This window comes from Lactobacillus sp. ESL0237, from assembly GCF_003692985.1.
GTDB classification, from domain to species: Bacteria; Bacillota; Bacilli; order Lactobacillales; family Lactobacillaceae; genus Lactobacillus; species Lactobacillus bombicola.
In genome coordinates this window covers 1-115,343 of the sequence record NZ_REHE01000010.1, presented here as the reverse complement: position 1 = coordinate 115,343, position 115,343 = coordinate 1, and the positions used below count along the sequence as shown (strand labels likewise).

Here is a 115,343-nt window from a genome sequence, read left to right as displayed (position 1 = left end):
AAAGAAACTAAAAAGTAGAAGGGAGGACACAAATGGCAAATTATTTAGCTAAAGAATATAAAGAAAAGATTGTTCCTGCATTGCAAGAAAAGTTTGATTACAGTTCAGTTATGCAAGTACCTAAGATTGAAAAAATCGTTTTAAACATGGGTGTTGGTGATGCTGTTTCCAATGCTAAAACTTTGGATGAGGCTGTTGATGAGTTAACTTTGATTTCTGGTCAAAAACCATTAGTTACCAAAGCTAAGAAATCAATTGCGAACTTCCGCTTGCGTGAAGGTATGTCTATTGGTGCTAAGGTAACACTTAGAGGAGATAGAATGTATGACTTCTTATACAAGTTGATTAGTGTTTCACTTCCTCGTGTTCGTGACTTCCGTGGTGTTTCAAGTCGTTCATTTGATGGTCGAGGCAACTATACTTTAGGTATTAAGGAACAATTGATTTTCCCAGAAATTGACTTTGATAAGGTTAATCGGACTAGGGGTTTGGATGTTGTTATCGTAACTACTGCCAACACTGATGAAGAAGCGCGTGAGCTTTTAAGTCAATTTGGTATGCCGTTTGCAAAATAATGGAGGACACTAATGGCTAAAACGTCACAAAAAATTAGAAATCATCGTCCTGCTAAGTTTTCTTCACGTGAATATACTCGTTGCGAGAGATGTGGTCGCCCACACTCTGTGTATCGTAAATTTGGCTTATGCCGTATTTGCTTGAAGGATTTAGCTCACAAGGGTCAGATCCCAGGTCTTAAAAAGGCTAGTTGGTAATACGGTTAGGAGGATAGCATAAATGGTCATGACAGATCCGATCGCAGATTACTTGACAAGAATTAGGAATGCTAATATGGCAAAGCATAGTTCTGTTGAAATTCCTGCATCAAACATAAAAAAATCTATTTCAGAAATTTTGAAACGCGAAGGCTTCATCCGTGATTACGAAGTTACTGATGACAATAAGCAAGGTATTATCAAGATTTTCTTGAAATATGGTCCAGACGGAGAACGTGTCATTTCAGGCTTAAAGCGTATTTCTAAGCCAGGTCTTAGAAACTATGTTAGTGCTGAAAATTTACCTAAGGTTCTTAACGGATTAGGTATCGCCATCGTTTCAACTTCTGCTGGTGTAATTACCGATAAAGAAGCAAGACAAAAAGATGTTGGTGGCGAAGTTATCGCTTACGTTTGGTAATTCTGACAGAAAGGAGAACAATCAATGAGCCGGATAGGTTTAAAAATAATTGAAGTCCCAGATAGTGTCACTGTTACCAAAGAAGGTGACAATATCACTGTCAAAGGTCCTAAGGGTGAATTAACTAGATATTTTGATCCAAAAATTACCTTTAACCAAGAAGATGGCAAAATCACTTTTTCACGTTCAAGTGAAAGCGATAAGGCACTTCATGGTACTGAAAGAGCTAACTTAGCTTCAATGGTTGAAGGTGTAGTTAATGGTTACAAGAAGACTTTGAAGTTAATCGGTGTTGGTTATCGAGCAACTACTCAAGGTGATAAATTAACTTTAAACGTTGGTTATTCACACCCAGTTGAAATGACTGCGCCAGAAGGTGTTTCTGTAAAAGCTACTTCAGCAACTGAAATTGAAGTAGAAGGAATTTCAAAGCAAAATGTTGGACAATTTGCGGCTGAAATTCGTGATGTACGTCCACCAGAGCCTTATAAGGGTAAAGGTATTCGTTATGTTGATGAATATGTACGTCGCAAAGAAGGTAAAACAGGTAAATAATAGATAAATTTTGAGGTGAAATTGTGATTTCTAAACCAGATAAGAATAAATTGCGCTTAAAGCGTCATAAACGTATTCGTAGCAAGATTTCTGGTACTGCTGAGCGCCCACGCTTAAGTGTTTTCCGTTCAAACAAAAACATCTACGCTCAATTAATTGATGACGTAGCGGGTGTCACGCTAGCAAGTGCCTCAACTTTAGATGCTTCCATTGCTAAGGATTCAACTAAAGTAGAACAGGCTCAAGCTGTTGGTAAAGCAATTGCTGAAGCAGCTAAAAGTAAGAATATTTCAAATATTGTATTTGATAGAAGTGGTTACTTATACCACGGCCGTATTTCTGCTTTGGCAGATGCCGCTCGTGAAAATGGATTAGATTTCTAAGGAAGGAGAATAATACATGGCAAACCGCAACGATTCTCGTAATAATCGCAGAAATAAAGACGACATCGAAGATCAGTTAGTAGCAATTAATCGTGTTACCAAGGTTGTCAAAGGTGGACAACGAATGAGATTTGCCGCCTTGGTAATCGTTGGCGACAAAAAAGGTCGTGTCGGCTTTGGTACTGGTAAGGCTCAAGAAGTCCCAGAAGCAATCCGTAAGGCCGTTGAAGCTGGTAAGAAGAATATGATTACTGTTCCAACAGTTGGAACAACTATTCCCCATGAAGTAATTGGTCACTATGGCTCAGGAAGCATTTTATTTAAGCCTGCTCCAGCCGGATCTGGAGTTGCTGCTGGTGGTGCTGTTCGTATCGTTATGGATATGGCTGGTATTGCAGACGTTACTTCTAAGTCATTAGGTTCAAATACTCCAATTAATGTTGTGCGTGCAGCAATTGATGGATTAAAGAAACTTAGAACTAGTGAAGATGTTGAAAAGCTTCGTCACGCAGATTTAGATTAGGGAGACTTATAAATGACTGAATTAAAAGTTACTTTAATTAGAAGTGCTGCGCACCGTCTACCTGACCAAAGAAAAATCGTTAAAGCTCTTGGCTTGGGTAGAATCAATAGTACAGTAACTTTACCAGATAACGCTACTACACGTGGTGCGTTAATGAAAATTGCTCATTTGATCTCTGTTAAAGAGACAACTAAATAATTAAATAAGGAGGTGCCGAATTAATGAAGCTTCATGAATTACATGCTGCTGAAGGTTCACGCAATACTAGAAAACGTGTTGGACGTGGTACTTCAAGTGGTTACGGAAAAACTTCTGGCCGTGGACAAAAGGGACAATTATCCCGTCAAGGTGGTCATACACGTTTAGGTTTTGAAGGTGGGCAAATGCCACTATTCAGAACCATGCCTAAACGTGGTTTTAAGAATGTTAACCGTAAAGAATACGCAATTATTAATTTAGACGACTTAAACAAATTTAAAGATAATAGTGAAGTAACTGTTGCTAGTCTTAAAGAAGTTGGCTTGGTAAAGAAAGAATTATCAGGTGTCAAGTTACTTGCTAAAGGTGAGTTAAAAGTCAAGTTAAATGTAAAGGTTAATAAAGTTTCCGCAGCTGCGAAAAAGGCAGTTGAAGCTGCCGGCGGATCTGTTGAGGTGATCTAATGTTTTCGACTTTGAAGAACGCCTTTAAGGATAAAGAAATAAGAAATAAAATTTATTTTACACTCTTTATTCTTTTGCTATATCGCATTGGAGCTAACATTACTGTTCCAGGTGTTAATGCAAAAGCGATCACTCAGGTTGCACAAACTGGCCTAGTTCCAATGCTAGATACTGTTTCTGGTGGTGGATTAGATACTTACTCTATTTTTTCTCTAGGAGTTTCCCCGTATATTACAGCACAAATTGTTATTCAATTATTACAAATGGATATTATTCCAACTTTAGTTGAATGGGGAAAGCAAGGTGAAGTTGGACGGCGTAAGACTAATCAAGTCACTAGATGGCTTTCATTATTTGTGGCATTCGTTCAAAGTGTTGGAATTACTCTTGGCTTTAACGCTTTGACACAAATGGGGCTTGTTAAGTCACAAACGCCACAAACCTATGCTGAAATTGCAATAATCATGACAGCAGGAACAATGCTGTTAACTTGGCTTGGTGATGAAATTACTGATAAAGGTCTGGGAAATGGTGTTTCAGTTATAATTTTTGCTGGTATTATAGCTCGACTTCCACGTGGTCTTTGGCAGTTATATAAAGATGAAATTATCAATAATAGTGCAACTGATCGTTGGCAAGGTGTTGTGTTCTTCATTGCGATTATCATTGCAGTACTTGTCGTAACACAAATAGTTACGTGGGTTGAACAAGCAGATCGTCGTATTCCAATACAATACACTAAACGTGCGACTGTAAGTGGCTCTGAAAGTTTCTTGCCATTAAAAGTTAATGTTTCAGGTGTTATCCCTGTAATTTTTGCTAGTTCATTCATCATCACTCCAGCAACAATTTTAATGGCCTTTCAAAGATCTCAAGGTGACCAGCAATGGTACAAAATAATGACTAATATTTTTAGTATGCAAACTACGACTGGCGTAATAATTTATACACTCTTAATAGTATTGTTTACATTCTTTTATGCTTTTGTTCAGGTTAATCCTGAAAAGCTATCAAAGAATTTACAAAAACAAGGAGCTTATATTCCAAGCGTTTGGCCAGGTAAAGATACACAGGATTATGTTTCTAAGCTTTTAATAAAGTTGTCAACAGTTGGTTCTGTTTTCTTAGGCTTAGTTGCCTTACTACCACAGCTTGCTACTAACTTTTGGGACTTACCAAGTTCAATAGGTCTAGGAGGTACTAGTCTTTTAATTGTAATTGGGGTTGTTTTGGAATTATCTCGCCAAATTAACGGATTGTTAATGAAGAGAGAGTACGTTGGATTCATTAGATAGGAACAAATAAATGATTAACTTATTTCTTTTAGGATTACCGGGTGCTGGCAAGGGTACAGTATCAGAACAAATTGTCGATAAATATCATCTAACTCATATTTCAACTGGGGATATGTTTAGAGAAGCAATGGCTAATGAGACCAAAGTTGGTCTTGAAGCTAAAAGTTATATTGATAAAGGTGATCTAGTACCCGATGAAGTTACTGCTAGGCTAGTAGAGGAACGTTTAAATCAGCCTGACATCAAAGAAGGGTATATTTTAGATGGTTTTCCAAGAACAATTGTTCAGGCAGAAGCTTTAGAAGGCATAACTAAGCGACTTAACAAGCCTTTGACTAAAGTTATTTCATTAGAAGTTAAAGAAGAAACCTTGGTTAGTCGGCTATCAGCACGCTTTATGTGCAAAAAGTGTGGCGCAACTTATAATAAGATTACTAAGATGCCTAAAGTTGAAGGTATTTGTGATCGTTGTGGTAGCCATGAATTTTATCAACGTGAAGATGATAAGCCTGAAGTAGTAAAGAATCGTTTACAAGTTAATGAAAAAATGAATACACCTTTGAAAGACTATTATCAAAAGAATGGTTTGCTGACTATTGTTAATGGTGAACAAACTCCAGAAAAAGTCTTTGAACAAGTTGATGCGGTATTAAGTAAAAAGGAATAATTTGTATATTTATTTATCCGTGTTATAATTTCAAAGAATGACTGTTTAAATGCGGAGGAACAGCTTTGGCAAAAGATGATGTCATTGAAGTAAAGGGTAAAGTAGTTGATACTTTACCTAATGCTATGTTTAAAGTTGAATTGGAAAATGGGGCTGAAATTTTAGCACACGTTTCCGGTAAGATTAGAATGCATTATATTCGTATCTTACCAGGAGATCGCGTGACTGTAGAACTTTCTCCTTACGATTTAACAAAAGGTAGAATTACTTATCGGTTTATAAAATAATAACGGAGGGAAACATGAAGGTTAGACCATCTGTTAAACCAATGTGTGAACATTGTAAGATTATTAAAAGACATGGTCGTGTAATGGTTATTTGCCCTGCAAATCCAAAACACAAGCAGCGTCAAGGTTAAAAATAAAATAGGAGGTGCAATTTATGGCACGTATTGCTGGTGTTGACTTACCAAGAGATAAAAGAATAGTTGTTGCATTAACATATATTTATGGTATTGGTGAACCAACAGCTCAGAAAATTTGTGCGGATGCTGGTGTTTCTGAAGACATACGTTCAAAAGATTTGACTCCAGATGATCAAGAAAAGCTTCGCGCAGAAGTTGATAAATACCGTGTTGAAGGTGACTTACGTAGAGAAGTCAGCATGAATATCAAACGGTTAATTGATATCGGTTCTTACCGTGGTATGCGTCACCGCCGTGGACTCCCAGTTCGTGGTCAAAATACCAAGAATAACGCACGTACTCGTAAGGGTAGTAAGAAGAATAAATAAAATAAGGAGGTTTATTGATGCCTAAAACAGCACGTAAGCGTCGTGTGAAGAAGCACGTTGAAAAAGGCGTTGCTCACATTCATTCTACGTTTAATAATACTTTAGTCATGATTACCGACGTTCAAGGTAATGCAATTGCTTGGTCATCAGCCGGAGCTTTGGGCTTTAAAGGTAGTCGTAAGTCTACACCATTTGCAGCACAAATGGCTGGCGAGGCAGCTGCTAAGAGTGCCATGGATCAAGGTATGAAGCATGTAGAAGTTTCAGTTAAGGGTCCTGGTGCTGGTCGTGAATCTGCTATTAGATCACTGCAAGCTGCTGGGTTGGAAATTACTGCAATTCGTGATGTCACCCCAGTTCCTCACAATGGTTCTAGACCACCAAAACGTCGTCGTGTCTAATTTTTTTCTTAATAAAAGACGTTGCGTTTTGAAAGGGGTCTAGTAATGATTGAATTTGAAAAGCCAAATATTACCGTCGTGGACCAAGAGAAGTCTTATGGTAAATTTGTTATTGAACCACTTGAACGAGGCTTTGGTACTACTTTAGGTAACTCATTACGTAGAGTTTTACTAACATCTATTCCAGGTACAGGATTAGTATATGTTCAAATTGATGATGTCTTGCACGAATTTTCAACCGTTCCTGGTGTAAAAGAAGACGTTGCCAAAATAATTCTGAACCTGAAGAAGCTTGAATTAAAGTCTTTTTCAGATGAACAAAAAATTATTGAAATTGACGTTGAAGGTCCAGCAGTTGTAACTGCTGATGACTTTAAGGTTGACGCTGATATTCAAATATTAAATCCTGACCAATATATTTGTACCATTGCAGACGGTGGACATTTGCATATGCAAGTTGCCGTTAAGAATGGTCGTGGTTATGTTGCAGCAAGCGACAATAAGAGTGAAGACATGCCAATTGGTGTTATTCCGGTTGATTCTCTTTTTTCACCAATCGAAAAAGTTAATTACCAAGTTGAATCAACTCGTGTTGGTAAGAGAGACGATTTTGACAAGCTCACTTTAGAGATTTGGACTGATGGTTCAATCAAGCCTAATGACGCCCTAAGTTTTGCTGCCAAAATTTTGGCAGAGCACTTTAAAGTGTTTGAAAATGCTGATACAAGTACAAAATTTAACGATGTAATGGTTGAAAAAGAAGACGATACAGCAGAGAAAAAGCTTGAAATGACGATTGAAGAGCTTGACCTTTCTGTTCGTTCTTATAACTGTCTTAAGCGAGCAGGCATTAATACTCTGCAAGAATTAACCGACAAAACAGAAGCAGACATGATGCGTGTACGTAACTTAGGCCGAAAATCATTAGAAGAAGTTAAAAATAAATTAGCTGACCTAGGACTTTCACTTCGTCAAGAAGATTAACTGAAAAATAAAAGGAGGTAAACTGAATGGCATACCGTAAATTAGGTTGGGATAGTGCACATAGAAAAGCAATGCTTAGAGAGATGACTACCCAATTAATTATGAATGAACGCATTGTTACTACTGAAACTCGTGCTAAAGAAGTACGCAGAACTGCCGAAAAGATGATTACTTTAGGTAAACGTGGTGACTTAGCAGCTAGAAGAAAAGCTGCTGCCTTTGTTCGTAATGAAGTTGCTGACATCCATGAAGAAAAAGATGCAGTTGTTGTTAAATCAGCTTTGCAAAAACTTTTCAGTGATATCGCACCTCGTTACAAAGATCGTAATGGTGGTTATACCAGAATTATGAAGTTAGCCACTGCTCGTAAGGGTGATGGTGCTCCAATGGTTATTTTGGAATTAGTTTAATTTGAGAGTAACCAAAACTTAATAGCTATTAAGAATTATCCATGAGAGTGAGAATAAGCGTTAGGATGATGACGAAAGTTTAGTCTAGCTTAGATAATGCATATTATCCCTCCTCATGGGTGATTTTTTTTGCCTTTTTTTGGTACAATTAACTCATACCTTAGGAGGCCAAAAGCATGACGATAGATAATATTATTAAAATTAGAAATGTGAGTTTTACTTATCCTGATGCTAAAGAGCCCGCAATTAATAATGTGACTTTTGACATTGAAAGAGGTTCATGGACTTCTATAATTGGACATAATGGAAGTGGTAAGTCGACTATTATTCGTTTAATAAATGGGTTACTTGATGCGGACGAAAATGCTAATTCTAAAATTGAAGTTGATGGAATTCGGCTCACCCAAAAAACTGTTTGGGATATACGGGACCGTGTGGGGGTTGTTTTTCAAAATCCTGATAATCAATTCGTCGGTGCGACAGTTGCAGATGATGTGGCTTTTGGATTAGAAAATCGAGGGGTTTCTCGCTTAGAAATGACGAAAATTGTTCCTAAAGCAATTGCAGCTGTTGGAATGAGTGAATATGCAGATGCAGAACCAGGTTCTCTTTCTGGCGGGCAAAAGCAAAGAGTGGCGATTGCAGGTATTATTGCCATTAAGCCTAAAATTATTATTTTAGATGAGGCCACATCTATGTTAGATCCCGATGGAAGAAGTCAGGTGTTGCAAGTTGTACAGCAAATGAAAGACAAATATGGACTAACTGTGATTGCAATTACACATGATATTGATGAAACAGCTTTAGCCGATCAAGTACTGGTAATGAATGATGGTCAGATAGTAACTCAGGGAAAACCTGAGTATGTTTTTAAAAAAACTAAGTTATTAAATGAACTAGGACTGACTGTACCATTTTTTCAACAAGTAAAGAAAGATTTGCAGAGCAATGCGATAAATATACCGGATACTATAAATTCAGAAAAAGAGTTGATTAATTACTTATGTCAATTAAATTCCAAAAAGTGAGTTATGTTTATTCACAAGGTTCTCCCCTTGAAAAAAAAGGACTAGATAATGTTAGTTTTGAGTTAAAAGATAATTCTTTTACAGCAATTATTGGTCATACTGGCAGTGGTAAGTCGACTTTAATGCAACATTTTAATGCACTATTAAAGCCCACTAGTGGGCAAATCGAAATTGCGGGTAGTCTTATAACACCAGAAACTACTGATAAGCATTTAAAAAAATTACGGCGGCATGTCAGTTTAGTTTTTCAATTTCCAGAAACACAGTTATTTGAAAATACAGTTCTTGATGATATTGCTTTTGGACCTAAAAACTTTGGCTATGATTCAGAAAAAGCAAAAGCTAGTGCGCAAATGTGGTTAGACCGAGTTGGATTACCAAAAGATATTGCTAATAGGTCACCCTTTGAATTATCAGGTGGGCAAATGAGACGGGTAGCAATTGCAGGAGTATTGGCCTATGAACCTGAAATTCTTTGCTTGGATGAACCAGGAGTTGGTCTTGATCCACGTGCCAGAGCAAAAATGATGCAACTTTTCTTTGAATATCAAAAAGCTGGCCATACTATTATTTTAGTTACGCACAATATGGATGATGTTGTAGAGTATGCCGATGATGTCCTAGTGATGGAAAAGGGACGCTTAATTAAGCATGATATACCGCAAAAAATATTTAATGATCGTAGCTGGTTAAAAAAGCATTACTTGGATGAACCAAGGGCATCATTGTTTGCTTCGCAACTAACGAATTACACATTTACTGATTTACCGCTAACAAAAAAAGAATTGATAGCCGGAATCAAGTATAATTTAAGGAAGTGAGCTTGTGAATAAAATTTTGATTGGCCGCTACATTGCTGGTGACTCGATAGTTTACAAAATGGATCCGCGCGGAAAGTTAGTTGCGACTATTCTTTTTATTTTTGTGATTTTTTTAGCTAATAATCCAGCTACTTATGCAATCCTGACAATTTTTAGTTTAGTAGCAGTTGCTGCTACAAAATTAAAAGGTAAAGTATTTTGGGATGGGGTAAAACCAATCATTTGGCTAATCCTCTTCACGTCATTGTTACAATTATTCTTTACCGTAGGTGGCAAAGTATATTGGCAATGGATGATGTTGGCGATTTCAAGTTATGGTATTATCAATGCAATTTATATTTTTATTCGTTTTACGCTTATTGTCTTAATTTCAACAGTTATGACAGTGACAACTATGCCCTTAGAAATTGCTGATGCGATTGAATGGTTATTAACACCGCTGAAATTGTTTAAGGTTCCAGTTGATAAAATTGCTTTGGTAATGTCAATTGCCTTAAGATTCGTGCCGACTTTATTTGACCAAACTTTTAAAATTATGAATGCCCAACGTGCACGGGGTGCAGATTTTAATAATGGCGGTTTGATAACTCGGGCTAGGGCAATTACGCCTCTTTTGGTTCCTCTTTTTATTAGTTCTCTTGAAACGGCAATTGATTTAGCAACTGCAATGGAATCGCGCGGCTATCGCGGTGATCAAGGGCGCACTAGATATCGAATATTGCAGTGGTCATTATATGATTTAATTAATTTGGTTTATTTTATAATTTTAGTTATTTTATTATTAATATTTAGGACAAATTAATGAAAACAAGATATAAGATGACTTTAGCCTATGATGGGCATTTATTTCATGGTTTTCAATCCCAGCCACACCAGCGCACTATTCAAAAGACAATTGAAGCAGCGCTTATTAAAATGACTAAGGGAGAAATGGTTCCAATTGAAGGATCTGGTAGAACTGATGCTGGCGTCCATGCTTATGACCAAGTTATTCATTTTGATTATCCTGGCAATAAAATTGCAGCCGAGCGAATGATTTATGCCCTCAATTCAATGATGCCATTAGACATTATTTTTAAAAAATGTGAAATTGTTGATCCAAGTTTTCACGTTCGCTATAGCGCTAAAGGCAAGTGGTATCGCTATCGAATGAGTTTAGATCGCTTTGTTGATCCATTTAAGCGCTTTTATACGGGTCACTATCCTTACCCCATTGACGTAGAAAAAATAAAAATTGCTGCTCAAGATTTAGTTGGGACACATGATTTTACGAGTTTTACTGCTAGTGGTGGTCAAATTAAGAATAAAGTTCGTACAATGTATTATACTGATGTTAATTTTGACCAGGAGGCCAATGAGTTAATATTTGATTTTATTTGTTCTGGATTTTTATATAATATGGTTCGGATTTTAGTAGCAACGTTATTAGAAATAGGTAATGGCAAACGACCAGTTAATGATATACCGCGGATAATAAAAGCTAAAGATCGTAATCAGGTTCGAGAAACGGCACAAGCAAATGGTCTCTATCTATACCACGTTTTCTATGAGGATGTTCCAATAAAATATCGGCAAGACAGTAAATAATATTGACTTTTTTTATAAAAGGACGTATTCTAATATGGTATGTTTGTCCACGATAGGCCCCGGAATCTTATTGTTTTCAAACAACGTATAAACGGAGGAAATTAAATTGCGTACTACACAATTAGCAAAACCTAATGAAATTGAACGTAAGTGGTATGTTATTGACGCAACAGATGTCTCTCTAGGACGTCTGTCTACAGCAGTAGCAACTATTTTGAGAGGCAAAAATAAGCCTCAATATACACCTAATGTTGACACTGGTGATAACGTTATTATTATTAACGCTGCCAAGATTAAGTTGACAGGTAAGAAAGCTACTGACAAAATTTACTACCACCACTCTGGTTATCTTGGTGGCATTAAGGCCACTCCAGCTGGTGAATTACTTGCTAATAACCCAGTTAGATTAGTTGAATTGTCAGTTAAGGGGATGCTTCCAAAGAATACTCTTGGTCATCAAGAATTTATGAAGATGCATGTTTATGCTGATGCTGAACACAAGCATGAAGCACAAAAACCTGAAGCATTAGACATTAACAAGTTAATCTAGGAGGTTACATAAATGGCACAACAAGTTGCATATGCAGGTACTGGTCGCCGTAAAAATTCAGTTGCGCGTGTACGCTTAGTACCAGGCACTGGTAAGATCACTGTTAATAATAAAGATATTGATCAATATATTCCATTCCCTAACTTAGTTAAGGATTTGAAGCAACCATTGACTTTGACTGAAACTGAAAATCAATACGATGTTAAAGTTAACGTTAATGGTGGGGGTTTTTCAGGTCAAGCTGGTGCAATTCGTTTGGGAATTGCACGTGCTTTACTTGAAGTTGATCCAGATTTCCGTAGCCCATTAAAGAAGGCTGGCTTCTTAACTCGTGATCCGAGAATGGTTGAAAGAAAGAAACCAGGTTTGAAGAAAGCCCGTAAAGCTTCACAATTTAGTAAGCGTTAATTCTTTATTGAATTTATACTGGTTAATTACTAGTAATTTTAAAAGCATCAATCTCTGGTTGATGTTTTTTTATACGAGGAAATATAAATTGATCAATGTTCAGATAGAGCTCACAAGATTTAGAATAAAAAAAGGTAAAGAAAAAAAAGCACAAGAGTGGATGGATTTTCTTAATCAGCATCATAAAGATACCGTTGCAACTATGGCTGGGGAAAAAATGTACATTGAAACTGTATTTAAAGAAGATAATCAAGATGGCTATACATATTTCTACTGGTATTCAATCCAAGGTATTGGGGGAAATGCAGTGGAAGAGTCTGGGAGCTATATTGATAAAAAACATTTAGAATACTGGGATGAATGTATTGATGAAAAATATCATCCAGTTGACATGATATTAGAACAAAGCCTATTAGCTCCTAGACTTGAGCAAATAATAAAAAAAGCAGAAAACTAAAAAGTAAAAAAAAGACGAAAGTTTACTTTCGTCTTTTTTTTTATTCATATCTTAAAGCGGTAATCGGATCGAGCTTAGCTGCTCGTCTAGCTGGCAGTGTTCCCGCTAAAAATGTAATTAAGCAAATAATTCCAATAATTAGTAAACTATTAGGCCAATTAAATTGAATTAGGGTAAAGCCATCGATTCCCTTTAAGAAAGTCTTCCTGGCAACTGAATTTAAGGCCTGACCTATCCCCATAGCTCCAAGTAACCCTAGAAGTGATCCAAATAAACCAATTAAAATTGCTTCACAACTAAAAATAGAAAAAACTTTGCCTTGGCTTAATCCTAAAGCTTTCATTAGACCAATTTCCCGTGTTCGATCACGAACTGACATGTAAAGGGTATTGATAACGCCAAAACTGGCAGCGATTAGAGCAATTGCTCCAAAAATAATCAATACACCTGTTGCAATATTAAAGGTTTGAAAGAGTTGCTTAACCGCATCCTTTAAAGTTTGGGCAGTGTAACCTTTTTTAGCTAATTTCTTTTCGATTGTTGCGATTTTATCAGGATTCTTACTAGTTGGTGTTGCGACAATTTCAACATAGCGATCTTTAAGTGCCTTAGGCATGCCATCTTGATTGGCTTTGATTATTTTTTGACTTAAGCCATGACTATAAACATTTTGACCGCTACTAATCATACTATCATTACGAATACCAACAATTTTAGCTGAAATTTTTTGTTTCTTTTTGGTAACGGGTGAATTAGTCACAAGTGTGATTGATTTTCCTAAAGCTTGCTGAGCATTGTGATAACCAAAGGCTTTCATCATTTGTTTAGTTAAAAGAATTTCTGATGAATTACCTGAAATTGCAACTTGTCGCCCGGCTTTTAAGTCATAAGCAATTCCCAGGGTTGGCTGAGCATCGATAACATATTTGACTTTATTAAGTCCTTGGACATAAGTAACGTTGCTATCCTTTAATGCTTTAATATCTTTTATACCTTTAACTGTTTTGATTTTCTTGAGGTCATTTTTAGTCAACATTCCGTCAGCATTATTGCTACTTTTGTTGGTATTGTATCTTTCTGGTGCACCATTACTATTGCCACTAGAAAAACTAGGAGCGATAATCATTTGCTCAGTATTACCAACGTTTCCAATTTGTTTGGTTAAGTAATTATTGACACCAGAATTAATCCCCATTGTAATGCTCAGGGTTAAAGCCCCGATTAGCACAGCGATAATTGTTAAAAATGTTCGCCCTTTGTTGTGCCATAAATTACTGGCAGCCGAGTTTAAAATATCGCGATACTTCATTATGCTCCCCCTTCAACTACTAGACCATCTTTAATTTGAATTTGTCTTTGACATTTTTGAGCCAGATCAGGATCGTGAGTAACGATGATTAAGGTAATTCCTTTTTCACGATGTAACTTAAACAAAATATTTTCTACCATTTCTCCGGTAGTTGAGTCTAAGTTACCAGTTGGCTCATCAGCAAAAATAATTTGTGGCTCATTAACTAGTGCGCGAGCAATACAAACACGTTGTTTTTGACCACCAGAAAGGTTACTAGCTTTATTTTGAGCTTTACTTTCAAGGTCAACCGCCCTGATTGCCGCTAAAGCCAATTCCTTGCGCCTTTTTCCCGTTACACCAGCAATTTTTAATGGCAACATTACATTTTCAAGAACGGTATCTTGAGCATTTAAGAAAAATTGTTGAAAGACAAAGCCAAAAGTTTGATTACGTAATTTATTTAAAGCTCGCCCTTTAATTTTGTTTGTTAGTTGGTTATCTAATAAAATACTCCCGGAAGTTGGTTGATCAAGAAGAGCCATAATATGCATTAAAGTTGATTTTCCAGATCCACTTTTACCAATAATGGCAACTGATTCACCTTTATCTATTGCTAAACTAACTCCGCGTAATGCATCAAACTTGGTTGTGCCTTTACCATAAGTTCTGACCACATTCTGAGTTTCTAATAAGCTCATTGTTCTCTCTCCTTTAGTGTTATATATAAATAATACACTATATTTAATAAAATTCAAGCTTTTATTAAATAAATATAAAATAATTTATGCTAAATGATAGAATGTTTTGCTTTATTCATATTATTTGCTAGTTTGCAAAGAGAAAAATACTTGCTAACATGAGATGAACCATTTCAGGGACGGAAGCAATGCTATTATAAAATAACAAAGGTAGGTAAAATGGAATTACAAGTTATTAAAAATGAATGGAATCAGTTTAAAATTAAGGTGGCTCAGATATATAGAAAAAAAGGTTAATTATTAAAAAGGTAGTAATTTTAAAAAGCGTTATTCAATGTTTTGGATAACGCTTTTAAGTTAAGAAAAATATGGTTCTAAAATTTTTAAAGAAGACTGATCAAGGTTAATTTGCGCAAGAGCGCCGTAAGGAAGCGCGGTGTGGGGATAGGCATGACCAATATTAACGTTTGCCAAAATGGGTGTTTGATACTTTGCAGTGGCTGCTAAAAGCTTGGTCTGATATTCGTTAACATAGTAATTGTTCTGTGGCTTTCCCATTAAGATTCCTCGAACAGATTTTAAAAGACCTGCTTGATCTAGTTGATCAAGCATTTGGGCATATAAATCTGGAGAGGGACATTCTTCACTAGTTTCAATGAATAAAATGATGTTTTGAGCTTCTTGGGGAGATAAAATTAATCGGTAATGCCGAATAATTTCGGCTTGATCAGGATAACGATATTGGGTCAAGTCATCATAGAGACTGTCTAAGCAGCCACCCCAAAGTCGCCCTTGAATAATTCCATTTCCTCGAAGCACTTGATAACCAGTATCGCGATGGCTAATTCGAGGATGATTGATTGCTTTAGGCGAAAAATCGGTTCGTTCTTCATACCAAGTTTGACTTGCAGGAATATTAGTTGTAGGTGGGTTAATAAAGAAATGATTCCAAGTATTTAGGGTGTATTCTAGCATACTAACATCTAATTCTGCGAGATCATTTAAAAAATTAGGTCCATAAAAGCTCTGCATCCCTAATCGATAAAACATTAGGTGATTATTTGTCGTGTCCGAAAATCCTGTAAATAGTTTGGGGCTTGTTTGTACTGCTTTAATAAAATCTGAATCTTCCATTAAATATGGTAACAAGCGATAAGTATCATCACCGCCAATGGCCGCAATAATTGCTTTAATTTCAGGATTCATAAAAGCTTCTTTTAAATCATTAGCCCGTTCATTGGGATGCTTTTTTAGGTAAGTAGTTCCTTTTAAGGAATTAGGCATATAAATAAATTTAAGACCTAGTTCTTTTAAGCGCTTTTCCCCTAATTTTCGTTCATGAAGAACCTGCTTTTCGCCTAAGACACCACTAGACAAACTAATTAGTGCTACTTGATCACCTTTTTGTAATTGATGTGGTTTTACTAACAAAATTTAGCCTCCTTTTTATTATAAAATAATTAAACATCAGTATATCATAGGTTAAGTAAATACAATAGATGGTGAAAAATCAAAAACAATTTAATAATTTCTGTTTTCTTGACCTAAAATAGTAATAATAATAAAGTAAATATAAAAGAATTAGGTATCCATGAATGGAATAAGATAAGGAGGAAACTAATAATGAGTCATAGATCTTTTTCTGACTTAGCCCAAGATGACTATTTTACTTCAGGAAATTGGCATTTAAAGATAAGGCAAACAATAATTGCCATAATTGGCTGGCTGGGTGTTATTTCACCGTTTATTGGCGTTTATATAATTTTACATTTTCCGCAAATTGCTCAAAAAGCGCATATTAAATATTATTCGGATATTATTTTACCTATGAAATTTTTAATTGAATTTTTTATAATTATCTTCATTATCATTATAATAACCTATTTATTTTTGACCGTTCATAATAACCGTCATTTTGCTTTTGTTTGGACCAAGCAGAGAGTAGTTGATCAAAAGCGCCGTATGAGACATGAAAAATTAATTGAGCAAGGTTGGACCGAAAAATTTGGTGATTTAAAACAGCGCCAGCAATATAATTTCTATAGTGTTAAACCAGAACAAAATCTTGAAAATGATTTTGCGCAACGTTTGTTTAAGAAATGAGGTTAATTGATGGATATAACTTGGTCAACAATTAAACCGTTACTAAATGGATTATTCTTAATCTTAATTTCTTATCCTATTCTAGGTGGATTGGGTTGGTTTGTCGGAGGATTATGTTATAGATATGTATTTCGCAATAAGAAGAAGGCTTTTACTACTATTGCTGAAAATAAGGCGCCCTTTATTACGATTATGATTCCAGCCCATAATGAACAAGCAAGTTTAAAAGAAACTGTTACTTATTTACTTAATGAATTAAATTATAATAATTATGAAGTTTTAGTAATTGATGATTGTTCCACAGATCGAACACCGCAAATTTTACAATCCCTTCAAAAACATTATTCCAATTTGCGTGTTATTCGAGTTGAAAAAAATAAGGGTAAAGCCCATGCTTTTAACGTCGGGGTAGCTTTTGCTAAGGGAGAACTTGTACTTAGCAACGATGCTGACACCATCCCAGAACCGGATGCGTTAAACCGATATGTTAATTACTTTAATAGTCCAGAAGGACAAAATATTGCAGCCGTAACTTCTAATGTTGAGGTTAGGAATCGGACTAAACTGATTACTAAATCAATCACTGTTGAATTTTCTAGTATTGTTGGAATCATTAAGCGGGCTGAAATGGGTGTTTTTGGTAGTATCTTTGCGTACAGTGGCGCAAATACGATGTATCGTAAAAGCGCCTTAATGGATGTAGGCTTATTTCGTCAAGATCGTGCTACTGAAGATATTAGTATTGCGTGGGACCATCAATTAAATAATTGGCTGTCAGTTTTTGCCCCTAATATTATTTCTTATACATTAGTGCCGGAAACACTAAAAGATTTATACCATCAGCGTAAACGTTGGGCTAAGGGTGGTACGGAAGTTTGGTTGACTAACTTATTAAAAGTTTTACGCCATCCCATTAAAAATTTAGGCGAATCGTTATTATTATTTGACCAAACATTTAGTATTCTGTGGTCGTTCTTTTTTGCTATCTCGTCAATAATTTTTATTTTTTTAGTAATCAATTATTGTGCTACGCAAAATTGGCCACAGCTGTTATATTTAATATTTTCAACTTTATTACTTATTTGCTTTGAAATGATTGCCGGAACTTTACAGCTGACTACGGCTTTATTGATTGATACTCGTGGGAATAAATTAAGTTATATTTTATTCGCCCCTATTTATTTATTATGCTTATGGGTAATTAATACTATTACAATAATTACTACTTTTATTCCCGCAGTAAAAACGATCTTGGGCTATGGATCCGGTACTTGGGTCAGTCCGACAAGATAGTCTTTAGGTAATTTTGTTTTAATTAATTTAAAAGCGTTTTTCTAATTAGAAGAACGCTTTTTATGTTTCTTAAAAAAGCAAAATAAAGTAAAAATATTTAAATTATATTTTTTCCAACTTAAATGGAAATTGTTACTAATTACAAAATAATCAATTTAAGTTAGGCTTAATTTCAGTAAAGCCTTTTAGGAATTGGAAGTGATAATAAAAATGAATTTTTCACAGGAAAACGTTTTTCTAAATGTAAGTGAATCAAGCATTAATTCTTTGTTAAAGTACATTTCAGAAGTCGCTGTTATAACAGGTTACACCACGGATGCTAAAGCTTTAAATAAGAGCTTTATTGATAGGGAAAAGGAATTTTCTACTGGTTTAGAAGATGGTTTTGCTATTCCACATGCTAAAACTGCTGCTGTTAAAAAGGCTGGCTTTTTATACTTTAGATTGGCAAATCCTTTAAAGTGGCAAACATATGATGATCAACCAGTAACGGATGTTTTTGCTTTGATGGTTCCACCTCAAAATGTAGGCAATGAGCATTTAAAAATGTTGGCTAATTTATCGACAGCCTTATTGGAACACGATTTTAAAAAAGAATTACGGCGAATGACTAATAGAAATGAAATAGCAAATTTTATTAATGAAAGAATAGGAGAGTAACAATTATGAATGTAGTCGGAGTATCAGCTTGTCCAGCAGGTTTAGCACATACACCAATGGCAGCTAAAGCCTTAGAGAAGGCAGGTAAAGAATTAGGTTGGAATGTTAAGATTGAACAACAGGGGATGATGGGGCCAGTTAATGCAATTACTCAAGAAGAAGCAAAAATAGCAGATTTTGTACTCATTGCTTCTGACCAAAAAATTACCAGTATGGAAAGATTTGAAGGCAAGCCTGTAATTAGGGTAGATATTAATACTTGTATTAAAGCACCAAAAGCTGTTTTGAAGAAGTGTGCTGCCGCGATTAAAAAGGAGGACTAAAAAATGAAACGGTTGCTAAAAGAATGGGAAGGAGCCGTGATGAGTGGGATTTCGTATATGATTCCTACTGTAATTGGTGGTGCCTTAGTAGTCGGAGTGCCACAGTTGATTGGCATGTGCTTTGGCTATGGTGACTTATCAAAATTCGCAAAATCTAGTGGATTTTTTCATATGTTGTATCAAATCAATCAGGTTGGTTGGATTGGAATTGGGTTAGTTAATTTAGTTATTGGCGGTTACATTGCTTATGCACTAGGAGATAAACCTGCATTAGGTGCAGGATTTATTGGTGGTCAGCTTGCTACTAACAATCAATTAGGATTTATCGGTGCAATTGTTGCGGGACTGATTGCTGGGTATGTTGCACGGTGGTGCCGAAAGATTAAAGTTCCAGATAAATGGAATTCGGCAATTGAGCTAATTATTATGCCACTTTTAACCGTGGGGTCAGTTGCCTTATTTGTAGGTGTGGTGCTTACACCACCATTAGCTTGGATTAATAATGGTTTAACTTCATGGGTAAAATTCATGGTTGAACAAAAGACGAATGCAATTTTACTCGCAGCTATTATGGGAGGCATGATTGGTGTTGATCTTGGTGGCCCCGTTAATAAAGCAGCCTGGGGAGTTGGAAATTTCTTCTTTATCGAGGGAATTTATCAACCATGTCTATATACTAATATTGCTATTTGTGCAATTCCCATGGGTTACGCCATTATGAGTTTTATTTGGCCTAGAAATCGTTTTTCTTCTGAACTTTTAGAAATGGGTCATAATAATTTGATTATGGGTACATTTGGAATTACAGAAGGTGCAATTCCGTTTATGATGAAGGCTCCACAACTGATTATTGTGAATATCATTGGTGGTGCTTTAGGCTCAGCTACTGGAGCTTTTTTAGGAGTAAAATCACATATTCCCCCTTTAGGAGGACTGCCTGGTATTTTAACGGCTGATAATATTATTGCATATCTGGCTGGAATTTTAGTTTGTGCTATATTTATTGCAATTGTAGCCCCATTAATTGCAGACTTTACTGATCAAAACTCAACTGGTGAAGAATCGATGAGCGATGATGATATAGAATTAAACATTCAATAATAATTACGGTAAAAACTATAGTTGAAAATTAAATCATCGTTATTTTCAAACTATAGTTTTTAACTTTAGGAGAAATAATGGTTAAAAAGGTTTTTATTGTTCCGCATACGCATTGGGATAGAGAATGGTTTTTTACTTCTTCTACTGCAAAAATTTATCTTTTAAAAGATTTAAAAGATGTAATCGATTGTTTAGAAAATGATATAAAATATCACTCTTTTTTATTAGATGGACAAGCTTCACTTATAGAAGATTATTTAAAATGGCGACCACAGGATATGGATCGGGTAAAAAAGTTAGTAAAGAATAAAAGGTTGATTTTAGGTCCATGGTACACGCAAACCGACCAATTCATGGTTTCAGCAGAAAGTATTGTTAATAATTTACGCATTGGAATGCAAGAATGCGATAAATTGGGTGGCTACATGAATATTGCTTATGTTCCTGATTCCTTTGGTCAGGAATCAAGTATGCCACAAATATACCGAGAATTTGATATTCATGATGCTGTTTTATATCGAGGATTCTCATTAAGTAGCGCTCCTAAATCTGAATTTATTTGGCAGGGCGAAGATGGCTCAGAAGTTACAGTTTACCGGATGGCTTGTGGCTATTTTATTGGTGGTGTAATTAATGAAACTAAATTAGCAGAATTAATGACAGAAGAACCATTTAAAACGGTTACTCTGACAGCAACCACTAATAATTTACTTTTTCCTAACGGCTCTGATATGGCTCCAATTAGATTTGATTTGCCAAAGTTTACTAGTAAATTAAATCATGCTAATGCTGGCAAATTTACTTTTAAAGTTGCTTCGCTTGAAGAATATATCAAGGCAGTTCGTCAACAAAATCCACTATTGAAACGGATAAGTGGTGAGCAAGATTGTGGAAAAGACATGCGTGTGCATAAATCAATTTATTCCTCTAGGGCGGATATTAAACAGCTCAATACAAAGTTACAATTTTATTTGAGTAATATTATGGAACCTATACTTACATTAGGTAATTACTTTGGTTTTGAATATCCAGAGCAAGCAGTTAATGATATTTGGAAAAAAATGTTTAAAAATGCTGCTCATGATTCAATGGGAAATTGTGTTTCTGATCGTGTAAACGAAGATATTGAAATGCGGTATAAAGAAGTTCAAGATCTTGCAACCGGTCTAGTTGAACTTACCATGCGAGAAATTTCTACTAGGATAGAAAATGCTAATCATCCAATAACTCTTACAGTATTTAATTCAATGCCAGTTATTCGTAATGAGGTCTTACATTATACCCTATATTCACCAAGTCGAGCCTTTTCAATTCGAGATATACAGGGTAGCAATATTCAATTTGAAATTACAAATATTAAAGATGTAACAAAAAAAATAACTGATGCAACTATTCAATTAGATCCAGGTAAGCAAATTTATCATCCACAAAAAGTTTATCAAATTGATTTAGATATCGAATGTACACAAATTCCATCATTTGGATATAAGCAACTATACTTATCTGTTTTACCTGATCAAGAGCGTCACCTTAAGAGAATTGTTGAAGGTAAGATGATTGAAAATGAATTTTACCGTATTGAAGTTAACGACGATGGTAGTTTAAATATTTTGGATAAAAGTAATCAATATCTTTATCAAAATCAAGCTATTCTAGAAGAAAATGGAGACGATGGGGACTCCTATAATTATTCACCACCACGAAAAGATATGCATATCTTTTCCACTCAGCAATCTTATAAAGTTTATCAATATTTAGGAAAGTTAAAAAATCAGTTAATCATTAATTTTAATTTTAAAATACCAAGTAACTTAACTAAACGTGCGCAAAAAGTTGTTGATACTACCATGCCAGTTAGTTTGGAGGTTACTTTAACTAAAAATAGCAAAATTATTGCTTTTAAAATTAATGTTGATAATAGAAAGTCTAAAAGTCATCGATTGTGTATTAATTTTGATAGTGAAATAGTGACTAAGACAAGTATTGCAGATATGCAATTTGGAACGGTTAAAAGACAAGTAGTTAAAGAAAAAGAACTGACTTTATGGCGGCAAGAAACTGATAAATGGCAGGAAATGCCTATTTCAATCAATACGATGCAAAGTTTTGTTGCCATATCTAATAATACAAGATGTATGGCTGTAATACCTCAAGGTGTAAGAGAGTATGAATGTATTGGAAAAAACCATTCTATTATGAGGTTAACAATTTTTCGTACTTATGGGATGTTGGGCAAAAAAAATTTGTTATATCGACCTGGTAGAGCTTCTGGTGATGAGACCGTGGTTACACCACAGGCTCAATTGCAAAAAAAGTTATCTTTTGAATTTGCTTTAAAAACATTGGCTACAACTTATGATCAAAGTAGCTTGGCAAATGAAGTAAAGCAGTGGGATACTCCTTTACAAATTTATGAGTACGCAGAGTTCTTAAATGGCCGATTAACTTTTCCATTTAACCCAGTGAAAAGAAAATACCAAGAGGAATTGAGCTTATTTAAACTTGAAAGTAATTTGGCAACAAGCACAATTAAAACAGTTCCTGGTACTAAGTCCTATGAAATCCGATTATATAATCCACTATTCCATGAAGTAGGCGGGAAAATTGTATTCACCCAGACTCCTAAGCTTGTTAAATTGGTTAATTTAAAAGGAGTCGGTCAATCAGAATTATTAATTGAAAATAATCAAGTAGTTTTACCCAAATTAAAACATGCAAAATTTATAACAGTTTATTGTCAATTTTAGGAGGGATTATGGTTAAAGCATATTTTGTCAATCATACTCATTGGGATCGAGAATGGTATTTTACATCACAAGATGCACAAGTACTGAGTGATCAATTATTTACAGAAGTTTTAGATGAATTAGAGAATCATCCGGAAGCAAATTTTACTTTAGATGGTCAGATGTCTATCATTGATGAATACGTTGAAATTCATCCTGAGGGTAAGAAAAGAATTCATCGTTTAGTAGAGCGTAAACAGCTTTTTATTGGCCCGTGGTACACACAAACGGATGCGATGGTTCCAAGCGCTGAATCGCTACTTAGAAATTTAATTATTGGCATTATTGATGCTAAAGAAAACTATGGTAATCCAATGATGCTAGGCTATTTGCCTGATACATTTGGTTTTAATGCCAATTTGCCAATGATCCTACATCAAGTTGATATTCATGATTTTTTATCTTGGCGTGGTACAAACTTTCAAAGGCAAACTAATTCAGTTTATTTCAAGTGGAAAGCACTGGGCGGGAAGGCAGTTTTTGCAGCAAATTTTCCTTTGGGTTACTATACCGGTCAAATTGATTTAGTCTCAAAACAAAATTTGCAAAAATTTGTTAAAGAGCGTTTAGATAAAGGAATAGAATTTGAAGCCGCAAATGGTCACCATGATGAAGTTTTAATACCATCTGGTATCGATCAAATGAATATTATTCATAATATTTCAGCAACATTGAAGGAGGTGAACAAATATTCTCGTTATGAGGTTATCAACAGTACTTATCCCAAGTTTATGGCTAAATTACATAGTAAAAAATTACCTACATATCAGGGAGAATTGCGCTACCCTACCTACTCGCGCGTTCACCGTACAATTACTTCAGTTAGGTCAAGAAATAAAAGACAAAATTTTAACTTAGAGCAAGTAATTACTCGAAGACTGGAACCATTAATGATTATTGCACGTTACGCGAATATTCCAATTTCTAACGGAATCGTTATTAAACTCTGGAAATTATTATTTGAATTACAGCCTCACGATACTCTTGGTGGTAGTGTGACTGATAATGTAGCCATTGATATAGACCACCGTTTTAAGCAGGCTTTTGAAATCGCGGCAGGAGTTGAAAATTATATCAAAAAAAGATTGGCTCAACGGTTATCTTTAACTGATCATGATGTTATTGTATTTAATACCGATCCTTATAATTTTGATGGACGTAAGACAATTGAAATTATTAGTTCAAGTAAAAAAATTAAATTTCCTAATCAAAATCAGGCGGTTATTTTAGCCAGTGAGAAGATACTATCGCGTCCTAATATTATGCAATTAACTCCTAATGGTTATGAATTTAAAGATGAACCTGGATATTACAAAATAAAGGTAAGCTTAAAAATTAAGATGCAAGGATTAGGCTATCAAGTAGTTCATTTTGAAGATTGCGAAACACCGTGTGAAGAATTAAGGCAAGATGTGGGGACGAAAATCACTAATCAAAATATTGACCTATCTTTTTCAGATGGCAAATTCACAATGAAAACGGCTAATAAAATTTTTCCTGATGTGATTCGTATTTATGATCAAGGAAATGATGGTGATACTTATGACTTTTCACCACTAAAAGGTGATCAAGAAATGCAGCTTCCATGGAATGGCAATGTTAAAAAATATAGTGCTTCAGGCATTGAACGTATGACTTTAACAGGAACTTGGGAGCTGCCAAGAACTTTAAAAGATCGTTTAAAGCAAAAACAAACTGCTGAAATAAAATATAAATTAATCCTAGAATTAAGAAAAGATTCACCTGTGTTAGGTGCCAAATTGGAGATTGATAATCAAGCTCTATCTCATCGTTTGCGGCTAAAGATAAAAACAGGAATTACCACTAATTTTGCACATGCTCAAATTCAAGGTGGCTTTAGAAAAACTATTAATGAAAAGATTGCAGATGATTGGAATGATGAATTTGTTGAAAAGCCGGTAAATATTTATGTATTCGATCGCTGTGTTGGCCTGTGCGATGAAATTAACGGATTATACTTCTTTGGTACGGGTCAAAAAGAGTATGAGAAAGTTGCAGATTCCCTTTTAATTACGTTAATGGCAACTACAGGGCAATTGGGTAAATCTGATTTACTATGGCGTCCTGGCCGAGCTTCTGGTGATACTACTTCAGTGGGGCATGTAATGATGCCAACCCCATTAGCGCAAGAATTAGGACAAAATGAATTCGTTTTTGGGTTATGTGCTTATAATGGTTCAAAATTAAATGAAAAACAGATAGCTCAGGACTTAACTAAGTGGTATACCCCATCTGTTGGTTATCAAATGCAAACACATAATCTAATTGTGAATCGTTTAGATAATAAATTATGGGATATAGAATATCCTACTGGGCTTCATGAACTTAAAAAAGAGCAATCTTGGCTGACAATTGAACCAGGGGTTGAGGTTTCAGCACTGTATCTTGCCTATACGGTAGAAAATAGTTTTATTTTGCGATTATCTAATCTTACTAGTGAGACACAGGATGTGTTATATCTTGAAAAATTGGGTTATAAAGTTATTAATGGCCTTGAAGAAATTGGAAAACAAAGTTTTCAAATTGCTCCCTATGACATGATTACTTTAATCAAACAGATATAGTAATGTGTAAGTAAAAGTGGATTACAAAAAGGGGAACGGTATGAAACTATCCTATAAACGATTGGGCAATATTTTGGAAGATTTATTAAATAATTCTGCCAATTGTTATGTTTCCTCCGCTTTTCTAGCTAAAAAATATAATGTTAGTACGAGAACGATTAGGTCCGATATTCAGGAATTAAATAAGGAATTGGATTATTACAAAGTAAAAATAAAAAATAAAAGAGGAAGTGGCTTTTATCTTGCTTATTTAGATCAAAATTTACGTAAACAATTAATGAAGATTGCGCAAAGTAATTTACCAGCTTCAAGTTCTAGTGAACGAATTATTGAAATTGAGCAATACTTGTTAGTTAATAATCAAATTAAACTGTCTGAACTAACTGATCGCTTTTTTATTAGTGACAATACTTTTTTTACTTATTTAGTAACAATAAAAAAAGATTTTAATGAAGTTGGACTAAAAATTATTAAATCAAAAGATTATTATTACTTAAAAGGAACAGAAACTGTTAAAAGAAAATTCATTATTACCAAATTAATTAATAAAAGTTCAAATGCTTATATTGTGGGGTTTACTGAACAGGAAAAAATTATTTTTGCTAATATTAGACTTGATAGATTAAAACAGATAGTCCATAGTTTTTTACAGCAATATAATTATTCTTTATCAGATATTAATACAAAAAATATAATCTTGCATATTGCCCTAGCAATCTCACGAGTAAAGCTAGGTTATTCACTAGAGAAATCTCATCAGCTAAAAATCAAAGGTAATGTTTCAGCTGCTATTAGCAAATTATTCATTAATTTGGAAAAAGAATTTTGCATTAAGCTAAATGAATGTGAACGTAATGATTTAATTTATCATTTTGCCATGAATTATCCTGAATGTGTTACTGATAAAATTAGGGCTAAAACTAATAAAGATATTAATAAGGCGGTCAGGATTTTTTTAAAAAATATAAAAAAAGAGTTTGCATTAGACTTAGTAAATGATCCAGAATTATGTATTAACTTAACTCAACATTTAAATAATTTAGTCAAAATAAAAAAAGTTAATGGCAATAGAAAAAATCCACTATTGAGTGTGATTTTATCTACATTTCCTTATGCTTATGAAATTACAGCTTATTCGGCACCATATTTGGAACATATGCTTAATTTAAAACTTGATGATGATGAATTGTCCTTCATCACATTACATGTGGGTGCTGCAATTGAACGGCAAGGGATGAAATCAACCAAAAAAAATACAGCTTTAATTTGTGGCAATGGTATATCAACTGCTGCTTTAGTTAGAGCAAAATTGCAGTCACAGTTCACAGCTTTTTTAAATATTACGGGAACTTATACCTATGAGGAATATTTAGCAGGAAAAGCTACTGATAATGATTTTTTAATTACAATGGTTCCGATTACTGATGCACCTATTCCAGTCATTCAAATTGATTTGGTGAATTTAAATAATGATATTATTCAACTTTCTGAATATTTGAAGTCACTTAATAATCCATACCAAAAAATTGATAAATTGTTTGATACGGAAAATATTTACTTAGTCAAGCAAAATATGACTAAAAAGCAATTGTTAAATATGTTAATAAAAAATTTGGAGAGCAAAGCAATTGTAAATAAGGACTTTATGCAAAAAGTGTATGAAAGAGAACAAATGTATTCAACGGCTATTGGTGGGAAAATTGCTATTCCTCATTCTTTAGGCTATGCAACTAAAAAATCTAAAGTTTCATTTGCACGTTTAAGTAAAGCAATTAAGTGGGATGAAAAGAACGAAGTAAAGTATATCTTTCTCCTGGCGATTTCTCGTGATGATTATTTAAGTATCCAAAAATTATTTGATTTTATTGTGGACTTGCAAACCAACCCCACCTTTAGGAAAATAATAGATAAGAGTTCTAATGCACAGGAAGTGAAGAACGCTATTAGTATGTTAATTAAAAAAAGTTATTAGGGAGATAGAAATGCTAGGTTCAATTGAAGCAGGTGGAACAAAGTTTGTTTGTGCAATAGGTAATGAAAATTATCAAATTCAAGATCAAATTACTATACCAACAACTACACCACAAGAAACAATAAAAAAAGTTATAGACTATTTTAGGGGGTATCCAGTTGATGCAATCAGTATTGCATCTTTTGGACCAATTGAAATTCGAAAAACGGCTCATAATTATGGTTATATCACGACGACGCCCAAAAAAGGCTGGCAAGATACTAACATTGTGGGTATGCTAAAACAGGAAATCAATGTACCCATTTTTTTTACTACTGATGTGAATGGTTCAGCCTATGGTGAATATGTAATGACTTTACTTGCTAACGAAGACATTAATTCTCTTCTATATTACACAATTGGAACTGGAGTTGGTGGCGGTGCAATTATTGCGGGTAAGCTGGTGGGCAGTTTAGGGCATCCAGAAATGGGCCATGTTAAGGTTAAACGCCACCCAAATGACTTGAAATTTAAAGGTATTTGTCCTTTTCATGCTGATTGTTTAGAAGGACTTGTTGCAGGGCCAACGTTTGAAGCACGTCTTGGTAAAAAAGGAGCCGAAGTTCCAATTTCACATCCAGTTTGGGATATAATGAGCTATTATGTTGCTCAGGCTGCATTGCAGGCAACTTTATTATTTCGTCCTGATAAAATTGTTTTCGGTGGCGGTGTAACTAGTGAAGCGTTTTTACAAAAAGTGCGCCGTGATTTTGCGCAAATGTTAAACGGCTATCTTCAAGTACCAGATCTAAACAGATATATCACAATGCCAGAAATTCATGATAATGGTTCAGCGACAGTAGGAAATTTTGCTTTGGCCAAAAGAATCCTCAGAGCCATTGATTAGTTAAAAATCAAAAAGACAAAATGAGTTTATTATCATTTTGTCTTTTTTTATACATGATTTAAGGTCACTTCGCCTTGATCATAGCGATTTCTAGTTTGGGAATATTCAAAAGGTAGCCCATTGGTTAAAAAACAGACTTGTTCAATTTCAAAAATTGGATCATTTTTTTGACAGTTTAGGTATAACTGATCATAAGCATCGGCTTTATCTGCCCGAAAAGTGCGATTCGCTTTGCCAATTTTTAAATTAAGATCGTGTTCAATATAATGATAAATAGATTTTTTTAATATTTTAGGCGTAACTTGGGGGATCAGTTTGACGGGCATAATTGTATATTCTAGTCTAACTGGACTATTGTGTAAAAGACGTGAACGGATAATATCATAAACTAATTCCTGTTTATTCAGTTTTAATAAAGTAATTTCTTGATGAGTAGGTTTGCGCACATCAAAAGAAATTATATGACTTGTTAAAAATTGGCTATTTTTTATTCGTTCAGTAAAACCTACGTGTTCAACGGCATTATCCTTTTTGGAAATTTCTTGTTCTTCTGCTGTCAGAATCATAGTTCCATGACCACGGATTGGCGCTACAATACTTTTATATTGTAAAAAATGTAGGGCATTAATAATTGTTACCTTACTAGTATGATAAGTTTTTGCCAATTGATCAATATGGGGTAGTTGACATTGGTATTTGTGCAAAAGAATATCTTGTTCAATTTGATTGGCAATTAAAACATATTTGGGTTGCTTATGCATAATAGTTATTCCTTTCATCTTTCATAAGTAGACAATTTACTTTACTTACATTTTGGCAAATATTTACTTGGAAAGTAAAGTGCAATAATATTATTTTGAAAGCGCTTTTAAAATTTAAGAAAGAAGAAATATGATGGCTAAATTTTTTTGGGGAAATTCAACTTCAAGTATGCAAACAGAAGGTGGCTGGAATGAAGGGGGAAAAACTTTATCTGTTTATGACATTAGAAAGGCCGGGGATCACATAAGTGATTGGCATTTTGCTAACGATAACTACCACCATTTAACTGAAGATTTAGATTATATGCAAGATTTAGGAATGAATATGTATCGTTTTCAAGTATCCTGGTCGCGCATAATTAAGAATGGTGATGGTACTATCAATAAGGAGGGCTTTGACTACTACGACAAGTTGGTTGATGAACTAAGCAAACGTAATATTCAACCGATGATATGTCTTTATCATTTTGATATGCCATTACATTTAGCTCAGGACTACAATGGCTTTATTAGTAAAAAAGTTTGTCGTGCTTTTATTCGCTATAGCAAAATCGTGATTGATCATTTTGCAGGTAAAGTTAAATATTGGATTACTTTTAACGAGCAAAATTTGTATCATACGATGGAAGTTTTTAAAATTTCAGGTTATTTAAGAGGCAAGAAAACAATTTCAGAACTATATCAAATTGCGCATAATGTAATGTTTTGTCATGCGACAATTGCAAATTATTTACACAATAAAACTAAGGCAAAAATTGGTGGCATGTTAGCTTATAGTCAAGTCTATCCAGCAACAGCTAATCCGCAAGATGTATTTATGGCTAATCAAGTCGATGAGTTTTTGAATTTTAATTTACTCGATGCTTTTACTTTGGGGAAATATTCGACTGCTGTTACCCAATATATTAAAAAGCAGAGTATTAATATTCAGGTCAATCAAGCTGAATTGGTAGAAATTGCCAAATTGAAAAGTGATTTTTTAAGTTTTAGTTATTATGCGTCTAGTACAATTGATGCTAGTAAAATTCCTGAAAATACGCCCCCTAACCAGTATTTGAATTTTGGTAAAAAGGATAATCCTTATTTAAAGTCAACTGAATGGGGTTGGCAAATAGATCCTCTAGGATTTAGAGACGTTTTAAATAAAATATATCAACGTTATCATTTGCCTGTCTTCCCTATTGAAAATGGAATTGGGGTACGAGAAAGGTGGGATGGTAAGCATCAAATTGCTGATGATTATCGTATTAATTACCATCGCGATCATATTAAAGCAATGCAACAAGCAATAAATGAAGATGGAGTAAATGTAATGGGATACCTCGGTTGGGGCCTAATTGATATTATGAGTTCACAAGGTGATATGGAAAAAAGATATGGTGTCGTCTATGTTAATCGTACAAATCATGATTTGCGTGATATGAAACGCGTTCCTAAAAAAAGTTATGCATGGTTGAAAAAAGTTATTCATTCAAATGGTCAAGATTTAACTTGAGTTTAGAGGTGATTAAAGTGAATAATTCAGCTAGGAATCAGGCTCATCCACAATTACAAAAATTTTTAGATAAATTTACAGAAGTTTCAGTCCAAATTGGTAACCAGGTTCATTTAAGATCATTACGAGATGCTTTTGCCACATTAATGCCAATGTTTATTTTAGCTGGTGTTGCTGTTTTGTTTAATAATGTCATTTTTACTTGGTTAATGAAGGGAGCAATTTTAGCAAGATTTCAAGTTTTTGGCACAGCCTTAACAAACGGCACATTAAATGTAGCTAGTATCTTAATTGCCCCCCTGATTGGGTATTATTTAGCTAAAAATAAGGTTTACGAAAATCCAATTTCTGCCGCTGCAGTGTCTTTGTCAGCAGTTTTTATTATGTTAGCGATTAAAGTCAATGTTCAGCCGCTTTCAGGGAAAAAACCAGTTGAAATAACTGGTGCAGCTTTATATTCACAAATTGGTACAACGGGCATGTTTGCTGGTATCATTATTGGTTTACTGGCGACCGAAATTTATATTAGATTGACTAAAGTTAAAGCACTGAAAATCAATTTAGGAGATCAGGTGCCGCCTGCCGTAGGACAAAGCTTTAGCTCTTTAATCCCATCACTTTTAACTTTAAGTGTATTTGGTATTTTAGCAGCTATTTTAGCTTATTTTAAGACCGATTTGGTAACTTTAATTTCGCGCTTAATTCAAAATCCCTTACGGTCAGTTAATACTTCTCTTCCAGGCTTTTTATTAATATACTCTACAGGTAATTTTCTTTATACTCTTGGGATTCATCAAACTGTTATTAACGGCTCACTTCTTGACCCATTGAATCTGGTTAACATGAACGAAAATATGGCAGCTGTTGCAGCTGGTAAACAGCCAATTCATATTATCAACACAGACTTTGTAACAGTATATTCACAAATGGGCGGAACCGGGCTGACTTTATCCTTGATTATTGCTGTTTTATTGGTTTCGCGCTATAAGCCGTATAAAGATGTAGTTAGATTGGCAACTGTTCCGGGAATATTTGAAATTAATGAACCAATCATTTTTGGTTTTCCCATAGTTTTTAATATTCCAATGATTATTCCTTTTGTATTAAGTCCAGTAATTGGGTCATTAATTGGATATTTTGCAACGGCAATTGGTTTTGTTAAGCCACTTAGTGTACTAATTCCTTGGACAACTCCTCCACTTTTAAGTGGACTTTTGGCCAGTGCGGGAGATTGGAAGGTTGTATTAGTTCAAATTATCATTTTAATAGTTTGTACGTTATTCTATATTCCGTTCATTAAAATTTCTGAGCGAGTAGCTTTAAAGCAAGCAGAACTGCAATAACTTGAATCGTTATCTCAATAAACCTAGTTACGAAATTCATATTCATAATAATTTGGGACATGAACATAAGGTCGAATAGATTGTTTAATTTAGGGTTAATTTCCGATAGTAAGTCGGAGTTAACCCTTTTTGCTTTGATTGTTATTGAGAATAGTACGGGGTTTCTAATTAAGTTATGATTTCTTATTTTTATCAATAATACTGAATTTATTATAGTACGTTAGTTGCAATTAAACACTTTATTAGAAAAGAAATAGTTGGGCTAATGTAATATCATAAAATTTAACCATTTAATTATAATAGTAAATTTATAAAAAGTGTAACATATGATTAAAAATATAGCATAAACAATTTCTAAAGTATATATAATTAAAAAGACTTTTCCAAGATGATTTTTTGATAAAAAAAGCAATTATATATCTCTGATTTTAGTTATTTAAAAATTAATATTTATATTTTGTGATTAGTCACATATAAAAAAATAATGTTAGTAATTATTTTTTTATTTTTAGTATAACTAATAATTGTTTTTGCTAATAATTATTAAAACAATAAATATTGCTTTATCTTAGAAGCTAATTTGGATTTAAAAATAATATTAATACTATATATTATTTAAAATATATTATCTTTAATTAAGAACATTTTCAAATTTTATTGCTTTAAGAAAACAAAAGTACTTTAAAAATTGTTATTTAAATAAATATGTAAACAAAATAATTTTATATAATTTTTAGAATTTTATATGTAAAAAACTACATAAATGTGGAAACACTATAATAACTATGATAAAATGACACCTATATTGAATTGCAAGCTGTATATATTCGTGCATAAAAAGGAGAGTATATTTTGAACAGATTTGAATTAATCGAAGAAATAAAGAATACGAACTATAAAATGCATAAAAGCAAAAAAGGATGGCTAGTTAGCTATTCCTTATTAACTTTTATGCTAGGAGGAGGGCTAGTTTATAGCAATAAACTAGGTATACAAGATGTACAAGCAGCTGATATTAACAGCCAAACTAATCAAGAGGATTCTATTGATAAGCTTGCTCAACGAGCGACACTAAATCAATCAGTTACTGAAAGTAAGCCTATTGATTCAAATATGCTTGAAGAAGCAAAGAAAACGGCTTTGAGTACTTTAGAAAACAAAGCAGTTGATACTAAAGCAAAAATTAATGTTGATCAAACTTTGAGTAGTGGAGAGAAAGCAAATCAAATTAAGAATGTTGATGCTTTATTTAGTGACGCTAATAATAAGATTGAGTCAGCAATTAATTTAGCTAGTGTCAAGGCAATCGTGAATAATGTAATAACTAAAATTGATGCTAGTTATAATGTTACAGCTGCTAACAATGGTATCGAGACTAAAATAGCTTCTACCAAAGCACAGAATAAAAAAGGGGCAACGAAAAAACCATCTGTTACAAAAAGCTTATCGACATATTCAGGCCTTAATTCTTTTTTAGAAGAAAGACCGAATACTGATAATGCAAAACAGATAGTTGATGATCCCAAGTCACCTAATAAAAAATCAAAAACAAATGGTGAAAGTTTAAACGTAAACGATAATGGCCTAAAGCAGCCAGTAACTAATTCAAATCAAGTTCCCACTGCTAACACAGAAAACAGTAGGCCATTAACTATTGTTCCTAAACAATCTAATACATCTGTTAACATTCCAGCAGGTGATTTTGCTCCATCTTCTTCTATTATTAATGATATGGCTGATACCAAGTCATTAGATAAGAGAGGGTTGAGTGAGTCTACTCTAGTTAGTGAGACCACTCCTAGAGTTGAAACAGCAGCCGATGTTGGAACATCAAGGGATATAACAGTTTCTCCAGATTCTGATAGTAGTCGTCAAAAATTTAATGATGAGATTGGTAAAACTACTGGCAAAACCCCAACCTCATTGAATGTTCCTACACCTGATCAAATTCGGAATCCTAATATGTATAAGCAAAAATTAGTAAATGTAAGTGATTTTTCAAGTTTAGCAGCTGCATGGTCAGATGCAACTGTAACATATATTAATATTACAAATGATATAGCTTATGCGCCAGGAGCAGCTAATAATATTGGAAATCGTGCTGCAGGCGCAAATGTTGTAGTCAATGGTAACGGCCATACAATTGATTTAGGAACACAAACTTTTAGTTATGTTGCTGTGCCATATAATAATCTAACAACTGTAACTCTAACTAATGGAGTCTTTAAGCAAGGGTTTAATACAAATGATAATAATGCATATTCTCTTGTTTATTCAGGTAATGGTGCAGGACTTTCTGTAAACTTGGATAATGTAACCTTATCTCCAAGTACAGTAAATGGTAATAATCCGATTCATGCAGTAATGGCTAATGACTCAAAAGTAACTTTTTCAGGTGAGAATGTCTTTAATATTTCTAATGAGGTTACCCGTGGCGTCGGGAATATTATTTTTGCGAACAATAGCAGTGTAACCATGAAGAGAACTAGTAATGATATTCGCTTTTCGGAATTTTGGATGTCGAGTATATCACCACAAGCAAGTGTAGGCTACGGTAATATGATTACTATGGGTGACGGTTCTTCCAACACAGCACTTACTTACAATGATATCTCAGCCAATTATCCAGCTATGTATAATAACATTGGTGGTGTAAATGTTGGTGATAATGTTAGTTGGACTCAATCTGGCTTCCAATACTTTTTGAATGGGACCCAATCTAATGCATTTAACAATAATGCCATATTTAAATTTGGTCAAAATTTTAATTTGAAAGCGCCAATTACCACCATGCCAGGCGCAATTAGACTTCAAGGGAATCAATCTGTTGAATTTAATGCTGGGACCACTTTTGATATTAATCAACGAGCTAATGGGGCTGTAATTCAAGTTGCTAATACTTCTAGAGTAACTTTTATTTCACCAAAACAATTGCATTTGGCTATTCAAGGTCCTAATGGGGAACCAATAGCTACTAATGCTGGTATTATTTCAGGCACGGGCTCTGTAACTCTTAATAATTCAAATATTAAGACTTGGATAAGCAATAACTCCGCAAGTAATAATGCCAATGGAGATAATACTTTAAAGTTTGCCAAAATGGTTGTTACAAATGGTCAAGCAGTAATTACTGATATTAATGGTGTTACTTCTAATTCCAACATTGTTACACCAGCAACTCGTGAACTACAAACAATTGCTATTCCAGTAGGGAAAATTAAGATTCAATATGTTGATCAAAACGGTAAAAATCTTGGTTCACCAGTGGAGATGACTTTGCCACCTGATCCTTATATTGGTCAATATATACCACTTATTAATAACGAAAATGTTATTAATAATATGCCTAAAGGATATATGTGGGCCTTAGGTAAGCAAATTTATGCTGGTGCCGTAAAAGATGCTCAAAGTGGTGGTGATTTAACTACAAATGCTGATAATGGCGATGAATTTGGTCAAGCATCTATTGGTATTGCACCAATGGAAGGTGATAATTATACATATAAGGTTTATGTATACGGGGTAAAGAAGAACGTAACATATAGATATGTTGATGTTAATCACCCTGAACGCGTTTTGATCTCACCAATGTCAGGTAAATCAGGTACAGAGTCTGTTGAAAACTTAGTTCCAGCCAACTATGGTAATACCATTGACTGGACTAATAAATACTATACCCAAGATAATGTTCCAGCAGGTTATCATTATGCTGCAAAGGCGCAAAATCAGGCTACAAAGACTTTAGTATCTGACGATAACCCAGTAGTCAATATCTATGTTGAAGGTAATAAGCAGACTGTAAATCCAACATATGTAGATACCAACGGCAACAAGATTACTCCAAATAACAAAGTAGTAATTGAAGGTATTACAGGTGAAACTGTAAAATTACCACCAGCACCTGATGCAAACAATTGGGCTCCAGATCATGTGATTGTAAATGGGCAAAAAGTTGCATTTGATGCATCATTTGAATTAGCTGATGGAACAGATTCAGTAACCTATGTATATCATTCACTAGATATTGAAAAGCAAGCTGCTAATAAATCTATCGATGATGAGGCGACTAAAGTTAAGGGTGAGATTGACAATGACCCTACTCTTGATGATCTTGCTAAGAAAACGCAAAAAGATGCGGTTGACAAGGCTGCTAGTGCTGCTAAAAGCAAGATAGATCAAGCTATCGTTCCTAGTGAAGTAAGTGAGGCAGAGAAAAATGGTAAAGCTGCAATCGATGCAGCACATCAACCTGGTACGGCATTAAGTGATCAAAAGAAAGCCTCTACTGATGCAATTGATGCGGAAGCAACTAAAATTAAGGCTGAAATTGATGCGGATGTAACTTTAGATAATGCAGAAAAAGATACCCAAAAAGCTAATGTTGATGCTGATGCTACAGCAGCTAAAACCAAAATCAATGCTGCGCCTAACGCACAGGCAATTAAAAATGCACAAGCTGAAGGTATAGCTAAGATTGATGCAGATCATATTCCTAACAAAACATCATTACCTGATCAAAAAAGAGCTGCTCAAAATGTTATTGACCAAGAAGCAACTAAGATTAAGGCTGAAATTGATGCTGATGTTACTTTAGACGATACAGAAAAAGCCAAGCAAAAGGCCAATGTCGATGCAGATGCCACAGCAGCTAAAACTAAAATCAATGCAGCTACTAACTCACAAGCAGTTAAAGATGAACAAGCAGCAGGAATTGCGAAGATTGATGCAGATCATATTCCTAATAAAATGTCATTAATTGACCAAAAACAAGCTTCTAAAGCTGCTATCGACCAAGAAGCAGTAAAAATTAAAGCTGAAATTGATGCTGATGTAACTTTAGATGACGTAACTAAAGCCAAGCAAAAGTCTAATGTGGATACTGATGCGGCGGCAGCTAAAGATAAGATTGATCGAGCACTTAATGCCCAAGGCGTTAAAGATGCTCAAGCTGAAGGTATAGTTAAAATTGATGCAGATCATATACCAGGAACTACTTCATTAGCTGATCAAAAACAAGCTGCTAAAGGGATAATTGATCAAGAAGCAGTAAAAATTAAAGCTGAAATTGATGCTGATGACACTTTAGATGATGCAACTAAAGCTAAGCAAAAGTCTAATGTGGATATTGATGCTGCTGCTGCTAAGGTGAAGATAGACCAAGCGACTAATGCTCAAGGTGTTAAGGATGCAAAAGATGCAGGTATTATCAAAATTGACAGCGATCATGTTAGAAACAACATTTCTTTAGATGAAATCAAGCAAAATGATAAGAGTGCCATTGATCAAGAAGCAACTAAGATTAAAGCTGAAATTGATGCTGATGAGACTTTAGATAGTGCAGAAAAAGCTAGTCAAAAAGCTAATGTAGATACTGATGCCGCTGCTGCTAAGAGAAAGATAGACCAAGCAACTAATGCTCAAGGTGTGAAAGAAGCAACTGAAGCTGGAATTGCCAAGATTGATGCCGATCACATACCAAATAAGGTTTCTTTAGCTGATCAAAAGAAAGCAGCTCAGGATGCAATTGACCAAGAAGCTAAGAAAGTCAAGGCTGAAATTGATGCCGATTCTAGTTTGGACAGTGCAGAAAAAGCAGCACAAAAAGGTAATGTTGATGCTGATGCGGTAAATGCTAAGAAAAAGATTGATCAAGCAACAGGTGCACAGGGTGTTAAGGATGCTAAAGCAGAAGGAATTGCCAAGATTGATGCTGATTATATCCCTAATTCAACCTCACTAGCTGGTCAAAAGAAGATTGCTAAAGATGCCATTGATGCGGAAGCAACTAAGATCAAGGCTGAAATTGATGCCGATGTAACTTTAGATAATGCAGCTAAGGCCAAGCAAAAAGCAAATGTGGATACTGATGCCGATGCTGCTAAGAGTAAAATTGATCAAGCAACAGGTGCACAAGATGTTAAGGATGCTAAAACAGAAGGAATTGCCAAGATTGACAGTGATCATATTCCAGGTTCTACTTCATTAGCTGATCAAAAGACAGCAGCTAAGGCTGCCATTGATCAAGAAGCAACTAAGGTTAAGGGCGAAATTGATGCCGATGTAACTTTAGACGATGCGACTAAGGCTAAGCAAAAAGCAAATGTAGACAATGATGCGGCCGCAGCTAAGACTCAAATAGATCAAGCGGCTAATGCTCAAGGGGTTAAAGATGCTAAGAACCAAGGAATAATTAACATTGATAGTGATCATATTCCAGGTTCTACTTCATTGGCTGATCAAAAGCAAAACGCTAAGGCAATAATTGATCAAGAAGCAACTAAGATCAAGGCTGAAATTGATGCCGATAATAGTTTAGCTAATAATGAGAAAGCAGCGCAGAAAAATAATGTTGATATTGATGCCGCTGCTGCTAAGGTAAAGATAGACCAAGCAACTAATGCTCAAGGCGTCAAAGACGCGCAAAATGCTGGAATAATTAAAATCGATAGTGATCATGTTCCAAATAACATCTCATTAGCTGATCAAAAGAAGACCGCCAAAGATGCGATTGATCAAGAAGCCGCTAAGGTTAAAGGCGAAATTGATGCCGATATCACCTTAGATGATGCTGAAAAGGCCAAACAAAAGTCCAATGTTGACAAGGATTCTTTAGTTGCCAAAGCTAATATTGACCAGGCAACGACTGCTCAGGCCGTTAAGGATGCGCAAGCCGCTGGAATTATTAAGATTGATGCCGATTATATACCAAACAATGTCTCATTAGCTGATCAAAAGAAGAACGCTCAAGATGCCATTGATCAAGAAGCCGCTAAAGTTAAGGCCGAGATTGATGCCGATTCAACTTTAGATAGTGCTGAAAAAGCTGCGCAAAAGAGTAATGTTAATAAAGACGCTCAAGCCGCAAAGAATAAGATTGATCAAGCCACAAGTGCTCAAGGCGTGAAAGATGCTAAAAATGAAGGTATTAGAAAGATCGATAGCGATCATATTCCAAATAATATTTCATTAGCTGATCAAAAGAAAGCAGCTCAAGATGCCATTGATCAAGAAGCAACTAAGGTTAAGGGAGAAATTGATGCCGATGTAACTTTAGATGATGCGGCTAAGACCAAGCAAAAAGCTAATGTGGATACTGATGCAACCGCAGCTAAGAGCAAGATTAATCAAGCTACAGATGCGCAAGGAATTAAAGATGCTAAAAATGATGGAATTGTAAAAATTGATTCAGATCACATCCCTAATGCAACGCCATTAGATGACCAAAAACGGGCCGCTAAATTGTCAATTGATGCCGAAGCTAGACGAGTTAAGAGTATGATTGATAATGACGCTACTTTAGACGATGCGACTAAGGCCAAGCAAAAGGCTAACGTTGATACTGAAGCAATTAAAGCTAAATCAGCTATCGATAACTCAAAGAATGCTCAAGAGATTAAAACTTCTTTACACGATGGAATAGTAGCTATCGATGCGCAATATGTACCAGGTGAAAATGGAAGTTTAGATAGTCAAAAAGCGAAGGCAAAATCAGCAATTGATGCCGAAGCAACTAAGATTAAGACCGAAATTGATGCCGATGTAACTTTAGATGATGCGGCTAAGGCCAAGCAAAAGGCTAATGTTGATACTGATGCAACTAATGCTAAAACTAAGATAGATCAAGCAACTAATGCTCAAATAGTTAAAGATGAGCAAATAGCTGGAATCAATAAAATAGATGCTGATCATATTCCAGGTTCTACTTCATTAGGTGATCAAAAGAAAGCGGCTCAAGATGCGATTGACCAAGAAGCCGCTAAAATCAAGGCTGAAATTGATGCCGATGTCACTTTGGACGATGCTACTAAGACAAAACAAAAGGCCAATGTCGATACTGATGCAACTAATGCTAAAACTAAAATAGATCAAGCAACTGGAGCTCAAGCTGTGAAAGATGCTCGTGATAATGGGATTTCGAAGATTGATAGTGACCATGTACCAAATAGTACGTCACTAGCTGATCAAAAGAAAAATGCTCAGAATATAATTGATCAAGAAGCGGCTAAAGTAAAAGCCGAAATTGAAGCTGATGTAACTTTAGATGCAGCGGCTAAAGCAGCTCAAAAAGGTAATGTCGATATTGATGCTGCTGCAGCTAAGGTGAAAATAGATCAGGCAGTTAATGCTCAAGGTGTTAAGGATGCAACTAATGCGGGAATTGCGAAAATTGATAGTGATCATATTCCAAATGAAGCTTCATTAGCTGATCAAAAGAAAGCAGCTCAAGCTGCAATAGATGCTGAAGCTGCTAAAATCAAGGCCGAAATAGATGCAGACAATAGTTTAGATAGAGTTGAAAAAGCAACGCAAAAAGCTAATGTCGATAAAGATGCTGCTGACGCCAAGAATAAAATAGATCAAGCAATTAATGCCCAAGGTGTAAAAGATGCGCAAGCAGTTGGTATTACTAAGATTGATGCTGATCATATTTCTAACAGCACTTCACTTGAAGATCAAAAGAAAAATGCTACTCTATTAATCGATCAAGAAGCAGCTAAAATTAAGGCTGAAATTGAAGCTGATTCAACTTTGGATAGTGCTACTAAGGCCACACAAAAGGGTAACGTTGATAAAGATGCGGCTGATGCCAAAAACAAGATAAATCAAGCAACTAACTCTCAAGCTGTCAAAGATGCGCAAGCCGCTGGTATTATCAAGATTGATGGTGACCATATTACTAATAGCGTTTCTTTAGCAGAACAAAAGCGAAGTGCTCAAAGTGCAATTGATCAAGAAGCAGCTAAAGTAAAAGCTGAAATTGATAACGATCCAACGCTAGATAATACTACTAAAGCAGCGCAAAAGGGTAATGTTGATATTGATGCGGCGGCTGCTAAGAGCAAAATAGATCAAGCAGCTAATGCGCAGGAAGTCAAAGATGCACAAGCGGCAGGAATTACTAAGATTGACAGTGATCACGTACCAAATAGTACCTCACTTGCCGATCAAAAGAAGAGTGCTCAAGATGCAATTGATCAAGAAGCAGCTAAGATTAAGGCTGAAATCGATGCTGATTCAACTTTGGATAGTGTACAAAAAACAGCACAAAAGAATAATGTTGATGCTGATGCTGCAACTGCCAAAATTCAAATAGATCAAGCAACCAATTCTCAAGGTGTGAAAGATGCTAAAGCCGCAGGAATTAACAAAATTGATGGCGACCATATTCCAAATAATATTTCATTATCCGATCAAAAGAAAGCTGCTCAAAATGCAATAGATCAAGAAGCAGTTAAGATTAAATCTGAGATAGATAAAGATGTGACATTAGATGATGCTGCCAAAGCTAAACAAAAAGCCGAGGTTGATACTGATGCAGCCAATGCTAAAAAGAATATTGATGCTGCAACTAATGCTCAAGGTGTCAAGGATGCCCAAGCTGCTGGAATTGCTAAAATTGACAGCGATCATATACCAAATAATGTATCTTTAGACAATCAAAAGAAGAATGCCCAAAGTGCGATTGATCAAGAAGCAGCTAAGATTAAGGCTGAAATTGACAATGATCCAACTTTAGACAATGCTACTAAACTTAAGCAAAAAGCAAATGTCGATAATGATGCTACAGCTGCTAAAAATAAGATTGATCAAGCAGCGAATGCACAGGAAGTAAAAGATGCGCAAGCCGCTGGAATTACTAAGATTGATAGCGATCATGTGCCAAACAGTACATCACTTGCCGATCAAAAGAAGAGTGCTCAAGATGCAATTGATCAAGAAGCCGCTAAAATTAAATTTGACATTGATAATGATGCAACTTTAGACAATGCGGCCAAGATTAAGCAAAAAGCAAATGTCGATAATGATGCAACTGTTGCTAAGAATAAGATTAATCAAGCTCCTGATGCTCAGGGTGTCAAAGATGCGCAAGCAGCCGGAATTATTAAGATTGATGGTGATCATATTCCAAGTGTTACAACATTAGCCGATCAAAAGAAGAATGCTCAAAGCATGATTGATCAAGAAGCTGCTAAGATTAAAGCTGAAATTGATAATGATGCAACTTTAGATAACGCAGCTAAGGCTAAACAAAAAGCAAATGTCGATAATGATGCAGCTGTTGCTAAAAATAATATTGATCAAGCAGCTAATGCGCAGGAAGTAAAGGATGCACAGGCCGCTGGAATTATTAAGATTGATAGCGATCATATTCCAAGTAGTACATCACTTGCCGATCAAAAGAAGAATGCCCAAGATGCAATTGATCAAGAAGCAACTAAGATTAAAGCAAATATCGATGCTGATACCAGTTTAGATAATGCAGAAAAGGCAGCGCAAAAGAGTAATGTTGATAAAGATGCGCAAGTCGCTAAGGCTAAGATTAATCAAGCTCCTGATGTTCAAGGTGTCAAAGATGCGCAAGCTGCTGGAATTATTAAGATTGATAATGACCATGTACCAAACAACTCATCATTAGCCGATCAAAAGAAGAATGCGCAATCAGAGATTGATCAAGAAGCTGCTAAGATTAAAGCAAATATCGATGCTGATACTAGTTTAGATAATGCGGAGAAGGCAGCGCAAAAGAGTAATGTTGATAAAGATGCGCAAGCCGCTAAGAATAAAATTGATCAAGCTCCTGACGCTCAGAGTGTTAAGGATGCTAAGATAGCTGGAATTAACAAGATTGACAGTGATCATGTACCAAACAATTTATCATTAGCAGATCAGAAGAAGAATGCCCAGGATGCTATTGATCAAGAAGCCGCTAAGATTAAAGCGGAAATTGATAATGATTCAACTTTAGATAATGCAGAAAAGACAGCCCAAAAGAGCAATGTTGACAAGGATGCGCAAGCCGCTAAGAATAATATTGACCAGGCTACTAGTGCCCAAGGTGTCAAAGATGCTAAAGCGGCTGGAATTAGTAAGATTGATAGTGATCATGTACCAAACAACTTATCATTAGCAGATCAGAAGAAGAATGCGCAATCTGCAATTGATCAAGAAGCCGCCAAAATCAAGGCTGAAATTGATGCTGATGTAACTCTAGACGATGCTACTAAGATTAGTCAAAAGGGTAACGTAGATGCTGATGCGCAAGCCGCTAAGAATAAGATTGATGCTGCAACTAATGCCCAAGAGGTCAAGGATGCGCAAAATGCTGGAATTACTAAGATTGACTCTGACCATCAAAGTAATAAGACCTCATTGTCAGATCAAAAATTGGCAGCAAAAGCTGAGATTGATGCAGAAGCTAAAAAGGTTAAGGCTGAAATTGATGCTGATATAACATTAGATGATGCAACAAAAGATGTGCAAAAGAATAATGTTAATAATGAAGCAGCAAAAGCTAAGAAGGCAATTGATGGTGCAAATAATGCTCAAGAAATCAAATCTTCTCTGCATGATGGAATTTCAGCAATTGATGCCCAACATGTATCAGGTCAAAATGGAAGTTTAGAGGCGCAAAAAGCTAAGGCACAAGCAACAATTGATCAGGAAGCTGCTAAGATTAAGGCCGAAATTGAATCTGATCCAACCTTAGATAGTGCTACAAAGGCTAAGCAAAAAGCTAATGTAGATGCCGATGCGCAAGCTGCTAAGAGCAAGATTGATCAAGCAACAAACGCTCAAGGTGTCAAAGATGCGCAAAATGCTGGAATTAGTAAGATTGATGCCGATCATGTACCAAATAGTACTTCTCTTGCCGACCAAAAGAAGAATGCGCAAGATGCTATTGATCAAGAAGCCGCTAAGATTAAGACCGAAATTGATAATGATCCAACCTTAGATAGTGCTACAAAGGCTAAGCAAAAAGCTAATGTAGATGCCGATGCGCAAGCCGCTAAGAATAAGATTGATACCGCAACTAATGCACAAGATGTTAAGGATGCGCAAAATGCTGGAATCATTAAGATTGATAGCGATCATGTATCAAATAGCACTTCTCTTGCTGACCAAAAGAAGAATGCACAAGGTTTAGTTGATCAAGAAGCAATAAAGATTAAAGCTGAGATTGATAATGATCCAACCTTAGATGATGCAACTAAGGCAAAACAAAAAGCTAATGTAGATGCTGATGCGCAAGCCGCTAAGAATAAGATTGATGCTGCAACTAATGCCCAAGAGGTTAAGGATGCGCAAAATGCTGGAATTAGTAAGATTGATGCCGATCATGTACCAAATAGTACTTCTCTTGCCGACCAAAAGAAGAATGCGCAAGATGCCATTGATCAAGAAGCCGCTAAAATCAAGGCCGAAATTGATGCTGACGTAACTCTAGACGATGCAACTAAGGCTAAGCAAAAAACTAATGTGGACAATGATGCAGCAGTAGCTAAAAATAAAGTTGCTCAAGCACCTAATGCCCAAGGCGTCAAAGATGCCCAAGCTGCTGGAATTAGTAAGATTGATTCAGATCATGTACCAAATAGTGCATCACTTACTGATCAGAAGAAGGCTGCTCAAGGTTTAATTGATCAAGAAGCAGCTAAAATCAAGGCCGAAATTGATAATGATCCAACTTTAGACGATGCAACTAAGACCAAGCAAAAAGCTAATGTTGATGCCGATGCTAACGCAGCTAAGAACAATATTGATCAAGCTACAGATGCCCAAGGCGTCAAAGATGCTCAAGCTGCTGGAATTAACAAGATTGACAAAGATCATGTACCAAATAGTGTATCTTTAGAAAATCAAAAGAAGAATGCCCAAAATATAATTGACCAAGAAGCCGCTAAAATTAAGGCTGAAATTGATGCAGATTCTACTTTAGATAGTGCAACTAAAGCTGCTCAAAAAGGCAATGTTGATAAAGATGCACAAACTGCAAAAGATAACATTGATGCTGCAACTAATGCCCAAGGCGTCAAAGATGCTCAAGCTGCAGGAATTAGTAAAATTGATTCAGATCATCAAAGTAGCAAGATGTCATTAGCTGATCAAAAGGCTGCTGCTCAAGCAATAATTGATCAAGAAGCTGCTAAGATTAAAGCAGAAATTGATGCCGATGTAACTTTGGATTGTGATGCTAAAGATGCGCAAAAAGCAAATGTAGATAAGGATGCAACAGATGCGAAGGCCAAAATTAGTCAAGCTCCTGATGCTCAAGGTGTCAAAGATGCACAAGCTGCGGGAGTTACTAAGATTGATGCTGATCATGTACCAAGTGGCATTTCATTAAATGATCAAAAGCGGAATGCGCAAAGTACAATTGATCAAGAAGCCGCTAAGATTAAAGCGGAAATTGATGCCGACGTAACTTTAGATGATGCAACTAAGGCTGTGCAAAAGGCTAATGTAAATAAAGATGCACAAGCCGCTAAGGCAAAGATTGATCAGGCTGCAGATGCGCAAGCAGTTAAAGATGCTGTTAAAGCCGGTATTAACAAGATTGATAGCGATTATGTACCAAATAGTGCTTCATTAGCCGATCAAAAGTCATCAGCACAAGCTGCTATTGATCAAGAAGCCGCTAAGATTAAGGCTGAGATTGATGCTGACCCATCTCTAGATACCAACGAAAAGACAAAACAAAAGACTAACGTTGATAAAGATGCGCAAGCCGCTAAGAATAGCATTGATCAAGCACCTAATGCCCAAGGTGTCAAAGATGCTAAAGCAGCTGGAATTAGTAAGATTGATAGTGACCATGTGCCAAGTGGTATCTCATTAGAAGATCAAAAGAAAGCTGCTCAAGGTATAATTGACCAAGAAGCCGCTAAGATTAAAGCCGAAATTGATACTGATCCAACTTTGGATGATGCAACTAAGGCTAAACAAAAAGCTAATGTTGATACTCATGCCAATGCGGCTAAGAGCAATATTGATCAAGCTACAGATGCGCAAGGCGTCAAAGATGCCAAGGCAGCTGGAATTAGTAAGATTGATGGTGATTACGTACCAAATAGTATGTCACTAGAAGATCAAAAGAAGGCTGCTCAAGGTATAATTGATCAAGAAGCTGCCAAGATTAAGGCTGAGATTGATGCAGATGAAACCTTAGACGATGTAACTAAAGCTGCCCAAAAAGCTAATGTTAATAAGGATGCGCAAGCAGCTAAAAATAGTATTGATCAAGCAACGAATGCTCAAGGCGTGAAGGATGCTAAAGCAACTGGAATTGCCAAAATTGATGGTGATCATATTCCAAACAGTACTTCACTAGCGGATCAAAAAGTTGCTGCTCAAGCGACAATTGATCAAGAAGCTGCCAAGATTAAGGCTGATATTGATGCTGATCCAGCCTTAGACGATGCTACAAAGAATAAGCAAAAAGCTAATGTAGATAAGGATGCAGCAGCAGCTAAAGCTAAAATTGGTCAGGCAACTAATGCTCAAGGTGTGAAAGATGCCCAAGGTGCAGGAATTGCCAAAATTGATAGTGATTACGTACCAAGTAATACATCATTAGCTGAGCAAAAGACTAATGCTAAAGCTGCCATTGATCAAGAAGCTGCTAAAATTAAAGCTGATATTGATGCCGATCCCGCACTAGACGATGCACTCAAGGCAGCCCAAAAGTTGACTGTAGATAGAGATGCGCAAGCAGCTAAGGCGAAGATTGACCAAGCACTTAATGCTCAGGGCGTGAAAGATGCGCAAGCAGCTGGAACTGCTAAGATTGACAGTGATTATGTGCCAAGTAATACATCATTAGCTGAACAAAAGACTAATGCTAAGGCTGCCATTGATCAAGAAGCCGCTAAAATTAAGGCTGAGATTGATGCGGATGAAACTTTAGATGATGCAGCTAAGAAATCACAAAAAGCTAATGTTGATAAGGATGCGCAAGCTGCCAAGGCGAAGATTGATCAAGCACTAAATGCTCAAGGCGTAAAGGATGCACAAAGTGCAGGAATTGCTAAAATTGATAGCGATCACTTAGAAAACGGTGCTTCATTAGCTGATCAAAAGAGAAACGCGCAAGCGGAAATCACAAAAGAAGCTACTAAGATTAAAGCCGAAATTGATGCTGATCCTAGCTTAGATGATGCAACAAAATTGGCACAAAAGAATAGTGTTGATAAAGATGCACAAGCGGCTAAGGCGAAGATTGCTGAATCGACTAATGCCCAAGCAGTCAAAGATGCTAAAGCTGATGGAATTAGTAAGATTGATGATGATCATGTAACAAACAATATTCCATTAGCTGATCAAAAGCGGAGTGCCCAAAATGCGATTGATCAAGAAGCTGCTAAGATTAAAGCTGAAATTGATGCTGATTCTACTTTAGATAATGCAGTTAAAGCAGCCCAAAAGGCTAATGTTGATAGAGACGCACAAGCGGCTAAGAATAACATCGATCAAGCAATTAATGCTCAAGGTGTAAAGGATGCAAAATCTGCTGGTATCAGTAAGATTGATAGCGATCATGTGCCAAATAGTGCCTCATTAGCTGATCAAAAATCAGCAGCTCAAGCAGCCATTGATCAAGAAGCTGCTAAGATTAAGGCTGAAATTGATGCCGATGAAACTTTAGATGATACTGCAAAGGCAAAACAAAAAGCTAATGTAGATAACGATGCAACCAGCGCTAAAGGTAAGATTGATCAAGCAACTAATGCTCAAGAAGTAAAAGATGCAAAATCTGCTGGAATTAGTAAGATTGATGGTGATCATTTAGTAAATGGTATGTCATTAGCCGATCAAAAGCGGAATGCCCAAAATGCAATTGATCAAGAAGCTGCTAAGATTAAAGCCGAAATTGATGCTGATCCTGCTATAGATGATGCAACTAAGCTTGCACAAAAAGATAATGTGGATAAGGATGCACAAGCAGCTAAGAATAACATTGATCAAGCTCCAGATGCTCAAGGTGTTAAAGATGCCAAAGCGGCAGGAATTAGTAAGATTGATGCTGATCACTTAAGTAGTAAAGTTTCATTAGCTGATCAAAAGATTGCTGCTAAAGATGCGATTGACCAAGAAGCTAAGAAAGTCAAAACTGAAATTGATGCTGATCCTTCTTTAGATGACGCAACTAAGGCTAAGCAAAAAGTCAATGTTGATGCTGAGGCAACTAAGGCTAAAGGTGCAATTGATAATGCAACCAACGCTCAAGGTATAAAAGGTGCAGTTCGTGATGGAATTGTAGCAGTAGATGGGCAACATATAACTAATGAAAATGGAAGTTTGGAAAGTCAAAAATCTCAAGCTAAGGCAACAATTGATCAAGAAGCCGCTAAGATTAAGGCCGAAATTGATGCCGATCCTACCTTAGATAATGCTGCTAAAGCAGCACAAAAGGCTAATGTAGATAAAGATGCACAAGCGGCTAAGATTAATGTTGATCAAGCTCCAAATGTTCAAGGTGTCAAAGACGCTAAAATAGCTGGAATTAGTAAGATTGATAGTGATCATATTCCAAGTAGCATGTCATTAGCCGATCAAAAGAGAAATGCCCAAATAGCAATTGATCAAGAGGCTACTAAAGTGAAAGCAGCAATTGATGCTGATCCTACCTTAGACAATGCTGCTAAAGCAGCACAAAAGGCTAATGTAGATAAAGATGCTGCTGATGCAAAAGATAAAATTGATCAAGCAACGAATGCTCAAAGTGTTAAGGATGCTCAATCTACTGGAATTAGTAAGATTGATAGTGACTATGTAACTAATAGCACATCATTAACTGATCAAAAACTAGCTGCTAAAGCAACAATTGATCAAGAAGCTAAGAAGATTAAAGCAGAAATTGAAGCTGATGTAACTTTAGATAATGCTACAAAGGCTAAAGAAAAAGCTAATGTAGATGCAGAAGTAGTTAAAGCTAAAGAAGCAATTGATAATGCACCTAATGCTCAAGAACTTAAGAACACCATCAATAAGGGAATTGCAGCAATTGACGCACAATACATTCCTCAAGGAAGCTTAGATAGCCAAAAGGCTAAGGCAAAAGCAGCAATTGATCAAGAAGCTTCTGTAATCAAGAATAAGATTGCAAATGATTTATCATTAGACGACAAAGCGAAGGCAGATCAGATAGCGGCAGTTGACCAAGAAGCAACTAGGGCTAAGGAGAATATTCAAAAGGCTGAAAATGCCCAAGAAATTAATGATGCTCTTAATCTTGGAATTACTAATATAGATGCTAAATATGTACCTTCAATTTCAATAGCTGATCAAAAATCTTATGCTAAGAAACTTATTATGGATGAGGCTGAAATTGTTAAGAATGAAATTAACAGTGATAAGACTTTATCTCAAAAACTTAAGGCACAACAAATTGAAGCTGTAGAAGCTCAAAAGCAAAAGGCTTTGGATAAAATTGACGAAGCTACGAATTCGCAAGCTATTAAAGATGAATATAAAAATGGTGTCCTTGCACTTCATGCTCAGCATCTAGCAGCTGATCAGTTAGATGCTCAAAAGCAAGTAGCTAAAAATGCACTTGTTAAAGAAGCAGATACAATTAAGAGTGCAATTAATGCTGATTCAACTTTGGACAGTATTGCTAAGAAAACACAGATTGATAATGTTGAATTAGAGCTTCAAAAAGCACAAAATTCAATTGATCGTGCAAGAACTTCACAAGAAGTTGAAGATCAACAAGATAAAGGAATTGCAGCAATTGATGCACAATACATTCCTGGGAAACCACTTAATGATCAAAAAGATATAGCAAATAAGGCCATTGAAGATGCTGCTGCTAAAGCTAAGGAAAAGATAAGTCAAGATTTAACCTTAACTAGCGCGGAAAAGGCAAAACAAAATCAAGCAGTTGATGATGCTCAAGCCAAGGCCAAGAGCGCAATCAGGCTAAGAATGCAGATGAAATTGCTCAAGCCCAAGAAGATGGAGTGGCTGAAATAAATGCTATTCCAAAATCAAATGGTACAGTAGCAGGTCAGAAGAAGGCCGCAACTGATGCCATTGACAAGGCCGCTGCCGCAGCTAAAGACAAGATTAGCCAAGATCCAACTATCACTAGTGCTGAAAAGGCAAAACAAAGTCAAGCAGTTGATGATGCTCAAGCCAAGGCCAAGGATGCAGTAGATCAGGCTAAGAATGCAGATGAAATTAATCAAGCCCAAGCAGACGGAATTACAGGAATCAACAGTATTCCAAAATCAAATGGTACAGTAGACGGGCAGAAGAAGGCCGCAACTGATGCCATTGACAAGGCCGCTGCCGCAGCTAAAGACAAGATTAGCCAAGATCCAACTATCACTAGTGCTGAAAAGGCAAAACAAAGTCAAGCAGTTGATGATGCTCAAGCCAAGGCCAAGGATGCAGTAGATCAGGCTAAGAATGCAGATGAAATTAATCAAGCCCAAGCAGACGGAATTACAGGAATCAACAGTATTCCAAAATCAAATGGTACAGTAGACGAGCAGAAGAAGGCCGCAACTGACGCCATTGACAAGGCCGCTGGAGCTGCTAAGGATGCCATTAATAAAGACAGTAGTTTAACAGATGCTGAAAAAGCAGCTGGCAATAAAGCAGTCGATGCTGCCGCAGCTAAAGCTAAGGAAGAAATCAACAAGGCTGTTAACTCTGATGATATTAATAAGGCTAAAGAAAATGGTTTAGCTGAAATTGGTAAGGCTGTTCCAAACAGCACTTTAGATAAGCAAAAAGAAGATGCTAAGAAGTCAATTGATGACGCTGCAGCGAAGGCTAAGGATGCCATTAATAAGGATCCTAAGTTAACAGATGAGCAGAAGAAGGCGGCAACTGACGCTATTGACAAGGCCGCTTCTGCTGCTAAGGATGCAGTAGATAAGGCTAAGACGCCAGATGAAGTTAACCAAGCTAAAGAAAATGGTTTAGCTGAAATTGGTAAAGTAGTTCCAGATAGCAGCTTGAATAAACAAAAAGAAGATGCTAAGAAGGAAGTTGATGACGCCGCAGCCAAGGCTAAGGATAAGATCGATAAAGATTCAAACTTAACTGACAAGCAAAAAGAAGATGCTAAGAAACAAGTTGATGATGCCGCAGCCAAAGCTAAGGATGAAATCGACAAGGCCAAGACCCCAGACGAAGTTAACAAGGCTAAGGACAAGGGAACTTCAGATATTGACAAGCAAGTACCAGGCAACAACACACCAGGTAACAGCTTAGAAGATCAGAAGAAGGCCGCTAAGGATGCCATTGATAAGGCTGCTTCCGCTGCTAAGGATGCCATTAATAAGGATCCTAAGTTAACAGATGAGCAGAAGAAGGCGGCAACTGACGCTATTGACAAGGCCGCTTCTGCTGCTAAGGATGCAGTAGATAAGGCTAAGACGCCAGATGAAGTTAACCAAGCTAAAGAAAATGGTTTAGCTGAAATTGGTAAGGTAGTTCCAGATAGCAGCTTGAATAAACAAAAAGAAGATGCTAAGAAGGAAGTTGATGACGCCGCAGCCAAGGCTAAGGATAAGATCGATAAAGATCCAAACTTAACTGACAAGCAAAAAGAAGATGCTAAGAAACAAGTTGATGATGCCGCAGCCAAAGCTAAGGTTGAAATCGACAAGGCCAAGACCCCAGACGAAGTTAACAAGGCTAAGGACAAGGGAACTTCAGATATTGACAAGCAAGTACCAGGCAACAACAATTCTGGTGGTAATGGCAATGGTGGTAACACTAACCCAGGTAACACTAATTTAACTTTTGATAAAATTTTAGAAGACCAAAAGAAAGCTGCAGACAAAGCAATCGATGATGCAGTATCTGCAGCTAAAGATAAAATTAATAAGGATCCAAACTTAACTGATGAGCAAAAAGCAGCCGCTAATAAGGCAGTTGATAATGCGGCAGCCAAAGCTAAGGATGCAATCAGTAAAGCTAAAACTCCTGAAGAGCTAAAGCAAATTCTCGATAATGCTATAGCTGAAATTAATAAGAATATTCCTAGTCAAGGGAATAATAAGCCAGATGCTATTGAAAAGCGGCTTAACCACAATGCTTACTTCTATAACAAACAAGGTAAGCGAGCTAACTTATTGGTAGCTAAGAGCGGTTCGATAATTTCAACGTATGGAATAGAAAAGATTAACGGTCGTGAATTCTACATAACAGATAATGGCTTATACGTAGCTGTTAATAATGTTATTAGTAACAAGCGTCGCCTGAAACGGAATGCATTTGTATATAACCGTTATGGCAAGCGTGTAGGTATAACATTACTTAAGAAGAATTCAGAAGTTGGCACATATGGTGATCCAGTGAAGATCAAGGGTATTGCATACTACATCATTGGTCAAAACCGCTATGTCAAGGCAGCCAATTTTGCATTTGTAACTGTAGAGGCAAATAATACCCTTGCTGATGGAGTAACTGCGAATGCAGAAGTTCATCATAATGCATACATTTATGATGAAAATGGTAACCGTTTGAATAAGCTTGTTCTAAAGGCAGGATCCAGAATTACTACTGGTGAAAGTAGAACGATTAGTGGACAGAAGTACGTAGCAATAGCTGGAGGTCAATATCTAGCAAGTGATAATGTTACAGGAACTGGCCGTAAGTTAAAGCACAAGTCATACGTATATAACCAATATGGCCAAAGAATAAGTCGGAAAGCATTAAAAAAGAATAGTGCAATTCAAACTTATGGCAATGCAGTAAATATTCAAGGTAGCGAATATTATGCAGTTGGTCAAAATAAATTCGTTAAACGTTCTAACTTCAAGTAAAATCAAGAAATTCTTGAACAAACTTAAGTAGTAAAAGAAGCTCCTATCTCAAAAGAGGTAGGGCTTCTTTTTTTATTATTAATAAATTCAATTTTATGTCAAACTAAGCTATTTTAAATTACTATTTAGATTTAGAACTATCGTTATATAATTTTGTATACTTTATATTTAAAACGTATTTATTACTGTCAATTTTTAAAATATATTATTAATTACAAGGAAAATTAAGAATATTAAAATTTATAAAACGTGTTTTTATTAATTGAGATTAAAATATAAATATTAGTATTAAATAGCAACATAATTTACTTTTATTTATAAATTTAAAATTGCAAAAACCTACTCTATCAAAGCATTTCAGATGGAAATTTAAGAAAAAATAAAAATAAAAAAATTTAACAAACGGCAATTGACTATTATTAAATTTCAGTTTATATTAAAAATAAATTAACAAGTTTAATGTTATGGAGGAAAGACACAATGAAAAAAAGTTCTAAATTAATGGTGATTTCAACTGCTGTATCATTATTTACACTAGCAACTGGAACAATTGCAACTGCACTCGTCAATGCCTCTACTAAAAATAATCAAGAAAATATAACGCAAATTGATCAAATTGCAACTAAACAGTTAAATCGAGCTGGTTATGTATTTCGGTTATCTTCAAATTCGCTAATGAACCCAATGTATAAACAAGCCGAGCAAGTAGAAAAATATAGTGAAGCTTATGTTGAGCAACTGGTAGTCAATAAAGTATTATTCAAAGTAATTGAAGTTAATTCTTTAAATAAGCATATAATGGTGCATATTATTGACCAGAGTGGGAAATATCAAGGTTGGGTTAGCTTGCTGACTGGTATTTATAATGTTAAGGCACTTAAGCGCAATTTAAAGCCTCTGGTTAAAGCTGAATTTGAGGTAATGAGGATTAAAGATAGTCAAGGGAAGAAAGCAGCTTTAAAAGAATTAATAAAGGTTGAACAAGAAATCAAGCGGTTACCTAAACGTAATAAGGAAATAGGAGAGAATTCTTTACTTGAACTACAACGTTGGCTTAATCATGGAAATTATCAATTTATACCAAGTTTAATGATTGGTCAATATTAATATAGTAGTCTCTCAGCTTGGGGGACTATTTTTAGTTATTAAGAATAAGGTGTATTGGTAGAGTCAACTTCTAATATGATAAGCAATTTAACGGTTAAAGAATATCAGTCTGCCAATAAAAGTCAATTATTTTTTTCTAAAATAAAAATGTTATTAAAAGTAAAAATAATCAGTTAGTTATCTACTATGTGGAAAAAAACAATAAGTATAAATTTTGTTGAATATATGAACCTTAAAATATGTTATTTTATAAATAATAACTAAATCATTAATATTAAGTGATAAGCTTGTTTAATCACATCATTTCTATTAATACCACATTTTATCAAGGAGACTGTTATGCTCGAAGTTAATCATCTCACAATTAAAACCCGTCAACCAATCTTGCATGATTTTAGTTATCAGTTTATGCCTGGTCAGTTTTATCAGATTGCTGCCGAAAATGGTTTAGGCAAAACTAGTTTTTTGCGAGCAATTACTAATTTGATCCCGATTGCCGCTGGAAGAATTCGCTTAGAAGGTAAACCGTATACCCAAAATAAGGACAAAGTTTTTTTCTTCGAAAGTAATGACTGGCTCAATCCCAATCTTAATAGCTTAGACTATTTAAAATTTATCAAAAACATGTGGCACTCACAGGTGAATTTAGCAGACGAGTTAGCCTTCTTAGGGGTGCAAGATTACGCCAAAGTACCCATTAAAAAGTATTCACTAGGAATGAAACAGAAATTGCTGGTAGCCATGTATTTTGTAAGTGATGCCGAATATTATTTAATGGATGAAATAACCAATGGTTTGGATGAGGTAAGTCGCAAGCAACTTTATGACCGCTTAGCGCAAGAAGTTTCGCATAAAAACAAATGTATTATCATGACCTCACATTATAGCAGTGAACTAAGGATGATCAACGCTCATCGCTTAGTTTTAGAACAACAAATGATGCGTGAGGTGTAGGAATGATGTCTTACTTTGGTTTTCAATTTAAAAAAATTACCAAGCATAACTTAACCATAATTGCTTCGTGCATTTTGATAATTATTTCTTTTGGTGTTTTATTTCTTAATGCTAATCAAATTGACAGCGGAGAATCAATCAAGGGTCAGATACAAGGCAATATTGTAATCCAAAAAAATAATATTGCCCAAGATAAGCAAGCATTAAAAAAGTATTCGCCGACTGGTGAAGGTTACCGTCAAACTAAAATCGCACTGAAGCAAACAAAAAAACAATTACAAGTAAATCAAGCGTTGATTAAACATATTAATAAGGGGCAATGGGGACTAGTTTATAAGGAAAAAATCAAAGAGAGTAATAAAATGAAAACTACTGGATTAAGTGAGCGAAACCTTGACTTCGTTAGTGGCATTAAAAAGCGCTATCAATATTTAGTTAAGCATCCGCTGCCTTATGAAAGTGATGCAGCCGTTACTGGTATTCAGTTTTGGTCAGACTTAAACGGAACCTACTGGCCAATTTTATTTACTTTAGTGATAATTTTTATTTTAACGTATCTATATACTGACGCTTATAAAAATGGCTTAGATATCACCACTGTTTTACCAATAAATGTAATGCGTAAGCAACTATCTAATAGTTTGGTAGGATTAGCCATTAGTTGTTTATTATATTTATTGTTAAGTTTATTAGTTTTTACCGGAGCATCTTTAATCTTTGGCACGGGTAATTTACAATACCCAGCTATTATTCATCATCTAGTCAATGGACGGCAAAGAGTTGCTGTAGCTCCGTTAGCTACTTTAATCCCCCAAATTTTAATCTTACAATTTTTGGAATTTATATTTTTAGTACTGTTTATTCAGTTACTGGCAAAACTATTGCATAATCAGTTGCCGACCCTGTTATTAGCGGTACTTTTAGTAGTAGGCATTGGATTAGCAACCACGGTAATTGAACCATTGGCTCAGATTGCCCAGTGGCTACCTAACACTTATCTTAGTGCAATCAATGTAGTTTCGGGGGTAGCCGCTGATAACTTAGATAATTACCACATTAATTTTACTAGTGGGGTAGGTACCCTACTAATTGGTTCACTTGTTTTGTTTAGTTTGATTTGCTTATTAGAACGGACTAGAACTCATCATTTCAAAGAAGTGGAGGTACTGTAATGGCTTATCTCCTATTTCAATTAAAAAAAGTAGTTAAAAATAAGTTGACGCCAATTTGTCTTTCTATCCTGATTCTAATTTTGGGCTTTATTTTATTTTTGAATCTACGTACCGCGCCCCAATTTACCTTGCAGGCAGGAGCCCAAAAAGAAGGTACTTACTATCAAACAGAGATTGCTAAGTTAAAACAAAATCTGAAGCAGCAAAAGAAAAATAGTGACCTTTATCAAGAAACTGAACAAGATATTAACAGTAACCAAAAAATTGCCAACCAAGATTATCAAATACAAAAAGCTGCTCAAGCTGCTAAGTGGCAGTTAGCTTATACGCTTATGTGGCAAAAAAAGCAGCATGAAAAAAAACACTTAGAAAACATTGCTGACCATGTTGATCCCGCTCAAGTGACAGAGACTAATAACAAACTAAAATTTTTTGCCTATCTTAAAGACAAACCACTCGCTTATGAAAATCAAGATATGCCAGTAACGGGAATCCAATTTTGGTTGCACCTTAACCAGCAGTATTTACCGTATCTATTTACTTTGGTGGCTTTGTTTATCTTAACTTTATTATTAACAGAACCTTATCATCAAAAACTTGATCTAACTCGGCTCAATCCCATTAGTAAATGGCGTCAAGCTTTAACGGAAATTAGTGCGGGTTTAATATTACTAGGGGGAAGTTTTTTGGTAATAAATTTGTTAATGATAATTGCCGCCACGATTTTTGCTGGTGCTGGTAATTTAGCTTTTCCGTATTTGACCTATAAATTTGTTAACGGTCGAATGATGACTAACTTTGTGGCTAGTGACAATTTAATTTTACCAATTATTGCTTTACAACTTTTAGGCTTGTTATTCTTAATAGTTTTGGTAAGATTTTTGGCCAAAATTTTTCGTGCGCAACTGCCCACATTGCTGCTTGCACTCTTGTTAGTATTAGGAGTGAATGTGGCGGTAATAGCTGTCCCAATGTTAAGAAAAGTTAGTGCTTGGTTACCGGTGACGTATCTAAATGCGGTTGATATTGTTTCGGGGAAACTGGAAATGTCATACCAAAATCCGCAATTAAATTTTAGTGCGGGAATCATTGTTTTGCTTGGTAGTATAGTGATTATCTTAGTTTTAACTGTTATTGTTGAGTATACATATCAAAATAGCAAAGCTTAGTAATAAAAAATTTACCAGTCTTATTATTAAGTATCAAGTAAAAACCGTTCCAACTCTTTTGAATTGGAACGGTTTTTTTATTACAAGCTGGTCTGGATATTATCAGCTAGATAATTGTAAAGCATGCCTTGCTGTAGCTGTTTAGTTTCAACCCCTAAAGCCTCGGCAATTGCATAAGCATATGCCCACGCAGTAGCCGGACCGCGACTAGTAATAAGCTTATTTTTGTGGTCAGTTACTGTAATTGTTTCTTTAAATTTGCCAGTTGGTGCATCTTGCTTAGTCTGTTTGTCAAAACCTGGATAACAAGTATAATCAGCGTTGTCTAATATGCCATAACGGGCTAAGGCAATTGGAGCAGCACACATCGCTGCATTCCATTTGCCTTCTTCGTGACGCTTAACCATTAAGTCACGAAGGTTTTTATGATCGCGTAAATTTTCGGCACCGCTTTTTCCGCCTGGGAAAGCAACTAAGTCATAATCTAATAAACTATCATCTAATACTTTGTCACATGTAAGTAGAATTTGGTGATCTCCAGTGATTTTTGGGCTAGTTAGACCAACCATGTCAGTTGGAATGCTTAAGCGTCGCAAAACATCAACTACGCTTAATCCTTCTACTTCTTCACAACCATCGGCAAATACAACGGCAACTTTTTTCATGGTAATACCTCTTCTTTCTATATAATATTATAAACTAGCTGAGATCAAGATAAAATAATAAGTCACTTAACTTATTTAAATGTAAGGTGGGGCGCGGACTAATTGGTAATTTGCTTTTTTTGGGTGCAAGCCATAGTGATTGCAAGTTTGTATTTACGGCTCCTTGAATTTCATCAGCTAAATCTGTTCCAATGACTAAACATGTATCAGGGTCTAATTGCTCTTGGCGGACAACTTGCGCTAAAACTGATTTAGCAGGCAATTCTTGGGTAAAATCATCAGCAAAATAGGTAGCAGCAAAATAAGTTAGCAGTGCACTTTGCTCTAAGCGAGGAGTGATAATCTGTTTTGACTCTTTAGCCAACATGATTAAATTAACCTGGTCAACGACTGCATCTAAAAACGAAATAGTTCCTTTGACTAATTGATGCTGTTTTTGTAAATTTATAGTAAAAATTTCTGGCTGAAGATTGAACGCATTTAGGATTAATGAAATTCGCTTGTTTAATCCTAGTAGTTTGGTTTTTTCTTGTAATTTGGTATATTTTAAACGCTCACTTGGACCAAATGGCTGCTTTGATTTTAGTGTTTGACTTAGAGCCTTTCTTTCAGCGACTTGTTCATTAAGTAAACTACCTTCTGGAATAAATATTAACGTTTCAAATTTTGTCACTTAAATTTACCTTCTTAAATTGGTTTATTAAGTATATTATAATCGATATGATGATCAAGAAGGGCCAATACCTATAATTCTATAATGTGTTTTGATTTTTTGGGAGGAATTATGACAAAAATTTTATTAGCGGTAGTGTTGATAATCGTTCAATTTGATATCTAAGTTTGATCACTATATATTTACCGATAAAAATTTACTGTAGTCCATGCAATTAAGAATATTATTTATAACACTAATCTTACTGCAGGTAGGCTATTTATTTTATAAGGCATATATGTTATAGTTTAATCCACGTTATGCTATAGCTGAAAGGAGAATATAAGTTGGCAACGGAAATTTATTTAGTGCGTCATGGCGAGACCATGTTTAACCAGTTGAATAAAGTTCAGGGCTGGAGTGATTCGCCCTTAACAATAAAGGGAATCGACGACTTGAAAAAAACGGCTAATGCATTAAGTCAAGTTCATTTTGACAATATGTATTCTTCTGATCTTAAGCGAGCAATTGACACAGTTCATTTAATAAAAGATGCTAATCAAGTTTCTGAAATAGGTAAAATAAAGAAATTACCAGAATTTCGTGAGGTTTTCTTTGGCTCATTTGAAGGCGACGATATCGACAATACTTGGCAACAAGTTGCATTAGCTGCTGGTTTGAAAGCAGAAAAAGATATTACGAGTATTATTAATCAAGTTGGAATTGCTAGATTCCGGCAAGCAACGGAAAAAGCTGATCCACGGCATTTAGCAGAAAATAGCCAGGAATTAGATAAGCGAATGGAACGGGCAATTTCTGTTTTACAGGAATTGACTAAAAATGAGCAACGGGTATTAATTGTTTCCCATGGTGATTTTATTAAAACTTTAGCAATTAAGTATTGGCAGCAAAGTGATGGTCAGCATGATATTATTTTTCCTAACAACGGCAGTATAAGTCGGGCACTTTTAGCTGATAATGGCAAGTTTGAAATTATTGATTACAATATTGATGCTGAAAATATTTAGAGTCCTACTAAAAGTAGGGCTTTTTGCTATTGAGAGGTGAAGTTAATGAATGATCATCGGACTAAGAGATATATTTATGTAACTGTTTTGAATGTAATTATAACGGTTAGTGAATTTTTAGGCGGTATAATATCTGGCTCGCTATCGTTATTGTCGGATGCAGTTCACAACTTAAGTGATGTTGGTGCAATTATTATTTCATTTATAGCTCATTTAATTAGTAAACGCCGTAGTAATCAGTATAAGACATTTGGTTATGAGCGTGCAGAAACTTTAGCTGCATTCACTAACGGAATTATTTTAATTATTATTAGTATTGTCTTATTTATTGAAGCAATTGAGCGTTTTTGGCAGCCTAATGAAATTAGTGGGCCAATTATGTTAGTAATAGCGATAATTGGGCTAGTGGCGAATGTGATTTCAATGTTAGTCATGCATCAAGCTGAACAAAATAATTTAAATGCTCGTTCAACTTTTATTCATATGCTAAGCGATGCGCTCTCAAGCGTAGCAGTAGTGATTGGTGCAATATGTATTTATTTTTGGCATGTCAGTTGGCTTGATCCAGTAATGACTATCTTAGTGTCACTCTTTGTTTTACACGAGGCTTATGGCTTAACCAAGCAGGCAGCTAATATTTTGATGGAATCTAACCCAGATATTGACTTAGCTGAAATAAATAAAATTGTATTGTCTTTTCCTGAAATTAAAAATATGCATCATGTTCATGTTTGGCGTTATAGTGAGCGCTATATTATGTTAGATGCTCATGTTAATGTAGCTCCCGAATTGACAGCGGAAGAATTTGAACAATTGACACAGGTAATTAGTCAAAAGCTGATAACTTTGGGTATCAACCATATTAACTTTCAAGTTGAATGTGAACGGGGGAAGAATCATCGGCTGATTGAGACTAATCATGATTATTAAGAATAGGAGAAAAAATGAATTTTCAAGTTAATCTTTTTACAGCAATTATTGTTTTAATCGTTGGCTTATATGATATGGCCTATGCTTTTAATAGAAAACGCTACAAGCAAAGTAAAGGTTATAATGCCTTTATGATTTTAGGGCTTATTTTTACAATTAGTGGCATTATTTTGTTAATTATGCATTGGGTGAAGTAAAATGGTGAAATTGGTACTATTGCGTCACGGAGAAAGCATTGCTAATTTTACCAATACTTATACTGGATGGAATGATGTCGCCTTAACTACGAAAGGAAGAGAGCAGGCCAAAGCAGCAGGTCAATTACTTAAGGAAATTGCAGATTTCAATCCTACTCATATTCATACTTCTATTTTAGTTCGAGCTATTGAAACAGCCAATATTGTCGCAGAAGCGGCCAATATTTTATATTTACCGCTAACTAAGACATGGCGCCTAAATGAACGACATTATGGCATTTTACGTGGAGTCAATAAAGACCTGTCACGACAAATTTATGGTGATAAGCAGGTTTTGAAGTGGCGTCGAGGTTTTTATTCAATTCCACCTGCTGGAAAAACACTTTATGATCGGCGCTATATTAATTGTGATATAAGACGTTTACCGCAAGCTGAAAGCCTCTACCAAACGCAACAACGTCTATTGCCGTACTATCAAACAGCAATTATAAGTAAAATGCTTAAAGGTGAAGATCAACTAGTAGTAGCTCATGGCTCTAGTTTACGAGCATTAATTAAAAAAATCGAACAAATAGATGATAATGAGATCGTAAAACTTGAAGTAGCTAATGCAGAACCCATTATTTATACTTTTGATGATTACTTACATATTTGTGATAAAAAAATTTTAAACTAAATTTTTAATTGCTTTTTACTTATAATTAAGAATTAGCCAAATTTATGTTAAAATTTACTACGATACTAAATAAATTTACATTCTTAGTTTGGAGTATAAGGTATGCGTAAAATATTTTTATTACGAGGCGCACCTGGCTCCGGTAAATCTTCTTTCATTTCACGCCATCATTTACAGCCATATGCGATCAGCCGCGACCAAATTCGCTTGTTGTTGGCTAATTTAACCTATTATTATGAAGAAGATACCGATTGCCTGCGTCAAGTTATTCCGCGCTCAGCAAATGAACAAACGGAAAAAGTGGTAGATTACCTCGTAGAAGAAAAAATGAAGCGTGGCGAAACCGTTATTGTTGATAGTACTCATATTTCTGTTGAAACTATTGAGCATTATCAGCCGTTGCTTGAACGCTATCGCTATGAATTATTTGTGGTTGATTTAATGTATCACAAGAATTTGCAAAATTTACTTAATCGTAATGAAATTCGCCGGCAATATGATTGGGTTAAGCCTGAGGTTGTGCGGGAAATGTATTTATCTTATCAAGATAATTTTGACTTGCCAGAATGGGCGCATGTAATCAATCCTAATCAAATGGCTAAAGTTTTGTCACAAAGAGAAAGTAATTTGGATCATTTTGCTCATGTAGTTGCCATTCCTGATCAGATGGCTGAAGCAGACTTTCCCCATGTACATATTTCTAATTTTTATTTTTCATTTAATGATAAATTTACTGCAAAGTATGGTACATATCGTAACGTAGTAACAATTGGTAAAACAAAAGATGAAATTATTAATCAATTTCGTTTACCCTATTTTGTATTTAAGTTTCATCATAAGCACTTTTTAATTTCTGCTTATCCAATTAGAAATGAACTGCTAGATCCAATTAAAAAGGTCAAAGGTGTTTGGACTTATTCAACTGGTTTAGTAAATTTAGCTGACTTCGTTGCACCTTTCCCGTCAAGTAAGCCACAGCATGTTCATCAATTCAACTTAAGTAAATTGCAACCAGACCGACTATTGCATATTTGGTAAAATTACGACGCAAGTAGGTCATTGTTGATAAAGAATTAGGATCTGATTCGATATTTAATCGGCATCAGGTCTTTTTAGTTTCAATTAAGTTGATTTTGGCCACAAAAAAACTGTTAATAGAATTTTCCATTATTAGATGCATAAAAGCGGCAATGTTTTATGGACAAGGCGACTGCTACCACAAGCCAACAGAGCTAAGCTAAGCAATTCTTGATTACATTGTGTATTATAATCAAGAAAACATAAAGTGCAGACTAAAAGGCTTAATGGCGATATTCAATCTCCATTAAGCCTCAGCCCAGTAATTATTAAAATTTATTAATCCAACTGCTGGAACTAACTTCAAATATTTGCAGAAGTTAGTCTTTTTATATTTTAAATTACTTTAAATTTTTTATTTAAAAGCTAAAGCACCCATTGGATCCCATGGTAGGAGTTGAATAGGGTCTTTAGCACCATCGGCAAATTCAGCTTTCAAGTCATCTGACAAGAATTTCTTATTAATAACAGCTTGGTAAACAAAAGCATCAAACCAAGCATCGCTCATCACAAAGTAACCTTTAAAGCCGGGTTTTTCACCCCAAGAGTTTTCAATCTTCCATTTAGTTGGCTTACCTTCAACAAGATCAACGCCCGTAATAACCATTGCGTGATCCATCATGCTTTCACCAGAATCAAGTTTATCAGCTTTTGACATGGATAAATCAATGTCAAATAACTCATCGCGCTTGTAAATATTAGTATCGAGTAAGCCAAGTTGTCTTTCCGAATCCTTACCAACATTGGAACCAAACCAAACAACTTCGCCAGCCTGCAATTGCTTAATGATTAAATCTTTCATTTCAGCAATTTCTAAGTTTAAGTGACGTACTTGACGACCACCAACCACGTTACCTAAGTACTCAACTGAGAAGACTTTATGATAAGGTTTGTCAGCAGTTGGCGAATTGATAATTGAGACATGATCCTCAAGATTCATACCAACATACTTAGCGAAGAACTCTTTTGGAGTAATTCCAGCTTCGCGGTGGTAATTACCTTCATCATCTTTGTATTCAAAGTCAAATTTCTTTGGTGGCATTCCTAATGAAACTACCAGAACACGGAAGAGATCGTTTAAGAATTCATTCTTACGTGCCTCAACTTCATCTTCTGACTTACCTTCATTAATCATAGTGCGCAAAACTAGTCCATCTTTGCGTAAGAGCGTATTCAAGGTGTCATTTAAAGCACTTGAATTGGTAGCATTGGCTGTTTCTGGATAAACTGATTTTGGTACGATACCATATTTTTCAATTAAACCGCATAGCATATCCCATTGACCACCATCTTGTTGTGGGGTAGCAAATAAAAAGCTAACTTTGCGATCACCCAATGGTTGCTTAGCACTGGCAATCACATTTTCAAAGAACCAGTTTGATTTTTCAAATTTGTCCCAAAAGTTAGTATAGTTTTGGGATAATTCGAAGTCTTTAACTTTGTATTCCTTTTGTAGGGGATGACGCATCGTATTTAAAGCTGAGAACATCCAACAGCGACCTGATTGCTTTTGATCAGATGGTTTTCCCGTGTCAATTTCAATTGAAAAAGTTGGGTCTAAGTCGATTTTAGATTGTAAATTTTGACTAGCCTTATAGATACCATTTTGTTGGGCAGCGCGGCTAGCAATGTTGATACCGGCATGCTTAGCTAAATCAGCTGTATAGTTGGCAATATTATCATTGGTAATTTCTTTTGTCATAAATATTATTCCTCCTTAAAATATTACTTCTATTTTAGCTTAATCAGCTTAAGTAGTCTATTATAGAAAGCTAGCTTGATTATATACTATCAGGCTTATGGTACCAAATTTTGGCAAATTTAGGGTGCTGCTTAAAATAAGCAATTACTTGTGGGTCAAGTGGCCAAACAGGTGTGGCAGTTGTGGTAGAAATTTCAAAAATATTATGCATTTCATTAATAAAAAAAGCTTGTTCTGCTGCTGGGTTAAAAAAGAAGTGCTCTATAATCCAAACGTCTCTATCTGACCGAGATACTTTATCCATGACCCAGTGACAGACAAGAATATCGTCATCATCATAAACTTTACAAAATTGGTGGGAATTATTTAAATTGAACATCGTATTCCTTTCAGTATTAATAATTTGACCATTCTCTGTTTTACAAAAGTCGCTAATACCTGCAAAGTTTATAAATAACTTAATTGAACAAGCATTTTTAAGAGCTTTTACATATATAATAGTAGAATATTTTAAGTAAAATAGCTAATCTATTGTAAAATAGAGCTTATTAATTTAGAGGAGACAAAATGACGAAACTACGGGGCTTTGAAATTGTATCTAAATATCAAGATAAAAATATTACTTTACCTAGACGCCAGACCATTGCCAGCGCGGGTTATGATTTAGAAGCAGCTGTTGATATCGAGATTCCTAGTATCTGGCGACTTAATTTTGTGCGAATTTTTCGTTTGCTGCGTAATGGTCATCAATTATATGAACCGGATTATGCTTTAGCTGATAGTATTTTGAAGCCATTGCTTATCCCTACTGGCATTAAGGCATATATGCCTGAAGACGAAGTACTAATTTTGGCCAACCGCTCATCGAATACTTTTAAGCGCAGCTTAAGTCTACCTAATGGTATTGGAGTGATTGATGCAGATTATTATAATAATAAAACAAATGAAGGTGAAATTTTTATTCAGGTACTCAATTATGGTGTTAGACCAATTAAAATTAAAAAAGGACAACGAATTGGTCAGGGCATTTTTATTAAATATTATAAAACTGATGATGATTTACCAGTTGAACGCCAGAGACAATCAGGCTTTGGATCGACCAATTTAAAGGAGGATTAATGGCTAGAGTAAAAACCAAATACAAATGTCATTCTTGTGGCTATATTTCAGCGAGTTATTTGGGACGCTGCCCTAATTGTGGTGCTTGGAATCAGTTCGAAAAAGAAACTGAAACAAGTCCAACTCGTTCTAGTAAAGGCAGTCCCAGTCGGTTAATTAAACAAACTGGTGGCAGTGAACCTGTTAAGATGGCACAGGTTAAGGCAGAAAAAGAAGAACGAATTCAGACTAGTATGGCTGAATTAAACCGTGTTTTAGGTGGTGGTATTGTTCCGGGCTCGCTAGTTTTAATTGGGGGAGATCCAGGTATTGGTAAGTCAACCTTAATGTTACAGATTATGAGTGAATTAGCGCAACAGCATAAAGTGCTTTATGTTTCAGGAGAAGAATCTGCTAACCAAATCAAGTTGCGGGCAGAACGTTTGGGACTAGAGGCTGATAATATGCTACTTTATCCTGAAACAGATATGGAAGAGATTCGCCAGCAAATTGATACTATTCAGCCTGACTTTGTTGTTATTGATTCAATTCAAACAATGAATGAACCTAGTCTTGATTCAATGACTGGTTCGGCTTCACAGGTACGAGAAGTCACTAGTGAACTGATGAAAATCGCAAAAATAGATGCAATTACAGTTTTTGTGATTGGGCATGTAACTAAAGAAGGAGCAATTGCCGGTCCCAAAATCCTGGAGCATATGGTAGATACCGTGTTATATTTTGAAGGCGATGAGCATCACGCTTATCGAATCCTGCATTCAGTTAAAAATCGCTTTGGAGCTGCTAATGAAATTGGCATGTTTGAAATGGCTCACAAAGGTCTTAAAGAAGTAACCAATCCATCAGCAATCTTTTTAGATGAGCGGTTGCCGCAATCGACCGGTTCGGCAATTGTAGTTTCTTTAGAAGGGACGCGGCCGCTACTAGCTGAAATTCAAGCTTTAGTTACTCCGACCGCTTTTGGCTATGCAAAAAGGACAACTTCAGGATTAGATTTTAATCGGGCAGCATTATTGTTAGCAGTTTTAGAAAAAAGGGGTAATTTAATGCTCCAAAATCAAGATGTTTACTTAACTGCAACAGGTGGGATTCGTTTAAATGAACCAGCTGTCGATTTAGCAATTATTATGGCGATTGCTTCTAGTTATAAAAATCAAGAAATTTCTCCAACTGATTGTTTCGTAGGTGAAGTAGGTCTAACGGGTGAAGTGCGGCGCGTTAATCAAATTGATGCGCGAATTAAAGAAGCAGCTAAGACTGGTTTTAAACGAATTTTTATTCCTAAGCACAATATGCGTAGTAGTTTGCAAGAATTAGGAATTGATGTGATTCCTGTAGCTAGTATTTTACAAGCTTTAAAGTTGGTATTAGAATAGGAAAGATTGAACTTTTGTCATATTACGGGTAAACTAAAATTGTGTAATTAACTATTTGAAAGAGGCATAAATTTTGGCAAAACAAAAAGTAAGAGTAAGGTATGCCCCGAGTCCAACGGGACACTTACATATAGGAAATGCAAGAACCGCGCTATTTAATTATTTATTTGCACGGCATAACAAAGGAACGTTTGTTTTAAGAATCGAAGATACGGACACTAAACGTAATGTTAAAGGCGGTTCCCAATCGCAAATGGAAAACCTGCATTGGTTAGGAATTGATTGGGACGAAGGACCTGATAAGGGCGGTAATTTTGGGCCATATCGGCAGTCTGAACGTAAAGACATATACAATCAGTATATCCAACAATTGCTTGATGAAGGTAAAGCATACTATTCATACAAGACACAAGAAGAACTTGAAGAACAACGTGAAGAACAACGGGCAATGGGAATTGCTCCGCACTATACTTATGAATATGAAGGAATGACTGCAACTGAAATTGCGGCTAGCCAAGAAGAAGCCAAGGCCAAGGGTTTAATTCCAGTAGTCAGAATTCATATTCCAGAAATGAGAACATATGCTTGGGATGATATCGTTAAAGGCCATTTGAGTTTTGAATCTGATACTATCGGTGGCGATTTTATTATTCAAAAGCGCGATGGCATGCCAACGTATAACTTTGCAGTCGCCATAGATGATCATTTAATGGAAATTACGCATGTTTTGCGCGGCGATGACCATATTTCAAATACTCCAAAACAATTAGCCGTATATGAAGCATTAGGCTGGGAACCACCGCAGTTTGGACATATGACGTTGATTAATAATCCAGAAACTGGTAAAAAGCTGTCTAAACGTGACGAATCAGTGCTTCAGTTTATTGAACAATACCGTGACCTGGGTTATTTACCAGATGCCATGTTTAATTTTATTACGCTTTTGGGATGGTCACCAGTTGGTGAAAGTGAAATTTACTCACAACGGGAATTAATTAAGCAGTTTGATCCCGCCCGGCTATCTAAATCACCGGCTGCCTTTGATCAAAAGAAATTGGAATGGATTAATAACCAATATATTAAACAGGCCGATCGAGATGTTTTACTTGACTTAGCTCTTAACAATTTACAAGAAGCAGGGTTAATTGAGCTAGATCCTAGTCCAGAAAAAATGGAATGGGTGCGTCAATTAGTGAATATTTATTCTGTGCAAATGTCATATACTAAGCAGATCGTTGATTTAACTAAGATTTTCTTTGCCGCTCCTAAAGACTTGAGTGATGAAGAAATTGACGAAATCCGTAAGGATGAAGCTAGACCAGTAATTGAAGAATTCAAGCGACAACTGACATCATTATCGCGGTTTACGGCCACTCAAATTATGCAGGCAGTTCAAGCAACGCGTGCCCAAACAGGTATTAAAGGTAGAAGACTGTTTATGCCTATTCGAATTGCTACAACTAGGTCAATGGTTGGACCAGGTATTGGTGAAGCAATGGAGCTTTTGGGCAAAAAACGGGTATTAAAACACCTTGATTTAACCTTGAAACAAATGAGTGAAAACGGTTTGTAATTAAGCAAGGAACAGCGTATTACGCCTTAAAAGCGGAATACGCTATTTCTTTTAGTAAAAATCAATTAATTAATTGTGTTTTTGTTAAAAGAAAATTTTTTAGAAAGGCAAGTTAGCCGCTGTGAAAATTTACAATACTTTAACTAAGACTAAAGAAGAATTTCGCCCAATTAAGCCTGGTGAGATTTCGATGTATGTTTGTGGACCAACAGTGTACAACTATATTCATATTGGTAACGCGCGTAGCGTGGTTGCATTCGACACAATTCGCCGCTATTTTGAATATAAAGGTTACCGAGTTAATTATGTTTCTAATTTTACCGATGTCGACGATAAAATGATTAATGAGGCACGGGCGCAAAAAATCTCAGTATCGGCTTTAGCTCAGCACTATATTGAAGCATATCGTGTAGATACGGCCGCACTTAATGTCCAGCCAGCAACGCTAAATCCTCGTGCAACAAATGAAATTACGGCAATTATTAAATTTATTCAGCAATTAATTACTAAAGGCTATGCTTATGAATCTGCTGGTGACGTTTATTACCGTACCCGTAAGTTTGCTAATTATGGTGCTTTAAGCAGCCAAAATATTACTGAACTTGAAGCAGGTGCTTCTGAACACGTTAATGTGGCCGAACAAAAGCGCAAAGAAGATCCACTTGACTTTGCCCTTTGGAAGAAACAAAAGCAAGCTGATGAAATTGCTTGGGCATCACCTTGGAGTTTAGGGAGGCCAGGCTGGCATATTGAATGTTCAGTAATGTCGACTAAATATCTAGGTAATACTATTGATATTCATGGTGGTGGTCAAGATTTAGAATTTCCTCATCATGAAAATGAAATTGCGCAAAGTGAAGCTGCTACTGGCGAAAAGTTTGTGCATTATTGGATGCATAATGGTTTTGTAACAGTTGGAGCTGATCAAGCTAAGATGTCTAAGTCGTTACATAACTTTGTAACCGTACACGATTTGTTGAAAACAACGGATCCCCAGGTATTGCGCTTTTTTATGGCAAGTGTTCACTATCGGCGACCAATTAATTATTCAACTGAAAATCTTGAGCAAGCAAAGAATATTTTGCAAAAATTTAAAAATACGTTGGTAAATCTGGCATATCGGCTAAATGACAGTTCGATAAGTGACAAGTCGCCTGCAGTTCAAGCAGCTATTGCTCAAACAGAGCGTAACTTTATTAAAGCAATGGATGATGATTTAAATGTTCAAAATGCTTTAGCAGCGATTTATGATTTATTGCCAATACTTAATGCTAATCTTAGTTTGGCAAAAGTAGATAAAGAAGCCTTAAAGCATGCGCAAAAATTGTTGACTGATTGGTTAGGAATTTTTGGTATTAGTACTAAAAAATTGCTTACCACAGTTAAAAAACAGGATGATGATGAAATAGTTCGGTTAGTTGCCCAACGAGAACAAGCACGAAAAAATAAAGAATGGGCAAAAAGTGATGAGTTGCGGGATAAGTTGAAAGCAATGGGGATAACTGTAGAAGATACTCCGCAAGGAACAAGGTGGAGACGTGATTAAGAAAAATTTAATTGAGCAAAAAATAAATCCGGATACGCTTAATGGTCAGACTCTAGCTTATTTGGGGGATGCTGTTTATGAAATTGCTATTCGTGAACATTTAATTAAATGTCAAATTGTTAAACCACAGGTTTTACAGCGCCAAGCAACTTATTATGTGTCAGCTAAAGCACAAGCAGCCTTAATTACTAAATTACAAAATGATAATTTGCTTACTCAAGCTGAAATTGCTACTTTTAAAAGAGGACGCAATGCTAAAGCACATACTAAAGCTAAAAATACAAGTTTAGCTACGTATCAGCTCTCTACTGGTTTTGAGGCAGTTTGGGGTTATTTGAAATTATTAGATAAAAACGAACGCATTCATGAATTAACAAAATGGTGTATAGAAACCGTAGAGAATGGTGGTATTGATAATTATGAATTCGAATGAAAAAGATTTTGTTTTTGGCAAGCATGCAGGATTAGATTTTTTAAAGACGCAAAATGCTGATCGAATTAATAAGATTTTCTTGCAAGAAAATCTACAAGCAAGTTTAACTAATGAGGTATACACTTTAGCTAAGAAAAAGAAAATAATTGTGCAACTTGTTCCAAAAAGTAAATTGGATCGTTTAGTAGCAGGAGCTAACCATCAGGGGTTAGTTTTGACGATTGCTAGCTTTGAATATGCTGCTTTGGATGAATTATTGGATCAATTTGAACGTCAAGAACGTGAGCCATTTTTATTAATGTTGGACTCAATTGAAGACCCCCATAATTTGGGCTCAATATTGCGGACAGCTGATGCAACGGGGGTTGATGCAGTTATCATTCCCAAACGTCATGCTACTGGGTTAACATCTGTCGTTGCTAAAACTTCAACTGGGGCCATTGATCACGTACCCGTAGCTAGAGTAAATAATTTAGTTCAAACTAGTCAAATGCTTAAAAAAAGAGGTTATTGGTTATTTGGTACGGATATGACGGGGACAGATTATCGGAAATGGAATAGTAATGGTAGAACTGTTTTAGTTATTGGCAATGAAGGTAAGGGCATTTCACGCTTACTTAAGGAACAAATGGATCAAATGTTAACTTTGCCAATGGTTGGGCAAGTTCAATCACTAAACGCAAGTGTTGCTACTGGTGTCTTGCTTTATCAAATGCTTAATAGTCGGAATCCCTTACAATAATGTTGTAATGAAAAAACTCCTAACTGTCAGATTAAAAACTGACAGCTAGGAGTTTTTTATTTAAAAGGTCAAAGAATATACAAGGACAATACGAGTAATTAATTTTAGAACTTTGTAAAGTAAAACTCAGCTAATATTTCACATGGGAAAATGGTTGTGGCTAGTAAAAAAGCTTTTGAAAAATCATGAGAACAATAAACTAAAGTTCGCTATTTATCTTTTTAAAAACTACGTATTCTGCATTCAAAAATTAAGGAGATAAGAAAATGCAGAAGTTTACGGACAATCTAGCCGAAGAAGCTACTTTAATTAACCAAGTTAAGAATGGCAAAGAAGATGCCCTGAAAAAATTGTATATTCGGTATCAACCACTTGTTAATAGCATTATTAACAAATATTACTTGCGCTGCTATGACAAACAGGATTGGGAACAAGATGCACTTTTTATTTGTTATCAATCAGCGATTAGCTACGTCGACGGCAAAGGTAAATTTGCCAGTTATTATAAGACCAGATTGACTAATCATGCTAAAACATTAGTTCGTTATGAAAATGCCTATCGTCGACGTGCTCTTACCCAGTCGATCTCGATTGAAAAGGCAGTTGCCAGTGGGCTGCGTCCTTTACAGGTAAATCAAGTTAGTCCAAGTGAAGTTCCTTTAAATGATCAATTAGCCGAGATAATTGATCATTTATCAGATTTAGAAGGGATAGCTTTGTTAGTTGTTTTAGGAATTGTGCCGCAAGAAGAAGTATTGGCCAATTTAAAGATTGAAAAAAAATCTCTTATAAGAGCTAAGTCTCGTTTGGCGCAAAAGATGCGTTACCATTTATTGTAATAGTGACTACTAAATAAAAAGATGTATAATGAATCCTTAGAAAATATGTGGAAAGGTATGTAAGATGACAGAGGAGTTAAGCAAATCAACTTTATTAAACCAACCAATGAAAGAAGTATTTGATTGGAGCGACTTGGAACTTTCCGTTAGAGATGTTCTCTGGGATTATTTGCTGGAAAAAGATGGCAGAGATGCTATCAAGGCTGAGGAAGACATGCTTTATTTTTTAAATGTTGGTGATGAAAAAATAAAATTATTCTTAACTGAAAATCTTAAAAAGTAGATTTTTAATTAATTAATTTGCTAATAATTAGTACTTAGACTTAGTTTTAGGTTAAAATAGCTAAATGGCGTAGAAGTATTAAATTAATTGCTTAAGAAAAAAATGTTTGCTAAAATACAATAGTTTGGAAGTGAGATTATGGCAGTGAAAAAAGCAGCTTTAGCTTGTAGCCGTTGTGGCTCGCGTAATTACTCAATCACGGCAAGTAAAAATCGCACTCAGCGACTTGAATTGAATAAATTTTGTAAGCATTGCAGTAAAATGACTTTACATAAAGAAACGAGGTAAGAAGTAGTGATTAAGTTTTTTAAAAGTGTTGTTGAAGAAATGAAACTGGTTACTTGGCCATCTGCCAAGCAGAATCGTCACGATACGGGAACTGTGATTGTTACTTCAATTTTGTTCGCCACTTATTTAGGTTTGTTAGACTTATTGTTTAGCAGTTTGACACAAATAGTGATGTAATGGCATAGATTTGCTAATCGTGTTATAATGCATATAATTAAAGAGACCTCTAGTGCAGAGGTTTTTTTCTTTGCCAAAAATAAAAGGAGAATTTTAATAATGGTTGAAACAACTAAAAAACAATGGTACGTTCTGCATACGTATTCTGGATATGAAGACAAAGTTAAATCTGACTTGCTTTCACGGGCACAAAGCATGGGGATGCAGGATTATATTTTTCGGGTAATGGTTCCTGAACAAGAGAAAATTGAAAAAGTTAATGATAAGAAAAAAGAAGTTGAAGAAAAAATCTTTCCAGGTTATGTATTAGTGGAAATGGTTATGACAGATGAAAGTTGGTTTGTTGTACGAAATACCCCTAATGTCACTGGTTTTGTTGGTTCTCATGGTGGGGGATCTAAGCCATCACCGTTACTTGATGAAGAAGTGAATCGTCTGTTGCGGCAACAGGGTGAACCAGCCAAGCGTCCGCAAATTGATTTTGAAGTTGGTGAAACAGTTACCATTATTGATGGAGCTTTTAATGGAGTTGAAGGTAAAATTACAGAAATTCAACCGGATAAGTACAAACTTTTTGTTTCGGTTGATATGTTTGGCCGGGCAACTACAACTGAATTAGATTATGATCAGGTAAAGAAAATCAGTTAAAATTATCTCAATTATTGCAAATCAACTTAAACGATGTTACGCTATTAACGTAGTTTTATTATTGTGGGAGGAAGAGTAGATACTCTTCCATTTTAACCGCACACGGAATCAAGGAGGTTTTGACCGTGGCAAAAAAAGTTATTAACGTTGTCAAATTACAAATACCAGCTGGTGCTGCAACACCTGCTCCTCCAGTTGGTCCTGCTTTAGGTCAAGCTGGAATTAACATTGTTGGCTTTACCAAAGACTTCAATGCTAGAACTGCTGATCAAAAAGGCATGATTATCCCTGTAGTCATCACAGTTTACGAAGATCGTTCATTTGAATTCGTGACTAAGACTCCACCTGCTCCAGTACTTTTGAAGCAAGCAGCTAAAATTGATAAGGCGTCTGGCGAACCTAACACCAAGAAGGTTGGTAAGGTTACTAAAGATCAAGTTAAGGAAATCGCTGAAACTAAGATGAAGGACCTTAATGCTGCTGATATCGAAGCTGCTATGCGGATGATTGAAGGTACTGCTAGAAGTATGGGTATCGAAGTCGAAGACTAATCCTGTTATTTATAACAATTTAGGTGGGAGAGCCTTAGGCTTGCTTGACCACATATTAAGGAGGAAATCACATGCCAAAGCATGGTAAAAAATATTTAGAAGCTGCTAAAAAAGTAGATTCAAAGAAATTGTATTCAGTCGCTGAAGCAATGAAGCTAGTTAAAGAAACTTCATACGCAGGCTTTGATGCTTCAGTTGAAGTTTCATACAATTTAAGTGTCGATCCTAAACAAGCAGATCAACAGATTCGTGGTTCAATTGTTTTGCCTAATGGTACCGGTAAAACGCAAAAAGTGATTGTTTTTGCTGAAGGTGCTCAAGCTGAGCAAGCTAAAGCAGCTGGAGCTGATGAAGTTGGCTCTGATGACTTGGTAGAAAAAGTACAAAACGGTTACTTAGATTTTGATGTTGTTGTTGCTACCCCAACTATGATGGCCAAAGTAGGTCGCTTAGGTAGAGTTTTAGGGCCTAAAGGTTTAATGCCTAACCCTAAGACCGGAACTGTAACAATGGATGTTGAAAAAGCAGTTAAGAATGTTAAGGCTGGTCAAGTAGAATATCGTGTTGACCGTCAAGCTTCGATTCATGCTGCAATTGGCAAAGTTTCATTTACTGATGAACAATTGATTGAAAACTTTGATGCTTTGCGTGACGTTATTTTGCGTGCGCGTCCATCAGCTGCCAAAGGGCAATATGTTAAGAGTGTAGCAGTTGCTGCAACTTTTGGCCCTGGAATTAAATTGGATCCACTAAATTTGGATTAATTTGAATAAATAATAAAGACAACTTTGCCGCTTAGCAAGTTGTCTTTTTTTTACTTAATTTTAAGTAATTATGATTGGTTGATTGCTCAAGTTTTGATAAACTAAAATTGAAATTAAAATGTTTAATTGAGGAATTTATAATGCGAAAAAGTAATTTTGTCCAACTGCTGGCCTGCTGTTTGTTAGTGCCGCTTTTTTTAGTTGGTTGCAGCAAAAACGGTCAAAAAATCACTATAGTTGGTTCTAGTGCCTTGCAACCGCTCATCGAGCAAGCAGGTAATGATTATCATCTGGCTCACCTTAATAGTAATATTGTTGTACAAGGTGGCGGTTCAGGTACTGGCTTGAGCCAGGTTCAAGCAGGAGCAGTTGAAGTGGGTACTTCAGATGTTTTTGCTGAGACACAAAAGGGAATCGATGCCCAAAAATTAAAGGATTACCCTGTAGCAATAGTGGGGATAGTTCCAATTGCTAATAAAGCTGTGGGCATCAAGAATTTGTCAAAAAAACAATTAGCTGATATCTTTACTGGTAAAATAAAAAATTGGCATGAGGTTGGCGGAAAAAATTTACCAATCATTGTAATTAACCGCTCGCGTGGTAGTGGGACAAGGTCAACTTTTGAGGATCTAATACTTAATGGTAAAGATGCAGTCAATTCACAAGAACAAGACTCCAATGGCAGTGTTAAAAAAATTGTTAATTCTACCCCAGGAACAATTTCCTATATTTCCTTTCCTTACGCTAATGATCAAAATATTCAAAAGATAAGTATTAATCATGTTGTGCCTGATAATAAGAATATTCCTTCCAATAAGTGGCCATTATGGTCATATGAACATATGTATACTAAGGGCAAGCCTAATAAAGCAACAGCGGCCTTCATTGATTACGTATTGAGCCCAAAGGTACAAAAAGAAGTAGTACCAAAAATTGGTTATTTAAGTATAAATGAAATGAAAGTTGTTCGTGACAGTCAAAATAAAGTTTCAAAGATAAGGAATTAACTATGGTAAAAAAAGAACAGGATTTGCAAAAGGTTGTTGAAAAAGCAATCTCGGCGCAAAAGGTTCCACATGTTAAATTTAAGGGAATCGATCCCAGAAATATTGATGTAGCACGACTGACTAAGCCATCAAAAGAAACTCGACAAGAACGCTGGGGGAAAGGGTTGACCTTTTTAGCAATTATTTTAATTGTAATTTTAATTATTGCTATTATTGGCTTTGTTGGTAGTCATGGCTTGGCTACTTTTTTCAATGATAAAGTTAATATATTCAAATTTTTATTTTCATCTGATTGGAACCCAAGTGCAGGAAAAGATCATGTCGGGGCAGCGGCGATGATTGTTACTTCTTTTGCAGTAACACTTTTAGCAGCTTTAATTGCCACCCCGTTTTCAGTGGCTGTAGCACTATTTATGACAGAATATGTTTCTCATAAGCGGGCAAATTTATTGCAATCTGTGATTGAACTGTTAGTTGGTATTCCATCTGTTGTTTATGGCTTTTTAGGGTTAACGGTGGTAGTACCGTTGATTAGAACAATTTTTGGTGGTACTGGTTTTGGTATTTTAACTGCAACTTTAGTTTTATTTGTTATGGTTTTGCCAACGATTACTTCACTTACCGTTGACGCTTTTAAAGCGGTGCCCAAAGAGCTACGTAAATCATCAGCAGCTTTAGGAGCAACTAAATGGCAAACTATTTATCATGTTGTCTTACGGGCGGCAAGAAGTAGAATAATGACGGCAATTATATTTGGAATGGCTCGGGCTTTTGGCGAAGCACTAGCTGTACAAATGGCAATTGGGAATGCTGTATTGATGCCGTTTAATTTGGTTAGCCCAGCAGCTACTTTAACTAGTCAATTAACCAGTCAAATGGGTAACACAGTAATGGGAACTTTACCTAATAATGCATTATGGTCATTAGCTTTGTTGTTATTAGTGATGTCTTTATTTTTCAATTTCTTAGTACACTTAATTGGAAAGAAGGGCTAGTGTTATTATGAATTCAAAAAGAAATAATCAAATTACTACCGGAGTAATTTATTTTTTAGTTGCCATCGTAATTTTGTTATTAATTGGTATTATTGGTAATATTATATTTTCAGGGATATCACACTTATCTTGGCAGTTTTTAACCTCCAGTTCTTCTTCTTTTGAAGCTGGGGGAGGAATTAGAGATCAACTGTTTAATTCACTTTATTTGCTACTATTAACTTTAATTATTTCGCTACCAATTGCACTGGGGGCAGCGATTTACCTTGCCGAGTACGCAACCAATAATTGGCTAACGCAATTAATTAGAACTACAATTGAAATTTTGAGTTCTTTACCATCGATAGTTGTTGGCTTATTTGGTTATTTAGTATTTGTAGTGCAATTTGGGTTAGGTTTTTCTATTATTTCTGGTGCGCTTGCCTTAACCTTTTTCAATTTACCAATTTTAACAAGTAATATTGAAGAAGCAATTAAAGGTGTACCGCAGACCCAACGTGAAGCAGGTTGGGCTTTGGGACTATCAAATTGGAAAACTATTCGAGGAATTGTAATTCCTGCCGCTTTACCCGGAATAATCACTGGAGTAATTTTAAGTGCAGGACGTGTTTTTGGTGAAGCAGCAGCTTTAATTTATACAGCAGGTCAAAGTGGCTCGACAGTCGACTATTCAAACTGGAATATGTTCAGCCCAACTAGTTTTTTAAACGTAATGCGTCCCGCTGAAACATTGGCTGTTCATATTTGGAAAGTTAATACAGAAGGAATTATTCCAGATGTAAATGTTGTTTCAGCAGCTACTTCCGCTCTATTAGTAATTGTGGTAATTATATTTAATTTTGGTGCTCGGGCACTAGGTAATTATCTGTATAAACGATTAACTGGGGCTAAGATAAAATAAGGAACTTCTATGGAAAATTGGCAAAATCAACCTAACTATATTAAAACTTTTGATGAAGACGAGTGTGCTATTTATACACAAGATTTGAGTGTATTTTATGGCGGTACAATTCAAAAACTGTTTGATGTTAGTTTGGGCTTTAAAAAAAATACAATCACAGCACTTATTGGTGCTTCAGGATCAGGTAAATCGACATTTTTACGTTCACTTAATCGCATGAATGATCAGGTTGCTAGAGTTGATGGTAGTATAATTTTTCATGATCTTGATGTGAACCAAAAGAAGATTAATGTTTATGAATTACGTAAGACAATTGGAATGGTTTTTCAAAAACCTAATCCTTTTCCCAAATCAATTAAAGATAATATTATCTATGCTTTAAAAGCAAACGGGCAGCATGATAAAGCTACTTTGGAACAATTAGTTGAAGAAAGTTTGCGGGCAGCTGCTCTGTGGGATGAGGTTAAGGATAAATTAGACCAAAGCGCATTAGCCCTTTCTGGTGGACAACAGCAGCGGTTATGTATTGCTCGGGCGATTGCCCTAAAGCCTGAAATTTTGCTTTTGGATGAACCAGCAAGTGCATTAGATCCAGTTTCAACAGCTAAACTAGAGGATACGTTAAAGCAGTTGCAAGAAAAATATACGATGGTTATGGTTACACACAATATGCAGCAGGCATCAAGGATTAGTGAATATACAGCTTTCTTTCATTTAGGCCATGCACTTGAATATGACACCACCTCTAATATTTTTACTAATCCGCAGGGCTCAATCACAGAAAAGTATATTCAAGGTAGTTTTGGCTAAAGGAGCAAGCGTATGAAAAATGTCATGGAAGCACAAGATGTTAAATTGAGCTATGGAAAATATGAAGCCTTACATGGAATAACTTTAAAATTTCCAGCTCAAAAATTAACAGCATTAATTGGTCCATCTGGATGTGGTAAGTCGACTTTCTTACGTTGCTTAAATCGCATGAATGATGATATCGATAATATTAAAATTAGTGGCAAAATTTTGTTAGAAGATAAGGATATTTATCATACTCATCTTGATTTAGTTTCTTTGCGAAAAAAAGTTGGGATGGTTTTTCAACAGCCGACCCCCTTTCCGTTTTCAGTTTTTGATAACGTAGCTTATGGTCTGAGAGTAGCTGGAGTTAAAGATAAAACTGTAATTGAGCAGCGAGTTGAAGAAAGTTTAAAGCAAGCTGCAATTTGGGAAGAAACTAAAGATAATTTACAGCGAAATGCTCAAGAATTTTCTGGTGGGCAGCAACAAAGAATTTGTATTGCTCGTGCTTTGGCGGTTAGACCAGAAGTGGTTTTGCTTGATGAACCGACCTCCGCATTAGATCCAATTTCAAGTGCAGAAATTGAAGAAACTCTAATGGGATTAAAGAAAAAGTACACCTTTATTATGGTGACCCATAACTTGCAACAAGCTAGTCGCGTTTCAGATCAAGTGGCGTTTCTAATGAATGGTGAATTAATTGAATCTGGTTCAACTGAAGCAATGTTTTTGGCACCTAAAAAAGAAATTACTAGTAATTATCTAAATGGTCGGTTCGGTTAATATATAGGAGTAAGTTTTTATGCATGAAATATTTTTAGATGAACTAAAAAAATTAAATACCAGATTTATGGAAATGGGTGTACTAGTTAATGATTTAATTGACAAAGGAACCCGATCATTTGTGGCCCATGATAAAATGATGGCCCAAGAAATGATTGAAGAAGATAAAGAAGTGGCCAAAGAAGCAATTAGAATTGAAAAAAAAGCTTTAGACTTAATGGCCTTGCAGCAACCAGTTGCAACTGATTTTCGGGTAGTAATTAGTATTCTTAAAGCAACTACAGACCTTGAAAGAATTGGTGAGAATGCTAATAGTATAGCGGTAGAGACTGTACGTGTTAAAGGTAATCCGCGTATCTCAGAAGTCGAAGAAATTATTTCACGGATGACTCATCAGGTGCGTTTAATGCTAATTAAGGTTCTGACAGCTTATGTGCAAGAAGATGAAAAGACTGCGCGTGAAATGGTTGAAGGTCATAAAGAAGTTTATGATGATTATAAGAAAGCCCGAAAAATGATTATTGATGGGGTTGAACAAGATCCCAACGTTGCCGTTGCTTCAGCTAGTTATTTTGTGATTATTCGTTTACTTGAAAGAATTAGTGATCACATAGTTAATATTGCCAATTGGGTAATTTATAAGGTTTCTGGCGAATTATTTGAACTAATTGAGAATAAAAATAATTGATAGCTTGCTTTTACAATGCAAGCCTGCTATACTATTGAAAGTAAATTCTACCTAAGACGCGGGTGGTCTAGTGCCTTAATTTCCCGCCGAGGCCAGAAGATGATGAAGATTTTTAAAACTCCATGTCTTGCTTGGCATGGAGTTTTTAGGCCTTATGGAATTTATTAATGAATTTGATGGAGGTGAATTCGTTTGAGTAAAGCTGCTATTGCTGAAAAAGAAAAGTTTGTTAATGCATTTGCTGAAGAACTTAAAGCTGCCAAAGCTGTTTTGGTGATTAATTACCTTGGCTTAACTGTTGAAGAAGTTACTAACATGCGTCAAGAACTTCGTGCTAATGATGTTAAGATGAAGGTTATTAAGAATACTTACTTAAGACGTGCGGCTGCTAAGGCGGGCATTGAAGGTCTTGAAGACACTTTTGTTGGACCAACAGCTGTTGTTTACACTGATAATGCAGATAATATTACTGAGCCTGCTCGAATTGTTGCTAAGTATGAGAAGGACTTTGATGTTATTGACATTAAGGGTGGTGTGCTTGAAGGTAAGATAACTTCTAAAGAAGAAATCCAGGCTCTTGCTGCTATCCCAGGTCGCGAAGGCTTGCTTTCAATGCTTGTTTCTGTATTACAAGCACCTGTGCGCAATTTCGCATATGCTGTTAAAGCTGTTGCTGATTCAAAGGATGAATCTGCAGAATAAATAAAATAATTTTTTTCTAAATATTAAAATTTCGGAGGATACATAAGTATGGCTTTAGATACTGAAAAGATTATTGAAGACTTAAAGAGTGCTTCAATTCTTGAATTAAATGACCTTGTAAAGGCTATTGAAGATGAATTTGGCGTTTCAGCTGCTGCTCCAGTTGCTGTAGCTGGTGCTGCTGGTGAAGCTGAAGCTAAGTCAAGCTATGATGTAGAATTGACTAGTGCAGGCCAAGAAAAGGTTAAGGTTATTAAGGTTGTCCGTGATATTACTGGACTTGGCCTTAAGGACTCAAAAGATCTTGTTGATGGTGCACCTAAGAACGTTAAGGAAGGCGTTTCTGAAGATGAAGCTAACGACATTAAGGCTAAACTTGAAGAAGTTGGCGCTTCTGTAACTTTGAAATAGTTACAGTCCAACTGGACAAGTTAATAAGAAACAGCGTGATCTCAGTGTTTTTGAGATTGCGCTGTTTTTGGTTTTTCAACTGGGCTCCTGTTGTGCTTTTGATGTGATAAGAAATAATTTTGATCCGCCAAGTTTATATATTTATTTTTATGGCTAATAGTTAAGTATGCTAATTTCAGGGTAAGTGAAATAGTAAAATGATAATAGATGATGAGCAAAGAAGTAATGATTGCTTTTTCAAGGTTTGCCTGACTTATTTTTAATCATTAAATTAGTTATATCCGCCAGTAATTTCATTTACTAGTGTATAGATAAAAATAATATATAGTAATATTTTTCAGCTTATCTAGAATATCTAGTGAGGGGCAAATACTGCAATAAATAAGGCCTAGCTAGAAATTTCAAGTTCTAGTTTAAACAATTTAACTTTTGTTTATTAATAATAAAAAACATTCTTTATTTTTTAATTGTGATAAAATATATATGTATATTTATTGTTAAGGGTATGAAACAAATTATTTTGTTAATACAGGTTGACCAAAGATTAAATATATAAAATATAGTAGTTTATAATTTATTAATAATTAAGAACTAATAACTAATAACTTATTAAAGTACAATAATTTTTTATTATTCTTACTATAAATGAACTAGTAGACATGTAGGTAACTATTAAGTAAGAGGAGTTAATTGTGAAAAATAATAAACATCATAAAGCGTTATTATCTGTTTTAGCGACGGCCAGTCTTGGTAGTAGTCTATTTTTGAGTCCCATTGTCCTTAGGGCTAGTGTGGTAAAAAGTTCCAGCCCAATTACAATTTCGACTACTAAACGGGTAAAAGTGATTAAGCAAACCCATGTATATAATAAAAAGGGGCACAAATTAAAGAAGGTCTTAAAGAAGGTCTTAAAGAAGGGTGCAATAATTAAAGTTACTGTTGTTAAAAAAATAAAAGGCAGAAAATACTATTATGTACCAGCATTAAAGAAATATGTTCCGGTAAAAAATGTTGAAATAAAAAAATATAAATTACCAACTAAGATAACTTCACCCAAGCCAAACAAGCCGGTTGATGAAACAAAACCAAATACACCAACGGACGAGCCCAAGCCTAACAAGCCAGCGGATGAAACAAAACCAAATACACCAACGGACGAGCCCAAGCCTAACAAGCCAGCGGATGAAACAAAACCAAATACACCAACGGATGAACCAAAGCCAAATAGGCCAGCGGATGAACCAAAGCCAAATAGGCCAGCGGATGAACCAAAGCCAAATAAGCCAACGGACGAGCCCAAGCCTAACAAGCCAGCGGATGAAACAAAACCAAATACACCAACGGACGAAACAAAGCCAAATAAGCCAGCGGATGAGCCGAAGCCAAATAAGCCAACAGATGAAACAAAGCCAAATAAGCCAGAGGATGAGCCCAAACCCAATAAGCCAGAGGATGAGTCCAAACCCAACAAGCCAGCGGATGAACCAAAGCCAAATAAGCCAGCGGATGAAAATAAACCAACGAGTAAACCGTCAACAATTGCTGATTTTTCGCTAACAGAATTTCGGCAAGAGTTTTTAAAGGTCTTAAACAAGGAAAGAGTGTTGCGTGGTCTTAATCCAGTTAGTGAAGATGCATACTGTGATCAAGTGGTCCAAAATAGGACCCATCTTTTACCAACTAACTTTTCTCATTATGATGAGCACGGAGGATTTATCTTAAACAATTATTTTGACCAAGCTAAAATCAAACGGCATAATACAGAGGAATGTATTGCGATGTTTCCTTGGGGTTGGACCGTTAATCACGATAACAATAAGTTAATTCCATTGGCAACAGGTACTAGTGCGCAAGTGGCTGCTAATATGATTTATGAATATATTTATGATGATGCTGATTCTAATTGGATTCATCGGGATATTTTATTAAAACCTAACGATAAGACAATTGGTATCGGAGCTGTTACTGTAACTGCTAAAGGACAAGTATACTCTGCTATTGGTGTCATTTATTAATACTAGTAGGACTTAAAATAAATATATCTAGCTGTTTTAGCTATAGAATATAGTTTTGATACATGATTCTGTAATAAGCAGAATCATGTATTTTATTTTTAGTAATTTTGATTACTTAATTTAATGGTATACTTTTTAAATTAGTCAGATTTTATTTGAAATTTTTGAAGAAAGAGTAAATAAAACAGACGAAAAACCATACTTATATCGTAATAATCCAAAAGTTGTTGGTCCAGTTCAGCAGATCAGAGCAAACCAATTACACTTATGACTATTTAGCGTTATCAAATTCTTAAGTAGTTTCGTCAACCACAAATGAGTAGTTTCTATATTGAGGGATATTAGGCAAGTCTACTTGATAAAAATTTGAACTACTCTTCTACAAGAAACGACTATATTAAGTGAGGTTGCCACTAAAAAATAGGAACATCAATTGACGACTCAGGCTTAGTGATGCAGTGCCTGTATGCTACTGGAATTGCTCCATCACCTACCGACTCTAATTGGCATGCTGATTTTCAAAAGTATTATTATGCAAAAAGAGTTTTTCCAAGTACTAAAGCAATTAACGTGCATCAACGAAGTTAATTAACATAAAAGTTAAAATTTTATTGATTTAAACTGATTTTTTTATAGGAGCGATTACTAATTCTCTTTGCAAAAAGCCTAATCAACGATAGAATAATTTCAATAAGATTAAAGTTAGAGATGAGTAAGTGATGACTGAGCAAAAAAATCAAATGTATTATGTGGCTAATCCTACTTCGGACCATGATGAGCACATAGTTGACTATCATGTTGCTGGAATAGACCTAAAATTCACCACGGATGCAGGTGTTTTTTCAAAAATGCGGGTCGACTATGGTTCAGGTGCTTTAATTAAGCAGATGGCCCAAGTTTCTTTTCCCGCTAAAGGAATTTTAGATGTCGGAGCAGGTTATGGTCCGTTGGGCCTTTTTGCTGCGAAATTTTGGCCAGAGCAAACTGTGGAGATGATTGATGTCAATGAGCGCGGTTTGGCGCTAGCAAAGAGAAATGCCGCCATGAATCAAATAAGCAATGTGGCAATTTATCAGTCTAATGTTTATGAGAAAATAGCGAATGACAAAAAATTTGGGCTAATTGTGACTAATCCGCCAATTCGTGCTGGTAAAAGTGTTGTTACCAGTATCTTATCGGGTGCTAAAAATCACCTGGTTAAAAATGGCAAAATTCTTGTTGTCATCCAAAAAAAGCAAGGTGAACCTAGTGCACGCAAGCTTTTAAAGGCTACTTTTGGGAATTGCACCATCTTGGACCGAGATAAAGGTTACTACATTTTGCAGGCGGTGAATAATTAATGTCTTTTTCAAGTGAAGAAAAGAAAAAGTACATGCAATTAGCCTTTGAGCAAGCAAATAAAGCGCAAGAAAAAGGTGAAGTTCCTATTGGTGCAATTTTAGTGGATCCAGCTGGTCAAGTTATTGGTAGCGGGTATAATCGGCGCGAACTTGATCAAGATGCTACGCAACATGCTGAAATGATGGCAATTAGGCAGGGATGCACTAAGCTAAACACTTGGCGATTAATCGATTGTAGCTTGTTTGTCACACTAGAACCATGCCCAATGTGTGCTGGGGCAATTATCAATTCCAGAATAAAAAGCGTCTACTTTGGCGCCTTGGATCCTAAAGCTGGTGCGGCAGGCAGTGTGATTGACTTGTTTAGCATTAGTAAATTTAATCATCATCCTCAGGTTATTCGCGGCTTATACCGTGAAGAAGCTAGTCAAATGTTAAAGGATTTTTTCCGAGCAATTCGCCGGAAACAAAAATTAGCCAAAAAAGCTTTAAAAAATGATCAGGAAATCGGAAAAGATTCCGCAAATTAGTGGAAAAATTTAGTAAAATAAGTTATTATACTTTATGGGCAATGTTCGACCTCCAAAGCGTGTCAGGACCGGAAGGTAGCAGCACTAAGGTTGCTTGGACATGTGCCTTTTATTAGACATTTACAAACTCTTAACTCTTTCGAAGAGTTAAGAGTTTTTTACTAGGGAAGATTATCAATGGTTTATCAAGCTTTATACCGCAAATGGCGACCACGAACTTTTGACAGTGTAGTTGGTCAAGCAGATATTACAAATACTTTAAAAAACGCGATTAAGCGTGATACCATTTCGCATGCTTTTCTTTTTGCTGGACCGCGGGGAACAGGGAAAACTTCGTGTGCAAAAATTTTTGCCAAAGCTTTAAATTGTACTAATCTCCAAGATGGCGAGCCCTGCAATGAATGTGCTAATTGTATTGCTGCTGATAAGGGTGCTATGGCTGATATCATGGAAATTGATGCTGCCTCAAATAATGGGGTTGACGAAATTCGTGAGATTCGTGATAAAGTAAAATATGCGCCTACGCAGGGTAAGTATAAGGTATATATTATTGATGAGGTTCACATGTTATCAATGGGGGCATTTAATGCACTATTGAAGACATTGGAAGAGCCACCTGAGCATGTAGTTTTTATTTTGGCAACAACCGAATTGCAAAAAGTTCCTGCTACCATTATTTCTAGAACGCAGCGTTATAATTTTAAACGGATTACTAATCATGATCTTAAGCAACGGATGAAGTATATTCTTGAGCAAGAAAATATCAAATATGAAGATCGAGCTTTAAAGGTGATTGCTCAAGTTGCTGATGGTGGTATGCGGGATGCATTAAGTATCTTAGATCAATTATTAAGTTATGAACAAGATACAGTAAAATATGCTACTGCCTTAGAAATTACAGGTTTTGCTGCTAGAGAAACGATTGAACAAATTTTATTAGCAATTTTAAATAAGGATGCCGTTAAGGCAATAGAACTTGCCCATAAGCAGTTGCAACAGGGTGCCAGCTCAAAAAATATTTTAGATGAGTTAATTGATTTGGCAACTAACTGTTTGTTAGTGCTCAAAACTGGGACTGATAATCATAGTAATTTTTGTAGTGAAACTTTCATTGAGCAAATTAAAGAATTTACAGTAGATAGCTATTTTGATCTGATAGTTTTTGCCAATAATGCTTTGACTAATTTGAGATATACCAATCAGCAACAAATCCCACTTGAAGTATTCATAGTTGAAAGTACTAGTCAAACTAGCTTAGGTGAAGCGAATAGCACTAATTCTGAAAAAAAATTAAGCGAAGAAATTCATGCTTTAAAAGAGCAAATGGTCGTTTTAAAGCAAAAAGTATCTTCCTTAAGTGAGACTACAACTAGCATTAATAGTAGCCGAGTCTACCATATTAATAGTGAAAATAATAGTGTGACGAAAAAGAGCAAGCCAGTCAAAGAAATTAAAAGCGTAAAAAGAGCGAAAAAGAGTGGGCACACTAGCCAACAGAATCGGCAACGGGTTTATCATGTTTTGGAAAATGCGACCAAACATGATTTGCAGACAATTAAAGATGTTTGGGCTGATTTACAGTCGGTTCTAGGTGTTTCACAAAGAGCCGTTCTTGAGGTCCTAGAGCCAGTAGCAGCGAGTTCAGACCAAGTTGTAATGAAATGCAAGTATACCCTTTGGTTTGAAAAAGCAAGTTCAGATGAAGATTTATTACAAATAATAACTAATCAAATTGCCAAGTCGACGCAACATAATTATGAAATTGTTTTAGTCCCAGATAAGGATTGGTTTACTGTTCGCAGTGAATTTTTACAAAGCCATCGGCAAGAGCTGGCAAATAAAAAAAAGCAGACTGCTAGTCCCAAAAATAGTAGTAAAGAATTAAGTGAACTTAAGGATAAAACTGATATTGAAGTTGTTGCCAAAGCCAAAGACTTATTTGGTGAAGCAGTAAATATAAAAGATTAATAAAGGAGAAAAAGATGAGTAAAAGACCTAGTTTTGGTGGAATTGGTGGCATGAATATGCAACAAATGATGAAACAAGCTAAAAAGTTACAAGAGCAAATGACGCAAGAACAACAAAATCTCACTGAGCAAGAATTTACTGGTAGCTCGGTTGATGATTTAGTTGTGGCCACCTTTAGTGGTGATCGCCACTTAAAGGGGATTAAAATTAACAAAGATGCCATTGATCCAGATGATCCAGATATGTTACAAGACTTAGTGATTGATGCAGTTAATAAGGGATTAACAAAAATTGATGAGGCTACACAAGCTAGTTTAGGTAAGTACACGAAGGGTATGATTTAATTGCAATATCCAACACCAATTGCACATTTAATTGATTCTTATATGAAGTTGCCCGGAATTGGTGAAAAAACAGCAATTCGCTTAGCTTTTTATACACTTGATATGCCTGATGATGATGTTCATGATTTTAGTATTGCACTAAATGAAGTTAAAGCAAAATTGCATCGTTGTTCGATTTGCGGCAATATCACAGAGCACGACCCATGTGTAATTTGTAGCAATTCTGAGCGTGAGCAGTCAACGATTATGGTGGTTGAACAACCTAAAGATGTCATGGCTTTTGAAGAAATGGGCGAATATAGCGGTTTATATCATGTTTTACATGGTGTTTTATCGCCAATAGATGGGATTGGTCCAGAAGAAATCAACATTAAATCGCTTATTGTTCGCTTACAAAAACAAGACCAGGTTAAAGAAGTGATTTTAGCCCTAAACTCAACGCCAGAAGGTGAAGCAACAGCGATGTATATTGGAAAGTTAATTAAGCCGGCTGGAATTAAAGTGACACGTTTGGCTGCAGGTCTTGCTGTAGGTAGTGATATTGAGTATGCAAATTCAATTACTTTAAAGCGGGCAGTACAAGGGAGAACATCAATTTAATGTCACAAAATAAAGTTAAAGAATTAGGCGATCAGCGATTAATAACTACTATTGAAAAATTACAAGCCGAAATTGCGGTAGAAAAAAGTTTAGATGCAACAACGCTTGATATGTCAGAAAATAATATAGTTGCAGGGAAAATTTTACTTGCTAAATATGCTTTTTTGTATGACGAGGCACGGCACCGAAACACAAGATTTAGTGGTTTTACCAATGCGATTTCAGAATAAAAAGTCCTTGATTATAGGACTTTTTTATTTTTGTTTAAATTAAAAGTACGTTAGGGTGTTCATATAGAACAAACTCTTGTAGAATAGACTCATGGAGAGTTTTATGAAAAGTTATTTTATCAGTTTTGAGGGGCCAGATGGGGCCGGAAAAAGTACAGTTTTAGAACATGTGGTCGCTAAAATTGCGCCACTCATTAAAACACAATATCTAGTAACACGTGAACCAGGCGGTTCACAAATTGCAGAAAAAATTCGGCAGATCATTTTAGATCCCGACAATGAAAAAATAAGTGCCAAAACGGAAGCGTTGCTATATGCAGCAGCTCGTAGTCAGCATATGGCAGAAACTATCATTCCAGCTCTTAAAGCAGGAAAAATTGTATTTTCGGATCGTTTTGTGGACAGCTCACTTGCATATCAGGGGGTTGGCCGTAATCTGGGAATTTCTGCTATTAAAGAAATTAATGATTTTGCTACTAGTAAAATTGAACCAAATTTAACAATTTTTTTAGATATCGAACCTAAAGTTGGTTTAGCTAGAATTGTAAAAAATCGTTCAATAAAAGTGGATCGCTTAGATCAAGAAGAATTAGTTTTTCATCAAAAAGTTTACCATGGTTACCTGAAACTTATTCAAGAAAATCCTGTACGGATCAAAATAGTTGATGCGCAAAAGCCACTTAATCAAGTGGTACAGGCTTGTGCTAAAATTATTATAAACAGTTTACCAAAAGAATTGTTAAAGGATTAAATATAATGAAACTAATAATTGCAATTGTTCAAAAAGAAGACGCTAATAAGTTACAACATGCCTTTGTTAAGGAAAGTATTCCAGTTACTAAATTATCAACTACCGGGGGTTTTTTAAGCGAAGGAAATACTACGTTTATGATTGGAGTTGATGAGCAACGTGTTAAAAAAGTTTTGCGCATCATTAAGGATGAATCAAAAGCACGCGAAGAGTATATGAACCCTAATATGATGATGACTGGTTTTGATGTGAGCCGGCAACCAGTTAAAATTACTGTGGGCGGTGCAACGTGTTTTGTGTTGTCAGTAGAAGAATTTAAGAAATTTTAAATGCTAGTTGATATTACTAATCCCGCTCAAAAGCAAGTTGCTTTCTTAAGGCGTACTTATGAACAAGGGAAATTAGGCCATAGTTATCTGTTTATAGATATCAATGAACAAGAAGCAGTAAATACAGCCTATTGGCTTGCTTGCTTATCCAATTGCACTGGGATGGAAAAGCCGGATGGAACTTGCAAGAATTGCCAGCAAATCATTTCAGGTAATCATCCTGATGTTTTACTTATTGAACCTGAAAATAAGCAAAGTTTAAGTATTGATCAAATTCGTTTTTTAAAAGAAGAACTAGCTAAGAGCCCAGTTCAGAGCCCTATAAGGTTCTTTTTTATTAATCAAGCTGAAAAATTATCTCTTCCCGCTGCTAATGCGTTGCTTAATTTATTGGAAGAACCGATTGCACCGGTAGTTACAATTTTAATCGCAAATAATGTGAATCAAATCTTGCCAACAATTAAATCGCGCACGCAAATAATCAATTTTGTACCTAATTCACAAAATACTGATAGGAACGAAAAACTAATAGAACAAGGCTTTAGTCAAAATGAGCTTGAAGAACTTGATGATACAACAAATTTAGCAAAGTTGGGCAAATATTTTTACGAAGAAATGGTGGAACAAAATCCACTAGCTTTAGTTAGCGCCCATCAACTTGCTGATACAGTCAAAAGTAGAGCAAAACAAGATTATTTATGGTTTTTATTAAAAGATTTAGCCCAAAAAGATATTGATAGTGGTAATTTGCAGTCAGGTGGCAAAATGCTAAAAGACCTCCTTAAAATAGATCAAATGCGTTGTAGTAATGTTAATTTTCGTAATCTTCTTGATTATCTTGCTTTGCAATGGAAACGGTAGGTGTATAGATGGTGGATTCTTATTCAAAGTTACAACAACTCCATGAATCAATGGTCAGGATGACTAAGACAATTGAGAGTTTAGAAAACAGTATTTTAGATACACTTAAAGAAAATACTGAGCTAAAAGTAGAAAATCAATTACTTCGTGAAAAGATGGATAAACTAAATGCAGCCAATAATGGTTCAATCAAAAATCAAAGTGGTTTAGAATCGTTACGGCAAATTTATAACTCAGGCTATCACATTTGTAATATGTACTATGGCTCGCATCGCGATCCTAGTTCAGATTGCATGTTTTGTTTAGATATTCTCGACAATTTTGGTGAGAAAAAGAAATCACGGTAAAGGATAGATTAGATGCAACGGCAAAGTAGTTATGATAAAGATGAAGGTAAACTTTATTTAGTACCGACTCCTATTGGAAACTTAGAAGATATCACAATCAGAGCAAAAAATATTTTACAAAATGCAGATTATATTGCAGCAGAAGATACAAGAACTAGTGGAATCTTATTAGAAAAAATTGGTGTTCACAATCACATGTTAGCTTTTCATAAATATAATTCACAAGAACGGGCACCAGAATTAGTTAAGATGATGAAAGAAGGAGCAGTAATTGCTGAGATTAGCGATGCCGGTATGCCAGTCATTTCTGATCCAGGTTATATTTTGGTACAGCATTGCATTGAAAATGATATTGCAGTAATCCCTTTGCCTGGGGCATCAGCTTTTACAACAGCTCTAATTGCATCTGGCTTTGATGCACAGCCATTTACATATTATGGCTTTTTGCCACGGAAATTAGGTGAGCAACAGCCATTTTTTAACCAAATGAATGCTGCACATGCAACTTCAATTTTTTATGAAGCACCGCATCGTTTATCTAAAACACTAGCTAATATGAAGACTGTTATTTCACCTGAGCGTAAAATTGTCGTTGCACGTGAATTAACTAAAATTCATGAAGAATTTATACGTGGTACACTTGAAGAAGTGACCAATTATTTTAAGCAAAATACTCCTCGAGGAGAATTTGTGATTTTGATATCGCCAAATTCTGACCAGCTCCAATCATTAACATGGCCTGAGTTAATTGAATTAGTAGATAGACAAGTTAGTCAAGGTGAAAGCAAAAAATCAGCTATTAAGCAAGTTGCAACCACAAATAATGTATCTAAAAACGAATTATATGAGCGTTACCATCAAGAAAAATTATAGGTAGATCAAATGAGATATAGTGAAAAACATCAAGTAGAATTTTATGAATGTGATGAAAATGAAAATTTAAAATTACCGGCAATGATTGATTTAATGATGAGCGTTTCCGAACATCAGTTAAGTAGTGGAATTGCAAGTACTAATGCCTTAGCTAAAAAGGGACTTGGCTGGGTGGTAACGCAATATCATATCGAAATTAATCGCTTACCCAAACCAAACGAAGAAATTATTGTCTCGACTGAACCGGTAGGCTATAACCGTTTTTTAGAATATCGAAATTATCTTTTCAGTGATCAAAAAGGAAATGAACTAATTAATGTAGAAAGTGAATGGGTTTTGTTTGATTTACAAAAGCGTAAATTAGTTTCGACTGATCAAGAAATGATGGCCGAAATTGGTATTCCTTTTTTGAAAAAATTGCCACGTTTTCCCCGATTAAGAGTTCAAGCAAAGTATGACAAAAAGCGGCAGTATCGGGTGTGCTATGATGATTTAGATACTAATCATCATATGACCAATGGGCACTATTTTAATTGGTTTATTGATATGTTTGATCGGGAATTTTTAAAGCAGCATGTAGCGAAAGTAATTGACATTAAGTTTAATTTAGAAGTCCGTTATGGTGATCTACCATATTCATGTATAACTACTGTTGATCATGAAACAGAGATTAAGTCATATCATGCAATTAGTGATCAAGATCGAAATGACAAATCAGTTTGTGAAATATTATGGCGCAAGTTATAATATAATTTATGCTTTTTTATAAAAAACTAAATTAAATATGGAAAGAAAGTGCTGTGAATGCCAATAAAAAAAATGCTAAAGATCGAATTGCGCGATTTGATTTTGTTGGGCATTATAGTTGCAATGAAAATTATTCTTGAGCGCTTTACTATTGGAACTAGCTTAGCTCATATTGGACTAGGTTTTATCGGTAGTGTCTTATTAGGTTATATGTTTGGTCCAGTTTGGGGTGCTGCTGGAGGTGGAATTGCTGATTTGGTTTCTTCAGCATTATTTGGCAATCAAGGGGGCTTTTTTATTGGCTTTACACTAAGTGCAATGGTAGGTCCATTTATTTATGGTTTATTCTTTTATCAAAAGCCAGTAAAAATATGGCGAATTGTGGTTGCAGTATTATTAGTTTCAATTATTGTAAACGTTGGTATGAATACCTTATGGCTTCATCTTCTCTATAATGTAGACTATAAGGCAGCATTAGTTCAGCGAGCACCAATGGAAATAATAGTTCCCTGGGTTCAAATGATAGTGGTTTACTTTGTTTTAATGGCAATTTCACGCATCAAGATTAATCGATAATTTGAAAAAGGTAAAGTAGTTAAAAATGAAAATTTTAAGTGTGTCAACCGCAACTAATAATTTAAGTGTAGCCTTAAATCAAGATGATACAATTGTAGTTGAAAAAAATGAAATTGATGAGCGCAATCATAGTGAACATCTTGATCCATTGATTAAAGATATTTTAGAGTCTAATCACTTGGAACTTAAAGATATTGATCGTTTCGCAGTAGCGCTTGGACCAGGATCATATACGGGATTACGTATTGGCGTAACTACAGTAAAAATGTTCGCCAGTATTTTACAAAAAGAAGTGGTTGGAGTTTCAACTCTACAGGCATTAGCGGCAAGTTGTAACGCAACCCAAACTCTTATTGTTGCTGGTCTTGATGCGCGCAATGACAATTTCTTTGCTGGTGCGTATGTAAATGCAGATAAGCAGTTGACTAATATAATTGCTGATGGTCATTATCATATTGATATATTACTAACGAAAATTAAAAATTATTTTGTCGATCATAAACTTAAGCAAGTTATTTTTGTGGGTACAGGTTTTGAAAAACAGGCAGAATTAATTAAAAACATTGATGTACCATACAGTTACGGCTCAATGCAACAAAATCAAATTCATGCGGGTCTTATTGGGCGATTAGCAAATTCTGAAAAAACAGTCGAGCCAGATAAATTATTACCTAATTATCTGCGCCGAACGCAAGCAGAAGTAGACTGGCACAAAAAGACGGGGCAAGATTTCGGCCCAGATAGTAAGTATGTGGAAGAAGTTTAGCCAAGCATTCTATTCAGAGCACGGACTTGCTTTTAAGGCGTTTACCTTTAAAATGAACAACCATTGTTTAAAAATAGTGCCAGCTCAACTAAGTGACCTTTCTAAGATACTTTTACTGGAAAGCAGGGTTTATCATGGCTACTTACCATGGAATAGCACAATTTTTCAAGCTGAATTGTGTAAAAATGACTCGCTCTATTTGCTGGTTTACAAGGAAACAGAGTTAATTGCTTTAGCTGGAATAAGGCTACAAGGTAAGGAAGCGCATATTACTAATTTAGCAGTCGATCCAGCATGGCAAAATCATGGTTTGGGCACATATCTAATCCAACTTTTATCTAAATTTGCTAAAAAGCAGCAATGTTACTTGATTAGTTTAGAAGTTAGGGCAGACAATGAAAGGGCACGTCTGCTTTATGAAAGTTTAGGCTTTCGAGTTAGATTTGTACACGCGAATTATTATCAAGATGTTCAGCAAGATGGTCTGGGCATGATTTTGGAATTAAGGCATTAACAAAGGGAAGGATTTAAATTTGGATAGAAAAAAAGAAGTCCGTATTTTAGCTTATGAAAGTTCCTGTGATGAAACTTCAACTGCAGTAGTTAAAAATGGTTGTGAAGTAGAAAGTATGGTGGTGGCTACTCAAATTAAAAGTCATCAACGCTTTGGTGGCGTTGTTCCTGAAGTTGCTAGTCGACACCATATTGAAGTGATTAGTCAAATCACCACAAAGGCCTTAGAAGAGGCAAAGGTTACTTGGAAGAATATTGATGCGATTGCTGTAACTTATGGACCAGGCTTAGTTGGTGCACTTTTAATTGGCGTCAGTGCTGCCAAGGCAGCTTCAATGGCAACTGGTATCCCTTTGATTGGCGTTGATCATATTATGGGTCATATCATGGCTGCGCAATTAACTGCTAAAATTGATTATCCTGCACTTGCTTTACAAGTTTCTGGTGGACATACTGAAATTGTTTTGTTGAAGGACGCAACCCATTTTGAAATTGTTGGTGATACGCGCGATGATGCTGTAGGCGAAGCATATGATAAAATTGGTCGAGTGCTGGGTGTTAATTATCCCGCCGGTAAGACGATTGATGAGTGGGCGCATCGGGGACAAGATACATTTAACTTTCCGCGAGCTATGATGGAAGATGACAATTACGACTTTTCTTTTTCTGGTCTGAAAAGTGCCTTTATCAATACCTGTCACCATGCAGATCAGCTTCATCAGAGCTTGAATAAGTATGATTTAGCGACTAGTTTTCAAGCAGCAGTAGTTGATGTCTTAGCCAAAAAAACAGTACGCGCAATTAAGCAATATCATCCTAAAACTTTCATTATGGGCGGTGGAGTTGCAGCTAATCGAGGTTTACGTGATCGGCTGAAGATAGAAATTAAGCAACTTCCTTCAAACTTTGACTTGAAAGTTATTCTTCCAGAATTAAAATTGTGTGGTGATAATGCAGCCATGATTGGTGCAGCTGCCTATAACTTATATAACGAAGGAAAGTTTGCTGATTTAGCGCTGAATGCCGATCCTTCACTTGAATTACCTTATGCTGATTAGATTTTGAATTAAAAAAGTTGACCTCTTTATTAAAGAAGTCAACTTTTTTAATATTCACGATAAAAGGCTACTAATGATCCTTGATCGCAGGACATAAAACCACATTTTTGATAAAAGGAACGAGTGTTAGGTTCATCAAGGGTTAATAATAATTTTTGTCTTACATTTTTGTATTTTTTTAAGACTAGTGTTACTAGATGAGAACCGATTCCTTTATGCTGATATTTAGGTTGAATTAATAAATCTTGAATATAAATAATCGAAATACCATCACCGACAACTCGAATTAAGCCAACTAATTGTTGATTATCAAAGGCTGCAATAACATCTAGGGAATTTTCAAGAGCAATTTTTAAAGAGGGCATGTCTACAGTGTATGAAGTCCAACCGACACTTTCATATAAAGATTTTAATGCTGCCAAACTTATATTTTTAGTTACTTGATACTCCATTGACGCTCCTTTCTAATATTAAAGTTAATATTAAATTAAATTTATTATTAACTTTAAAAATTTTCAAGCTCAATCATGATCTTTTCCCATTTCTCATTCGTTTTAGTTAGTTCAGTTTGAATTGCTGCTAAGTCTTCTTGTAAAGGTCCAAGTTTGCTAAAGTCAGTTGCAATTAGCGGATCAGCCATTTCGCTCTGAATTGTTTTCTGTTGTCTTTCTAAATTATCAATTTCAACTTCAATTTCTTCAACCTGTCGCTGTAGTTTACGCTTTTGTGAGTCTTTTACTTTTTGCTCCTGGTAAGATAATTTAGTGGCTTTTTGTGCGTCTTCATTGTCTAGCTTAGGCACAATTTTGGTGGTGTTAAGTTGCTTATTTTTTTATCTAAATAATAAGTGTAATCTCCTTCATAGACTGTTGCCTGTTGAGGATTAACTTCAACAATCTTATTGGCTAATTGATTAATAAAGTAGCGGTCGTGTGAGACAAATAGTAAGGTACCATCGAACTTTTGTAAAGCTTGCTCAAGCACTTCTTTGGCTTCCAAATCTAAATGATTAGTTGGCTCATCCATCAATAAGAAATTACTATGTTCTAAGGACAAAACGGTTAGCGTTAATCTTGCTTTTTGTCCACCAGAAAGTTGTCCGACCGTTTTATCAATATCTTTTGCTGTAAACAAGAAACTAGCCAAAACAGCACGGATATCACGTTCAGGCATAGTTTGGTGGCGATCCCAAATAGTATCCAGCACAGTTTTACTAGAATCCAGCAATTGTAATTCCTGATCATAATAACCAATATCAAGCGATGCTCCGTATTTAATGGAACCCATCTTAGGTCGCAATTTCTTCATAATAGTTTTTAGTAAAGTAGATTTACCTATGCCATTAGGTCCAATAACAGCAATGCGATCGCCTTTATTAACTTGCAGATTAATATTATTAACCATGACCTTATTAGGGTAACCAATTGATAAATCATGCAAGATTAACACCTCTTTACCAGAGGGACGATTACTTTTGAAATTAATTTTGACCTTGTTTTTATGCTTTGGTGGAGTAATGCGCTCGATTTTTTCGAGTTGTTTACGTCTACTTTGGGCTCTTTTAGTAGTTGTGGCGCGAACAAGATTTTTTTGGATAAATTCTTCATCTTTTTTAATTTTTTCTTGCTGCTTTTCGTAAGCCTCTTCTTGCTGACAATCCCTTAATTGACGCTGTTTTACGTAATCGGAGTAATTACCTTTGAAGGCTGTTAATTGGCCAAATTGTAATTCAAAGATTTGGTTGGCCAAATGGTCTAAGAAGTACTGATCATGTGAAACTACTAAAATTGCTCCATTGTAACCTTTAAGGAATGCTTCTAGCCAATCTAACGTATTTAAATCTAAATAGTTAGTTGGCTCATCAAGTAGAAGTAGGGGGGGCTTATGTAAAAGTAGTTTGACTAAGGCTAAGCGGGTCTTTTCTCCACCAGATAGGTTGCTGATAGTTTTAGACCAAGTTTCTTCTGGGAAATTAAAGCCATGTAAAATACTTTTAATATCAGCTTGATAGCTGTAGCCACCTTTTTGCTCAAAATCAAATTGTAATTGATCATATTTTTTTAAAAGTTGACTATCTTGAGGATGTTCAGCTATTTTTTGTTGCATTACTTGCATTTGTTTATTCATTTCGATTAAAGAAGAGAAAACACCGAGTAATTCGTCCCAAATGGTTTTATTTTCATTTAAAGCTTTTTCTTGAGCGATGTAGCCCACTTCAATTGCTTTATTAACAATAAACTCACCGTGTGTAGCTTCTTCTTCACCTGTCATAATTTTTAAAAGAGTAGTTTTACCTACCCCATTTGAGCCCACTAAGCCAATTCTTGCATTTGAATTGATTGAAAAATTGACATTTTTAAATAGTGTAGTAGCTCCAAATTGTTTTTCTAAATCGTGTCCTTGTGCAATTATCATATTTTTCACCTAAAAACTATTTTAGCATATGAAGCGAGTTAAAAGTGACTATGGTCTGTTTCAAAATATAGCAAGATAAATTAATAGTTGATTTTTGAGGCATTGAAAATAATTAGATAAGTAGTGTTTGTTGTGTTAAAATCTAAAAGATTGTGAAAAATATTTGCAACTAACACTAGTTTATAGGTAAAATAATAAATAATTGATGAGTAATTCACAAATGAAATTTGCTAGCATAATTAAGTTGGAGGCTTTGTAATAAATGGAAAAAATAAAAATTCCCACGGCGACAGCAAAAAGACTGCCGCTTTATTATCGATACTTAATCATCTTGAATGAAGCTGGCAAAGAGAAAGTTTCCTCAACTGAATTATCTGAAGCTGTTCAAGTTGATAGTGCATCAATTAGGCGCGATTTTTCGTACTTTGGTGCATTAGGTAAGCGTGGGTATGGATATGATGTAAAAAGCTTACTGACTTTTTTTAAAAAAATATTGAATCAAGATACTTTAACCAATGTGGCTTTGGTAGGAGTTGGTAATTTGGGACATGCTTTGCTTAATTATAATTTTAAGCGAAGTAATAATATTCGAATTTCTTGTGCTTTTGATATAGATCAAAAAATAACAGGCAAAATTTTAAGCGGCGTTCCTGTATATGATATGAGTGAGCTTAAAAAGCAACTGAGTGACCAACAGATAACAATTGCGATTTTAACAGTTCCTTCTAATACAGCTCAAAAAACAGCAGATGAAATGGTTGAAGCAGGTATTAAAGGAATTATGAACTTTACGCCGATCAGACTCTCAGCTCCGAGCGGAATACGAATACAAAATGTTGATTTAGCTACTGAATTGCAAACATTAATTTATTTTTTAGAAAGTGATAAGAAGTAGCCCGCATAAATATTAGGTAGACTTAGTGATTAAAACAAATTAGCACTTTAATTGAAAAAGTGCTAATTTTTTCTTGCATTTTAAACAAAAAGGGGTTATTATCATAATTATAAGTTAGCACTTAGCTAATTTGAGTGCTAATGACTAAAATTAAAGATATTAAATTGAATTTAGGAGGGACAAACGTGTTACAACCAATAGGTGATCGCGTGATCGTAAAAGTTAAAGAAGAAGAAGAAAAAACTGTAGGCGGAATCGTCCTTGCTTCTAATGCTAAACAAAAGCCAACTGAAGGTGAAGTTGTTGCTGTAGGTGCAGGCAGCTATGCTGAAAATGGTAGTAAAATTCCAATGACTGTTGCAGAGGGTGATATTGTGCTCTACGATAAGTACTCAGGCACTGACGTTAATTACGAAGGTGAAAAATACTTAGTCCTTCATGAAAAAGATATTTTGGCAGTTGTTAAGTAATTAAGGAGTAAGAAAAATGGCAAAAGATATTAAATTTTCTGAAGATGCAAGACGTTCTCTATTAAAGGGTGTCGATAAATTAGCTGATACAGTTAAGGCAACAATTGGTCCTAAAGGAAGAAACGTTGTTTTAGAACAATCTTATGGTAATCCTGATATTACTAATGATGGTGTGACCATTGCTAAAGCAATTGAATTAAAAGATCATTATGAAAATATGGGTGCTAAGCTTGTTGCTGAAGCTGCTCAAAAGACTAATGATATTGCTGGTGATGGAACCACAACTGCTGTTGTTTTAACGCAAGCTATTATTCGCGAAGGGATGAAGAATGTTACTGCTGGTGCTAATCCAGTTGGTGTTCGTCGCGGAATTGAAAAGGCTACGAAAGCTGTTGTTGATGAATTACATAAAATTAGTCATACAGTTTCTTCTAAAGAGCAAATTGCTCAAGTTGCTGCTGTTTCATCCGCTTCAAAAGAAGTTGGTGATTTGATTGCTGATGCAATGGAAAAAGTAGGCAATGACGGAGTTATTACCATTGAAGATTCACGTGGTATTGAAACTGAGCTTTCTGTGGTCGAAGGAATGCAATTTGACCGTGGTTACTTGTCACAATACATGGTTACTGACAATGATAAGATGGAAGCTGATTTAGACAACCCATACATTTTAATTACTGACAAAAAGATTTCGAATATTCAAGATGTTTTGCCACTATTACAAGAAATTGTACAACAAGGTAAGTCTTTATTAATTATCGCTGATGATGTTTCAGGTGAAGCTTTACCAACTTTGGTCTTGAATAAGATTCGTGGTACTTTCAATGTCGTTGCTGTTAAGGCACCAGGCTTTGGTGATCGTCGTAAAGAACAATTGCAAGATATTGCGGCTTTAACAGGTGGTACAGTGATTACTGAAGACCTTGGTCTTGAATTAAAAGATACTACACTTGATCAATTAGGCCAAGCACGGCGTATCACAATTACTAAGGACTCAACCACTATTGTTGATGGTGCTGGTTCAGAAGATGCTATTAAGGATCGTGAAGATTCTATTAGAAAACAAATCGCTGAGACTACTTCTGACTTTGATAAACAAAAGTTGCAAGAACGTTTAGCTAAATTAACTGGTGGTGTAGCTGTTATTCATGTTGGTGCTGCTACTGAAACTGAATTAAAAGAGCGTCGCTACCGGATTGAAGATGCGTTAAATTCAACTCGGGCAGCTGTAGATGAAGGCTATGTTGCCGGTGGTGGTACTGCTTTAGTAGATGTTAAGAGTGCTGTTAAGGATTTGAAGGGTGACAGTGTTGATGAACAAACTGGAATTAACATTGTTTTGCGGGCATTGACTGCTCCAGTTCGTCAAATTGCTGAAAATGCCGGTGAAGATGGCTCAGTTATTTTGAATAAACTTGAGAGTCAAGAATTAGAAATTGGCTACAATGCAGCCGATGGCAACTGGGAGAATATGGTTGAATCTGGAATCATTGACCCAACTAAGGTAACTCGTACTGCTTTGCAAAATGCTGCTTCAATTGCTGCTTTATTATTAACAACTGAAGCAGTTGTAGCAGAAATACCTGAAGATAAGCCAGAAGTTGATCCAAATGCGGCTGCTGCTGGTGCACCAGGCATGATGTAATTTTATAACCGATATTTAGAAAGGAACTGTTGGTCGGAACAGTTCCTTTTTGTTATTAGCTAATTATTTTTTACCTTTGACATCAGTTATCCTATGCTCTAATTCGACCGTACAACTTGTCTAGGTAAAGCGATTCAATGTGATCAAAACAGATTGTGTAGGTTCAAGGAAGTGAAATTGACATACATTTATAATGATAAAAGGAAAATGGATAAATGGTTTTGGCGTAGCTTCTAGTTTGCGTTTTGCAATTAGGACCAAAGTTAGCAGTTGCGATTTTTATGCTGTTTAAGCCTTATTGTGTTACTGCTAAAAATGTGACTGGCGTTTATTATGATTAGCGAACGAAAACCCTAAAAATTTATAATCGTTATGGTAAACAAAGCGGTACAAGTATTTGTAATTATGGGGATGCCTTTAAAATTAAAGGAAAGTTTTATGGGGCTATTGCTAAAGGTCAGCTGATTAATCCGAAGGAGTTTTAACCATATTGATAAAACAGTCAGTTGGTGTTATCAGAATAAACCGAGTTACTGAAACCAATTTGACAAAAAATAATGGAATATTTGAGTTTGCTTGGCATCCTAGTGATCGTCATAGGCTTTGCTTTAGGACTAGATACAGTTGCCGTGGTTGTGATTGCAGCTTTGGTTACTGCATTGGTATCAGGAATTGACCTTGTTTCTTTTTTGAAAATTCTGGGGAAAGGTTTTATTGATAACCGCATGGTCTCATTATTTTTCTTAACCTTGCCAACAATTGGTATATCAGAACGCCATGGTCTTAAAACCGCCGCAGTTAATCTGATTCAAAAAATGAAAAATTTAACACCAGGAAGAATTTTTGATATCTATATAGCTATTCGTGAACTTGCTTGTTTATTTGGGATTTCTGTCCAAGGGCAGGTACAATTTATCGCTCCGTTGATCAATCCAATGGCACAAGCTGCAGGCAAAGTTAATGGCGAAATGACAGAATTAGAAGTTGATCAAATTAAAGCAAGAGCTGCTGCCAGTGATAATTTTGGTAATTTCTTTGCACAAAACTTATTTGTTGCTTCATCTAGTGTATTGTTAATTTCTAGTACTATGAAATCATTAGGATATCCAATTAGCACGTCAGCTGTGGTATTAATTACTATTCCGGTTGCTGTGATTTGTTATATTTTATGTTTACTTTACAATCATGCTTTTGACAAAAAAATAAAAAAGGGGAAATAAATGAATATACTAATTAATAATATTTTGTTAGCTTTTTATATTTTAATTGGTTTGTTCTTTTTGGCAGCTGCAGTTGAATCCTGGCGTGATAAAACTAATCTTGCACGTTGGGGAAGGGGGCTTTTTTGGCTTTTATTTGCAATTTTATTTGCAGCTGGTCAATGGATACCTAATGAAATAAATGGTGGAATTTTATTAATTATTGCGCTACTGTCTCTTCTTAAACAAGTTCGAGTTGGTAAAATTAAGGAACTTGATGAAAAAATTGCTAATCAAACAGTTAAGCATATTGGTAATTGGATTTTCTTACCTAGTATTTTATTGGCAATTTTAGCATTAGTGATTGCGCAGTTTACCAAATTAGGTGGACAGGTTGGCATTGGCATTGCTGCTATCGTTTCACTAATTGTAGCGATGGTTTTGACTAAATCAAGTCCAAAAACGGTTTATGAAGATACACAAAGAATGGTTCGTTCGGTAGGCTCAGCTGGAGTGTTACCACAATTACTTGCTACTTTGGGTGTAGTGTTTACTGCTTCAGGTGTAGGTAAAATTACTGCTAAGGCAATTTCGGGTTTATTTCCTGTCGGCAATCACTTATTAGGTGTATGCTTGTACTGTATAGCAATGGCTGTTTTTACAGCGATTATGGGGAATGCTTTTGCAGCATTTGCAGTAATTACTGCTGGTATTGGAATTCCCTTTGTTGTGGCACAAGGCGGTTCACCAGTTGTTGTTGCATCATTAGGAATGACCGCTGGCTATTGTGGTACATTAATGACGCCAATGGCTGCTAATTTTAATACTTTGCCAGTAGCTCTAATGGAGATGCAAGATCCATTAGGAGTAATTAAACAGCAGTTTCCTATTGCCATTAGTATGTTAGTTGTCCACATCGTTTTAATGTATTTCTTAGCTTTTTAATTTTTAGAAAAGAGAAAAACAATGAAAATATTAGTTACCGGTTTTGATCCGTTTGGTGAAGATAAAATTAATCCAGCAATTGAAGCAGTCAAGCTTTTAGATGATGAGATTGCTGGTGCTAAAATCATTAAGTTAGAAATTCCAACTGTTTTTGGCGATTGTGCTCAAGTAGTACGTGAGGCAATTGTCAAAGAAGAGCCTGATTATGTCTTAAATATTGGTCAAGCTGGTGGGCGCTTTGCTCTAACTCCTGAGCGAGTAGCAATTAATTTTGATGATGGGCGAATTGCTGATAATAAAGGCTATCAACCAATTGCCACTGCCATCCATAAAGACGGTCAAAATGCCTATTTTACTCAATTACCTGTTAAGGCAATGGTTAAAGAAATTCGCAAAGCAGGGTTGCCAAGCTATGTTTCGACAACTGCTGGAACCTTTGTCTGTAATCATATTATGTATCAAGTTCAATATATGATTGATAAAGAATTTCCTAATCTTAAAGCAGGTTTCATGCATATTCCGTATTTACCTGAGCAAGTGATTAATCACCCTGAAACACCGAGTCTTAGTTTGCTTGATGATGTGAAGGGAATAACAGCTGCTATTCAAGCAATTGTTCATAGGGATGGCCAGGATGATATTAACAGTATTGAGGGACAGATTTCCTAGTTATGATTCAAGCTTTGAATTTTGGAACATAAATCATAAAAGATTGCCTAATTGCAGTCTTTTTTCTTTTGGCTTATTATTTTAGCGTATAATAAAGATTAATTAACTATAAAGAAGAGGATTAAATGGCTAACGCAAATACAACTCCAATGATGGAGCAATATTATAAAATTAAGAAGCAATATCCCGATGCTTTTCTTTTTTATCGCGTCGGTGATTTTTATGAATTATTTGAAGATGATGCAATTAAAGGAGCTCAAATTTTAGAATTAACTTTAACTCATCGTTCGAATAAAACGGATAATCCAATTCCGATGGCCGGTGTACCGCATGTGGCTGTGAATTCATATGTAGATACGCTAGTAGAAAAGGGTTATAAAGTTGCTTTGTGTGAACAACTAGAGGATCCTAAGGAAGCTAAAGGTATGGTCAAAAGGGGGATTACGCAGTTAGTAACGCCTGGCACGTTAATGAATGATAATCCTAGTGATGCAAAAGAATCTAATTATTTAACTTCAGTTATTTCAAGTAACAATTGCTTTGGACTTGCCTACAGCGATTTGTCTACTGGAGAAATTTTTGCCACCCACTTATTAACTTTTTCGGCAGTTGCCAACGAACTTTTGTCGCTTCGAACTAAGGAAGTAGTTTGTAATTCACATTTAAGTGAAAAAGCAAATGAATTCTTTCATCAGGCTAACATTACTGTGTCTAAACCAGTTACTCTAAGTGAAGAACATGCAGAAATTTCTTTCGCTCAACAAAATTTAACTAATTTGGCAGAAAAAGCAGCAGTTAAACAATTAGTAGGCTATTTATTGCAGACGCAAAAGCGTAGTTTAGCCCACTTACAAGCAGCACAAAGTTATGAAGTTAGTCAATATTTACAAATGTCACATACAGTACGTGAAAATTTGGAAATAACGGCTTCCGCTAAAACTGGTAAAAAGATGGGTTCTCTCTTTTGGGTTCTTGATAAAACTCACACAGCAATGGGTGGTCGTTTACTTAAACAGTGGCTCTCAAGGCCACTCATTGCAACTGATCAGTTGGCTCAGCGTCAAGCAATGGTTCAAGCACTAATTGATGGCTATTTTACTCGAGCTAATATAAGTGATAGTTTAAAGGGCGTATACGATTTAGAACGATTAAGTGGTCGAATCGCCTTTGGTAATGTTAATGCGCGTGAATTATTGCAGCTTGCCACTTCTTTAGAAGCAGTACCAGCAATTTTGACAGCTTTGCAAGCATCTGCCGATGAAACTTTACAAAAATTTGCTCAAAAAATTGATCCTTTGAAGGGAACTGCTAAATTAATAAGTTCCACTCTTGTTGAGCAACCGCCAGTTTTAACTACAGAAGGGGGATTAATTAAATCTGGTGTTGACAGTCAGCTTGACCGTTATCGTGATGCAATGAATAATGGTAAACAGTGGCTGGTGGAGATGGAGCAGAATGAACGGCAAAAGACAGGAATTGAAAATTTAAAAGTTGGTTATAATAAAGTTTTTGGCTATTATATTCAAGTGACTAATTCCAACAAGAAAAAAGTACCACTTGATCGGTATACACGTAAGCAGACGTTAACTAATGCTGAACGTTATATTACACCGGAACTTAAGGAACATGAAAATTTGATTTTAGAAGCGCAGACAAAATCAACTGAGCTGGAGTATAACTTATTTGTTAAGTTACGCGAAGAAATTAAAAAGTATATTAGTGCCTTACAAAAGTTGGCCAGTCAATTAGCTGCGCTTGATGTGTTTTGTTCTTTTGCTCAAATTGCTGAAGAAAATAACTATTGTCGCCCAATTTTTCATTCAAAAAAGCAAGATGTAAAAATAGTCGCAGGAAGGCATCCTGTGGTTGAAAAGGTTCTTAAGGATAATTCTTATATACCTAATGACGTTAATTTGGACCAAGAGACTGATATTTTACTAATAACAGGTCCTAACATGTCTGGTAAAAGTACTTACATGAGACAGTTAGCGCTAATTGCAGTTATGGCGCAAGTTGGTTCTTTTGTACCAGCACAAAGTGCTGAATTACCAATATTTGATCAAATCTTTACCCGTATTGGGGCTGCTGATGATTTAATTTCGGGTCAAAGTACTTTTATGGTTGAGATGACTGAAGCAAATGATGCGCTACAGCATGCAACTAAACGCAGCCTTGTTTTATTTGATGAAATTGGTCGCGGTACTGCAACCTATGATGGGATGGCACTAGCTGGAGCGATTGTCAAATACTTACATGATGAAGTAGGAGCAAAAGTTTTATTTGCCACACATTTTCATGAGTTAACAGCAATGGAACAAACATTAGCGCGGCTAAAGAATATTCATGTTGGTGCAACCCAAGAAAAGGGTCAATTGATTTTTTTGCATAAAATTTTACCTGGGCCGGCAGACCAAAGCTATGGTATTCATGTGGCGCAATTGGCAGGATTACCGCCTAAAGTTTTACGGCAGGCAAGAAAATTATTAAAGCATTTAGAAAATCAAGGTAGTGGTTTGAATACCACAACCCAACTTGATTTATTTAATACACCTGCACCCAGTGCTACTAGTAGCGAAAACAAAGCTGCTCAAACTGAGACTAATGATTTGACAATTAAGGAGCAAGCTATTTTAGCTGAAATTTCTCACTTGTATCTAGCCGAACAAACACCACTACAAGTGATGCAATTAGTTGCAAATTGGCAAAAAGATTTAAAGGATAACGATTAACAATGGTGCAAATTAGTGAGCTACCGGTTAATTTAGCTAACCAAATTGCGGCCGGTGAAGTGATTGAACGTCCAGCAAGTGTAGTGAAGGAATTAGTGGAAAACGCAATTGATGCTGGCAGCAAGCAAATTCAAATTGACTTTGTTGATGCAGGACTTAAAAAAATCACTGTTCAAGATAATGGGAGTGGTATTCCAAGTAATCAACTTGATCTAGCCTTTACTAGGCATGCAACTAGTAAAATTAAAAATGAGCGTGATTTATTTAATGTTGGTACTTTGGGATTTCGAGGTGAGGCTCTAGCCTCAATTGCAGCTGTTAGCCATGTCGAAATATTAACGGATAGTGCTGGTCAAGTTGGGCAACGAGCCGAATTTTCGGCTGGGGTAAAACAGTTGCAAGAAAAAGCCGGGGCAGCAGTGGGTACAAGGATTACAGTTAAAGATTTATTTTATAATACTCCAGCTAGATTAAAATATTTACGGAGTCCACGTACGGAAATTATGAAAATTGTTGACATTATTAATCGCTTAGCTCTGGGGTATCCTCATATTGCTTTTACTTTAAAAAATGAGGGTCGCATTTTACTTAAAACGGTTGGCAACGGAAATTTAAAGCAGACAGCAGCTAACATCTATGGTCGCAACATAGCTGAAAAAATGATTTCATTAGACGAGGCTGACCAGGATTTTGAAATTACGGGTTTAATTTCAAAACCAGAAATAACGCGATCAACCCGTAACTTTATTTCCATTTTATTAAACGGTCGGTATATTAATAATTTCCAAATAGTTAAAGCTGTTCTAGCTGGTTATGGTAATAATTTAACTGATAAGCATTACCCCTTTGCAATTATAAAAATTAAAGTTGATCCTTTATTGGTTGATGTCAACGTCCATCCAACTAAAAGAGAGGTTAGACTGTCTAAAGAAACCCAATTATGCCGTTTAATTACTAAGACAATTAGTCAGAAATTATTGTTAAGCGATGTTCAAGCTAGTGGTAGTGGAAATTTAATTAGTAAGAAAGCAGATACATTAGTTGATCAATTAAAATTCAATTTGAATAAAAATGTAGTCGAAACTAAGCGTGAGACAGCTACAATTGATGAAGTTAATGAAAGTCAACCACTTGAAGTAAGGCACGATGAAGCAATTCAATATGTTGACTTAAATGTACCACGAGAAGATGATTATTATGTTATTACAACAACATGGCTAAAAAATGTTGCAAGGCAAAAGCAACTTAGTCCTTTTCCAAGTAAAAATAAAGCAGCTACTGTTATTTCGATTGGTGATGAAGTCCTCTTAAACAACTTACCAGAATTGAAATTTGTTGGTCAAACTGGTGCCTATATTATTGCAGAAAACAATGATAACTTATATTTGATTGATCAAGTTGCAGCTAGAAGATTAATTTTGTTTACCAAAATAAAACAGGAATTAACTGATCAAAATGTTAATCAGCAAGGATTATTAAGTCCCTTAGTTTTAGAATTTAGTAGTTTGGATTTTATTCAAATTAAGAGTAAGCTAAAGCAAATTAAAGAAATTGGTTTATATTTGGAAGAATTTGGCCAAAACACTTTTATATTGCGCTCCTATCCTACTTGGCTCAAAGAAGACGTTGAAGGTCAAGTCCGTTTAATTTTAGATGAGTATTTAAATGTTGATCAAAATGATACAACTAAATTAATTACAAGAATTGCTGGTAAGCAAGCCCAGCGGCAAATTACCGGACGCCAAAAACTAACGGTTACAGAATGTAATGCAATTTTAACTGCGCTTGGAAAAACAAAGGATCCATACCATGATGCGCAAGGCAATGTGGTGATTATTTGTTGGCACAAATCTGAGTTGCGTAAGATGTTTAAAAAGGATAATTAATAATGTATGAATATTTATTAGGGATAGTTGTGGCAATCAAACCGGATTATTTAGTGGTAGATGTTAATAATATTGGTTATAAAATTTATAGTCCAACACCATTTGCTTATCATGAAGGTCAAAAAACTCGTGTTTTTGTTGAGCAAGTTGTACGTGATACTGGTGTTACTTTATATGGCTTTCAATCTGAAGAAGATAGAGGCCTATTTTTAAAGTTACTGAGTGTTAGTGGTATTGGACCAAAGTCAGCCTTAGCAATTATGGCTGCTGAAGATAGTGATTCATTAGCAGCAGCAATTGAGCAGGGCGAAGTCAAATATTTAACTAGATTTCCAGGTGTTGGCAAAAAAACAGCTTCCCAGATAGTTTTAGACTTGAAGGGGAAATTAGGTGACTATGTTCAACGAATTGATCAAACGGCTGATCAAAATATTTCACCGGAATTAAATGATGCTTTGCTAGCCCTACTTGCTTTAGGTTATACGAAAAAAGAAGTAGACAAGATCACGCCTAAATTGATTGCTGAAAATGAAACAACGGCTGATCAATATATTAAAAAGGGCTTAGCTTTTCTACTAAAGAAGTAATTCTTGCTATAATAAGTTAAAGTATTTAAAGGAAGTGAAACTGGTGGAGGATAAAGAAAATTCAATTGTGTCTGGTAAAAGCCAGGGAATAGAAGAGGAACAGACAGAATTTTCATTACGACCGCAGACCTTAAAAGAATATTTAGGGCAAAATAGAGTAAAGAAAGAATTAGCCGTATATATAGAGGCTGCCAAAAAGCGGGATGAAGCTCTCGACCATGTTTTGCTATACGGTCCACCAGGATTAGGTAAAACGACACTCGCCTTTGTGATTGCTAATGAATTAGGGGTTAATTTAAAAAGTACTAGTGGACCAGCAATTGAAAAAGCCGGTGACTTAGTTGCTTTATTGACAGACCTTGACCCAGGGGATATTTTATTTATTGATGAAATTCATCGCTTAGCCAAGCCAATCGAAGAAGTGCTTTACTCAGCAATGGAAGATTATTATGTCGATATTGTTATAGGTGAAGGACAAACAACTCATGCCGTGCATGTACCGTTACCACCCTTTACTTTAGTGGGAGCAACTACTTTAGCGGGACAGTTGTCTGCTCCTTTGCGTGATCGATTTGGAATTGTTGAGCATTTGCAATATTACAGCATAAGTGAACTTGAAAAAATAATTTCCCGATCTAGTAGCGTTTTTAAGATTGAAATTGCTGCTCAGGCAGCTCATGAATTAGCTAGACGTTCAAGAGGCACGCCTAGAGTAGCTAACCGTTTACTTCGAAGAGTGAGGGATTTTGCGCAAGTAAAAGGTGAACAAATAATTTCTTTTACTACCACGACAAATTCTTTAAAGCAATTGCAAGTTGATGATGAAGGGCTTAATCAAACGGATCGTAAAATCTTAAGGGTCATGATTGAAAATTACCATGGCGGTCCTGTGGGAATTAGAACCTTGGCTGCTAATACAGGAGAAGATGTTGAAACAATTCAGTCCTTATATGAGCCATATTTGTTGCAACAGGGCTTTTTATTAATGACACCAAGAGGTCGTGTTGTGACAGAGAAAGCATATCTTCAATTAGGCTTGCCGCTTCCAAACGAGTAGTGCAATTGGCACATATTTTCTGTATAATTAAGTGGTAATATTTTTAATAATGAGGTGTAAAAGTGAATACTTTATTTTTGGCAGCTAATAATGGTATAGGCAATATGGGAACAATTATAGCGTTTATAGTTCTTATTGCGTTAATGTATTTTATGATGATTAAGCCGCAGAAAAAGCAGCAACAGAAAAAAGCAGAAATGATGAATCAATTAAAAAAGGGTGATAGTGTAATTTTAATTGATGGCCTCCATGGTAAAATTGATTCTGTTAATACTAAAGATAACACGGTTATTATTGATGCTGATGGCATTTATTTAACTTTTAGTAGAATGGCAGTACAACAAATTTTGCCAGTTAATTCTTCAGACAATGAAAATTCAATAAATGAAAGTGAACCAAGTGAAGGTGAATCAGAAAAAATATCTGCAGCTAGTGAAGATATTTCAGAAAAATCGCCAGCAGATGATTCTTCTACTAAAGAATAAATTAAATAAAAGTGCCGTTTTTGGCACTTTTTATTTTACCCAATTATTATAAAATAGATCTAACAGAAGTATTGTATTTGGAAAGGATTTCCTATGAAAAATATCCCAGTTATTATGATTATTTTTGGTGGTAGTGGAGATTTAGCACATCGTAAACTTTATCCTGCTTTATTTAATTTATATGAGCAAGGTCTAATTCATGACAATTTTGCTATTATCGGAACAGCAAGACGACCATGGTCGCATGAATATCTGCGTGAACAAGTAAAAGATGCAGTACATGAAATGAATACTGAAGTTAATGAAAATAATTTAGCTAACTTTGTTAATCATTTTTACTATCAAGCCCATGATGTTACGAATATTGAACATTATGTGACACTAAAGAATTTAGCAGAAGAGCTTGATGGCTATTATAGTGCCCAAGGTAACCGTATATTTTATATGGCGATGGCACCGCGCTTTTTTGGGACAATTGCGGAACACATTAACGATCAAAACTTAACTGGCAATGGTTTTAACCGAATTGTTGTTGAAAAGCCATTTGGTCATGATTTAACCTCTGCCAAAGAGCTTAATCGACAAATAACAGCATCTTTTGCTGAAGATGATATCTTTCGAATAGATCACTATTTAGGTAAAGAAATGATTCAAAATATTTTACCGATGCGCTTAACTAATCCCTTAATTAATAATATTTGGAATAGTGAAACAATTAAAAATATTCAAATAACTTTAGCAGAACGTCTGGGTGTTGAGGCTCGTGGTGGCTATTATGATACATCGGGAGCACTCAGAGATATGGTGCAAAATCATATTTTTCAAATTATTACTTTGCTGGCAATGCCTGAACCTAAAGCTTTAACTGCTAAGTGCATTCATGAAGCCAAAGGTGAATTACTTAATAGCTTAATTATTCCAAATGAAAATGAAATTGCAGCGCATTTTGTACGTGGTCAATATCTTGGTAGTGATATGACTTTTGGCTATTGTCAAGAACCGAATGTTGCTGCAGATTCGAATACAGAAACCTTTGTAGCTGGCGAAGTTAAATTTGCTGCTGGCCCACTAGTAGGAACACCAATTTACTTTAGAACAGGTAAAGAGATGCGGGAAAAGAAAACTCAAATAGATATTGTTTTAAAGCAAAAATCTAATATATATGGTCAAGCACATTCCAATATTATTACTATTGTTGTTGATCCCGAAATGCAAGTGTATATTACAATTAATGGTAAAAAAATTGATGCTTTAGGGATCCGTCGGCAAAATTTAATTTATCAATTTTCTAGTTCAGAGCAAAAAGAGATTCCAGATGGTTATGAGCGCCTTTTGCATGATGTATTTGTAAATGATTCTACTAATTTTACTCATTGGAGCGAACTAAAAAATTATTGGAAGTTCATTGATGCAATAGAATCTGCCTGGGCAAAAGAAAATGAAACTGGACAAAAACCAGAGCAGTATTTGCCATATCGGATGGGGCCAAAAGCGGCTGAGCAAATTTTTGACTTGCCAACTGAGCATTGGATTTATGAATAGTGTCGTGACGGCTGAATTATTACCTAAAAATGATACCCATCGCCGGATAATTCACCTTGATATGGATGCCTTCTATGCCTCAATAGAGATGAGGGATAATCCTATTTTAAAGAATAAGGCCTTAGTTATTGGGCAAGACCCTCGTCAAAATAATGGGCATGGTGTTGTAGCTACGGCTAATTATATTGCCCGAAAGTTTGGTGTCCATTCAGCAATGCCTTCAATTAAGGCATTGCAGTTAATACCAGCTGAAAAATTAGTTTTTTTGCAGCCGGATTTTGAAAAATATCATAGAGTATCGGCTGAAATTCACGAGCTGATGTATGAAATTACTGATATGGTTCAGTCAATTGCATGGGATGAAGCATATTTAGATGTAACTAAAAATAAGTTGGGTTTGACATCAACAGTTGAAATTGCAGTCAAATTACAGACAAAAATAGTTCAAGAACTCGGATTAACTTGTTCCTTTGGAGCTACTTATAATAAGTTTTTGGCAAAAATGGGATCAGAATATGCAAAGCCTTTCGGGCGCACAGTCATTTTACCAGGTGAAGCAAAAGAATTTCTAGCTAGACAAAAGCTTACCAACTTTTATGGTATTGGTCCCAAAACGCAAGCAAAATTAGCTGAAATGGGTATCTATACTGGAAAAGATTTGCAACAAACGAACGTACGAACTCTAATCAAGTATTTTAACAAGCTGGGTTATCTAATGGCTGCTCATGCTAATGGAATTGATCCATCTAGAGTAGTTCCTGATGATGAACAGAAGCGTAAGTCAATTGGAATTGAACGTACATATGAACCTTGTATTTATGATCAACAAACGGCTTTGACCAAATTACGTAATTACACTGTAACTTTAAGTAGAAAATTAGAAAAAAGTGATCTCTATGCTCATACTTTAGTTTTGAAAATTCGTAATAATGAATTTCAAACTATTACCAAAAGACAAAAATTAGCTCATGCAAGCAGAAATTCATTTGAATTTTATGATGTTGCTAAAGAATTATTTATGCCACTTGCTAATTCATTTTTAAGTTCAGGCATCAGATTATTGGGGATAACCGTGACCGATTTTTCTAAAGCGGATTTTACAAATATTGATTTAGACTTATTTTCGGATTAATTACATTTTCTGGTAAACTAACTAAAGTACTGAATGAAGGATTAAAGGAGAAATTATGAATACCTTTCCAAAAATATATGAAAAAATCAAGCAATATTCTACTATTATTTTGCACCGCCATACTAGTCCAGATCCGGATGCCTTAGGATCACAAGCTGGATTAGCCAGATCTTTAAAACTTAAGTTTCCTGATAAGCGGATTCTATGCGCAGGAGAAAATGATGAGGGTGACTTGATTTGGATCAATGAGATGGATAAAGTAACTGCTAGTGATTATCAAGGTGCGTTAGTAATTACTACAGACACAGCTAATACAGCTAGAATTGCTAATAAACTATATGATCAGGGTGATTTTTTAATAAAAATTGACCATCATCCAGATGTTGAACCTTATGCCGATTTAAGTTTTGTTGATGATGAAGCACCAGCTGCTTCAGAAATAGTGGCAGATTTTATTATTGCTCAAAATTTACCGCTTACTAAAGAAGTTGCCTATCCTTTATATGCTGGTATTGTAGGTGATACTGGTCGTTTTATGTATCCTGAAACTTCGACACATACTTTTTTAGTGGTAGCTAAATTAGCTGCAACTGGTATCAATATTAATGAAATTGCCCGTAATATTAGTGATGTTACCTTTGCCCAAGCTAAGCTACAGGCTGAAGTATTAGAATATATGAAAGTTGATGCAAGTGGTGCTGCATATGCAATTTTAACCCAAGAAACCTTGACTAAATTGGGGATTGATTTTAATGCAGCCTCATGTACAGTCTCAACACCAGGGCGAATTAAGGACATTATTGCTTGGAATGTTTTTGTAGAAAAACCTGATAAAACATTTAGAGTACATTACCGTTCAAAAGGCCCAGTTATTAATGAACTTGCAGCTAAACACGATGGTGGTGGTCATGCTTTAGCTAGTGGAGCCAATGCTAAGGATATGGTTGAAGTAAAGCAAATTTTTGCTGAACTGGTACAAGTAACTAAGGAATACCGAAAAACACATGAATAATATTTTTAAAAGTAATCGCATTAAACCCAAAATTCAAAACGGACTAAGTAATATTAACTTTGCCGAGCCAACAAAAGTGCAAGAAAAAGTAATCCCTGTTTTGCTAGAACACAAAAATGCAGTCGTACAAGCTGTTACTGGATCAGGAAAAACCCATGCTTTCTTAATTCCAATTTTAAATGAAATTGACGAAAGCTTAGGCTATACGCAAGCTGTTTTAACTGCTCCAAGTAGAGAATTGGCGGATCAATTATATCAGGTGGTACGTCAATTGCGTGATGCTGCTGAACTTAACATATCAATTGCTCATATAGCTGGTGGGACGGACCGTGAGCGACAATTAAAAAAAATTGGCAGTAAAAGACCACAAATTGTGATAGCAACTCCAGGAAGATTATATGATTTTGTGGAAAAGAAAATTTTATTTTTAGACTATGTAAGAAATTTTGTGATTGATGAAGCAGATATGACGTTAGATATGGGATTTTTGAATGATATTGATTTTATTGTACAAAAATTACCTAAAAATACTACAATTGCTGCTTTTTCAGCTACTATCCCAGTTAAATTAACTAATTTTTTGCAAAAATATATGTCAAAACCGAAACAAATCGTAATTGATAATCCAGCAGTGATTGCGCCAACAATTAAGAATGATTTAATTGATATTGGTGCTAAAAGTCGAAAGAAAATTTTATATCAATTATTGACGATGGGGCAACCATATTTAGCTTTAGTTTTTGCCAATACGAAGCAAAAGGTTGATGAATTAACTACATATTTACAACAAGAAGGCCTAGGGGTCGCTAAAATTCATGGTGGGATTACTGAACGTGAAAGAAAGAGAACCATTAGGGATGTAGAAGCAGGAAAATACCAGTATGTCGTTGCTTCTGATTTAGCAGCGCGAGGACTGGACATTGCAGGCGTTAGTCTAGTAATCAATTATGAAATTCCTCGTGATTTAGAATTTGTTGTGCACCGCATAGGTAGAACGGGACGTAATGGGCTATCAGGGCATGCAGTAACCTTAATTCGGGAAGAGGAACTAAATCGCATTACTGGATTAGAAAAATCTGGAATTCACTTTGATTTTGTTGAAATAAAAAATGGCGAGCTAGTTGCACGTAAACATCACAATCATCGAGAAAGTTTAAATTTTGCTGCACATAAAGTTGATAGTAGGATTAAAGGTTATGTGAAGAAGGTAAAGCATAAGCGTAAACCTGGGTATAAGAAAAAAATTAAGCAAGCAATTAAGGAAGATAAGATTCAAAAAAGTAAAATTGAGCAACGACATAAAATTCGTAAAGCAAAAGCTCAACGCAAAAAAAGACGCGATAAATAATAAACAGGCAAAGTTAAATTTTAACTTTGCCTGTTTTAATTGTCATAATACGAATATTTTATTAGATTTATTTATGGTTATATTAGTTAATATCTACTTATTTATCAAGTTTTAAATTACACATATTTTTTAATAAAAAAATATTGTATATTTGACTATTTATTGATATATTTGTTTTGCAAAATAATAAAAGGTGGTAAATACAGTTGATAACAGTAAAAGCAGAACATATTTTGCAAAATAAACTTTCAAACAATATCGTGCACAGATATACAGTTATCAGTTTTTGTGCAGATGCCAATATAAATAGAGGAGTATTTTATCATTATTATAGAAATATTAGTGATTTGTTTATCTCAGTTCTATCTTTACAAATAAGAAGAGCACTTAGAAGTGTGAGCAACGAGACGATAGAAAAACTGTTTTATCAGATGCTAATTAAAATTCGTGATAATAAGCTTTTCTATCTAAATATGCTAATGATTACAAAAGAGCCGCGAGAGTTCTATTCAACCTTACGCAAAGAAATTGCTCATGCGATTGAACTTTATATGCGACCGAGAGGATCATTTTCAGTAAGACAAGTTGAAGTTATATCAAACGGGATTTATGCAATTATTTTCAATTGGATATTAAATGATTGTAAACCTGATATTCGTGATGTCTACCAATCAATCAATTTACTATTAGAGCACTTAGAAAGTAATACCAAGACATTAAAAAAATAAATGCAATTTTTTTAAAAAAGGGTTGCAAAAACCAAAAAAGGTTGCTAATATAAATAACTGTCGTCAGGGCAAAGCCAGTAAGGCAAAGGCAAGGCGGCAAAAAAGATATAAAAAACCAGTTGACAAAAGCGACTGAGTTTAGTAATATAAAAAGCGCTGTTGTTTAAAGAAGCGGCAGCGCGGGTCAGAAAAAAGTTCTTGACAGAGTCGAGAGCATCTGATA

Annotated in this window: 109 protein-coding genes, 1 other RNA gene, 1 pseudogene and 1 other annotated feature (1 of these 112 running past the window's edge); of the genes and pseudogenes, 101 read left to right on the top strand and 10 right to left on the bottom strand. The window is 35.4% G+C overall.

Going from position 1 to position 115,343, the window contains the following annotated elements:
• The 24 genes from rplX to F5ESL0237_RS05810 form a co-directional block, all read left to right on the top strand.
• On the top strand, positions 1-18 hold the 3' end of the coding sequence (rplX, locus tag F5ESL0237_RS05925; protein ID WP_090092305.1) for a 50S ribosomal protein L24. It extends 231 nt beyond the left edge of the window; only the last 18 of its 249 coding nucleotides appear in the window; its start codon lies beyond the left edge, outside the window; it ends in the stop codon at positions 16-18.
• Positions 19-32: 14 nt separating this feature from the next.
• A complete protein-coding gene (rplE, locus tag F5ESL0237_RS05920) occupies positions 33-575 on the top strand; it encodes a 50S ribosomal protein L5 (RefSeq protein ID WP_090092303.1) in 543 nt (180 codons plus the stop codon).
• A gap of 12 nt (positions 576-587) precedes the next feature.
• Positions 588-773, top strand: a complete 186-nt coding sequence (locus tag F5ESL0237_RS05915) for a type Z 30S ribosomal protein S14 (RefSeq protein WP_046307561.1) — start codon at positions 588-590, stop codon at positions 771-773.
• Positions 774-795: 22 nt separating this feature from the next.
• On the top strand, positions 796-1,194 hold the full coding sequence (gene rpsH, locus F5ESL0237_RS05910; protein ID WP_090092302.1) for a 30S ribosomal protein S8: 399 nt from the start codon (positions 796-798) through the stop codon (positions 1,192-1,194).
• A gap of 24 nt (positions 1,195-1,218) precedes the next feature.
• The gene (gene rplF, locus F5ESL0237_RS05905; RefSeq protein WP_090092300.1) at positions 1,219-1,749 is read left to right on the top strand and encodes a 50S ribosomal protein L6; all 531 of its coding nucleotides are present in this window, start codon (positions 1,219-1,221) and stop codon (positions 1,747-1,749) included.
• Between the two features lie 23 nt (positions 1,750-1,772).
• Entirely contained in the window at positions 1,773-2,132 is a 360-nt protein-coding gene (rplR, locus tag F5ESL0237_RS05900; protein WP_090092299.1) for a 50S ribosomal protein L18, read from the top strand.
• Positions 2,133-2,148: 16 nt separating this feature from the next.
• Positions 2,149-2,655, top strand: a complete 507-nt coding sequence (gene rpsE, locus F5ESL0237_RS05895) for a 30S ribosomal protein S5 (protein WP_090092297.1) — start codon at positions 2,149-2,151, stop codon at positions 2,653-2,655.
• Positions 2,656-2,667: 12 nt separating this feature from the next.
• Positions 2,668-2,853, top strand: a complete 186-nt coding sequence (rpmD, locus tag F5ESL0237_RS05890) for a 50S ribosomal protein L30 (protein WP_122024896.1) — start codon at positions 2,668-2,670, stop codon at positions 2,851-2,853.
• A gap of 23 nt (positions 2,854-2,876) precedes the next feature.
• Complete coding sequence (gene rplO, locus F5ESL0237_RS05885; RefSeq protein ID WP_090092294.1) at positions 2,877-3,317, top strand: 50S ribosomal protein L15; 441 nt, start codon at positions 2,877-2,879, stop codon at positions 3,315-3,317.
• Entirely contained in the window at positions 3,317-4,612 is a 1,296-nt protein-coding gene (secY, locus tag F5ESL0237_RS05880; RefSeq protein WP_122022135.1) for a preprotein translocase subunit SecY, read from the top strand. The genes rplO and secY overlap by 1 nt, the downstream gene beginning before the upstream one ends.
• Before the next feature lie 10 nt (positions 4,613-4,622).
• The gene (locus F5ESL0237_RS05875; protein ID WP_122024895.1) at positions 4,623-5,279 is read left to right on the top strand and encodes an adenylate kinase; all 657 of its coding nucleotides are present in this window, start codon (positions 4,623-4,625) and stop codon (positions 5,277-5,279) included.
• 65 nt (positions 5,280-5,344) lie between these two features.
• Positions 5,345-5,566, top strand: a complete 222-nt coding sequence (gene infA / locus F5ESL0237_RS05870; RefSeq protein ID WP_090092290.1) for a translation initiation factor IF-1 — start codon at positions 5,345-5,347, stop codon at positions 5,564-5,566.
• Positions 5,567-5,580: 14 nt separating this feature from the next.
• Entirely contained in the window at positions 5,581-5,697 is a 117-nt protein-coding gene (rpmJ, locus tag F5ESL0237_RS05865; protein WP_046307548.1) for a 50S ribosomal protein L36, read from the top strand.
• Between the two features lie 23 nt (positions 5,698-5,720).
• On the top strand, positions 5,721-6,071 hold the full coding sequence (rpsM, locus tag F5ESL0237_RS05860; protein WP_090092288.1) for a 30S ribosomal protein S13: 351 nt from the start codon (positions 5,721-5,723) through the stop codon (positions 6,069-6,071).
• 17 nt (positions 6,072-6,088) lie between these two features.
• Positions 6,089-6,472 carry a 30S ribosomal protein S11 gene (gene rpsK / locus F5ESL0237_RS05855; RefSeq protein ID WP_090092287.1) on the top strand — a complete coding sequence of 128 codons (384 nt, stop codon included), beginning with the start codon at positions 6,089-6,091 and terminating at the stop codon, positions 6,470-6,472.
• A gap of 45 nt (positions 6,473-6,517) precedes the next feature.
• Positions 6,518-7,456: a DNA-directed RNA polymerase subunit alpha gene (locus F5ESL0237_RS05850; protein WP_122022133.1), complete on the top strand. Its 939-nt coding sequence runs from the start codon at positions 6,518-6,520 to the stop codon at positions 7,454-7,456.
• A 26-nt stretch (positions 7,457-7,482) separates the two neighbouring features.
• Positions 7,483-7,866 carry a 50S ribosomal protein L17 gene (gene rplQ, locus F5ESL0237_RS05845; RefSeq protein WP_090092283.1) on the top strand — a complete coding sequence of 128 codons (384 nt, stop codon included), beginning with the start codon at positions 7,483-7,485 and terminating at the stop codon, positions 7,864-7,866.
• Positions 7,867-8,042: 176 nt separating this feature from the next.
• Positions 8,043-8,894 carry an energy-coupling factor transporter ATPase gene (locus F5ESL0237_RS05840; protein ID WP_122022132.1) on the top strand — a complete coding sequence of 284 codons (852 nt, stop codon included), beginning with the start codon at positions 8,043-8,045 and terminating at the stop codon, positions 8,892-8,894.
• Positions 8,870-9,715, top strand: a complete 846-nt coding sequence (locus F5ESL0237_RS05835; protein WP_122022131.1) for an energy-coupling factor transporter ATPase — start codon at positions 8,870-8,872, stop codon at positions 9,713-9,715. Before F5ESL0237_RS05840 ends, F5ESL0237_RS05835 begins: the two co-directional genes overlap by 25 nt.
• A 4-nt stretch (positions 9,716-9,719) precedes the next feature.
• On the top strand, positions 9,720-10,517 hold the full coding sequence (locus tag F5ESL0237_RS05830; RefSeq protein ID WP_122024894.1) for an energy-coupling factor transporter transmembrane protein EcfT: 798 nt from the start codon (positions 9,720-9,722) through the stop codon (positions 10,515-10,517).
• Positions 10,517-11,302 carry a tRNA pseudouridine(38-40) synthase TruA gene (gene truA, locus F5ESL0237_RS05825; RefSeq protein WP_122022129.1) on the top strand — a complete coding sequence of 262 codons (786 nt, stop codon included), beginning with the start codon at positions 10,517-10,519 and terminating at the stop codon, positions 11,300-11,302. Before F5ESL0237_RS05830 ends, truA begins: the two co-directional genes overlap by 1 nt.
• A gap of 106 nt (positions 11,303-11,408) precedes the next feature.
• Positions 11,409-11,852, top strand: coding sequence for a 50S ribosomal protein L13 (rplM, locus tag F5ESL0237_RS05820; protein WP_090092276.1), 444 nt, complete (start codon positions 11,409-11,411; stop codon positions 11,850-11,852).
• A gap of 12 nt (positions 11,853-11,864) precedes the next feature.
• Entirely contained in the window at positions 11,865-12,260 is a 396-nt protein-coding gene (gene rpsI, locus F5ESL0237_RS05815) for a 30S ribosomal protein S9 (RefSeq protein ID WP_090092275.1), read from the top strand.
• 88 nt (positions 12,261-12,348) lie between these two features.
• Positions 12,349-12,717: a DUF6176 family protein gene (locus tag F5ESL0237_RS05810; RefSeq protein WP_228150092.1), complete on the top strand. Its 369-nt coding sequence runs from the start codon at positions 12,349-12,351 to the stop codon at positions 12,715-12,717.
• 40 nt (positions 12,718-12,757) lie between these two features.
• Here F5ESL0237_RS05810 and F5ESL0237_RS05805 read toward each other — a convergent pair whose 3' ends face one another.
• From F5ESL0237_RS05805 to F5ESL0237_RS05795, 3 genes are all read right to left on the bottom strand, one after another.
• A complete protein-coding gene (locus F5ESL0237_RS05805) occupies positions 12,758-14,026 on the bottom strand; it encodes an ABC transporter permease (RefSeq protein ID WP_122024893.1) in 1,269 nt (422 codons plus the stop codon).
• Positions 14,026-14,706 (bottom strand): ABC transporter ATP-binding protein, encoded by a 681-nt coding sequence (locus tag F5ESL0237_RS05800; RefSeq protein WP_122024892.1) that lies wholly within the window; start codon positions 14,704-14,706, stop codon positions 14,026-14,028. Before F5ESL0237_RS05800 ends, F5ESL0237_RS05805 begins: the two co-directional genes overlap by 1 nt.
• 357 nt (positions 14,707-15,063) lie before the next feature.
• Positions 15,064-16,137: a S66 peptidase family protein gene (locus F5ESL0237_RS05795; RefSeq protein ID WP_122024891.1), complete on the bottom strand. Its 1,074-nt coding sequence runs from the start codon at positions 16,135-16,137 to the stop codon at positions 15,064-15,066.
• 192 nt (positions 16,138-16,329) lie between these two features.
• Here F5ESL0237_RS05795 and F5ESL0237_RS05790 point away from each other — a divergent pair, with 192 nt between their 5' ends.
• The 9 genes from F5ESL0237_RS05790 to scrK all read left to right on the top strand — a co-directional run bounded on the left by F5ESL0237_RS05790 (position 16,330) and on the right by scrK (position 28,415).
• Positions 16,330-16,809 carry a cell division protein gene (locus F5ESL0237_RS05790; RefSeq protein WP_122022123.1) on the top strand — a complete coding sequence of 160 codons (480 nt, stop codon included), beginning with the start codon at positions 16,330-16,332 and terminating at the stop codon, positions 16,807-16,809.
• Between the two features lie 9 nt (positions 16,810-16,818).
• The gene (locus tag F5ESL0237_RS05785) at positions 16,819-18,102 is read left to right on the top strand and encodes a glycosyltransferase family 2 protein (protein ID WP_122024890.1); all 1,284 of its coding nucleotides are present in this window, start codon (positions 16,819-16,821) and stop codon (positions 18,100-18,102) included.
• 210 nt (positions 18,103-18,312) lie between these two features.
• A complete protein-coding gene (locus F5ESL0237_RS05780) occupies positions 18,313-18,762 on the top strand; it encodes a PTS sugar transporter subunit IIA (protein WP_090092264.1) in 450 nt (149 codons plus the stop codon).
• Between the two features lie 5 nt (positions 18,763-18,767).
• Complete coding sequence (locus F5ESL0237_RS05775) at positions 18,768-19,085, top strand: PTS fructose transporter subunit IIB (protein ID WP_090092262.1); 318 nt, start codon at positions 18,768-18,770, stop codon at positions 19,083-19,085.
• Between the two features lie 3 nt (positions 19,086-19,088).
• Positions 19,089-20,186, top strand: coding sequence for a PTS fructose transporter subunit IIC (locus tag F5ESL0237_RS05770; protein WP_122024889.1), 1,098 nt, complete (start codon positions 19,089-19,091; stop codon positions 20,184-20,186).
• Between the two features lie 77 nt (positions 20,187-20,263).
• Entirely contained in the window at positions 20,264-22,933 is a 2,670-nt protein-coding gene (locus F5ESL0237_RS05765) for a glycoside hydrolase family 38 C-terminal domain-containing protein (RefSeq protein ID WP_122024888.1), read from the top strand.
• An 8-nt stretch (positions 22,934-22,941) separates the two neighbouring features.
• Entirely contained in the window at positions 22,942-25,557 is a 2,616-nt protein-coding gene (locus F5ESL0237_RS05760) for a glycoside hydrolase family 38 C-terminal domain-containing protein (RefSeq protein WP_122024887.1), read from the top strand.
• A 40-nt stretch (positions 25,558-25,597) separates the two neighbouring features.
• The gene (locus F5ESL0237_RS05755; protein ID WP_122024886.1) at positions 25,598-27,529 is read left to right on the top strand and encodes a transcription antiterminator; all 1,932 of its coding nucleotides are present in this window, start codon (positions 25,598-25,600) and stop codon (positions 27,527-27,529) included.
• A 10-nt stretch (positions 27,530-27,539) separates the two neighbouring features.
• On the top strand, positions 27,540-28,415 hold the full coding sequence (gene scrK / locus F5ESL0237_RS05750; protein WP_122024885.1) for a fructokinase ScrK: 876 nt from the start codon (positions 27,540-27,542) through the stop codon (positions 28,413-28,415).
• A 47-nt stretch (positions 28,416-28,462) separates the two neighbouring features.
• Here the strand turns inward: scrK and F5ESL0237_RS05745 are convergent, their stop codons facing one another.
• Positions 28,463-29,176, bottom strand: a complete 714-nt coding sequence (locus F5ESL0237_RS05745; RefSeq protein WP_158593164.1) for a GntR family transcriptional regulator — start codon at positions 29,174-29,176, stop codon at positions 28,463-28,465.
• Between the two features lie 133 nt (positions 29,177-29,309).
• On the opposite strand from F5ESL0237_RS05745, the gene F5ESL0237_RS05740 reads away from it, so the two are divergent.
• The 8 genes from F5ESL0237_RS05740 (at position 29,310) to F5ESL0237_RS05705 (ending at position 56,980) form a co-directional block, all read left to right on the top strand.
• Complete coding sequence (locus F5ESL0237_RS05740; RefSeq protein ID WP_122024883.1) at positions 29,310-30,671, top strand: glycoside hydrolase family 1 protein; 1,362 nt, start codon at positions 29,310-29,312, stop codon at positions 30,669-30,671.
• A 17-nt stretch (positions 30,672-30,688) separates the two neighbouring features.
• Positions 30,689-32,014, top strand: a complete 1,326-nt coding sequence (locus F5ESL0237_RS05735) for a PTS sugar transporter subunit IIC (RefSeq protein WP_233551933.1) — start codon at positions 30,689-30,691, stop codon at positions 32,012-32,014.
• A gap of 852 nt (positions 32,015-32,866) precedes the next feature.
• Positions 32,867-49,768 carry a DUF1542 domain-containing protein gene (locus F5ESL0237_RS05730; RefSeq protein WP_122029876.1) on the top strand — a complete coding sequence of 5,634 codons (16,902 nt, stop codon included), beginning with the start codon at positions 32,867-32,869 and terminating at the stop codon, positions 49,766-49,768.
• Positions 49,756-52,578, top strand: a complete 2,823-nt coding sequence (locus tag F5ESL0237_RS05725; protein ID WP_122029875.1) for a DUF1542 domain-containing protein — start codon at positions 49,756-49,758, stop codon at positions 52,576-52,578. The genes F5ESL0237_RS05730 and F5ESL0237_RS05725 overlap by 13 nt, the downstream gene beginning before the upstream one ends.
• 480 nt (positions 52,579-53,058) lie before the next feature.
• Positions 53,059-53,685, top strand: coding sequence for a hypothetical protein (locus tag F5ESL0237_RS05720; protein WP_122024878.1), 627 nt, complete (start codon positions 53,059-53,061; stop codon positions 53,683-53,685).
• A 339-nt stretch (positions 53,686-54,024) separates the two neighbouring features.
• Positions 54,025-54,639 carry an ABC transporter ATP-binding protein gene (locus F5ESL0237_RS05715; protein ID WP_122022107.1) on the top strand — a complete coding sequence of 205 codons (615 nt, stop codon included), beginning with the start codon at positions 54,025-54,027 and terminating at the stop codon, positions 54,637-54,639.
• 2 nt (positions 54,640-54,641) lie between these two features.
• Positions 54,642-55,811 carry a hypothetical protein gene (locus F5ESL0237_RS05710; protein WP_122024877.1) on the top strand — a complete coding sequence of 390 codons (1,170 nt, stop codon included), beginning with the start codon at positions 54,642-54,644 and terminating at the stop codon, positions 55,809-55,811.
• A complete protein-coding gene (locus tag F5ESL0237_RS05705; RefSeq protein WP_122024876.1) occupies positions 55,811-56,980 on the top strand; it encodes a hypothetical protein in 1,170 nt (389 codons plus the stop codon). Before F5ESL0237_RS05710 ends, F5ESL0237_RS05705 begins: the two co-directional genes overlap by 1 nt.
• Positions 56,981-57,060: 80 nt before the next feature.
• Here F5ESL0237_RS05705 and F5ESL0237_RS05700 read toward each other — a convergent pair whose 3' ends face one another.
• Complete coding sequence (locus F5ESL0237_RS05700; protein ID WP_122022104.1) at positions 57,061-57,645, bottom strand: DJ-1 family glyoxalase III; 585 nt, start codon at positions 57,643-57,645, stop codon at positions 57,061-57,063.
• Between the two features lie 34 nt (positions 57,646-57,679).
• Entirely contained in the window at positions 57,680-58,318 is a 639-nt protein-coding gene (locus F5ESL0237_RS05695; protein WP_122024875.1) for an HAD hydrolase-like protein, read from the bottom strand.
• Between the two features lie 326 nt (positions 58,319-58,644).
• On the opposite strand from F5ESL0237_RS05695, the gene F5ESL0237_RS05690 reads away from it, so the two are divergent.
• From F5ESL0237_RS05690 to F5ESL0237_RS05670, 5 genes are all read left to right on the top strand, one after another.
• Positions 58,645-59,325, top strand: a complete 681-nt coding sequence (locus F5ESL0237_RS05690; RefSeq protein ID WP_122024874.1) for a histidine phosphatase family protein — start codon at positions 58,645-58,647, stop codon at positions 59,323-59,325.
• A gap of 45 nt (positions 59,326-59,370) precedes the next feature.
• Entirely contained in the window at positions 59,371-60,255 is an 885-nt protein-coding gene (locus tag F5ESL0237_RS05685) for a cation diffusion facilitator family transporter (RefSeq protein WP_122022101.1), read from the top strand.
• A 14-nt stretch (positions 60,256-60,269) separates the two neighbouring features.
• Complete coding sequence (locus F5ESL0237_RS05680; protein ID WP_122022100.1) at positions 60,270-60,452, top strand: hypothetical protein; 183 nt, start codon at positions 60,270-60,272, stop codon at positions 60,450-60,452.
• Between the two features lies 1 nt (position 60,453).
• Positions 60,454-61,128 carry a 2,3-diphosphoglycerate-dependent phosphoglycerate mutase gene (locus F5ESL0237_RS05675; RefSeq protein WP_122024873.1) on the top strand — a complete coding sequence of 225 codons (675 nt, stop codon included), beginning with the start codon at positions 60,454-60,456 and terminating at the stop codon, positions 61,126-61,128.
• A 102-nt stretch (positions 61,129-61,230) separates the two neighbouring features.
• Positions 61,231-62,166, top strand: coding sequence for an AAA family ATPase (locus F5ESL0237_RS05670; protein WP_122022098.1), 936 nt, complete (start codon positions 61,231-61,233; stop codon positions 62,164-62,166).
• A 394-nt stretch (positions 62,167-62,560) separates the two neighbouring features.
• On the opposite strand, the gene pepC is transcribed toward F5ESL0237_RS05670, so the two are convergent.
• Positions 62,561-63,907: an aminopeptidase C gene (gene pepC, locus F5ESL0237_RS05665; protein ID WP_122024872.1), complete on the bottom strand. Its 1,347-nt coding sequence runs from the start codon at positions 63,905-63,907 to the stop codon at positions 62,561-62,563.
• Positions 63,908-63,986: 79 nt separating this feature from the next.
• Entirely contained in the window at positions 63,987-64,286 is a 300-nt protein-coding gene (locus F5ESL0237_RS05660) for a hypothetical protein (RefSeq protein WP_122024871.1), read from the bottom strand.
• Positions 64,287-64,474: 188 nt separating this feature from the next.
• Between F5ESL0237_RS05660 and F5ESL0237_RS05655 the strand changes: the two genes are divergently transcribed.
• From F5ESL0237_RS05655 to tsaD, 39 genes are all read left to right on the top strand, one after another.
• A complete protein-coding gene (locus tag F5ESL0237_RS05655; RefSeq protein ID WP_122022090.1) occupies positions 64,475-65,026 on the top strand; it encodes a dUTP diphosphatase in 552 nt (183 codons plus the stop codon).
• Entirely contained in the window at positions 65,026-66,402 is a 1,377-nt protein-coding gene (gene radA, locus F5ESL0237_RS05650) for a DNA repair protein RadA (RefSeq protein ID WP_090093795.1), read from the top strand. The genes F5ESL0237_RS05655 and radA overlap by 1 nt, the downstream gene beginning before the upstream one ends.
• Positions 66,403-66,475: 73 nt before the next feature.
• A complete protein-coding gene (gene gltX, locus F5ESL0237_RS05645) occupies positions 66,476-67,975 on the top strand; it encodes a glutamate--tRNA ligase (protein WP_122024870.1) in 1,500 nt (499 codons plus the stop codon).
• Between the two features lie 121 nt (positions 67,976-68,096).
• A complete protein-coding gene (cysS, locus tag F5ESL0237_RS05640; protein ID WP_122024869.1) occupies positions 68,097-69,521 on the top strand; it encodes a cysteine--tRNA ligase in 1,425 nt (474 codons plus the stop codon).
• Entirely contained in the window at positions 69,514-69,954 is a 441-nt protein-coding gene (locus F5ESL0237_RS05635) for a Mini-ribonuclease 3 (RefSeq protein WP_090093799.1), read from the top strand. Before cysS ends, F5ESL0237_RS05635 begins: the two co-directional genes overlap by 8 nt.
• Complete coding sequence (gene rlmB / locus F5ESL0237_RS05630; protein ID WP_090093800.1) at positions 69,941-70,696, top strand: 23S rRNA (guanosine(2251)-2'-O)-methyltransferase RlmB; 756 nt, start codon at positions 69,941-69,943, stop codon at positions 70,694-70,696. The genes F5ESL0237_RS05635 and rlmB overlap by 14 nt, the downstream gene beginning before the upstream one ends.
• Before the next feature lie 266 nt (positions 70,697-70,962).
• On the top strand, positions 70,963-71,535 hold the full coding sequence (locus tag F5ESL0237_RS05625; RefSeq protein WP_122024868.1) for a sigma factor: 573 nt from the start codon (positions 70,963-70,965) through the stop codon (positions 71,533-71,535).
• A gap of 64 nt (positions 71,536-71,599) precedes the next feature.
• Positions 71,600-71,818 carry a hypothetical protein gene (locus F5ESL0237_RS05620; protein WP_122022086.1) on the top strand — a complete coding sequence of 73 codons (219 nt, stop codon included), beginning with the start codon at positions 71,600-71,602 and terminating at the stop codon, positions 71,816-71,818.
• A gap of 138 nt (positions 71,819-71,956) precedes the next feature.
• Positions 71,957-72,106 (top strand): 50S ribosomal protein L33, encoded by a 150-nt coding sequence (gene rpmG / locus F5ESL0237_RS05615; protein WP_118895935.1) that lies wholly within the window; start codon positions 71,957-71,959, stop codon positions 72,104-72,106.
• Positions 72,107-72,112: 6 nt separating this feature from the next.
• Positions 72,113-72,283 carry a preprotein translocase subunit SecE gene (gene secE, locus F5ESL0237_RS05610; RefSeq protein WP_090093804.1) on the top strand — a complete coding sequence of 57 codons (171 nt, stop codon included), beginning with the start codon at positions 72,113-72,115 and terminating at the stop codon, positions 72,281-72,283.
• Positions 72,284-72,382: 99 nt separating this feature from the next.
• Positions 72,383-72,931, top strand: a complete 549-nt coding sequence (gene nusG / locus F5ESL0237_RS05605) for a transcription termination/antitermination protein NusG (protein WP_090093805.1) — start codon at positions 72,383-72,385, stop codon at positions 72,929-72,931.
• A 125-nt stretch (positions 72,932-73,056) separates the two neighbouring features.
• On the top strand, positions 73,057-73,482 hold the full coding sequence (rplK, locus tag F5ESL0237_RS05600) for a 50S ribosomal protein L11 (RefSeq protein ID WP_090093806.1): 426 nt from the start codon (positions 73,057-73,059) through the stop codon (positions 73,480-73,482).
• Between the two features lie 71 nt (positions 73,483-73,553).
• Positions 73,554-74,246 carry a 50S ribosomal protein L1 gene (gene rplA, locus F5ESL0237_RS05595; RefSeq protein WP_090093808.1) on the top strand — a complete coding sequence of 231 codons (693 nt, stop codon included), beginning with the start codon at positions 73,554-73,556 and terminating at the stop codon, positions 74,244-74,246.
• A gap of 140 nt (positions 74,247-74,386) precedes the next feature.
• On the top strand, positions 74,387-75,253 hold the full coding sequence (locus F5ESL0237_RS05590) for a phosphate ABC transporter substrate-binding protein (protein ID WP_122022085.1): 867 nt from the start codon (positions 74,387-74,389) through the stop codon (positions 75,251-75,253).
• Between the two features lie 2 nt (positions 75,254-75,255).
• Positions 75,256-76,248: a phosphate ABC transporter permease subunit PstC gene (pstC, locus tag F5ESL0237_RS05585; protein ID WP_122022084.1), complete on the top strand. Its 993-nt coding sequence runs from the start codon at positions 75,256-75,258 to the stop codon at positions 76,246-76,248.
• A gap of 7 nt (positions 76,249-76,255) precedes the next feature.
• The gene (pstA, locus tag F5ESL0237_RS05580; protein WP_122024867.1) at positions 76,256-77,149 is read left to right on the top strand and encodes a phosphate ABC transporter permease PstA; all 894 of its coding nucleotides are present in this window, start codon (positions 76,256-76,258) and stop codon (positions 77,147-77,149) included.
• Positions 77,150-77,158: 9 nt separating this feature from the next.
• Positions 77,159-77,959, top strand: a complete 801-nt coding sequence (gene pstB, locus F5ESL0237_RS05575; protein ID WP_122024866.1) for a phosphate ABC transporter ATP-binding protein PstB — start codon at positions 77,159-77,161, stop codon at positions 77,957-77,959.
• Positions 77,960-77,971: 12 nt separating this feature from the next.
• Positions 77,972-78,727, top strand: a complete 756-nt coding sequence (pstB, locus tag F5ESL0237_RS05570) for a phosphate ABC transporter ATP-binding protein PstB (protein WP_122022082.1) — start codon at positions 77,972-77,974, stop codon at positions 78,725-78,727.
• A gap of 19 nt (positions 78,728-78,746) precedes the next feature.
• Positions 78,747-79,415, top strand: a complete 669-nt coding sequence (phoU, locus tag F5ESL0237_RS05565) for a phosphate signaling complex protein PhoU (protein WP_122024865.1) — start codon at positions 78,747-78,749, stop codon at positions 79,413-79,415.
• A gap of 32 nt (positions 79,416-79,447) precedes the next feature.
• Positions 79,448-79,573 (top strand) — a sequence feature (ribosomal protein L10 leader region).
• 34 nt (positions 79,574-79,607) lie between these two features.
• Positions 79,608-80,117, top strand: coding sequence for a 50S ribosomal protein L10 (gene rplJ, locus F5ESL0237_RS05560; protein ID WP_118895930.1), 510 nt, complete (start codon positions 79,608-79,610; stop codon positions 80,115-80,117).
• 48 nt (positions 80,118-80,165) lie between these two features.
• Positions 80,166-80,528, top strand: coding sequence for a 50S ribosomal protein L7/L12 (rplL, locus tag F5ESL0237_RS05555; protein ID WP_090093824.1), 363 nt, complete (start codon positions 80,166-80,168; stop codon positions 80,526-80,528).
• A 692-nt stretch (positions 80,529-81,220) separates the two neighbouring features.
• A complete protein-coding gene (locus tag F5ESL0237_RS05550; protein ID WP_122024864.1) occupies positions 81,221-82,543 on the top strand; it encodes an SLAP domain-containing protein in 1,323 nt (440 codons plus the stop codon).
• Between the two features lie 719 nt (positions 82,544-83,262).
• Complete coding sequence (locus F5ESL0237_RS05545; protein WP_122022079.1) at positions 83,263-83,883, top strand: class I SAM-dependent methyltransferase; 621 nt, start codon at positions 83,263-83,265, stop codon at positions 83,881-83,883.
• Complete coding sequence (gene tadA, locus F5ESL0237_RS05540) at positions 83,883-84,413, top strand: tRNA adenosine(34) deaminase TadA (protein WP_122022078.1); 531 nt, start codon at positions 83,883-83,885, stop codon at positions 84,411-84,413. The genes F5ESL0237_RS05545 and tadA overlap by 1 nt, the downstream gene beginning before the upstream one ends.
• Before the next feature lie 28 nt (positions 84,414-84,441).
• An RNA gene (ffs, locus tag F5ESL0237_RS05535) (signal recognition particle sRNA small type) lies at positions 84,442-84,535 on the top strand.
• A gap of 55 nt (positions 84,536-84,590) precedes the next feature.
• Positions 84,591-86,381 (top strand): DNA polymerase III subunit gamma/tau, encoded by a 1,791-nt coding sequence (gene dnaX, locus F5ESL0237_RS05530; RefSeq protein WP_122022077.1) that lies wholly within the window; start codon positions 84,591-84,593, stop codon positions 86,379-86,381.
• Between the two features lie 14 nt (positions 86,382-86,395).
• The gene (locus F5ESL0237_RS05525; RefSeq protein WP_090093831.1) at positions 86,396-86,725 is read left to right on the top strand and encodes a YbaB/EbfC family nucleoid-associated protein; all 330 of its coding nucleotides are present in this window, start codon (positions 86,396-86,398) and stop codon (positions 86,723-86,725) included.
• Positions 86,726-87,325 carry a recombination mediator RecR gene (gene recR, locus F5ESL0237_RS05520; protein ID WP_118895926.1) on the top strand — a complete coding sequence of 200 codons (600 nt, stop codon included), beginning with the start codon at positions 86,726-86,728 and terminating at the stop codon, positions 87,323-87,325.
• Complete coding sequence (locus tag F5ESL0237_RS05515; RefSeq protein WP_090093835.1) at positions 87,325-87,555, top strand: YaaL family protein; 231 nt, start codon at positions 87,325-87,327, stop codon at positions 87,553-87,555. The genes recR and F5ESL0237_RS05515 overlap by 1 nt, the downstream gene beginning before the upstream one ends.
• 103 nt (positions 87,556-87,658) lie before the next feature.
• Positions 87,659-88,306: a dTMP kinase gene (gene tmk / locus F5ESL0237_RS05510; protein ID WP_122022076.1), complete on the top strand. Its 648-nt coding sequence runs from the start codon at positions 87,659-87,661 to the stop codon at positions 88,304-88,306.
• Between the two features lie 5 nt (positions 88,307-88,311).
• Positions 88,312-88,635, top strand: a complete 324-nt coding sequence (locus F5ESL0237_RS05505) for a cyclic-di-AMP receptor (protein ID WP_118895924.1) — start codon at positions 88,312-88,314, stop codon at positions 88,633-88,635.
• Positions 88,636-89,496 carry a DNA polymerase III subunit delta gene (locus F5ESL0237_RS05500; protein ID WP_122022075.1) on the top strand — a complete coding sequence of 287 codons (861 nt, stop codon included), beginning with the start codon at positions 88,636-88,638 and terminating at the stop codon, positions 89,494-89,496. It begins immediately after the preceding gene.
• Between the two features lie 11 nt (positions 89,497-89,507).
• Positions 89,508-89,843 (top strand): DNA replication initiation control protein YabA, encoded by a 336-nt coding sequence (gene yabA, locus F5ESL0237_RS05495; protein WP_090093887.1) that lies wholly within the window; start codon positions 89,508-89,510, stop codon positions 89,841-89,843.
• Positions 89,844-89,855: 12 nt separating this feature from the next.
• Positions 89,856-90,716 carry a 16S rRNA (cytidine(1402)-2'-O)-methyltransferase gene (rsmI, locus tag F5ESL0237_RS05490; RefSeq protein WP_122024863.1) on the top strand — a complete coding sequence of 287 codons (861 nt, stop codon included), beginning with the start codon at positions 89,856-89,858 and terminating at the stop codon, positions 90,714-90,716.
• 9 nt (positions 90,717-90,725) lie between these two features.
• Entirely contained in the window at positions 90,726-91,463 is a 738-nt protein-coding gene (locus F5ESL0237_RS05485; RefSeq protein ID WP_122024862.1) for an acyl-[acyl-carrier-protein] thioesterase, read from the top strand.
• 57 nt (positions 91,464-91,520) lie between these two features.
• A complete protein-coding gene (locus tag F5ESL0237_RS05480; protein WP_122022072.1) occupies positions 91,521-92,039 on the top strand; it encodes a folate family ECF transporter S component in 519 nt (172 codons plus the stop codon).
• 25 nt (positions 92,040-92,064) lie between these two features.
• Positions 92,065-92,805, top strand: coding sequence for a tRNA (adenosine(37)-N6)-threonylcarbamoyltransferase complex dimerization subunit type 1 TsaB (gene tsaB, locus F5ESL0237_RS05475; protein WP_122022071.1), 741 nt, complete (start codon positions 92,065-92,067; stop codon positions 92,803-92,805).
• Positions 92,806-92,857: 52 nt separating this feature from the next.
• Positions 92,858-93,319 carry a ribosomal protein S18-alanine N-acetyltransferase gene (rimI, locus tag F5ESL0237_RS05470; RefSeq protein WP_158592430.1) on the top strand — a complete coding sequence of 154 codons (462 nt, stop codon included), beginning with the start codon at positions 92,858-92,860 and terminating at the stop codon, positions 93,317-93,319.
• Positions 93,320-93,338: 19 nt separating this feature from the next.
• The gene (gene tsaD, locus F5ESL0237_RS05465) at positions 93,339-94,376 is read left to right on the top strand and encodes a tRNA (adenosine(37)-N6)-threonylcarbamoyltransferase complex transferase subunit TsaD (RefSeq protein WP_122024860.1); all 1,038 of its coding nucleotides are present in this window, start codon (positions 93,339-93,341) and stop codon (positions 94,374-94,376) included.
• Between the two features lie 47 nt (positions 94,377-94,423).
• On the opposite strand, the gene F5ESL0237_RS05460 is transcribed toward tsaD, so the two are convergent.
• A complete protein-coding gene (locus F5ESL0237_RS05460) occupies positions 94,424-94,828 on the bottom strand; it encodes a GNAT family N-acetyltransferase (protein ID WP_090093853.1) in 405 nt (134 codons plus the stop codon).
• 53 nt (positions 94,829-94,881) lie between these two features.
• Positions 94,882-96,791, bottom strand: a pseudogene (locus tag F5ESL0237_RS05455) (ABC-F family ATP-binding cassette domain-containing protein).
• A gap of 262 nt (positions 96,792-97,053) precedes the next feature.
• On the opposite strand from F5ESL0237_RS05455, the gene F5ESL0237_RS05450 reads away from it, so the two are divergent.
• The 16 genes from F5ESL0237_RS05450 (at position 97,054) to F5ESL0237_RS08355 (ending at position 115,120) form a co-directional block, all read left to right on the top strand.
• A complete protein-coding gene (locus F5ESL0237_RS05450) occupies positions 97,054-97,686 on the top strand; it encodes a redox-sensing transcriptional repressor Rex (protein WP_090093857.1) in 633 nt (210 codons plus the stop codon).
• Positions 97,687-97,871: 185 nt separating this feature from the next.
• Entirely contained in the window at positions 97,872-98,156 is a 285-nt protein-coding gene (gene groES / locus F5ESL0237_RS05445) for a co-chaperone GroES (RefSeq protein ID WP_090093860.1), read from the top strand.
• A 16-nt stretch (positions 98,157-98,172) separates the two neighbouring features.
• Positions 98,173-99,801: a chaperonin GroEL gene (gene groL / locus F5ESL0237_RS05440; protein WP_122022067.1), complete on the top strand. Its 1,629-nt coding sequence runs from the start codon at positions 98,173-98,175 to the stop codon at positions 99,799-99,801.
• A gap of 557 nt (positions 99,802-100,358) precedes the next feature.
• On the top strand, positions 100,359-101,021 hold the full coding sequence (locus F5ESL0237_RS05435) for a 5-oxoproline transporter, DUF969 family subunit (RefSeq protein ID WP_122024859.1): 663 nt from the start codon (positions 100,359-100,361) through the stop codon (positions 101,019-101,021).
• Positions 101,022-101,945 (top strand): DUF979 domain-containing protein, encoded by a 924-nt coding sequence (locus F5ESL0237_RS05430; protein ID WP_122024858.1) that lies wholly within the window; start codon positions 101,022-101,024, stop codon positions 101,943-101,945. It begins immediately after the preceding gene.
• A gap of 21 nt (positions 101,946-101,966) precedes the next feature.
• Complete coding sequence (gene pcp, locus F5ESL0237_RS05425) at positions 101,967-102,614, top strand: pyroglutamyl-peptidase I (protein WP_122022065.1); 648 nt, start codon at positions 101,967-101,969, stop codon at positions 102,612-102,614.
• Between the two features lie 149 nt (positions 102,615-102,763).
• Positions 102,764-105,343 (top strand): DNA mismatch repair protein MutS, encoded by a 2,580-nt coding sequence (gene mutS / locus F5ESL0237_RS05420; protein WP_122024880.1) that lies wholly within the window; start codon positions 102,764-102,766, stop codon positions 105,341-105,343.
• Positions 105,344-105,345: 2 nt separating this feature from the next.
• Positions 105,346-107,229 carry a DNA mismatch repair endonuclease MutL gene (gene mutL, locus F5ESL0237_RS05415; RefSeq protein ID WP_122022064.1) on the top strand — a complete coding sequence of 628 codons (1,884 nt, stop codon included), beginning with the start codon at positions 105,346-105,348 and terminating at the stop codon, positions 107,227-107,229.
• Positions 107,230-107,231: 2 nt separating this feature from the next.
• A complete protein-coding gene (gene ruvA, locus F5ESL0237_RS05410) occupies positions 107,232-107,816 on the top strand; it encodes a Holliday junction branch migration protein RuvA (protein WP_122022063.1) in 585 nt (194 codons plus the stop codon).
• 43 nt (positions 107,817-107,859) lie between these two features.
• Positions 107,860-108,873 (top strand): Holliday junction branch migration DNA helicase RuvB, encoded by a 1,014-nt coding sequence (gene ruvB / locus F5ESL0237_RS05405; protein ID WP_122024857.1) that lies wholly within the window; start codon positions 107,860-107,862, stop codon positions 108,871-108,873.
• A 62-nt stretch (positions 108,874-108,935) separates the two neighbouring features.
• Complete coding sequence (yajC, locus tag F5ESL0237_RS05400) at positions 108,936-109,358, top strand: preprotein translocase subunit YajC (RefSeq protein WP_122024856.1); 423 nt, start codon at positions 108,936-108,938, stop codon at positions 109,356-109,358.
• A gap of 93 nt (positions 109,359-109,451) precedes the next feature.
• Entirely contained in the window at positions 109,452-110,900 is a 1,449-nt protein-coding gene (gene zwf, locus F5ESL0237_RS05395) for a glucose-6-phosphate dehydrogenase (RefSeq protein WP_122024855.1), read from the top strand.
• Positions 110,893-112,032 carry a DNA polymerase IV gene (dinB, locus tag F5ESL0237_RS05390; protein ID WP_233551658.1) on the top strand — a complete coding sequence of 380 codons (1,140 nt, stop codon included), beginning with the start codon at positions 110,893-110,895 and terminating at the stop codon, positions 112,030-112,032. Before zwf ends, dinB begins: the two co-directional genes overlap by 8 nt.
• 55 nt (positions 112,033-112,087) lie before the next feature.
• Positions 112,088-113,044 carry a bifunctional oligoribonuclease/PAP phosphatase NrnA gene (locus tag F5ESL0237_RS05385; protein WP_122024854.1) on the top strand — a complete coding sequence of 319 codons (957 nt, stop codon included), beginning with the start codon at positions 112,088-112,090 and terminating at the stop codon, positions 113,042-113,044.
• Positions 113,037-114,392, top strand: a complete 1,356-nt coding sequence (locus tag F5ESL0237_RS05380; protein WP_122024853.1) for a DEAD/DEAH box helicase — start codon at positions 113,037-113,039, stop codon at positions 114,390-114,392. Before F5ESL0237_RS05385 ends, F5ESL0237_RS05380 begins: the two co-directional genes overlap by 8 nt.
• A gap of 395 nt (positions 114,393-114,787) precedes the next feature.
• Positions 114,788-115,120, top strand: a complete 333-nt coding sequence (locus tag F5ESL0237_RS08355) for a TetR-like C-terminal domain-containing protein (RefSeq protein ID WP_147440987.1) — start codon at positions 114,788-114,790, stop codon at positions 115,118-115,120.
• Positions 115,121-115,343 lie beyond the last annotated feature (223 nt).

What these genes read in the sequence shown, in the direction of transcription:
- F5ESL0237_RS05790 (WP_122022123.1), top strand. Translation starts at nt 16,330, where the DNA reads ATGAGTCATAGATCTTTTTCTGACTTAGCCCAAGATGACTATTTTACT.
- F5ESL0237_RS05835 (WP_122022131.1), top strand. Translation starts at nt 8,870, where the DNA reads ATGTCAATTAAATTCCAAAAAGTGAGTTATGTTTATTCACAAGGTTCT.
- F5ESL0237_RS05915 (WP_046307561.1), top strand. Translation starts at nt 588, where the DNA reads ATGGCTAAAACGTCACAAAAAATTAGAAATCATCGTCCTGCTAAGTTT.
- rplF (WP_090092300.1), top strand. Translation starts at nt 1,219, where the DNA reads ATGAGCCGGATAGGTTTAAAAATAATTGAAGTCCCAGATAGTGTCACT.
- truA (WP_122022129.1), top strand. Translation starts at nt 10,517, where the DNA reads ATGAAAACAAGATATAAGATGACTTTAGCCTATGATGGGCATTTATTT.
- F5ESL0237_RS05785 (WP_122024890.1), top strand. Translation starts at nt 16,819, where the DNA reads ATGGATATAACTTGGTCAACAATTAAACCGTTACTAAATGGATTATTC.
- F5ESL0237_RS05765 (WP_122024888.1), top strand. Translation starts at nt 20,264, where the DNA reads ATGGTTAAAAAGGTTTTTATTGTTCCGCATACGCATTGGGATAGAGAA.
- F5ESL0237_RS05590 (WP_122022085.1), top strand. Translation starts at nt 74,387, where the DNA reads ATGCGAAAAAGTAATTTTGTCCAACTGCTGGCCTGCTGTTTGTTAGTG.
- rpsI (WP_090092275.1), top strand. Translation starts at nt 11,865, where the DNA reads ATGGCACAACAAGTTGCATATGCAGGTACTGGTCGCCGTAAAAATTCA.
- rpmG (WP_118895935.1), top strand. Translation starts at nt 71,957, where the DNA reads ATGGCAGTGAAAAAAGCAGCTTTAGCTTGTAGCCGTTGTGGCTCGCGT.
- F5ESL0237_RS05515 (WP_090093835.1), top strand. Translation starts at nt 87,325, where the DNA reads ATGTCACAAAATAAAGTTAAAGAATTAGGCGATCAGCGATTAATAACT.
- F5ESL0237_RS05755 (WP_122024886.1), top strand. Translation starts at nt 25,598, where the DNA reads ATGAAACTATCCTATAAACGATTGGGCAATATTTTGGAAGATTTATTA.
- pstA (WP_122024867.1), top strand. Translation starts at nt 76,256, where the DNA reads ATGAATTCAAAAAGAAATAATCAAATTACTACCGGAGTAATTTATTTT.
- F5ESL0237_RS05770 (WP_122024889.1), top strand. Translation starts at nt 19,089, where the DNA reads ATGAAACGGTTGCTAAAAGAATGGGAAGGAGCCGTGATGAGTGGGATT.
- F5ESL0237_RS05680 (WP_122022100.1), top strand. Translation starts at nt 60,270, where the DNA reads ATGAATTTTCAAGTTAATCTTTTTACAGCAATTATTGTTTTAATCGTT.
- F5ESL0237_RS05685 (WP_122022101.1), top strand. Translation starts at nt 59,371, where the DNA reads ATGAATGATCATCGGACTAAGAGATATATTTATGTAACTGTTTTGAAT.
- F5ESL0237_RS05675 (WP_122024873.1), top strand. Translation starts at nt 60,454, where the DNA reads ATGGTGAAATTGGTACTATTGCGTCACGGAGAAAGCATTGCTAATTTT.
- F5ESL0237_RS05840 (WP_122022132.1), top strand. Translation starts at nt 8,043, where the DNA reads ATGACGATAGATAATATTATTAAAATTAGAAATGTGAGTTTTACTTAT.
- F5ESL0237_RS05545 (WP_122022079.1), top strand. Translation starts at nt 83,263, where the DNA reads ATGACTGAGCAAAAAAATCAAATGTATTATGTGGCTAATCCTACTTCG.
- F5ESL0237_RS05805 (WP_122024893.1), bottom strand. Translation starts at nt 14,026, where the DNA reads ATGAAGTATCGCGATATTTTAAACTCGGCTGCCAGTAATTTATGGCAC.
- rimI (WP_158592430.1), top strand. Translation starts at nt 92,858, where the DNA reads ATGAACAACCATTGTTTAAAAATAGTGCCAGCTCAACTAAGTGACCTT.
- rplE (WP_090092303.1), top strand. Translation starts at nt 33, where the DNA reads ATGGCAAATTATTTAGCTAAAGAATATAAAGAAAAGATTGTTCCTGCA.
- mutL (WP_122022064.1), top strand. Translation starts at nt 105,346, where the DNA reads ATGGTGCAAATTAGTGAGCTACCGGTTAATTTAGCTAACCAAATTGCG.
- rpsE (WP_090092297.1), top strand. Translation starts at nt 2,149, where the DNA reads ATGGCAAACCGCAACGATTCTCGTAATAATCGCAGAAATAAAGACGAC.
- rpsK (WP_090092287.1), top strand. Translation starts at nt 6,089, where the DNA reads ATGCCTAAAACAGCACGTAAGCGTCGTGTGAAGAAGCACGTTGAAAAA.
- rplL (WP_090093824.1), top strand. Translation starts at nt 80,166, where the DNA reads ATGGCTTTAGATACTGAAAAGATTATTGAAGACTTAAAGAGTGCTTCA.
- F5ESL0237_RS05800 (WP_122024892.1), bottom strand. Translation starts at nt 14,706, where the DNA reads ATGAGCTTATTAGAAACTCAGAATGTGGTCAGAACTTATGGTAAAGGC.
- pstB (WP_122022082.1), top strand. Translation starts at nt 77,972, where the DNA reads ATGAAAAATGTCATGGAAGCACAAGATGTTAAATTGAGCTATGGAAAA.
- rpmJ (WP_046307548.1), top strand. Translation starts at nt 5,581, where the DNA reads ATGAAGGTTAGACCATCTGTTAAACCAATGTGTGAACATTGTAAGATT.
- F5ESL0237_RS05655 (WP_122022090.1), top strand. Translation starts at nt 64,475, where the DNA reads ATGACGAAACTACGGGGCTTTGAAATTGTATCTAAATATCAAGATAAA.
- zwf (WP_122024855.1), top strand. Translation starts at nt 109,452, where the DNA reads ATGAAAAATATCCCAGTTATTATGATTATTTTTGGTGGTAGTGGAGAT.
- groL (WP_122022067.1), top strand. Translation starts at nt 98,173, where the DNA reads ATGGCAAAAGATATTAAATTTTCTGAAGATGCAAGACGTTCTCTATTA.
- secY (WP_122022135.1), top strand. Translation starts at nt 3,317, where the DNA reads ATGTTTTCGACTTTGAAGAACGCCTTTAAGGATAAAGAAATAAGAAAT.
- F5ESL0237_RS05710 (WP_122024877.1), top strand. Translation starts at nt 54,642, where the DNA reads ATGATGTCTTACTTTGGTTTTCAATTTAAAAAAATTACCAAGCATAAC.
- F5ESL0237_RS05505 (WP_118895924.1), top strand. Translation starts at nt 88,312, where the DNA reads ATGAAACTAATAATTGCAATTGTTCAAAAAGAAGACGCTAATAAGTTA.
- F5ESL0237_RS05500 (WP_122022075.1), top strand. Translation starts at nt 88,636, where the DNA reads ATGCTAGTTGATATTACTAATCCCGCTCAAAAGCAAGTTGCTTTCTTA.
- radA (WP_090093795.1), top strand. Translation starts at nt 65,026, where the DNA reads ATGGCTAGAGTAAAAACCAAATACAAATGTCATTCTTGTGGCTATATT.
- F5ESL0237_RS05450 (WP_090093857.1), top strand. Translation starts at nt 97,054, where the DNA reads ATGGAAAAAATAAAAATTCCCACGGCGACAGCAAAAAGACTGCCGCTT.
- pstB (WP_122024866.1), top strand. Translation starts at nt 77,159, where the DNA reads ATGGAAAATTGGCAAAATCAACCTAACTATATTAAAACTTTTGATGAA.
- F5ESL0237_RS05385 (WP_122024854.1), top strand. Translation starts at nt 112,088, where the DNA reads ATGAATACCTTTCCAAAAATATATGAAAAAATCAAGCAATATTCTACT.
- F5ESL0237_RS05775 (WP_090092262.1), top strand. Translation starts at nt 18,768, where the DNA reads ATGAATGTAGTCGGAGTATCAGCTTGTCCAGCAGGTTTAGCACATACA.
- rsmI (WP_122024863.1), top strand. Translation starts at nt 89,856, where the DNA reads ATGCAACGGCAAAGTAGTTATGATAAAGATGAAGGTAAACTTTATTTA.
- F5ESL0237_RS05720 (WP_122024878.1), top strand. Translation starts at nt 53,059, where the DNA reads ATGAAAAAAAGTTCTAAATTAATGGTGATTTCAACTGCTGTATCATTA.
- rpmD (WP_122024896.1), top strand. Translation starts at nt 2,668, where the DNA reads ATGACTGAATTAAAAGTTACTTTAATTAGAAGTGCTGCGCACCGTCTA.
- pcp (WP_122022065.1), top strand. Translation starts at nt 101,967, where the DNA reads ATGAAAATATTAGTTACCGGTTTTGATCCGTTTGGTGAAGATAAAATT.
- F5ESL0237_RS05850 (WP_122022133.1), top strand. Translation starts at nt 6,518, where the DNA reads ATGATTGAATTTGAAAAGCCAAATATTACCGTCGTGGACCAAGAGAAG.
- F5ESL0237_RS05740 (WP_122024883.1), top strand. Translation starts at nt 29,310, where the DNA reads ATGGCTAAATTTTTTTGGGGAAATTCAACTTCAAGTATGCAAACAGAA.
- F5ESL0237_RS05875 (WP_122024895.1), top strand. Translation starts at nt 4,623, where the DNA reads ATGATTAACTTATTTCTTTTAGGATTACCGGGTGCTGGCAAGGGTACA.
- rlmB (WP_090093800.1), top strand. Translation starts at nt 69,941, where the DNA reads ATGAATTCGAATGAAAAAGATTTTGTTTTTGGCAAGCATGCAGGATTA.
- F5ESL0237_RS05705 (WP_122024876.1), top strand. Translation starts at nt 55,811, where the DNA reads ATGGCTTATCTCCTATTTCAATTAAAAAAAGTAGTTAAAAATAAGTTG.
- rplA (WP_090093808.1), top strand. Translation starts at nt 73,554, where the DNA reads ATGCCAAAGCATGGTAAAAAATATTTAGAAGCTGCTAAAAAAGTAGAT.
- F5ESL0237_RS05480 (WP_122022072.1), top strand. Translation starts at nt 91,521, where the DNA reads ATGCCAATAAAAAAAATGCTAAAGATCGAATTGCGCGATTTGATTTTG.
- F5ESL0237_RS05715 (WP_122022107.1), top strand. Translation starts at nt 54,025, where the DNA reads ATGCTCGAAGTTAATCATCTCACAATTAAAACCCGTCAACCAATCTTG.
- F5ESL0237_RS05660 (WP_122024871.1), bottom strand. Translation starts at nt 64,286, where the DNA reads ATGTTCAATTTAAATAATTCCCACCAATTTTGTAAAGTTTATGATGAT.
- F5ESL0237_RS05620 (WP_122022086.1), top strand. Translation starts at nt 71,600, where the DNA reads ATGACAGAGGAGTTAAGCAAATCAACTTTATTAAACCAACCAATGAAA.
- rplQ (WP_090092283.1), top strand. Translation starts at nt 7,483, where the DNA reads ATGGCATACCGTAAATTAGGTTGGGATAGTGCACATAGAAAAGCAATG.
- rplO (WP_090092294.1), top strand. Translation starts at nt 2,877, where the DNA reads ATGAAGCTTCATGAATTACATGCTGCTGAAGGTTCACGCAATACTAGA.
- mutS (WP_122024880.1), top strand. Translation starts at nt 102,764, where the DNA reads ATGATGGAGCAATATTATAAAATTAAGAAGCAATATCCCGATGCTTTT.
- F5ESL0237_RS05780 (WP_090092264.1), top strand. Translation starts at nt 18,313, where the DNA reads ATGAATTTTTCACAGGAAAACGTTTTTCTAAATGTAAGTGAATCAAGC.
- F5ESL0237_RS05435 (WP_122024859.1), top strand. Translation starts at nt 100,359, where the DNA reads ATGGAATATTTGAGTTTGCTTGGCATCCTAGTGATCGTCATAGGCTTT.
- F5ESL0237_RS05430 (WP_122024858.1), top strand. Translation starts at nt 101,022, where the DNA reads ATGAATATACTAATTAATAATATTTTGTTAGCTTTTTATATTTTAATT.
- rpsM (WP_090092288.1), top strand. Translation starts at nt 5,721, where the DNA reads ATGGCACGTATTGCTGGTGTTGACTTACCAAGAGATAAAAGAATAGTT.
- F5ESL0237_RS05380 (WP_122024853.1), top strand. Translation starts at nt 113,037, where the DNA reads ATGAATAATATTTTTAAAAGTAATCGCATTAAACCCAAAATTCAAAAC.
- F5ESL0237_RS05700 (WP_122022104.1), bottom strand. Translation starts at nt 57,645, where the DNA reads ATGAAAAAAGTTGCCGTTGTATTTGCCGATGGTTGTGAAGAAGTAGAA.
- F5ESL0237_RS05525 (WP_090093831.1), top strand. Translation starts at nt 86,396, where the DNA reads ATGAGTAAAAGACCTAGTTTTGGTGGAATTGGTGGCATGAATATGCAA.
- pepC (WP_122024872.1), bottom strand. Translation starts at nt 63,907, where the DNA reads ATGACAAAAGAAATTACCAATGATAATATTGCCAACTATACAGCTGAT.
- scrK (WP_122024885.1), top strand. Translation starts at nt 27,540, where the DNA reads ATGCTAGGTTCAATTGAAGCAGGTGGAACAAAGTTTGTTTGTGCAATA.
- F5ESL0237_RS05485 (WP_122024862.1), top strand. Translation starts at nt 90,726, where the DNA reads ATGAGATATAGTGAAAAACATCAAGTAGAATTTTATGAATGTGATGAA.
- F5ESL0237_RS05760 (WP_122024887.1), top strand. Translation starts at nt 22,942, where the DNA reads ATGGTTAAAGCATATTTTGTCAATCATACTCATTGGGATCGAGAATGG.
- tadA (WP_122022078.1), top strand. Translation starts at nt 83,883, where the DNA reads ATGTCTTTTTCAAGTGAAGAAAAGAAAAAGTACATGCAATTAGCCTTT.
- rpsH (WP_090092302.1), top strand. Translation starts at nt 796, where the DNA reads ATGGTCATGACAGATCCGATCGCAGATTACTTGACAAGAATTAGGAAT.
- dinB (WP_233551658.1), top strand. Translation starts at nt 110,893, where the DNA reads ATGAATAGTGTCGTGACGGCTGAATTATTACCTAAAAATGATACCCAT.
- F5ESL0237_RS05460 (WP_090093853.1), bottom strand. Translation starts at nt 94,828, where the DNA reads ATGGAGTATCAAGTAACTAAAAATATAAGTTTGGCAGCATTAAAATCT.
- dnaX (WP_122022077.1), top strand. Translation starts at nt 84,591, where the DNA reads ATGGTTTATCAAGCTTTATACCGCAAATGGCGACCACGAACTTTTGAC.
- F5ESL0237_RS05670 (WP_122022098.1), top strand. Translation starts at nt 61,231, where the DNA reads ATGCGTAAAATATTTTTATTACGAGGCGCACCTGGCTCCGGTAAATCT.
- F5ESL0237_RS05625 (WP_122024868.1), top strand. Translation starts at nt 70,963, where the DNA reads ATGCAGAAGTTTACGGACAATCTAGCCGAAGAAGCTACTTTAATTAAC.
- F5ESL0237_RS05745 (WP_158593164.1), bottom strand. Translation starts at nt 29,176, where the DNA reads ATGCATAAGCAACCCAAATATGTTTTAATTGCCAATCAAATTGAACAA.
- pstC (WP_122022084.1), top strand. Translation starts at nt 75,256, where the DNA reads ATGGTAAAAAAAGAACAGGATTTGCAAAAGGTTGTTGAAAAAGCAATC.
- phoU (WP_122024865.1), top strand. Translation starts at nt 78,747, where the DNA reads ATGCATGAAATATTTTTAGATGAACTAAAAAAATTAAATACCAGATTT.
- nusG (WP_090093805.1), top strand. Translation starts at nt 72,383, where the DNA reads ATGGTTGAAACAACTAAAAAACAATGGTACGTTCTGCATACGTATTCT.
- tmk (WP_122022076.1), top strand. Translation starts at nt 87,659, where the DNA reads ATGAAAAGTTATTTTATCAGTTTTGAGGGGCCAGATGGGGCCGGAAAA.
- tsaB (WP_122022071.1), top strand. Translation starts at nt 92,065, where the DNA reads ATGAAAATTTTAAGTGTGTCAACCGCAACTAATAATTTAAGTGTAGCC.
- ruvA (WP_122022063.1), top strand. Translation starts at nt 107,232, where the DNA reads ATGTATGAATATTTATTAGGGATAGTTGTGGCAATCAAACCGGATTAT.